This window comes from Legionella nigrisilvae (genome assembly GCF_977063395.2).
In genome coordinates this window covers 865073-980415 of record NZ_CDRUGZ020000011.1, presented here as the reverse complement: position 1 = coordinate 980415, position 115343 = coordinate 865073, and the positions used below count along the sequence as shown (strand labels likewise).

The following is a 115343-nucleotide window of genomic DNA, read 5'->3' as shown; positions in this document are numbered from 1 at the left end:
TAAATTGGAAACTGGTATACCTTCGAACGCAATAAGTGCACAAAATAGTTGGGGTAAAACAGGCTATGGTGGACCTTGTCCCCCAAAAGGTACTCATCGGTATTCCTTCAAACTCTATGCTTTAGATACCTCATTGACTCTGGGAGAACATGCTACAAAAAAAGAAATAGAGACCGCCATGCAAAATCATATCATTGAACAAACTGAATTAATTGGTAAATACAGTCGATCCGATTAATTCTATAGGTGAAGCGAAAAGGAGCTGCATTCAATTTGACTCGGATTTCGCTTCATGTTTTGAATTAAATTTACTAATTAATTAAATCGCGCAATAGTTAGTCCACAACAGGATTCCGTCACTTCATTTAAGTGTTCAACCACAGTGCTTAGACATCGAGTAAGTAAATATATTGGATTAAAAACAATAGAAGCGAGTGCGGCGCATGTTGCAATAACACCCATGGTTGCATCTACAATTGTATGTGCTGCGCTTGCTTTAAATGAGGAACAAGCACCCGCACTTATTTGGGATCGGGGTGCAAAGACTGCTAATAATAAAGCAGGTATTAGTAATAATGCAGTAGCGGCTAAATAAATAAAACTTTTCAAAAAGAGCAATAACGCATTCACACCTAACCAAAGTGGGCTGTGAATAGGGCGCACAAGTAAGTCAGTAAAAGTAGATATGTCATGAATTGGACCAAAATAGGAGGGTTCCGGTATAGGAATTAAATCAGCATATTTAGCTCTCAGGCTATGGTATCCTCGCCAGGTTGATTCAATTTTTGAAAAAAAACTAGACATCACATTTCCCTTATTATTATTTTGGGGCGTATCATGCCAATTAATAATAAGAAAGAAAATACTTTCAATAAAAAATTCAAAAATATGGAAAACCGGATGAGATTATATCTGAATCCGGATAAACTCTTTTCTTACTATGAAGGGATTTTTCCACACGCAATACGATCACCACCACCTCCTAAAGGAGGATTATCGCTGTAATTATCTCCGCCTGCGTGAACCATGATGGAGTGTCCTTTGATGTCTTTGGTAGTTAAGCGAGGTGCTAAGATTGGCACATTAGCAGCTCCATTGCTATCAACCATTAATACCGGTAAATCACCTAAATGACCTTGGTTAAATGGACCAAGATGTTTTTGGGTGTTCATTGGGTCCAAATGAGAACCTGCATTTTTAGCGTGGTCACCACAATCAGGATGTTGATGGATGTGAAAACCATGAATACCCGCAGGAAGTCCGGTCAGGTGAGGGGTTATAAGTAATCCATACTTGCCATCTTCAAACACGATTTTTCCAACTGAAGCTCCATTTGTGGTAGCCACATCGCTAGTGACTGTTTCTGCGGTGACTATTGACGAAAAAAATAAGGCAAAAGCCCCAATGATTATTTGTTCTTTCTTTTTGATTTTTTCCATAGCTAAATCCTTTTTAGTGACAATTTTTCCATTCTAACATAGCATATTACATATTAGGTTATCTAAAGTTGAATTTTAAAAAACGTGAATAATTTATCTGCAAATAGAAATTAATTGCGTCTTTAAGGTTTTTATTATGACTAAAAATGTAATGCCCAATATCCGAACAGCGACATTAGATGATGCCGAGGCTATAGCACAAATTCATATCTGTTCCTGGCAAAAGATGTATCGAGATTTTATTCCCGAAATTATATTACAAAATCTGTCCTTAAAAGAGCGAACTCAGCAGTGGCGTGATTTGATAGAACAGGAAGTTAAAGTATTAGTCATGGAAGTTCATAACCAAATTATTGGTTTTGCGAGTATTTGTCCTTTTCGTGATTTTAGTGCTGATGATACGATGGGAGAAATCAGTGCAATTTATTTGAATCCTGAGTACTGGCGGAGAGGATTGGGTACCCAATTATGCCTCGCAGCAATTTCTGAACTTGCAAATCAGGGATACAAAAAAATATTGCTCTGGGTATTTGAAGACAATATTCAAGCACGAAAATTCTATGATGCTTTAGGTTTTGAAGCCACAACCTCCACTAAATTAGCAGAATTTTACGAGGATGGCGCTTTATTAAAAGAAGTTCTTTATCAAAAAATACTTTAATTTTATTTTTGTATAACACGGGCAGCACAAAACCCGGATTTTGTGGTAAGTCGAATGGCTAAATCCGGGATTACGCTGTGCTGCTAGGCTAAGTGCCACAGAATGTTTGGTAGACTCGCTCATGAGGCAAGGGCAAACATTGTAAATGTTCTGTTTCTTTTTGTTGATGATAAGGATTTTTTAAGACCGTTAAAAGACTATCCATTAAGGTGTTGTCGTTTTGCTCAATGAAATCTCGAATTGCGTTTTCAACTAAATGGTTTCTGGGAATATAGGCAGGATTTACCCGGTTCATTTTATTTTGTATTTCGTTGATCCCAATTTTTTGTTGTTTAATACAATTCACCCAATCAGAAACCCACTGTTTGCTGCTGGGTTGATTTCCTAATGCATTGATTACATCGAGTTGAGAGCGCTCAGAGTAGAGGGCTTTACTCAGGAGACGAAAAATATTTGTAAAATCTGGTTTATGTTGTTGTAATAATTCGAAGAAGGTTTTGATAAGCTCAACCGGTTGAATATTCTCATCAAAGAGTCCTAATTTCTCTCTTACTTTTTTATTCCAATATTTAGAGAACCGCTCTGTAAATGAGTGAAGCGCTTCTTGCATGTGTTGCAGATCCCTCTCGTCTTTAAATAGCGGAAGTAAAGCCAGACTCAATTGTGCTAAATTCCATTTTGCGATGGCGGCTTGATTTCCATAAGCATAACGTCCCATAACATCAATAGAACTGTATACCGTACCAAAATCAAATTCGTCCATGAAAGCACAGGGACCATAATCTATCGTTTCTCCCGATATGGTCATATTATCCGTATTCATGACTCCATGAATAAAGCCTACTCCCATCCATTCCGCAATAAGATGGGCTTGTCGATCAACAACTTTTTTAAATAATTCAAGATAAGGGTTCGCACTGGGTAAAAGTTCAGGGTAGTGTCTTTCAAGAGCATAGTTAGCCAAAGCTCTAAGTAACTGATCGTCTTTTTGAGCTGCAGCATATTCGAAAGAGCCAACTCGTAAGCTACTTGAAGCTACTCGGGTTAATACACCTAATGGTACTGGACCGTTTTGTCGATAAATTTGTTCTTTGCTTGCAATTGCAGCCAAGCAACGAGTGGTTGGAATATTTAAGCCATGCATTGCCTCACTGATCAGATATTCTCTTAACACAGCAGAAAGTGGCGCTCTGCCATCACCGGTACGCGAAAACATTGTTTTTCCAGAACCTTTGAGTTGAATATCCCATAGAGTTCCATCTTGGCTGCGTATTTCACCAAGTAATACGGCACGACCATCACCTAAAAGAGGAACGTAGTATCCAAACTGATGTCCCGCGTAGGCTAATGCAATAGTTTCAAGATGTGGAGGAACCACATTTCCGGCATAAAAAGGGACTATGTCTGATTCCCTAAAAGAAGGGGAATGGGGAGCACAAAGATAAGAAGCTAACTCTTGATTAAATTTGATTAAATAAGGATCTACAATGGGTGTGGGCTCAATCACTTCATAAAAATTAGGAGGTAATTTTAAGTAAGAACTACGCTGTATATAAGGTATCAAATCAAGCCATCCATAAAAGTGTATGTTAAATATTTAAAGAAATCCTCCACTTAGTTCTATACGTCCAAATGAGAAAGTATTGGTCCTGAACTAATTGGAAGAACCTTTTAAGCATATTATAGTGTCTTTATTACAACACAGTAAAATTGAGCAAGGAGATACAACAAAAAGAGTTCACCCTTCTAGAGTTTGAAAATTGTTTTAGGAAAAAAGTAGCACGCTAATCGTTTCATTAAATTTGGTTTGTTTTAAAAACTCCTAATGATGGTGGTTTTTTTGATCCTGCACAAAACTAAGCGTCCGCTTACAGGCAATATAACCTTGTTTTGAGGTTTCATTTAGAATCTGGTCACAACAACTTATTAGGTCATCAAAGTTCTGAGGGGTATTTCCTTGTCGTGACAGAAAAGAAGCCGCTTCTCGAAATAGGGTGATACTGGAGACTAGTTTCAGGGTGTCAATCTCTCCCTGCATCAGGAATACAATTGGAATCTGTTTTTTTAATTGTTGTTCTACCAACTGAGCCATTGCGTAATAATTACGAAAAAGTAGTTCATTTTGTAAATAATCACAGGCTTCTTTCAAATCAGCGATACCAAAGTGCTGTGCTATTGGACTGAAGCCAAGCTGTTTCAATTGGGGAAAGATATACCATATCCAGTGGCTTTTTTTGCTTCCGGCTTCAAGTTCAGCGTACGCTTGCTGAAATGAAATATCCCTACCTTGGCCTTGCTGTGCTTTAATAAAACGTTGAATGTTGCTCATTATAATATACCTTAATTAATAGGTAATTTTTATAAAATAGTTAAAATGGAAGGATAGGACAAGTGGGTGGGTGAGATTTTTTGTATGGGGACAGTTTTGGGATTCTTATCCCAAAACTCGTCTTAACTCTGCTTCTTGTAAACGTTCGGCAAAAGCCTCATCGGACTCTACTTGTTCACCCTGTTCGTTTTTAAGAGCCTCTGCTTTATCAATTTTATCAAGATCAATTTTATTTTTAACTTGAGAAAACAACCCTAAACTGGATGCAGTTTGAATAAGTTGGGTTATATTTTCTCGGTAGAGGTTAACTTTATCTTGTTCCCCTTGAGCACTTACAGTTGCGTTTATTACTTGTTCTTCTTTTTCTGAAAAAGGTCTTTCTTCTTTCTTGGAGACAGATGATTTTTCCACATATACTTCTTTTTCCACATACACTTCTTTAGAGGATTTAGCGGTGGACGGAGTTAATTGTTCAACGCTGGTGGTCCAATGGGCATTACCTTCATTATTTAGAATAATAGTAGGTAGATGAGGTCTAGAGGCCCCATTTTCTTTACCTACCACGTGAAGGTTTACATCAAGATGTGCTGCTATTTCTTTTAAATCATCATGTGTGGCCCATCTTCCTGATTCCTTAATTTTTTCTATTCCTTTTAGAATCACAGAACCAGGATTTACTTTATCTTCTGAAAGCACATCCCGCAATACTACATCTCGAAGATGCTGTAGTTCGATCATATCGGGTTTATCAGAAGATGGATTTTCAAGTTTAACACGTAACGTTTGAGCGGTTTTTTCTGCTAAGGAAAGAACTTCAGGGGATAAAGCTAATTCATTAAATTGACTTATTTCAGCGAGTGAATCCTGATTATCTAAATAAAAGTGAACCAATTCTCTAAATTTATCGTAAACGGGGGTCGCTTCAATTCTTGCTCGTCCATCTTGTAAAACGTCCTCTCCTTTTTTCCTATTAATCAGCTCGTTTTTATATATATTAAAGACGATGTTTCTTAACGACGTTTGTAATTCAAACAAGAGTGCATTTTTATAATTTCTAGGGGAGTGATATAATTGATTTAAATCAACATCCAGAATGTCCTGCAAGTTTACGTTACTAAGACCTTCTTCTTTCCATCTGTTGTATGTTGCGCTTGTTTGGTGGATGGCGTGCTCGTTTTTAATGGTATTGATTAAACCTATAGCAAAAGCATAAAATCCGCAGTTACCACCACCAGAATTATCTATTCTATAAGACATTTTATACTCGCTGTTAGGATTTATATTTACATATATTACACAAATTATACAATATTAACATTAAGTAATTATTATGTAATTGATGCTGGCAAGTGATTAACTAATAGACAAAATGATTTTTATCTAATAAAATATGGTTTATTTTTATGCAGAAAGTAGTAATAAGCAATTCAAAGGAGGTTTAAAAGCATGAGCTTAATTGATAACAGGATTGTAAAGGCCTCCTTTAGAGAAAATCCAGCAGAAGAACGAAAGCTATTTCCTCAATCTTCTTGTCTTATGCCAATTAGCGTTGGACAAGCAATTCATGAGAGCGAAAAATTTGCAGCAGTTATTAAATTAATTAACGCCTCTTTTAAACAATGTACCATTCTTGTTGATGATAGTGTTCAACGTCACACAATTGGTATTATGAATCATTCTGATCCTGAGGAGTTATATCAGTTAGCTGTAAAAGAAGGGGACGATTGGTTGAAACGAAATGAAAGAGCTTATAATGAATTAACCATTCCTTTTGAAATTATGCGCTGGGATGACTGGTATAACAGTCAAAATTATATTGAACATCATCTCCGTGTGCAAAAGGAATATAATTCCAATGAATCATTTCATAATGCAATTAATGCTAATATCGATGAATTTTTAACCCGGTACTTGAGCCGATTTTCTGCTGCAGAGGTCGACCATGAACGAGCCTTTAATCTCTGTCTTGATTATTTGATTGAGGAGTGTTCGGTAATGTGTTTGTGGACTGAAAAAGCTTATGATTTCGAAGTGTATCCCAGTGGCAGAAATAAGGCGATGGCTGCCACTTATGAGTATTTAATAAAACCTTATTATCCAAACTACTTAAGGCCTGTTGCACTTCGCTTTAAAAAATATCCTGTAAAAACACCTGTAGAGAATCTGAAATTGGTTCACGAGGTTGTTTCTGAGAGTGAGTCGGTAATTGGGAGTTTTTGAGTTCATCCAAATTGTTTAACTCTGGCAGGGGAACCCGCGATTAAGTGATTATTCACCTTTCAATTCGAGTTCCGCTGCACTACCCCTATGCTAGATTGATTAATAGGGTGCTTTTGTTTTTATCCATTTTCTAATTTCAGAGGTTGTTTCCTCAATGACGCGCAGGATTTGCTGATATAACTGTTCTAATAAAGTGCGTTGACCTGATTTCCAATAGTACTCGAAATATTGGCAGGCCATTTTTAAACGAATGGCGCCCACATATACCACCCCGCCTTTTATTTTATGAGCAAGTTTTTGGATTTTTTCCCAGTCAGCTTGCTCATGTGCTCTTTTTAGCAAGACCACATCTTCAACAAAAGAGTGACTTAACATAAGGTTAAGCATTCCGCAAAGTGTGGCTTCTGTGCCAGTAGTTTTAATTCCTTCTTCAACATCAAGTAGGGGAAAATCAGCGAGCTGAAAAAATTGTTCTTCTTTTGTTGGTAAATCAAAAAGACCATGTTCGGGAGAATTTGCTTTTTCTATAGAGGGAATAAATGAGTTCAAAATATCAAAACAATTCTTTTGGGTTAGTGGTTTGCTGAGGACAGCGTTTATACCTGATTCAATGCATCGCTGTTTGTTTTCTTCACCGATATGAGCTGTTAATGCAATGATGGGGGTATGATGATTTTTAGCGATTTCTTGTACTCGAATATGATGAGTTACTTGATATCCATCCATGTCGGGTAAACCAATATCCATAAAAATTAAATCATACTTATTTTTCTTCCAAAGCTGTAAGGCCGATTGCCCATCAGCTGCTACATCGACCTGACAATCACACTGATGAAGCATTTCTTTGGCAATGGTTTGTGCAATGGTATTGTCTTCAACCAGTAAGATACGGTGTTTAAATGGGGTTGGCAATGGAGCAGAATGTTTATGGGTGGGGCTAATATTTTGCTCCAATCTTGGGATGGTTGTATCAATGTAATCTTTATCGATACCTGTTTCATCCTCAAGAAGTGCAGTTTTTAAGGGAATGACGCAAGTAAATGAAGTGCCTTTTGCAACCGTACTTTCAACGTATATTTCTCCATCTAATTCATCAATAAATTGTTTGATTACAGCAAGCCCTAGACCAGCCCCTTTATAAATTCCTTTGTAGGAAGGCGTTAAACGTTTAAATTGTAGAAAAATTTCCTGTTGTTTGTCCTTGGGAATGCCGATACCGCTATCTTCAACAATGAATTTAATGACGACCTCACGGTTTTCTTGTTTTGCTAATTGAGCTGTTAGCGTTACAAAACCTGAGTCGGTAAAATTTAGTGAATTAGCAATCAATTCCAGAAGAATTCTATGAATTCGAACGGGATCCCCGATGAGATAATTAGGAATATTTGGATCAAAATCCAGCGATAAATCTAAGTGCTTTGCAGATGCTTTGGCTTTGTTAAGATCAATAACGTGCTGAGCTACTTTTTGTAGGACAAATTTTTTCCTCACTTTGGGGACTTCGCCAGAACTTACATGAATGGCTTCAAGGACATCGTCCATAAAATCAAGGAGCGCATGGCTTGATGCGACTAGATTATCTGCATATTCTTTAATTCGAGAGCTTTGGGCTTCGTATTTGATGAGATCTGCAAATCCCACAATGCCAGTAAGGGGGGTACGTATGTCGTGACGCATATTTTCGAGAAACTCTGTTTTTGCAAGACTCGCTGCTTCAGCTTTCTCTTTAGCAATGTTGAGTTCCGCTTCAATTTTTTTCCTGTCGGTGATATTAATTGAAATACCTAAAACTCCTGTAATTTCCCCTTTTTTATTGCGCATCGGTGATTTATGACTTAAGACAATGGCTTTTTTCCCATCAATTTGGGCTTTTTCCTCAATGATTTCAGTTTCACCGGTCTGCATGATATGAAGATCATTTTGGCGAAATAATTCAGCTTGATTCTCACCCCAAGGTAAATCAAAATCAGTTTTTCCGACAATTTCATAACCAAATTGAAATCCTAAATTCTGAGCCTGTCGGTTGTTGCAGCCTAAATACACTCCATTTTTGTCTTTCCAATAAACATGGCCTGGCATGTGGGCAAGAATGTTTTCCAAGGTGGATTGTGTTTTTTCTTGGCTTGAACGAAGATCGGCTTCCTGTTTTTTACGTTTGGTTATATTTAAGGAAACCCCTACAATACCGATAACATTACCTTTTTCGTCTCGGAGAGGAGTTTTTCTGGTTAAAACCACAACTTGTTGTCCGTTCGCTATGGTTCCAGCTTCTTCCAACTCTAAGGAAGTATTAAGTGACATCACTTTTAAGTCATTATTACGAATGGTTTCTGCTGAAGCTGCCCATGGCATTTCGAAGTCTGTTTTCCCAATGATGGATTTCATCCCAGTCATTTCCAACATGTTGTCATTACAACCCAAGTAGACTCCATTTTTATCTTTCCAATAAATACTTCCTGGTAATCCTTTAAATATACTTGCAAGAATAGAAGAATTGGCTTCAACGGGAAAAGTAGGAGACTCCTTGGTATAACTGGTTTTAACTTTAGTTTTCTTTTCTGACATAAGCTGTTCTCTTTTCATTCTTAAAGTTATAGACCCAATATCGGCCACATACAAGATAAGGATTATAAAAGTATTACTATTTTTTTCTTGCTAAATTAACTATCAGAGTTTTTAATTAAGAAGTGTATATTTACTTGGAGCAAGGAATGCCAGTTAGTAAAGAATGCATTATACTATTACAAAATTTAGTGGATGGATATAGGTTAGAAGGGAAGGAAGATAGGGATTATTCCTTTATTTATGCTTTATTAAAAGAATTTTCATTTCTAGTAGTTCAGCATCAAAAAAATCACAAAGACGAGCGAATAATTGGTTTTCTTAGTACTTCGGCATTAATTTTGCAAGAAAATCTTTGTTTTGCGAAAGTATGTAAAACACTTTTAATCTCTTACCAGCAAAAAACGCATGCTTTAGATTCAATGTTAGACCTTCAGTTAAATATTAAATCCGAATTAGATGCGTCGTGGGGAAAGAAACATGAATCTGAAACGAACCATTTTCTAGGACCGTCTCCTTTTTTTCTGGAGTTACAAGAAGCAATTGCTAAACGAGCCCAACGTCTTGAAGGAAAAAAACTATTCGATAAACCTACTCCATAGTAGGTTTTGCTAAAACATATGGTAATGACTTTAAATCAAGGGATGATTTTCTATCAATACAAATCCTTTGCTCAAGAGATTCGTGGCATTATTTATCCAAAAAGTGCCCGAATTATCTTAAGTTTCAATTGGTTATAGGGTTTGTATTTAAAAGGTAGCTCAAACCAAAAAGGTCTTTTCAAAATACTTTTGAAATGACTGAACGTTTTAAAGCCTGCTTCGCCATGGTAACTTCCCATGCCACTTTCTCCAACGCCACCAAAAGGAAGCTGAGAGTTACAAACATGCATAATCACATCATTAATACAACCGCCTCCAAATGAAACCTCGCGTAAAATTTGGGTTTGTAGATCGGAGTTCTTTCCGAAAATATAAAGTGATAATGGATGGGGACGCATTTTTATTTCATGCAAAACAGATTGCAGATCGGTAAAAGGAATAACAGGTAAGATCGGCCCAAAAATTTCTTCTTTCATCACTTCATCACCAAAATGTACATCCTTCAGAATTGTAGGTTCAATATATTTTTCTGCTTCAATGACTTGGCCGCCAACGAATATTTTTTGGGGATCAATGAGTTTTTTTAAACGCTGTACATTTTTTTGGTCGATAATCCGTACATAGCTTTCACTTTCAAGAGGATTGGGACCAATAACTTCGGTGATTTGGGTTTTAAGTTCTTCCAGTAACGGCTGATAAATTGATTGTTCAACTAAAAGATAATCAGGAGCGATACAAGTTTGTCCAGCATTTAAGAATTTACCCCAGACAATACGCTTGGCTGAGATTTTAAGATCTGCATCTGCAAAAACAAAACAAGGGCTTTTTCCACCTAATTCTAGGGTGAGAGGAGTTAAATGTTCCGCTGCCGCTTTAGCCACAATTTTCCCTACAGTGCTACTACCAGTAAAAAAGAGTTTATCAAAACGAAAACTAAGAAGCTCTTGGGTTATTTCAGCGCCGCCTTCAGCAACAAAAAGATAAGCTCGATCAAAATTTTGATTTATTATTTTTGCCAAAGCGGAGGAGGTATTTTGGGGTAATTCACTGGGTTTGATAATGCTGGTGTTACCTGCGGCCATAGCCGAGATTAATGGGATTAATGTTAATTGATAAGGGTAATTCCAGGCGCCAATAATTAGAGTGGTACCATAAGGTTCGGGTAATATGAAACTTTTTGCCGGTTGAACCATCAATTCTGTTCTTTTGGGTCTAGGCTTAGCCCATTTATGTACCCATTTAATTGCTTGATCAAGCTCATGATATATCATGGCAAGCTCAGTTAAATAGGTTTCAAATTTAGATTTTTTTATATCTGCATAAAGCGCTTCATAGAGGAGTTGCTCATTTTGCTTAAGAATGGTTTTTAATTTCTGAAGTTGCTGTTTACGAAAATCAATCTCTTTAGCCTGTCCGCCAGCAGCAAAAGCCCTCTGTTCTTCAACAATAGTTTGGATATTCATAAATTAATTCTGCCCAAAAAGTTAATAGTCAAATTGTATACTCCGGTGCTCTACCTTTCTTATAGACCAAGACAGTTCGTTCAAAAGACATAAATAGTTCTTTATGTTGATTAATTCCTCTTGTTTCTACTGTAACTATTCCTTGGTTGGGTCTTGATTTTGATTCACGTTTTGCTTTTATTTCACTTTCTGCATAAATTGTATCTCCTTCAAATACTGGTTTTAGTAATTTGACCTTATCCCATTCCAAATTAGCTACCACTTTTTTTGAAATCGTATTAACTGTCATCCCTGTGATAATCGCAAGTGTAAATGTGCTATTCACCAAAGGTTTTTTCCATTCCGTTTGTTCAGCATAATGAGCATCAAAGTGCAGTTGAGCGGTATTCATCGTCAGTAAAGTGAACCAAATGTTATCATTTTGAGTGATGGTTCTACCCGGTCGGTGTTCAATAATTTGTCCTACTTCAAAATCTTCAAAATAAAAGCCAAAATCCTCGCGCAACCGATTGGCTCCAACAGATGTATAACTTTGCTGAGACATATTCATTCCCTTTTTAAATGTTCTGATAGTTTGAGCAGTTCTTGGGCCTGTTTGTAGATAGGGACATCAATCATTTGACCTTCATATTGACAGGCTTTCCCTCCAGATTGTTCGAACAGTGCAACAATTTTTTTTGCGCGTTCAATCTCGTTTTCATGCGGTGCAAAATTTTGTTTTATGGGGGTGATTTGATTGGGATGAATGGCTAGTTTTCCTTTAAAACCAAGTTCCTTAACTCGTATTACTTCGGAAATTAATTGTTCTTCGTTCGTAAAATCGAAAAAAGGGGAATCAAGGGCGGGAATATGGGTCAGTGCGGCCGCCTGTATGAGCTGCTGACGCGCGTATAATAGAACATCCCAGTTCATACCACAGCCTACATCAACGGCATAATCTGCTGCACCAAAGACCAGGCCGCTCACTGGGGAATCAGTAACTATTGAATTTAAGTTCAGCAATCCTTTGGCCGTTTCAATTAATGCGAAAAGTTTAATATTACGTGCTCCCAAATTAAGTACTTTATAAATAATGTTTAACTCTTCCGCACTTTCTGTTTTAGGATATAAAACGGCATCGTAATAAATAGGTTCCTGTTTGAACGCGATTAAATCAGGCAAGCCTGCGTCCGTGGTTATATGATTAATGCGAACAATTATGGGTAGCTCAGGATGTTTGGTTCGCAAAAACTGAATGACATGATTGCGAGCGGCGTCTTTTTCGTCAGCTGGAACGCCATCTTCCAATTCCAATATAAAGCCATTTGCTCCTGAAGCCAGTGCTTTTGCAAAAAGTTCTGGTTTATTACCCGGGGTAAATAACAGGGCAGGGCAAAATGATAAGTCCATTTTAAATAAATCCTTGTTGTTTCGCTTGAAGCTCTAATTGTTCGCGAAATTTTGGATGAGCAATTTTAATTAATTGATGGGTTCTTTCTGTAGTGGAGCGTCCTTTCAATTGTGCGACTCCGTATTCAGTAACCACATAATCAATATCAAGTCGGGTATCGGTGGCAATTGAAGAAAGTCGAGGCACAATGCGGGATAAAGTTTCCTTCCTGGCTGTAGAGCTACTGGCAATGATTGTTTTTCCTCCTTCTGAATAATGAACGCCACGAATAAAATCCAATTGCCCACCGGGACCAGAAAATTGATGACCAATGAACTCTGCATTCACTTGCCCACTAAAATCAATTTCAATAAAGGCATTAACGGAGGTCATGAGTTTGTTTTTCGCAATCACACTGGGTTCATTAACATAGGAAACTGGAAGACAAAACATGGAGGGATTATTATTAATAAACTCATATAATTGTTTATCACCAATCGCAAAAGTAAACACATTGACATAAGGGTGTAATGTTTTATGTGTATTGGTAACCACCCCTTTTTTGATGAGATCAATTAATCCATCGGTCATTACTTCTGTATGAATCCCTAGATTTTTATGATGAGCGAGTTGTTCACATACTGCATTAGGCACTCCTCCTATCCCCATCTGAATGGTTGCACCATCAGGGATTAGGTTGGTGATGTGCTGACCAATTTGACGATCCAATTCACTTGCAGGTTTAGATGGGCCTTCGAGCAAGTCAACGGTATTTTCAACTATGGCATCGACTTCATTCACATGAATTAAAGTGGAGCCTGCTGTTCTGGGCAAATTGTCGTTTACTTCAACAATTAATTTATCCGCATAGCGTGCCAGTTCAATTGCGTAATCACCATTAGGGCCTAAATTGAAAAAGCCAAATTTATCCATCGGAGCCACGGTGACAATAAAAGCATCCAATTTGGTGATGGACTTAATGGTATCTGGATAACGACTAAAACTTATGGGAACAAAATTGATATACTTCTTTCCTAAATTATACCCACGCTCCGCTAATTCAACCTCTCCTTGTGACATCATTGAGGTGTAAGGCCTAATAATATGGAGTAAATCTTCTTGAAAAATTGTCTGTAGAGCAACAGGGCCACAGCGAAGATAATAAACTTTCACTTCCTGTACATCACCAGCTCTTGCACGGGCAGCAAGAGCATGACAAAGAGCTGGAGGAGTAGCAACACGCATCCCCATAGAAATTACTGCGGTGGGGGGAATCAGCTTTACAGCATCATCTGGGGAATGTAATTTTTGTTGGTATTGCTTATCAAAGCTCATTTATCATCCTAATAAATATACAAAAAAAAGCCCACTGAAATTATGATTATTGCTCAGGATTGTTAAATGTCAATCGTATGTTCTTATACTTATTTCTAAACTCAAATTTGAAATGAACGTTTTAGTGAGCAACTCCAACTACTCTAGACGTTCTAGATCAATTGGCCACGCTATTCCTGATATGAAATACCCAGGATGTTTAAGCCTCGTTCAATATCATCCGCGACCATTGGTCTCGATAATAAATATTCTCCAGTATGATCGGTTACTTCCTCTTGGGCGAAATTTAAGGCATCCTCCCATTCCTCCTGAGTGTAATCTCCTCGACCTAAATACATTAATGCAACTAGGGTTGCCTGTTGATCGGGTCGTAAATTATCAACGAATTCTGTAATTTCTTGATAAACTGGATCATCTTGATAATCTGCTAATACATAGAGCGAATCCATTTCATCGGTGACTTCCGGAAAGCTAACATCCTCCTTGGCCTGAAATTGTCGGGCTTTATAAAGAAGATCACCAATTGTTTCTTTATCAAGATTCAACATATTCCTCTCCTTATTTCCATGTCAATAAATATTGCTTAAATAAAATATAGTGTATTAATTATGATCCTCAAGCGGATAATTTATTTATTATATCTTGATGTGTTTTTTGGCGGGGTAGGTATTTGGAGCAGGAATATAGAACTCTTTTGTGAGTTCTATATAATTCACTATTGAGTTTTAAGATGAACGGAGGAATCTTTTTGTGTCTCTTCTAATTCAGGCTGGAACGTTAATTCAGAATAGGTTTTAGGTCTTACCTGTGAAATTGTCGTTAAAACCCCCTCATCAAATGCCCGCATAAGTTGTATTCTATCTGAAGTATTTTGCACTTTAGAAATTTGGTGGTGGAGTTCCCTTAATCCTTGCCAATCAAAGGTTGGTTTATTCACTTCAAAATAATTTTCGTACAATATTGATGCTTGTTGTTGTAGCGAATCGAGTTGCTGATACAAGTATTTATACATCATGATTTCAGTATTAAAATCGTACAAGTACACTAATTTAGGATGAAAATTAGCGAGTTGTGTAAAGACATTTCGATAACGCTCCATCACTTCTATTTTGTCTTTATCTAAAGGTAAGGATTGAATTGAACATTGGACATTTTTAAGCAACGAAAAATTAAAAGCTTTCGGTTCGAGCAGATAATGTGTTTTACCCTGAATATAAACTTTGGCAGTTTCTTCTAATAGCTCTAAATCTTTGAGAAGGTCTAAGGAAATCATATTCTTATCATTATTATTTATGGAGATTTATTGTACATTTTTTTTAAATGCGGTCAATATGATATTTTCATGAACAATTAATTAACATGTTGATAAAAAATACTTTTCTGAAAACTTTATAAAATAAGTCTTAATAAATAGGGGTAGATTTATTGATTTATTTCATCCACTAACTATATTTAATATATTATTTTCGTTACATTTTATGAAGTGTTGTTACTAAGGAGGGTATAAACATGAACAATTCCGGTGAAAACAGAGGATATACTCCTAAAGATCATCTTGAAGCAGCTGCCAGCCAATTATTAAACGAAGGAAAAAGAAAGGTAAATGAGTTGTATGAGGAAGGGGTGCACAAGGTGAATGAAGTTGAAGATAATGTAAAGGAGTATTCTGATAAGTTAGTGAGGAAGATACATCAAAACCCACTAGCCTCTGTTTTAATTGCTGGAGGAATAGGCTTTTTATTATCTCGATTAATGAAAAAATAATGGATGCATTAAAACATTTAGAAGCACTTATCACTGCAAAAATAGCTGTTTTTAAAACGGTTTACTCCTTATTTCGTCTTGAAGCGCAGCTAGCAGGGTTAAGCGTTTTTCCATTATTGTTGAATATATGCATGCTGTTCGTTGGGTTAATTACAATTTGGTTAACAGCGATGGTATTTATTGGGTATCTGGTGTTCTGGGTTTCAGGATATTGGGTCCTTTTGATTTCACATCGTATCCTGATCTCTATTTTTCTTGTGCTTTTGCTCAATGGAGGATTATTACTGGGATTACTCAAGTACTTATCCTTTAACTTAAAAAGCATGAGCTTTCCAAAGACAAGAGAATATTTTTCGCAAAAGAGCGTGGAACATGAAAAACTCGAGAAAGCAGCTAATGGCACAAATTCACTTGGTGAATAATATACTTCAATCCCAAAAAAGCAGGGTGAGGGAACATCAAAGGTATTTTAAAGACAATGAGGTTACTCGTTATCATTTAGCAACCTGGATGATGCTCATTTCTGCATTTTTTATAGGCTGGAGCGTTGCACGAAAACATTTGACTGGGAAAGTAACGCAACAGATAGTTAATATAGGAAAATTAGCAGTGCTTAATTCCTTCAAAAAAACACTGGTCTCTTTTTTAAAGTAATCTAAGCCTAAGACCAAATTGCACGATCGGAAACCGAATATCCTCCATCAATGGGAATAATTGAACCTGTTATAAAGTCTGAACCGCTTGAAGAGAGGAAAACAGCTAAAGGATCGATATCTTCAGGTTTACCTCTCTACCAGAGGTGTTTTACTTTCTTCGTTTCGAATATCCATAGTAATGGGAATGAGCTCAAATCTTATGGCTTGTTTAAATTTAGCCTAGCTCAGATTGCAGCGCCAAGCCGGAACATTTATTTATGAGTACGATTGAGGTTCCTTAAGTTCTACAACTTGTAAGCCTATCTAAGCTCAATGGTATTATTTCGTCCGTGTTTTGACCGAGATCCCATTTTTAAAGTAAGTAAGATATTAACTAATTTGGGAGAGTTGCGGTCCGTTGGGAGGTTAGCAAATAATCCTTTAAAAAATTAGGGATGCGCTGCTCCAACCAAAATTGCTTTTTCTCAGCAATAAATCCTACATGTCCCCCATGCTGGCTTAATTCTAAAAGGATATCTGGGGATAATTCATTGACTGTTGGCAGAACGTCCGGTGTCATAAACGGATCATCCAAGGCATGAATAATTAGGGTAGGTGTCGCGATTTGAAGTAGATATTGTCTTGAACTGGATTTTTGATAATATTCCTGGGCATTAACAAATCCATGTAATGGAGCAGTTATTTGTTCGTCAAATTCATATAAGGTTTTTATAGAATACAATTTTTGTTTGGAAAGTGATAATTGGCAATTAATGACATCCAATTTCTGTAAAAAAACCATACGTAATTTTTCTAACAGATTTTTTTGATATACACGAGAAAATCCTTGGTTTATCTTTTGAACCACATTATCTAACTGAAACGGTACAGAAACAGCAACAGCTGCATTAATTAAAGATTGAGAGCCGGTTTCTCCTAACCATTTGAGAAGTATATTGCCGCCTAATGAAATACCTACTGCCGCCTTTTTGGTTGTGGGTTCTCTGAGGTTTAGTACATTAAGAAAATAAGCCAAATCATCGGTATCTCCTCCATAATAAACCCGCGGTAGACGATTTGGTTCACCACTTGCCCCCCGGAAATTCATTAAAACTGCTCGATAACCTGATTTATTGAAGGCGTCAAATAAAGTCGAAACATAAGCCGAATTGATATTTCCACCTAATCCATGAAGAAGAATTATCAATGGAGTATCGTTGCCTAATCCATTAGTTTTCCAAGCTAAATCAATAAAATCACCATCGGGTAGCTCCAGTCGTTCATGAGAGTCAACGGGGGTATTTGTTCGTTGAGTTAATGTTCGATACAGAGTTTGTCCATGATTATTGGTAAGCCACCAAAGCGGCTTAAATTCACTATGAATGATCATACTCTGTTACCTATATATTGGATTTTATTTAAACTTTTTAGAGTTAGTTTAATCTATAAGTATAAAATAATACTACGAAGAAATAAATGAAAATGCAGGGATTTACCGGCAGTATTAATGCATTATTGATTACGGGTATTTTCGCGATATGGATGTGGGTTGCAGCGATAAAAAAATAGATAATTAGGAAAAGCTGCCTCGAACACTAAAATAGAACATCATGTTGAACCATCAAAAGTATACATCTTTCCGCAAGCAGGAAGAGATATGGACAGACTAATTTTCCTTGGGTAAATTAAACAATTTGTATCCTATTTCTTCGTGATGAAGTATTATCTTGCTAGCCCATTTGCTGATTCTTCTTAGGATTTTGACATGAAAAAAGTATTATGTTTGTCTGCATTGACGATGGTATTAAACCATTCCAGCTTTGCCTATCCGATGCCAAATCCTTTTCCCCCATTCCATATTGCTGGAAATTTGTATTATGTAGGCACGGATGATCTTGCGAGTTACTTGATTGTCACTCCTAGGGGGAATATTTTGATCGATAGTGATCTTGAGGCTAATGTCCCCATGATTAAGGCCAGTATAGAAAAACTAGGTTTTAAATTCAGTGATACGAAAATTCTGCTCATTAGTCATGCTCATTTTGATCATGCTGCGGGCAGTGAATTGATTAAGCAACAAACGAAAGCAAAATATATGGTTATGGACGAGGATGTTTCTTCGATCCTATCTGGTGGTAAATCTGATTTTCATTATGCAAATGATTCCAGTACTCATTTTCCTCAAAGTACTGTGGATAAGGTACTTCATGACGGGGAACGGGTGGAATTAGGAGGAACCGTTTTAACTGCTCATTGGACACCGGGACATACTAAAGGCTGTACCACTTGGACAGTCAAACTTAAGGATCATGGAAAGCAATATCAGGCTGTTATTATAGGGAGTATAGGCGTTAATCCTGGTTATAAATTGGTTGATAATGTAACTTATCCTCATATAGCTCAGGATTATAAGCATTCCATAAAGGTATTAGAATCACTGCGTTGTGATATTTTTCTCGGATCCCATGCTGGAATGTTTGATCTAAAGAATAAATATTCATTACTGCAAAAAGGAAAAAATAATCCTTTTGTTGATCCGACAGGTTGTAAAAAATATATTGAACAAAAGGCACAGGATTTTTATACAGAACTTAAAAAGCAAGAACCTGTTTCATAGTAGGGATGAGGCTTCTAATGAATAGTTACTCCGCCAAGGTTTGAAATTTGGGTTAATGCTGGTCTTCACTTAGGCTACAACTGAATGACCATTTTTATGAAGAGTTGTTGCCTGCTTAGTGCTGTGAACCCGGATTAAGCACTTGATGATCGAGTCTTGCAAAAGCAATCCACTAAATGATCATCGACCATACCTACTGCTTGCATATAAGCGTACATGATCGTTGATCCGACAAAACTCATCCCTCTTTTTTTCAAATCTTTAGCTAAAGTATCTGATTCTGATGTACTCGCAGGAACTTCTTGAAGTGTTTTAGGATAATTTATTTTAGGTTTTCCACCCACAAATCCCCAGACGTACTTGTCGAAAGATCCAAATTCCTGTGCAATTTTAAGAAATGCTAAGGCATTCTTGCGCGCCGAGAATACTTTGAGGCGATTACGAATAATTCCTGAATCAGTCAGCAGGTTATTTAATTCATCATCGGTCATTTTTGCCACAGCATTGGGATCAAATTGTTTGAATGCCTTGCGGTAGGCCTCACGACGTTTAAGAATGGTTTCCCAACTTAACCCTGCTTGCGCTCCTTCAAGTAAGAGCATTTCAAAGTGCTTTTGATCTTGATGTACAGGAATTCCCCATTCTGTATCATGATACTGTTCGTAATGAGGCTTATTAATTCCAACCCAAGTGCAACGTTTCATGATGTGTAGTTTCTCCTATACGATGCGGATTCTGTGTAGAGGGATGATTCATAATTTATTTTAATGATAACGTTTTTGAGAGACAAAGACTATTTCAATCCCATTTTTATCAGTCGTTTCTCTGATAAAAAAGGCCTTCGTCTTGTATTTGTTCGGGAATGTCTTAAAATTCACTCATACGATAACTTTATATTTATTTAGAGAGCTTCATGTCCGATTTTTATCAGGATTTTAATACACGACGAACCTTCGCAATTATCTCTCACCCTGACGCCGGTAAAACCACTGTCACCGAGAAATTACTTTTGTTCGGAGGTGCAATTCAATTGGCAGGAACTGTTAAAGGACGAAAAGCCGATCGACATGCGACTTCCGATTGGATGGAAATGGAAAAGGAACGCGGAATTTCTATAACAACCTCGGTGATGCAGTTTGTTCATAATCAGCATGTCATGAATTTGTTAGATACTCCAGGGCATGAGGATTTTTCTGAAGATACCTACAGAACCTTAACCGCAGTGGACTCAGCACTAATGGTTATTGATGTGGCTAAAGGGGTAGAGGAACGTACCGTTAAATTAATGGAAGTATGTCGTCTGCGTGATACTCCAATTATGACCTTTATTAATAAACTGGATCGCGAGGGGCGGGATCCTATTGATTTGCTTGATGAGGTGGAATCCGTTTTAGGTATTCAATGTGCGCCAGTTACCTGGCCAGTGGGTATGGGAAAGCGGTTTAAAGGCATTTATCATCGGTATGATGATACAGTTTATTTATATCAACCCGGTAAGAACGCACAAAAACAAGATGCAATGCAAATTAAGGGATTGGATAACCCGCAATTGGATGAACTATTAGGGGATAGTGCCCAGGAATTACGCGACGAAATTGAGTTAGTTAAGGGAGCTTCACATGAGTTCAATTTGGATGATTATTTAGCGGGTAAAATGACGCCAGTTTATTTTGGTTCGGCAATTAATAATTTTGGTATCAAAGAGTTACTGGATGATTATGTTCGTTATGCTCCAGGACCACAACCTCGGACAGCTCAAGAGCGAACTGTATCCGCAGATGAAGAGAATTTTACTGGGTTTGTGTTCAAAATTCAGGCTAATATGGATCCTAAGCATAGAGACCGGATTGCATTTTTACGTATTTGTTCAGGAGCCTACCGCAAAGGGATGAAAATGAATCATCTGCGAATTGGAAAAGAAGTGCAAATTTCTAATGCCTTAACCTTTATGGCTGGTGATCGTTCCCACACAGAAATTGCTTTACCAGGTGATATTATTGGATTACATAATCATGGAACAATTCGCATTGGAGATACTTTTACGCAAGGAGAGCAATTAAAATTTACCGGGATACCCAATTTTGCTCCCGAGTTGTTTCGATTGGTGCGCTTGAAGGATCCATTAAAGAGTAAAGCTTTATTAAAAGGGTTGATTGAATTATCTGAAGAGGGAGCCACTCAGGTATTCCGTCCCTTAAACAGTAACCAATTAATTTTAGGTGCAGTCGGTGTGTTACAGTTTGATGTTGTAGCTCATCGTTTGAAACATGAATATAAAGTAGATTGTATTTATGAAACAGTAAATGTTGCTTGTGCGCGTTGGGTTTATTCTGAGGATGATAAAGCAATGAGTGACTTTCGCACCAAAGCGTATGACTATTTAGCTTTAGATGGAAGTGATGCCTTAATGTATCTTGCTCCAACCCGTGTTAATTTAACAATGGCTCAAGAGCGATATCCCAAAATTCAATTTCATGCAACGAGAGAACATTAGGAAATAAGGCTTCTAACCTGGGAATTATTCAATAAACCCGGGTTTGCTATGCTGCACCCAGGCTAGGATATGCATTAAAAAGCTTATATTAAGCAGTGCACGTTGCTTTTACGGTGTGGGTACCGAAATTAGTAATTTCGACTTTTGCGCCCGATTCAGCGCTTAACTTCAGATTTTCATTTGGGTGAACAGTGATTCGTAAAGATTCTCCTGCTGATAAGTTGATGTCATTAACTTTTCCTTTTTTAGCTAATGCGACAACTAAAAGTTCATCTCCTTCATCTTCGGTAGTAATTTTACAATTGGCTTCTACTGGCCAGAAAAGGTAATTAAGAAATATTTGCGGATCATTACTAGGCAAATCATATTCAATCGTGACTCCTCGTTGGAGCAAATGACTTTGCGTAGAATACGCGCTTGTACTTAAAGATGCAGCAATACATAATAAGCCAAGGCCAAATTTTCGTAACATTATATAACTCCATAATGATAATAACCGAGCTAAGATACATTTATTTTATAGGTATGGCAAATTAATATCATTCATGTTTTTAATGATCACACAAGTAGGTTATCGACAAAGTCCGAACAAAGCTCTAAAGCAAACCAGAACTTATTATGCATCAATTAGTAAACGGAAATTCACAATTTACCTAGATTCATTAAATAATCAATCATATAGCCTGGGAGGACTTAGCGAGTTATTGGAGATGATTTATGGGCTTAGATTATCTAAATTTAGAGGCACTCGCAGGATCCTAAAAAAATAATCCAATATAATAATGCAACCAGAAGTTTGGGCAAGGGATTGGAGTGATTGTATAGGAGTCTATATTGTTCACAGGAAAAGGCATAACATACCCACTAAGACTCCCATGAAGTCTTAGTGGGTAAGTTGTTATTTACAATAGGTACCAGCCCATGTTTGTTTACAAAATGTAACAAAATCTGGTTCTGTATGATATGTAGTATACCACTCAGTCCATAATTTTTGATTTGCAGGCTCTGCATACCAAGCTTCAAACTTTTGTTGATCGTAAGTGATTGGATCTTTCCAAGTTACTGTTGTGGTTGTTGTTGTTGTATCAGCAAAAGCTGAAGAAAAGCTACCAACTATTACGCATGCGGCTAACATTTTTTTAAACATAACTATCTCCATTTAGTTTATGAAAAATCAATTTAAGTGTAGCTAACATTTTATATAGTGCAAACAATAAATTCAGATCATTTTTCTTGTTTTTGGGCATAGTTTGTGGAAACCGAAAAAAGTTATCCAATCTAAAGCAGCCTCTGGACTATATATTTAATTAATATACACGATTTCATAAAAATCAATATCTTTTTTGTTATAAATCGTGTTGTCATGAGTCCATGAAACCAACAACTTGTTCGTTTTAGCGATATCAAATAAGGCTCTCAACCTGAGTGACTGAAATGGAAACAGCTTTGTGGCTATTGTATTCATAGATGGATAAAGCCTTCGCAAATTCGATATTACTTTTTACTGTCAATTTATGCTTGATAATCTTATGGGTTATAGCAATTTGTATTTTTTAATGAGTTAGTTTATTACTATAGGGGACCCTTGGGAAAATAAAAAAGTGGCTTAAGAACAATGATACAAAGTTTTAATTTAAAGATAACTTTTTCACGTTCAGCCAAACGTAATTATTATAAACCAATAAAATCCTATAAAGGCTTAACGATGAAATCATCAGTGGAGTTAAAAGTACTAGTTGTTTTGGCTACTGGAGTTGTAATTGCACTTTCGCAACACATTTTGTTTCCTATCTTACTTTCATTCTTTTTATATTTACTAGTTAGCCCACTTATGGAATGGCTTTCCTTCATTAAAATCCCTAGAATTTTAGCCTCTGCACTCATTTCTATCGCCATTTTCGGAGTTATTTCTTTAGGAATTACCTTTTTAGTTCCTCCTGCTTCAAATTGGATAGAAAATGCTCCTCGTAATTTTAAAATTATTGAAGATAAATTCAGAACTGTTAAAGATTCTTTAGGAGAAATTAATAAAGCTGCTGAAAAAGCCCAATCAATGACTGGCATGGATCAGAAAAAAAATATGGTGGTGACTTCAAACCTAAGTCTAGCCCCCTCCATATTTAATCTAACGACTAATATAGTTATTTCTATTGGCACAGTACTTATTTTACTTTTTTTCTATTTGATATATTTTCAGTCATTTATTCAGAAAATAGAGCGAGTTTTATATAATAAAAGAAAATCGTTACCAGAAAACCCTTTTCTTCTCAGTCTGAAAAATGAAGTATCGAAATATTTGTTCACTTTTTTAATGATATGCTTTGTTCTCGGAGCGGTTATGTCGGTAGTATTTTGGTTATTAAATCTACCTAATCCGCTTTTATGGGGTGTAATGGCAATGTTTCTCACGTTTATCCCTTATCTTGGACATATGATTGGAATAATTATTGTTTTATTTGTTTCTCTGATTACATTTGATTCGTATCTGCATATTTTTGCGCCTCCTGCTTTGTATTTTTTAATTACTGCACTAGAAGGTCAACTAATAACTCCCATTTTTTTAGGAAAACGTTTAAAATTAAACCCTCTTCTAATTTTTTTAAATATTCTTATTTGGACTTGGTTATGGGGCGCTGCTGGGGCTCTTATTTCTGTGCCACTTCTAGTCACAGTGAAAATAACCCTCGAATACATACCTGAGCTATCAAAATATGCAATTCTACTTGAAAAATAAGGTTTGATATTTTGTTATTACTCGACCTTTTTCTAGAGTTATTAAAAATTGATCCAACATAATTTCCCTTAAGAAAATTATGTTGGACTTAGGAACTGCTTTTGTTCTAAATAAGAGAAAATTGGTTAATCTGAAGTATTGGAACTTCCATTAGTATTGTTGGTATTATTTTGTTGAGATTTATCCCATCCTTCTTTATTTCCTTTTTCCCAACCCGGAGGTGTTTTATTTTGTAAACGAGCTGGCTCTTTGTTTTGTAAACCAGGAGGAGTTCCTGCTGTATCAGTACCTGTGGTTGTGGTGCTACCTGTACCCGTATTTGTGGTATTTGTAGAATCAAAATTTCCTATAACGGGTAAAAATAGAAGTCCTACAAAATAATCCTATTTATCCATCATAGTATAATTATTAATCAGTATTAATTGAAACTATAAGAGAGTATGCTACTTTTTTGGCTTAAAAAAGTAGCATTTTGTATGTAGGGAGAAATGATAGGGGTGAAAATGATCCATATTATGAGACTATGGAATTTTTAGTTCTTCACCACCACCACGACATTCACCTTAGTTCACTAGTTTTACCATGCATTGCTTTCAACTTAAAAGTTGTAAGCGATAAAAAAACAATCTATTGAAGTACATTTAGATTGGAGATTTCGGTTGCTGGATTGTTCTGTACACTGGTTTGTGAGAATAGGCCATTTTTTGAGGTTAATTCACGATTTAAAATTAGCTTGTTAAGTGCTGCCGTGGCTAAATCGTCGAAAATAACAAATTTATCATGTTTTTGGCCAGTGGCTAAATTCTTGATGAGAATACCTGCTTCTTTAATTTTTTGTCCCTTCAATTCATTGTCTTCTTCCATCTCATAAGTAATATAAGCTACTCTAAAAATATCATCGAGAGAATAGATGCCAAATCGATCATTTTTTCCTAATTCTTCGTTTTTTTGATTTATAGATTCAACTAATTTGATAGCCTCTTCTTTGGTTCCAATCTCAATGACTCGATACAATGTCGCATATTGCATATTGGCCCATTGTTCACAATATCCAACTAATCCAACAGAAGATAAATTAGAATCATTCTCATCTAATAAAGGATAAGCAGGGGCTTTAAATTGAATAGCTGCATTAACTGCAGTAAAAAAACTGCTATTAATACCATCTTTTAAAAACTTAAACCCACCACCTAATGCCAGGGAGTTTTCAAAATTATTAGTTGCAGGATTTAATTTCCCGGAAGCCAATACCAGTAATTTATCGTTGTTTTTGACTTTAATAATAGTAATTATGCCAGCACCATTTAAAGGGATTTCATCACCTGGAAATTTTTGATTCGCTAGTGATTGTTTATAATCAGGTTTAAATGTAGAAACTTTCATTCCTGAATGAGTATTTGTAAGGGGCATACACCTCTCCAATGTTAATATAAAAATAAATAATTATACAAAGTGGCTCTATTGGGAGCAATTGCTTTTACATAATTTTAGTTATAATACAGGTGCATATTTATGGATATTCCGGTTATGACCAAAACCTTTTCGATCTTAATAATTTAAGTCCTATACTATCATTAATGGACCTATTTTTATTGGTTACTTAATGCATCATCAAACTTTAGCAATTTTCGTTTTTATGACTTGTTCTACTGCCGTTTCCGCACAATGTATCCAAGACCAGTATGGTGAAGTGGTTTGTGGGAAGGGAGCTTGTCTTATGGACAATAATCTCAAGGTGGTTTGCTCACCATATAAAAATGGCGAATGTGAAAAAGATAGTTATGGGAAAGTTATTTGTGGTCCTGGGCAATGTTTACGAAATCGTGACGGCACTGTTGTTTGTTCCACCTTTCCAGAAGGTGGTTGTGCTAAGAATCAATACGGTGATGTGATATGTGGCGCAGGAAAATGTGTTAAAGACAGAAGTGGTGAGGTTGTTTGCGGAGGGGAAGGTGAAAGTTGCGAACTTAATTCTTATGGAGAGGTTAAGTGCGGTAAATAGCAAGGAGTGTCTCTTTGAAAACAGTTAATACTTAAGGTATGACGGTTTGAAAAACTTTAATGTATAAGTGGGTAGTATGTTTGGTTTATCAATGTCTATTAATATGCAACTTAATTTTTGGACGGGTGCGTCCCAACATTTTATTGGCAACACGAAGTAAGAAAGAACACCATACGCCATACAATACAGATAAATGCATAAAATATAAAGAACGATAGGCTAATTGAGCCACTTTGCCTCCAACAAAATAACGCATTTTGCCTATCCCCGTAATATCTCCATAGGTACCGTAGCAACTTATTGCGATTAAAGATCCTTTATCTTCATATTTAAAATCAAGCAGTTCTTTATTATTTAATCTATTTTTTAATGATTTTGCTAATAAATATGCTTGCTGGTGAGCTGATTGTGCCCGGGGAGGAACAGGTTTTCCTGTAGCTAAATCCATCACATTTGCACAATCACCTAGAGCAAAAATATGTTCATCATTGATAGTCTGTAATTTTGAATTAACCATTAATCGATTTAAATTATCTACAGTTAATCCATCAAGTGTTGACAAAAAATCGGGAGCTTTTACCCCTGCTGCCCATATACACATACTTGCAGGCAGAACTTTTCCGCTTTTAGTATGAACTCCTGCACTGTCAATTTGACTTACAATTTCATTGGTTAAAATTTCGATTCCTAATTCTTGTAATTTTTTAGCAGTTAAGGTGGAAAGTAATTCAGGAAGAACAGGTAATATACGAGGAGCCCCTTCAATTATTGTAATTTTAGCCAATTTTTTAATTGCATGATTAAATTGGTATTTTTCGGTCTGATTAAGGGTGTGGAGTAATTCTGCGCCCAGTTCGATTCCTGTAGCTCCACCTCCAACGATTACAATATTAAAGTTTTGATGTGCTGCCTCAAGTGCATATTGCAGGCATAAAAGTTTATCGACATATTTTTTTTGAAAATGATTTGCTTGCTCAAGATTATCAATACTCAAACAATGCTCCTTAACTCCTGGAGTATTGAAATCGTTACTTTGACTTCCAATAGCAATAATTAATGTGTCGTATTTTAAAGTCCGTTCTGGGACTATAAGATTTTGTTCTTCATCTTTAATAGCAGCAATATGGATGATCTTTTCTTTGCGATTTATGCCAACCATCGTTCCGGGTTGGTAATTATAATAGTGTGATATCGCGTGAGAGTAGAAATTGAGCTGATCCATATTTGAATCGAGAGAGCCGGCAGCAACCTCATGTAATAAAGGTTTCCATATATGGATTTCTTGTTTATCCAGAAGGGTAATCTTAGCTAATTTCTTCTTTCCCAAATCTTTACCCAAACGAGTAACTAACTCAATTCCACCGGCTCCTCCACCCACAACTACAATATGATGTGGTTCTTTACTCATTTTAGTTTATCCTTAATCCATTTCTGTCTGAATTGGAAATAAGCTCTTTGGCTTATAATCCTCGACTAATTCAGTATATCTAAGGCATTTTTCGCTTCAATATAAAGTAGCTAATCCCTAACACAACACCGTATACAATATGGCCTACTAAGGCAGGTATATTGTGTTTTATACCTTCAATAGTCCATTTGGCAAATAATGGAGTGCCAGAGGAAAGAACAGGTAATAAAGTCATAGGTCCACCCACCCACATCGCAACACCAAATAATAAACCAAGTACTACAGCTATTATCCAGGAATTAATTAACCATCCTAATATCAGGGCAAAAGCGATACCGCTTCCTATGCTCACTACAGCATGAACTACTAGACCACCTGCAATTGTTGGCATGTTAATGATCATTCCTAATGTTTCAATCATTCCCGCATGAGCTAAAAAAAAAGCAAAAACAATTCCCGCAATAATACCTGCTATTGCACCTTGCCAAATCCAATTGAAATTTTTCACGATAGTTCCTTAAATGAAATCCTTATGTTACCTCTTGTTAATATAGATCAAATTTTCGAAATTAAGTGACTTTATGTAATCTTTTGTGTGGTGATATCGATTTTGTAGAGATATTCTTATTTTAAAACATCGGTTCATCGGGTAGTTTTTGCATCCGATAAGTTAATCCATATTCATTTACCAATATAAAAATAGTAAGTATTAAATTACCTGAGTCACTTTTTTTAGACACTCTACCTTTGTAGCGCAGGCAAGAATCCATCTCACAAAACCAGTACGGGAAATAATTTGAGGGATTGATTCCCGCCTGCGCGGGAATGACAAATCGCGTGAAAACATGCTAATCCCAGGAATAGGAGAATCCGGGATAGGGCATTTAACGCCAGCATAATCTTTATTGATTGCTTACGACTTGATTGTTTCCAAAAACAACCCCATTAGGTCCTGCAGTTTGTCCGCCAGAAGATCCAAACATAGTTGTTCCTGTGACACCTAAAAATGAAGGTAGAAACAATAAAGCGGCTGAGATAAAAACTAGAGCAATTGGCGTTCCAATTGGAATTTGAGTCGGGTTATCTTTGTGTTGTTTAAACTTCATAATCGCCCCGATAGAAAATCCCAAACCAGCCAAATAAGCCCCAGCAGTAATCAATTTAGCCAGATTTGTAAACGATCCAGTAATTGTTTCTGCCATTTCCCCTAAAGACACTACGGGGTTTGCTGCTTCAGCAGTATGGCTTACTAACGTCAGAAATGTAAGACAAGCAAGACTGCTTAACCAATAACTAAAACCAGGTTTATTTATAATGTTACTTTTCACAACTTCCTCTCCAAAATTAAAAAAAATCTGGGTATGATATTATTTAATAAATAGTTTTATTTTCAAAATAATAGATTTTAAATTTTCATATTCAAATGTAAAGAGCTAGGAGCAAATAGGTAGGACATTTAACCTACTCCGTAGAAAATTTAGATTTTTTGGGGGGTAAAATGACCTGAGGGATGGCGCTGTAATGCCTCAGATCATATAACTCAACTAGGTTTCTCCAGGCAACTCTTTATATCGATTTATAACGTTTCTAAAGATTTGGCAATAGATTCAGTCATTGCTTTGGCATCTCCAAAAAGCATGTAGGTATTATCATGATAGAACAGATCATTTTCTACCCCCGCATAGCCGGGTGCTAAGCTTCGTTTAACAAATAATACGTTTCTAGCTTTTTCTACTTCTAAAACGGGCATTCCATAAATGGGTGAACTAGGATCTGTTTTTGCTGCAGGGTTCGTTATATCATTTGCTCCTATTACATAAGCTACATCACAGCTTGCAAAATCTCGGTTAATTTCACTTTGTTCAAAAACTCTGTCATAGGGAATATTGGCTTCTGCAAGCAATACATTCATATGGCCAGGCATTCGGCCAGCCACTGGATGAATTGCAAAGCGAACTTTAATGTTGCGGTGTTCTAGCGCATCAACTAATTCTTTGACCGCATGTTGAGCATGTGCTACGGCCATACCATACCCCGGAACAATAATTACATCTTTAGCATTACTTAGGAGGAATGCTGCGTCTTCACCATTACCCTGACGTACCGTTCGTGATTCATTTCCTGTGTTTATTTGTGAATTAGCTGCTGATGACTGAATGCCTCCAAAGATAACATTAAATATCGAACGGTTCATTCCAACACACATAATATAACTTAGAATCGCCCCACTTGCCCCCACTAGAGCACCGGTAATAACCAGTAAATGATTGCTGAGTGTAAATCCGATACCTGCTGCAGCCCATCCTGAGTAGGAATTCAGCATGGATATAACTACGGGCATATCGGCGCCTCCAATAGGAATAATAAGCAATACACCAATTAAAAAAGCCAACCCTGCCATGATACTAAACAGTGTGAGAGTTTGGTTAATAAAAAATAAGACTAATAAACCAAGGATGGCTAAGGCTATAAGAAGATTAATCGCGTTATGACCTATAAGTTTGATGGGTTTGCCCGACATGATTCCTTGCAATTTGAGAAAGGCGATCACGGAGCCTGAAAAAGTAATAGCTCCTATTATCAAACCCAGACTCATTTCGATTAGACTTGCCTTGGCAATTGCGCCTGGGACGCCAATATGAAACGACGTAGGGGACAAAAAGGCACAAAAAGCTACTAGAACTGCTGCCATTCCCACCAAAGAGTGAAATGCTGCAACGAGCTGAGGGATTGCAGTCATATTAATTTTATAGGCAATAAAAGTTCCAATAATGCCTCCTGCAATCATTAAACTAATGAGTAAGGGCTGATGATAAGTCGTTGGCATCATCAAAGTGGAACCTACCGCAAGAATCATTCCTGCAATCCCTAACAGATTTCCTCGTCTTGCAGACGCAGGACTAGCTAAGCCTTTTAACGCGAGTATAAAACACACAGCCGATAAGAGATAAAATAAAGGAACCAGGGTTGTCATGAGAAATCATCCTTAACTATTTATGTGTAATGACCCTATTAAATCAACTTAAGAAAATGCAGTCTTGAATCCCAGGACTTAGCTGCACCAGTCCGGTAACAAGCCCCGTGCTGAATAAATCTCTCTAGTTGACACCTTGAGGAGCGATTACCTATTTTTTATACATACGTAACATGCGTTGGGTTACCACAAATCCACCAAAAATATTAATTGAGGTAATAAATATTGCCAAACCACCGATCCAGGTGATGTCTCCAATGAACTCGCTTCCAGCAGCAATTAGTGCCCCTAAAACAATAATACTGGATATCGCATTGGTTACCGACATCAAGGGTGTATGCAAGGCTGGAGTGACCTTCCACACCACATAATACCCAACAAAGCAGGCCAAAACGAAAATAGTGAGGATGGTAATGTATGGATCACCTAATGTATTAATCTCATGCATTTTGTATCTCCTTTTTTGCCTGAAATGGTAAATATTGATTTTGATGACAAAGTACTGCTTGTTGAATAATTTCATCATTGGGATTTAATGTGATTTCCGGAGGAGTCGGCGCTAAAAGATTGATAAGATGTACCAGATTATTGGCATAAAGTTCGCTCGCAGTAGCTGGAACAAGTCCGGCAAGGTTACTGAGACCAATAATGGTAACTTCCCCATGTTTTATAGTTTTATCAAGAACGCTGACTTCACAATTTCCTCCTCGTGCAGTCGCGAGATCCACTATTACTGATCCAGGTTTCATTTGTTCTACAGTTTTTTTAAACACTAATATTGGGGCTTTTCTACCAGGAATTAAGGCAGTGGAAATGACGATATCTGATAATTTGGCATATTGATCAATAAGTTCTGCTTGGAGTTTTTTATACTCCTCACTAACTTCCGAAGCATAGCCTCCTTTCGTTTCACTGTCTTGATCTTGGCTTACTTCGATAAATTCAGCGCCTAAACTTTCTACTTGTTCTTTCGCTGCTCGCCGTACATCGAATGCGTACACGACAGCACCTAAACGTTTGGCCGTTGCGATGGCTTGTAGACCCGCGACCCCCGCACCAAGAACAAGTACCTTAGCGGGTTGAATCATCCCTGCAGCCGTCATCATCATGGGAATAACCCGATGAAATTCAGCGCATGCTTCTAAAACCGCTCTATAACCTGCTAAATTTGCTTGCGACGAGAGGCTATCCATACTTTGCGCTCGACTGATGCGCGGAATAAGATTCATTGAAAGTAATGTGACATGTTTTTCCTTGCACCATGTTATTAATTTGCTTTCGGGATCATTATCAATATGACCTATTATCAATGCGTTTGGTGATAAGCCTTCTATGTTCTTGGAATCCGGCTCATTAATACAAAAAAGGATATTGGCTTGTTTGAGTATGGTTTTTTTATCACAAATCTTGGCACCAAGCTCTTCGTAATCCTGATCGTTGAAACCGGCAGCAAGCCCTGCGTTTTGTTCTATGGCAACATCAAAGCCTAATTTAATTAAGTGCTTTGCTGAATTAGGAGTAATGGCTACCCGAGTTTCATTGTCTGGGGCCAATAGAGTTGCGATCATCATGGTAAATCCTTTTTACCTAAATATTCTTTATCCTATTGTAATTTAGAATGATTTTCCAGAGTTATAATGAGTAACACAGAAATTGTAGTCAGTGCAGTATAGCAGAACCTAGTGTTGTAGAATATTTCCGGGTGTCGATGAATTCAGGCTTCAATTATAACTATTGGAACCTCATAGTGAGGAAGTAGTGGGTTTATTTTGCTCCTCTTGCAAACTATCCACTTCTAAAGCTAAAGCAATTTGATTGGCACATGATTCTAAGAGTTGTATTTTTTCCGGTGTAGTGAAATCATTATCCTTAGACGGTTGGACTCTTAAAACGCCCATGGTGCCTCGTGCGCCGAGTAATGGAATAAAAAGTGCATTAGAAAACGAGAGGGTATCAGTTCCCCATCCAGCTTTTTGCCCTAACTCGAATACCCACTGAGCAATACTGTATTCTTTTTCATCCAACTCTTGATGCGATTTTGCTCTTGCAAGAACAACAAGACGGCCATTTTTTGGTAATAGGGCGATGATTTCGCAGTGAAGAATTTCTGAAATATAATTAATCCCAGTACGAAGCAAGCGGACGATCCCTCGCGTTCTGGATAATCTTCGACTTAAAGTATACAGAGCTGAAGTTTGATATTCTGCAAGACGTGCAACTTCTGATTGACGACGAGTAACTAAGGTTAATTGACAAATAATTAATGCCATAATAAGCATCATAACGAGGGTGAAAAAATAATCTGACTGGAGAATTAAGAAACTATAATAGGGTGGAATAAAGAAATAACTATACGCTAAAATACTGAGAAAAATTCCTGAAACTGCAGGACCAGCGCGTCCTAATAAAGCAATACACGTCATTCCAATTAAATAAGTTAGGGTTAAACTTGTATCATTAACTAAAGGATAAATTAAATAATTAATGAGTGTTGTGACTGCAACAATACAGGTCGATAAAACGTAATAGAGCCAGGAGGTCATGGGTGTGGCCAACGATTTCTTTCTTGATTTTTTTGCCCTTTCGGTCATGGTATAAACATCGATTTCACCACTGTAACGTAAAATTTCATCTGCCAAACTACGAAAGAAAAAATTTCTCCAACGAGTACGAATCTGTTTACAAATCATAATCAAGGTGACATTTTGCTCTCGGGAAAAATTAATAATTTCTTTAACGAGGTCATAACCCCTTAAAATATGAGTCTCAGCTCCCAACTGCTCTGCAAAAAATAAATTCTTTAAGGCTTGATTTCTTTGGGTTCTCGATACTTGAGTGCGGGTCGAGTCTACATATACGGCAATCCAATCTGCCTGCAAACTTGAGGCCATTCTTTTTGCTGCTCGAATCAGTTTATGCGACTCCGGACCAGGCCCCACGCAAACGAGGATCTTTTCCATGATTGGCCATATATGTTTAATGCCTTGACCTTGTCTGTATAAAAGTACCTGTGTATTTACCCGTTTTGCCAGAGTGCGTAATGCTAATTCACGTAAGGCCATTAAATTGCCTTTACGGAAATAAAATTCAGCAGCAAGTCGGGCTTGTCTGGGAAGGTAAACTTTGCCCTCAGAAAGACGTTTTAATAAATCTTCCGGTGCTAAGTCAACTAACTCAATGGTATTGGCTCGTTCTATCATGACATCAGGAACAGTTTCTTGAATCGGTGCATGAATAATTTGTGAGACATCATCATTGAGGCTCTCTATATGTTGAACATTGAGCGTGGTATAGACATTAATCCCCCGGTCGAGTAATTCTTTAATATCTTGCCAGCGTTTTTTATGCCGTACACCGCTTACATTGGTATGTGCCATTTCATCGATAAGAATCAATCCTGGATTTCTTTTTAAAGAAGCATCCAGATCAAATTCCTGTAACTGTTTACCGTGATATTCAATGGTTATTTTAGGCAAAACTATGAAGTCTTTAAGTAGTTCTTCAATTTCAATACGCCCATGAGATTCGACAATACCTACTACTACATCTAATCCTTTAGCTTGTTCTCCCATTGCTTCATGAAGCATCGAATAAGTTTTTCCTACTCCTGGGGCCGCGCCAAGGTAGATCTTCAGCTTGCCACGTTGCTTTTGTTGCTCTTCCTCGATAACTTGTTGTAATAATGCATTGGGATCCGGGCGTTTATCTGTCATTAATTTGTCCTTATATGATCCAATGCTAAATTGAGCTCCAACACACTAATTCGTGGCTCTCCTAAAAGATGAAGGGTACGTTTTTTTATTAATTGATTCACTAATTTTTGAATTTCTTGTTCTGAAATATGACGTGCTTTAGCGATCCGCGGTATCTGATAGTAGGCTGCTAGCGGACTTATTTCCGGGTCCAGGCCACTCGCCGATGCAGTAACTAAATCAACTGGAACAAGTTGCTTTTTCATCATCGTTGGATCTTCCAAATTGTATTGCTGCAGTTTGGAGACTCGTTGTTTTACGATTGCCAAAAAGTTTGGGTTTGAAGGCCCCATATTTGATCCAGAAGAATAAGCTGCGTTATAAGGAAATGGAACGGTGGCAGAAGGGCGTCCCCAGAAGTAATCGGGTGCATCAAAGTATTGTCCAATTAATGCAGAACCAATCGGTTTGGAGTCAACCAGTAATAAACTGCCATTTGCTTGATAAGGAAAAAATATTTGAGCTAATGCTGTAACTACTGCAGGATAAATTAAACCTGTCAGTAAAGAGAAAAGGAGCAGAAATATTAAAGCTGTTTTTATTTGTTTTAGAGCTTCTTTAATCATTTTTTATCCTGTTAAACCTAAGGCGACTAAGATTAGATCGATTATTTTGATTCCAACAAAAGGAACTATAAATCCACCTAATCCATAGATGAAGACGTTATTTCGCAGAAGTTCTGCGGCAGGAAGACGTCGGTATTTAATACCACTCAAAGCTAAAGGTATAAGAAGAACAATGATTATTGCATTAAAAATTACAGCAGATAACACTGCCGTCTGCGGAGTTGCCAGATTCATGATATTGAATGCATTGAGCACAGGATAAGTACTTACAAAGGCGGCCGGTAAAATGGCAAAATATTTAGCGATATCATTGGCAATACTAAACGTAGCCAAAGCACCGCGCGTCATCAATAATTGCTTTCCTATTTCTACTACTTCAATTAATTTAGTGGGGTTTGAATCCAGATCGACCAAATTACCCGCTTCTTTTGCTGCTTGTGTTCCCGTATTCATTGCCACAGCAACATCTGCCTGAGCAAGTGCCGGTGCATCATTCGTTCCATCACCAGTCATTGCAACTAAATGACCTTGAGCTTGTAGGTTACGTATTAATGTAAGTTTGTCTTCTGGTTTTGCATTCGCTAGAAAATCATCTACTCCAGCTTCACCAGCAATTGAGGCAGCTGTTAGAGGATTATCTCCAGTTACCATGATGGTTTTAATTCCCATTTGCCTTAGTTGTGCAAAACGCTCTCGAATTCCACCTTTAATAACGTCTTTAAGACGAATAATGCCTAGAACTTTTGGGCCTTCTGTAACAACCAGTGCAGTTCCTCCTTGTCGTGAAATAATCTCCACATTTTCTTTCACGTTGTCAGGAACATATCCTCCTAACTGGTTGATGTATTCTTCGATTGCTTCCGATGATCCTTTACGAATTTGGCGATCGCCGATATTTGCGCCACTCATCCGTGTTTGTGCGGTGAATGGAATAAATGTTGCTTGTAATGGGGCAAGAGTTCTACCACGTAACTTATATTTTCTTTTAGCAAGAATAACAATGCTGCGGCCTTCGGGAGTTTCATCAGCAAGTGAGGCGAATTGGGCTGCATCGGCTAGATCATTAATATCAACACCTTCTGCAGGAACAAACTCTGTTGCCTGCCGATTACCTAAAGTAATAGTTCCTGTCTTATCAAGTATCAAAACGTCGACATCACCTGCAGCCTCAACTGCTCGTCCTGATAAGGCAATGACATTGGCTTGAATCATTCGATCCATACCTGAAATACCAATGGCAGAAAGTAATCCTCCAATTGTTGTGGGGGCAAGGCAAACAAAAAGAGCAACAAGTACCGTGATTGAAATTGCTGAACCTGATTTAGTTACAGAGACACTATAAATTGAAAAAGAAAGTAGAGTGCTACAAACCACTAAAAAAACAATAGTTAATGCTGCAAGTAAAATAGTTAATGCGAGCTCATTGGGTGTTTTTTGTCTTTTCGCTCCTTCAACTAGGGTAATCATCCGATCTAAGAATGTTTCCCCCGGGTTAGAGGTGATGCGAATAATAAGCCAATCAGAAATAATTTGTGTACCTCCTGTTACTGCACTACGATCTCCTCCACTTTCCCGAATAACAGGCGCACTTTCTCCAGTGATGGCACTTTCATTTACTGAGGCAATTCCTTCTATAATCTCCCCATCACTCGGTATGAAATCACCTGCTTCAACCAAGACCAGATCCCCAGCACGTAATTTCACGGAGGGAATTATGGTAAATTTTGCATTTTTAGATGCCTTTGCCAATTTTTTAGCTTGAATTTCACGACGTGCTCGTCGTAGCTCTTGCGCTTGAGCTTTGCCACGACCCTCTGCCATAGCTTCTGCAAAATTGGCAAATAAGAGTGTAAACCAAAGCCACAAACTAATGGCGAGAATAAAAAAAGTTGGTGCTTCACCTTTGCCTAAGCATGCTTGTATAAAGAGAATCGTGGTAATAATTGAACTTATATAAACTGTAAACATTACCGGATTTTTTATTTGAACATGGGGTGCTAATTTGTAAAAAGAGTCAAGTAAGGCACCTCGTATAATACTAAAATCCCAAATGGACTTTGATTTAGTAGCCATATTTCCCCCAAAGCATCAAATGCTCCACGATAGGGCCAAGGGCAAGAGCGGGTAAAAAGGACAACGCCCCTAGAACGATCGCAATATAAACTAATAAAGTAACAAAGAGTGGTGTATGAGTGGCTAAAGTACCTAAACTATTTGGAATACGTTTTTTCTTAACCAGCGAACCAGCAAGGGCAAGAACGGGGATAGCCAGCCAATATCTGCTAATTAACATGAGGATACCACCAACAATATTATAAAAAGGGGTATTGGCATTTAAGCCAGCAAAAGAACTGCCATTATTGTTCCCAATCGAAGTAAATCCATAGAGTATTTCTGTAAAACCATGGGCGCCGGGATTTGTTATGGAGTTTACACCAACGTGAGTTACAGAAGCATACGCGGTCGTTATGAGGACAATAAGAGGCATAATTAATACAGCAATTGATGCCATTTTCATTTCATAAGGTTCAATTTTTTTACCTAGGTATTCAGGGGTTCTGCCCACCATTAGCCCGGCAACAAATACAGTGAGGATGATCAGCATGAGCATTCCAGATAATCCAGAGCCCACTCCTCCAAAACTAACTTCACCTAAATGCATCATCCATAAAGGGATCATTCCGCCTAGAGGGGTAAATGAATCCAGTATGGAGTTGGCAGAGCCGTTAGAAGTTGCGGTGGTAGCTGTTGCCCAAATTGCCGAGTTAACAACTCCAAAACGGGTCTCTTTGCCCTCCATATTCCCAGCGGGGTAAAATTCAGATTGAGGAGTAGTATCAATCCCCAGATGGTGAAATGCAGGATTTCCTTTTTGCTCGACTACAATTTCAAACAGTAAACATGGAACAAACAAAATGGACATGGCTATTAAGATTGCCCAGCCTTGTCTTTTATCATGCACCATGGTGCCAAAGGTGAAACAAAAAGCGGCAGGAATTAGTAAGATTGCTACCATCTCCAAAAAATTGCTCAATGGAGTGGGATTTTCAAATGGATGAGCCGAATTGACATTAAAAAAACCCCCACCATTAGTACCGAGCTGCTTTATGGCAATTTGTGATGCTACCGGCCCCATGGGTATGATTTGCTCAGTTACGGTTATTGGTATTGTTTTGGGATTGCCTTGGCTATCTAATGCTTGTCCCATGGCTTTTGTTACAGGCTGTTGGTAGGTAAATGGGTGACTGAGGGTAATTTTTTGAAAAGGTTTAAAATTTTGAATGACACCTTGAGAGCATAGAATAAGTGCAAAAATCAGCGACAAAGGCAATAAGATATAGAGAATTCCGCGGACGGTATCTACCCAGAAATTTCCTAACCCCTTACTCTCGTGCTTTATGATGCCCCGTATCAATGCAACTAATAAAGACATCCCTGTGGCGGCCGAAATGAAGTTTTGTACTGTGAGTGCAAACATCTGAGTTAAATAACTCATTGTCGTTTCCCCACTATAAGCTTGCCAGTTGGTATTGGTGGTAAAACTTATGGCAGTATTAAATGCAAGATCAGGCGAGGGAGAGTGATATCCTTGAGGATTCAATGGCAAATAGAATTGAAGACGTTGCACGAGGTAAACAACCAGTAATCCTGATAAGTTTAAAAAAAGCATGTTTGCTAAATAAGTTTTCCATCCCATATCTTCTTGAGCATGGATGCCGCAAATCTTATAGATTAAGTGTTCGAAAGGTTTTAATATAATGTCTAAAAAGCAAGGACGGCCCTGATACACTCGTGCCATGTACCAACCCAATGGTTTTACAAGGAACAACAAAAAAAGTAGGTAAAATGCAATTTGTAGCAAACCAGGCTTTGTCATAAGGGTCCATCCCATGTCTAATTTAATCCATGGCTTAAAATAATTCAGGTTTGAATAATACAACTAACAAAAAAACTAACAAGCCGAAGGCGATAATTCCACAGATTAAATACAAGCTCATAATTCACTCCTTGATAAATCATCATAAAATCTTATTAATCCGAAGGATAAAGTGAAAAAGAACAGGATAAGTAAGAGCAATAAAAGATCCATATAATCTAAGTCCATTTTATAGTATGTATTAATTATAATACGAACTCAGTCTTTAAGTGTTTGATTATAGTAATTATAGGTGAAAAAAGGCAATCAAACTGATAATGAATGATTATAAGATTGTAAGTATCTACCATCTGGATCGGTTCTAAGTTGTGGGCATAAGGGCATAGATTGTTTTCAGGAGTAAATAAAAAAGGGCATATTATTTTAATACGCCCTTTTTGGAATTTGGGATAGACAGTAAGATTGAGTACAGTCCTTTTACCAAGGTGGACTCCTCTGGAGTGTTTTAGGCTTCTTAGTACATGCTAAGCTTGCTCACCGCACTCTCAATCTGGCTCCCAAAGTAAATAATGTTGGCTGAACAATGTGTACTGTCTATGGTTTTATGATAGGCCACTCTCAGTGTTAATGCCACATGATTTTCCTGGTTTTTTGCAAAGATTTCGTTAAAGTTAAAAACGGTTTAACTAGGTTATTGAATTCATGTAGAAAATAAAACGCGGACTTTAGCAATAACCGCGGTGCAACGAAGCAAAACTCAGATCTAATTACGGGGGTACAGGGTTTTGCTGCGCTACAGGGTTTAATTTCTCACTTAACTATGTCGTTTAATGCCAAAGAAGGGAACGCCAATGTAGGGTCTTCTTGTTGTGTAACTTCTAGGATTTTTTCCTGTTTGTAGGAAAATTTGGGTGTAGTACAGTTTGCCCTGTTTATCACGGGCAACTCCTATACCCGTCAAGTTATAATTTCCTACAATGTTTCTCCTATGGCCTGGACTTCTGACCCATTGGCTCACTACAATTTCAGCAGTTTTATAGTTGTACGCAACATTCTCGGCACCACCGCCAGTATTTTTAATTTGTGAACGTAGTTTTTTAATGCGTTTTCCAAAATCTTGATGACCAAAAGGCATACGATGGTTGGCCATATCCTGGGAGTGTTGTTTTGCTTGAATTACAATATTATTATCCATTGTAAGTTTGGATAAGCCATGTTGCTGCCGGTATTTGTTAATATAGAATAAAACAGCATTTTGGAGGGCGGTGTCACTTTCCGCATGCCTTGCTGAAGAAGCGGCATAAGCATGGGGCAATAAGTTGAACAGAATCAAACTTAAAACAACTATTTTAGTTTTTAAAGACATAACTATTCTCTTTTCATGATAAAATCGACTGGAATAGTGACTAAAAAACTCTCATTTGTCTAGAGTTGATTTGTATCAGATTAATTCAAAATAAAAAAATATTAAACTCTCTGGTTTGAAATGTTTCTCGTCTATCTTGGAGAGCAAATTAATGGCTCAAACTTGCTATAGCATCCGTTAAGTCTTCGACTTCGCCGGAATAATGAAAGTAAATTCGTTTTTTTGAACAGTCTATAATGCACAGGGGCTCTTGAGCTTGATCACCAAATTGTTTAAATATCCAAAATATCCCGTCACTATGTTGGTGTTCTATTTCTTTTAATAGGTCCACCATTTTATCGTTTTTCAGGGCGGAATGAGGACAATTTAAACTGGTTGTGCCGTGAGTGATTTTGTAGGCGTAATGTTGTTCTTTCATAATAGTACTCCATGCTACTCTTCGATAGAGAAGTAGATCCGTTTTGATTACATTATAGTCTATTGTAGCTTCGGTGCATTTGCCTTTAGGAACAACTATCTTTATAGATTAACAGACAATCCTAAAAGAACGGCATGTAAGGTGGGGATATTAGATAATTGTTCTCTTTTGGAGTAGGTTTCAAAATGAAAATTGGGTCCATTGCCACTGAAGATTCCTTGATATAATAAGCTTAAGTTGGCCAAAGCACTAATCGGATAACCAAAACCTGCTTGTATTTCACCTGCTAATTGGGAAATATCATTAAGAGGAACCCGCTCGTCTCGCCAATGTCTATAGGCAAGCCCACCTTTTAGTTGAGCAAAAAAAGAACTATTTCCCAGAGGATCACTTTTAGATGTAATTAATAAATCCAAGGTAGGAGCAAGCGTGGTTTGCATAGGAATCCATCTTTTCAGAGCATGAAAAGCTTCTTGGGGAATATTAAGCTTTATTCGAGTACCCGTTTGTAGTCCTAGTTCCAAGCCTAATGCAATATTGCCAGCCAGCATCATTTCATTGGCCAGTGCTAATCGACCTATGGGGACATTTTTATCTCTGGAGGATGTTACCTGATAAGTACCTGTGCCAGCGCTAGCAGTAACAGACCATGGTTGATCTTGTGATGTTAGTTTAGGGAAATAATCGCCAGCCATCGCATTAAATGATAATAAAATTCCTATTACAATTAATTTCATATGCCATATCCCTAAATGAATTGTTCATAATCATACTTTTGCATACCCACAAATCAGGATTTTCAGTTCCATCACTGCAAAAGCACCTATGGGAATATTAAATATAAAAAAGCAACAAACACTTCGATGATGAATTAAGCGCCTTTTTATCAAATTTGGCGGAGAGAGAGGGATTCGAACCCTCGATACGTTGCCGTATACACACTTTCCAGGCGTGCGCCTTCGACCGCTCGGCCATCTCTCCCAATTCGGGCAAGCTTATACAGGTCGGATAATAAAATCAACCCTGTATTGACCTAAATTTGTAACTTATTCGTAACTTATAATCGTTATTGTATATACTATGAATAAATAGGCGCCTAAAGACTTTACTATTTGGTTTGCAGATTTTCTTACTTTTGAAAAGAAAAGCGGTGAAACGTTCTGTAAAAGGATTGAATTATGTTAGTACGAACTTTTATTTTGATTTCCAGCCTCATCTCTTCAAGCTCGCTTTGGGCGGAGATTACTTGTTATTACACTCTCGTTAAAGATAATTGTTGGATCAAATATGATGTATCTGTAGATGTAATGGATGCCGTGAGCGCTAAAATTTTAACCACAATTACTGTTCCAGTTGGAAAATCCTGGACACGCCAAACATTTCCTTGTGAGCCGGGCCAAAAATTAATGTATCAAGCTCGTTTTTCTCCAATTTTTTGGCAAAGTGATGAGGGTAAAACTTATCTTGCCAAAAATTATTGGTCCTTACCTAATACCATTAACCCTGGGGATTCAGCTTGGAACGTGACCGTTTGTTATTCAAGTGATTTTGCATTAGTTCCTCTTCCTCCTAATGCCCCAGGTAATTGCAGTTGTGATTTTAATGATATCCCAGCAATACCGCCAAAAAAGATATAAATGGCATTAATTTTTATCTTTGTGTATGATTCACTTACTACAACATCAACTATTCTTTAAGAAATTTTTTTTCTTATTTGTTGACGGAGCGACTGATGATTACTCTAAGAAATAAAATTGGTCAGATGTTAGTTATGGGATTTGACGGTTGTGATATACATGCCAAGAGTCCTATAGCGGAATGGCTGTCTTCAGATGGATTAGGCGGTGTTTTATTATTTGATCAGGATGCTTCTACAAAGTCCTACGGTAATAATTTAAAAAACCAAACCCAAATCAAACGTTTAACTCATCAACTCAATTATTATTACCATTCGGCAGAAGTCAATTTCAAAAATAACGGGTTGCCTTTACTAATTGCCATAGATTATGAAGGAGGGAGCATTGATCGCTTGTCTCGAGTTGAAGGATCCATGCCGACTATGAATGCCTACAACATGGGCCAATTATCCCCTGGGGATTTGAAGGCTGAGTTGACGCAAATGGCATATACATTAAAATCATTGGGTTTTAATCTTAATTTTGCTCCCGTTGTTGATTTGCATTTGCAAGATCAGCAGGGGATTATTGGTAATTTACAACGTAGTTTTTCAGGCGATCCTGAGGAAGTAGTTCGTTTGGCCAGAGCATTTGTGGAAGTTTTCGAGCAGTATGGTATTGCATGTTGCTATAAGCATTTCCCAGGTCATGGCAGTGCATTAGGTGATACCCATGAAGGGTTTGTAGATGTTACCAATACCTTTCATGAAGATGAGTTAGTCCCTTACTATCAGCTTGTCCGAGATGTTTATCATCCAATTATGATCATGACCGCGCATGTGATAAATAAGCAGTTGGATGATGAGGGGTTACCTGCAACGTTATCTCACCATATTTTAACTGGCTTGTTGCGCCAAAGAATGGGCTACGATGGAGTAATCATTGCAGATGACCTGCAAATGCAAGCAATTACCGATCATTATTCACTTGAGGATGCCTTATGCCTTACAATCAATGCGGGGGCTGATATGCTGATCTTTGCAAACCAATTAGCAAAAATTACGGCAACAGCAGTAATTGAGATGATTGAACGTTTGGTTTTCGAGCAAAAAATAACTTCCAAACGTATAGAGGATGCTTATCGCCGAATCATCCGTTTCAAGCAACAAATCAATTGTCTTGAATTGGTTGACTGATGGATCGCCAGATTCTAAAATCTCTTGACGAACAAGCATGATGTGTTAGAATATCTCTAATTGTGCATTTTTTGATCAGAAAATATAAGGTTTTTATGGTGACTCACTCCAAGCAAACAACTCATCGCTCAACTCTTGCTTACTTCAAACTCGTTTCTTGTTGTTGCTGTTAATTTAATCTTTTCATTTTACTTTATTGATTTTTAAGGATTATTAACATGTGTGCAGCACATCAACAAAAAAAACTCCTCCTCAGCACTCCGGTGCTTTATGCATTAATGATTGGTTTAGGTATCTTTAGCGGGATGTCCAATATCGTTGTTTTAAAAGAGGTAGGATTATTAATTTCTGATTTATTTATTAAGCTGTTTAAATGCATTAGCTTGCCCATTATTTCTCTATCTATCATTGTAACTCTAGCCAATTACAAGACCGATGGATTCATGAAGAAAATTTGGCAGCGAACACTTAAGTATACTTTTTCTACGACTATAGTGGCTGCCATGATTAGTTGCTTGCTTTATATTTTAATCCAACCCAGCACTGTCCAGGTTAATTTGGATGCGCAAACAGTCAAATCAGCAAGTAGTTTGGGTTACTTAGGATATTTGGCAAATATTATTCCTACCAATTTATTATCTCCTTTTCTCGAACAGCAAGTAATAGGAGTACTGTTCTTAAGTATTATTATCGGTATTGCAGTGCGTCAAATTCCTGAGGAGGAGTCTCGGGAAACGATTACGCGATTCTTCCGTGGTGCTCATGGGATGTTTTTGGTAATGACTCGTTGGATCATCACCATTATTCCATTGGGATTATTTGGTTTTATTACTTCCACGGTTGTACAGTTGCGCTCAGGAATGGATATTAAAGGGATAGGTGAGTATTTATTGATCGTTGTTTTAGCAAACCTCATTCAAGGTTTTGTAATATTACCTCTGTGGTTAAAAACGAATAAGGTTAAGCCATTTGCAGCAATGCGTTCTATGCTTCCTGCATTATCAGTAGCATTTTTCTCTAAGTCTTCAGTAGGGACCTTGCCGGTCACCATGAATACTATAGAAAATAATTTGCAAGTAAAGCCCTCAGTAAGCCGTTTTGTTTTACCTTTATGCACTAGTATTAATATGAACGGATGCGCCGCCTTTATTTTTGCTACGGTAATTTATTTAATGCAGAGTCATGGTATGCCCATTTCTTATGGCACGATGGTTTTATGGATATTCGTTGCTACAGTAGCGGCCATCGGTAATGCCGGTGTACCCATGGGATGTTTCTTTCTGAGCGTTAGTTTACTATCGAGTATGAATGTTCCTATTGTCCTTATGGGCGTTATCTTACCTTTTTATGGTTTAATTGATATGCTGGAAACAGCGTTAAATGTTTGGTCTGATGCATGTGTGACCAAAATTGTGAATGATAAAGCAATTGCCGAAGAACAGGGTGAGTTAAAACCCAGAAAAGTATCTCCATATGAACCTGAGTTGGGATAAAATTATTGTCACTTGGGTAGCATAAGGAGCCCGGGTTGTAACCCGGGTTCATCATTTAAGAAGCTACTGTTGAGTCGTTATCCTCATTGTTAATTTTTCCTGCTGGATTCAAGCATCTATGATTTTCATAGGGCTCGCAGAAATGTGCAAAATATTGTTTAAAGTTCGATACAAATATTTCGTCATTTTCCATGAGGAAAATTTTTTCAGGTTGTAATTCAACATAATTCGAATCTCTTAAGACCGCTTTATAAAAGGAGCTGGCGTGAGAAGAAATCCATTTATCTAGAAAAGGAAGTATTTTATCTGGGTCTTGAGTGAAGAAGTTTTGATAAATATCACCAAACAGCTTGTTTTTCATTTCATAGTTGCTTTTGAAAAAAAAGTTACTATGGTCTTTTCTATATTCTGTAAAAGGAGGTCTGTTGGGTTTTTTTTTCATTCCTGCAGCAATATCTAAGGAAATGATGAGACCTTTTGCAGACTCAATCGTATATTGTGTTCCTAACAAATTAGTACCATTGTATTTGTTGAGGTAGGATTCTAAATAAGCAATGGCTTCATCACTTAACGGATCAAAATAACTGCTGATAACAAATTGGGTCGCCAATTTGGTTTGTGGGTCATAATAACAACTAATATAAATAGCATAAGTAAATTGTTCATTCACTATATGTTGTACTAAGATTTTATCAATTTGATTATTTACCTCATCGCAGGAGAGTTGCTGATTTTCTATATTTTTTTCCATACGAATAATTTGCGTTGGATAATCCATACTGCGAGTGAACGATTTATTTTGTTTTAAATTATCTGCCTCATTAGAGTAGGTGAGAACTTGACTGTTTTTATTCTCCGGATTTTGTGAAATGGTTAATGTGGTAACATCATCATGGGTTTGGCTGAAGACACAAAGTGGTACTAAGATGAGCGGGGCAACCAAGTAATTAAGTTTCATAAAAAAACTCCTTTTTTGTCAGCCCAGATTGCATCCTGCAAATAAAAATATGACTGGGTTATTTTGAGTATAGATGAGTGAATGAAAATTACTCTCCGTGCTCATTGTTTTGGTTGGTATTTTTTAAAGTAATGTGGATCCAAAAATAAAAAGTAAGTAATTTTTTAAATTGTTGTGGCTTTTAGGATCTGAAGATGATACTAAAGCAACTTATATCATGGGTAAGCCGGCGTATATCCAGTAGTTTTAATATTGGTTTTTTCCGTTTGAGATTTGCCAAGAGAATTAATGATGTTTCACCATAACGTGAAACATCATTAAGGAAGATGAGATATTAAATCTTAAGATACTAAGCAAGAACTGGAATTGCACAAATTGTCTGTGGGCAGCTTCATTGGCGCTCTATTGATTTGGGCTGGCTTATGAAAAGCATACTGATTACGTCCAGGATTACTTGCTGGATTTAGATTTAACTCCTGTGTCCTAATCGCGCTCGTTCCCGCTTGTTCGATTGCTGAATTCGAATGACTCGTGGCAGTTTCAGCCGCAACAATTGGTTTACCTATACCGGCGTGATTTTCTATACTATGAGCTTCAACCAACTCAGGACTGTTCTTTTTATCTGAGTCATCAAAAGAGAGATCACCTAAAGCATAAGATTGCGCTTCAGTTTCTTTTTCTGAGCCATTTTCTATGTCAAACTCAATATCGCTGTCATCTGAGGTAGACTCGGAAGTATCACTAATAGAATCATAAGAATCTGTCTCTGCTTCTCCTAGATACTCCTCCAAAAGGTCGTATGTATCCATGTAGTCCACAGATTGTCCACTCAATTCATAGGTCATCTCAGGGGCTTCTTTTTCTTTAGATAGTTCTTCGGTTTCGTCGATGGTTTCCGTAGATTCAACGGTGGCCATTTCTGGTCCAACTGATGCTAAAGGTTCAGCGAGTTCAGTGATGTTAGAATGATTTTCTGCTGTTACCTCTGTAACGTCTATGGAAGATGTTTCGCCGACTCCAGTTTGTATTTTTGCTAAATATTCATCGAATACATACCAATTACAACTCGCCTCTAACATGTTAATTACATGCTCGCAATAATCTGAATAAAGCTCTCCTGTTCCCTTGAGTGACGTTAAGAGATTAACATCTGCCCCTGTGTATTTATTAAGGCGTAAAGTTACATTTTTAGGAAGCAAATGGGGATGGTTCTTAAAAAGATCAGACAATCCGAATAAAATATCATCTCGGTCATCAAAAAAATCAAAAATAATTTCTTCTTGAGGATGTTTTGCAGCTGCGTTTTGAACCTGAGCAAATAGAAGGCTTCTTTTGGTGTCATCCATATCACAGGTAGCATGGCTTTGCTTAGGATCCTCAAAATAGGAGTTGTCCTTAATTTCTTGCATAATTAAATTATAGGAAGTTCCATGAGGAAGATTTCCTGTCACATCAGCAATAAGAAATGGATTAAACTTAACATCCAAATCCTCACATATGGTTTTAATCGCAGGAAAACATGATCCTTTAAATGTGGTTGGACCGCCCATATTAGCGTAATCCAACTCATAGGATTGTCTATTGGAGCCAATCAACGCATAAACCTCATCAAAATCAGCGTTTTCGAGTTTAATTTGATCGAGGAAAGCTCTGTTGTGGATTAGCACAGCATCCCCAAGATGTTTTGTAAATCCACCATGGTCTGCTTTAATATAATTTGAATTAAATAAACATCCATCAAAATCAAACGATAAATAACGTATAGCCATTTTAATACCTTTATAAAAATTATTCGGTTAAATATTAAATTGAGATGAGATTTATGGTTTCTCAGTGCTAATGACAACGTATAGTTGCTAATAGGAAGTGGAAGCCATTGGTAGGTATCTATGGGTTTTATGCAACTGCTATTTCGGATTAGCCGATACAAAAAAAAGCACTGATTCACTTAAATATCTATCTCAACATAAAAATCTGCTATTGATTTAGTTAATAAGTTTTACCAGTCCTCCATTCAGTACAGACACGCAACAATTATCTGATGAATATTTGAATAATGATTAAGCGTATTTTAATTAAATTTTCTTAAGGCAATATTAAGTAACCTAATTTTTGTCCTGGAATCCAATTTTACTTGCTTAATAATGACTTAATTTAATTTTGATATAATTGTATTTATTTTGTACATATCGAGGTGAACATGAAATTAATTGACGTGCTGAGTAAGTTGGTGAAATCAAAAAATAAACCGATGGAAAAAGTGAAATTAAATGGTTTATTAGCCATTTTACCGGATGAAGTCCTGAAAATATTAGTATCCTATCTCGATTTAAAATCAGTACTGAATTTACGTAACCTCTCCCAGGAGCACTTAGAAAAAGTGAACCTGCTGTTAAAAGATGAAAAAATTTCCAAAAAATTGGGTATTGTAAATGAAGATGTACAAGGACTGTTTGCAGTCGGTCAAAACGTACAATGTGTTAAGTACAAATCCTCCCATGTTCGCCGCATCACTCCAAGTACTAAAACAATTAAAAAATCATTCCAGTCTAACTTGACCCTATTTAAGGATAAAGAAGAGGCGTCAAAGTATCTTGATAAAAAAGTGGTTGGGACCGAGCTAGAAAATATTCCCGAGAGCAAGCCTTATCTTGCAGTTGTGCAGGTTAAGAAACCTAATACCTTATTTAAGGTCATGAAAGATACAAGTAATGCATTGGCGGTCACAAGCTCTAAAGAAATCAAAGATAAACTCACCTTTGTAAGTTAAGTTATAGTCGGGGTCTTGGATAATAACCAAGACCCGTGCTATGTGGCGCATTTACTGAAGAATTTCATCTGCACTGTGGATTATGTCCAATCTTCCAATGTTGGAATTATGCCAACAGATAGCAGTAATCTTATATACAAAAAAAACAAATGTGATAATATTTAATCCGAAAAAACTGGTTACTTTTACTGCAAATGTTTTTTTCAGTGCTGAATTGACAAGTATTTGTAATTTGGATTAAAGCTTGATGCAGGCTATAAATACTTGTCAATTTAACATCGGAATTTTTAGACGTTGCAACGGTTTTTTCTGCGCATTTATGGAGAATAAGTCAATTCAACCAGACTTTTATTTTTATATATTTAAATTTTAGGGAATAAAATGAGCAAAATATACGCAATAGTTAGTCCTGCATACACCAAGGTAGGTGATAATTTTACCGATTTGACCTCTTATTTAGTTTCACCCTTTCACGCAATGGCTTATGAACATGTTTGTGGCTATTCATTAGGTCATGAAGTCGTTTTTTCAGAAACGCTTGAAGAAGCAAAAAAACTCTTGGAAGAGGGAGTAAAGGGTTCAAAATTAGAAGCCAAAACTGCAACTCAAAAAGCCATTGTCGAGTTAGAGACTAATGAAAAAGGAGAAATCTCTGGATTTGGCAAGCTCTATACAGTCCATTTTGATAAACGCTTTGAACAAGCTGAAGATAATTTCTTTAAATCAGTTCGTATTCCTAAATGGAATGAAAAAGCGATTGATGCTAAAAAAGATGCCTCCCCAGATGCGCTTGCTGAACTGTTCCTGCAGCATGAACGAAGTAAATCTGCAGTTAGTGAACCCGTTGCAATTTAAACACATAATTATCGGACTGGGGGCAGGGCTGGTATTTTTTACCCTTCGTGGAAAACCATTCCAGCTCGGTTCCGAACCTGTCCCGTTCTACCCCGCTTCTCCCAACGTCCCGCAGCTTGTCCGCGGGATCGAGGTATATAGTTCCTAAACTGATTGCTTCGATTATTCCAATCCATAATTAGTGCACTCCAATTCCATTTATCGAGTGTTATTCTTTATTGTAGTCTCAGTGCAATAAAACCGGTTTAGGGATTTCTGAGACAGAATCCACCTTACAACTATTACTGTCACTGTTTACATCTTATCTGGCAAAAATCCTCCAGCTTGCATTTGCCACATGTGACTGTAATGACTTGGTATCTTAATCAGTTCCTCATGCGAACCATCTTCAATAATTCGACCTTTATCAAAGACCAGAATTCGATCCATTTCCGATAAGGTAGAGAGGCGGTGCGCAATCACAATAGTGGTTCTGTTTTGCATTAACAGATGCAAGCCATCCTGAATCAATTTCTCAGTCAATGAATCTAGAGCAGAAGTTGCTTCATCCAGAATTAAAATGGGTGCATTTTTTAGCATCGCTCTAGCAATTGCGATTCGCTGGCGTTGCCCCCCTGATAATTTAATTCCACGTTCACCCACTAACGCATTGTATTTTTCAGGAAGTAAGGAAATAAATTCATGACAATGTGCCTTTTTGGATGCCGCTATGACTTCTGCATTCGTTGCATCAATGCGACCATAACGAATATTTTCCATGAGCGTGCGATGAAATAAAGTCACATCCTGCGGAATCATCGCAATGTTTTCGCGCAATGATTCTTGGGTAACGTCGCGAATATTTGTTCCATCAATCAAAATTTGTCCAGATTCCACATCAAACAAACGAAGAATCAGATTAACAAAAGTACTTTTTCCGGAACCAGATAAGCCAACAAGACCAATTTTCTGGCCGGGCTCAATCACCACGGATTTGTTTTTAAAAAGATGGGCTCCTTCATCATAGTGAAAGCTCACATTTTTAAATTCAATTCTACCTTGAGTTACGGTAAGTGGTTGTGCATCGGATTTATCGGTAATTTCATGTGGCTCTGAAATCAAGGTTAGGGCTTGTCTGCATTTACCCAACTCCTCCGCAAACAACACAAATTGACTGGCGAGATACCATAAATTATAAAAAATGCTGATGGACAAGGAGATAATAAAACTAAAATCACCGATTGAGACTTGATTTTTACTGTACATATCTACCAGGACGTATAAATTAGTGGCAATGAGCACGATAATACTTATGTCCCAATAGGAGCGCATTTTCAAAATAGTCCTTTGCATGGTCTGATCTTTATTTGTGGTATCTTGGGCAGAATTTCGAATTAATTGATTTTCAAAAGCCGATCTGGAGAACAATCGTAAATTGGTGATGTTGCTTATGCTATCAACCATTTTTCCTACTAGTGTTGTTTTGCTGGTGGCAAATAGATTTGACAGATCCTGTACGGGTTTGAAATAAATCATTGCGATTCCCAAAAACACAATCGCCCAGATAAATAATATGAAGGCGAATACAGGATGTACCAGGAGTAGGCTGATGATTGCGATGATGAGCCCGACAACTTGAGCTGCTGCATCATCAATCGTGGTAAAAATTGCTATAGTCCCTGCAGTCATATCAGAGATTTTATTGGACAAACTGCCTGCAAAGTTATTTTGAAAAAAACGATGTGAATGCTGATTCAAATAGGCAAACATGTTATTTATCAAGTCATAACGTATATAGGGAAATAATTTTAATCGGAACCAGTCTGAAAGACGCATATCAATGGCAATCAGGATCCACAGAGTAATATATACGGTTATATAGGGCTTTATCGCACTCAATACAGCGGATTTATCCCCTGAGAATGCGGCAACCTTATCAATGATAAGTTTTAACACATAGGGTGAAAGCGTGTTGTTAATTCCCCAATACACGGCGGTAAATAATAATCCGATAACATACGCAGTGTAGGGCTTAATCAGACTTAGGAAAAATTTACTTAATAAAATGTCTTTTTTATTCATATGGTTACTCTGTTTTAGGTACTATAAGGAATGTAATAAACCATTCTTAATTTCATACCCGCTTGTTACTTGAATCGCGTTTAAAAAATCAGAATCGTGGGAAATAACAATCATTGCGCCCGGATACGCTTTGAGTACCTGGATTACATGGGCCCGTGTTTCTCTGTCCAGGTTATTGGTCATTTCATCCAAAATAAGTAATTTGGGCGTCATTGCGGCAATTTGTGCTAAGGAGAGTCGTGCTTTTTCTCCACCCGATAAAGTAGAAACCAATGCCTCAACCTCTTCATTTTTACGAAATAAAAAATCGTTCAGATGCTTCCTAATTTCGGAATAGGATTTATCCTTCGATAAACAACTTATAACCTCAAAAACTGTTTTATTTGGAGCTAATGTGTTGTAGTGCTGATCTAGGATTCCTATTTCATGGTGATGAGGTACGATCCAAGTTCCTTTTTTTATTACAGACTGATTATCCAAAATGGCTTTAAGTAAACTGGATTTACCTGAGCCATTATCCCCATGAATTGCTATTCGTTCTCGTGCTTTTATTGTGAAACTCAATTGACTTAGAATTGGATTGTTTTCTTCATAACCGACAGTTCCATCACGAACCGTGACTAGAGTCTCATTCGTTTTCATTCCATGAATAGAAAACTTAGGGTAAATGATCTCAGGCACATAAAGCTCAGATAGACGCTGAGTCAACTCGTGTTTTTTGTAATTGATCGCGCTTTTTTTGCGGCCTGAAGTCTCTTGTGCATTTCGTGCTTTACTCTGAGAAACGATGGTAGGCCACTTTCTCTGCTGAATGTGTTTTTCACCTTGAACTCTACTGCTCTTGGCTCGTGCCTCCTCTCTCATCAAATCCATATGTACTTGTTTTTTCTGGCGACTCAAATCTTCAATTTCCTCCTCAATTGCATTACGCTGAATATTAACTTCTCGCAAGTAGTCGTCGTAACAACCTGTAAAAACATGCAAGACGGCATGATCGATATGCCAAATTGTATCTACAGTGGTTTGCAGCAATTCAATATCATGAGTCACTATAATCAAGGTTTTTCTATAATCAGCGAGCATTCTCATCAATGAACGGCGATTGTTGCGATCGAGATGGTTGCTGGGTTCATCGAGCAATAACAGATCCGGATCCGATGCCAGTGCTTGGGTTAATAATTTATGAAAACGTTGACCTCCGCTCAATGAAACAAATTCTTCAATAACTTGTGGAACATATCCTATGTTAAATTCTTTAGGAAAACGGATTTCCCCATCAGTGGGTTCAAGTAATTTCGCAAGCAGCTTTAATAAGGTTGATTTTCCGCAACCATTGCGTCCAATAATCGCAATCCGGTTGCCAAAGGAAATTTGGCCACTAAAGTCCTCAAAACATGTTTTGTGTGGAAAAGAAAGACAAAGATGTTTAATTTGAATTGGCTGATGCATCATGTAACTCACTTAAGTAGTTGAATGGGCAGTTAGTGCGACTGCTTTTCGTCATTGCCCGGCGCTTGGGGCGTACTTAAGAGATAATGTCCATGATGTGTTTAAGCCTCTTGTATGATGTGCTTGTTCGATATTGGGTACAATTGTAACCGATTGCATGATTATCTGTCAATGATTCAGAATCACTCGAGAGTGGGGCGCTTTAGGCGGTTTCTTCCAGGTGAGGAATAAGCTCTTTGCAATGCCTCATGACTCTTTGTTCCTCAGGGGGTAATTGCAAATAATCACCATATTGCTGGATGAGAAATGTTTCAGCGTTTTTGGGAATATTAAGTTCTTTTGTTTCAAAGAGAACGCGTTGTAAAGGATATATTTCATCTTTCTTAATTAAATTTCTTCCAACACAATTATAACCGCGTCCTATATAAGGGCTTGGATTGGTATTTGCTTGTTGAATAATTTTTTGCAAACAAAACTCAAGCAAGTTTTTAGGTAAGATTGAGGCTATAGCTTTATAAAATCCAGGATAGTGTCCTATTTTTACTTTACTGTATTTAGAACTTAACAAACGAGATAGCTTTTTAGCATAAAATTTATATCGTTTGCGTTGTTTTGGATCTACAGGCATGGTGTCGTAGACAAACACGTCAATAAATATACCCTGTATATAGGGTTCATTGCCTTTTTCATGTTTTTCGATAAAGCGGCTGGTGCGGTCTCGGATTTTTAAAGGAGTAGCCATATTAAAATAACCGGGATCGCTATGAATTGTTTGCAGCCACATCCAGTCTGGAATTTCGGTTGGTGCTATACGTAGAAATTGTTCGTAACTGGCGCGCGGCATGGCAATATCTACATCATCATCCCAAGGGATAAAACCTTGATGGCGAACTGCTCCTAAAAGAGTTCCTGCATCAAGCCAGTAGTCCAACCCATGTTTAAGGCAAATAGAATCCACCACTCCAAGCATCGTAAGCATTTTCAATTGAGCTTGGCGTAACCTGCCATCATGAAATGCTGTTTCTGCAGAATAAGGATTTGGATTCTTTGTTAATGTCATAGTGTTTTCTTCCTAAATGACAGCAAAAGCTATATTAGCAAAATAATTCAAATTCATTAACTATAATGAAACAAAAACTTAAATAATTGATTGACTCAAGCAATACCTAGATCACAGGATGAATAATAGAGCTTGTAGGATACTGCGAGTGAATGGTAAGCCAATAAGGGGAAATCATGGTGCAGTTATTTACTGATGTCGGTCCAATGTTGATTCAATATAGAGAAGCAACTTCTAAAGGTCGACATGCCCTAATGCAGGATAAAATTGCTGAGATCAAAAAGCTTCCCGGACAAGTTTCTCATAAGCAGCAAGCAAAGATTCATTATAAAACTTTAGCATATGCTGCGACATTCATTAACTATGTGGACGTGATACAACGTATAGAAAATCAGCAATATTTTGATGTTTTATTAGATTTCTATGGTATGGAAATGGATGCTGAATTAAGCGCTTGGTTTGAGTTTGGTACCACTCCAGGTCAAATGAGATTGAAGCAGCCACTTTGTGAATATACGCCTGAGATTTGGGAGCAATTTCGCAGGGCTCAAAAAGCCCATTTGAAAAAAACCAACAAAACCTCTCTTTTTGATCTGGAACAGCTTGATATTTATCATCCTCCTTCGAATCAACTCTATCCTATACAAATTCAGATGGGAGGTAAACTTCAGAATGAAGCAGTAGATAGAATCAATATTGATGGACATGGACGTATTCGTTTTGCCCAACATTACGGATTTTATATTCTCCCTGGTGGTGGGATGATTGAAATTACCCAGGTTGCCAAAATTGATGATTTAAAGCGCAAAATGTTAGAGGAGCATTTAGAAGAGGAACATGCAAATCTGTATATAAAGGCGGCTAAGTCATACGATCAGATAGATCAAGGGGATTTTAAGAACGCTCTCACGAATGCGTGTTCGAGCAAGCAGGCTCAAATATTGTCATCAGAGGTTCGTGGTTGCTTGCATAAACTAATTTTAATGCAACAAAGTAATGCGGTTTGTTTGAAGAATATAGTTACTGAACTCGACCGTCAAATAGAAATACAGAAGAAGGAGGTTTCTTTAGAGAAACATACTGAATTACGTGTGGAAAATCTCCATAGGCTTAAGTCATTAATTGAATTACGTGCTCTAGTGCAGGTACAAACTTTTAAATTAACTCCTTTATTTGCCGAAGCTTTTGAGTATATAAAGCGAAATACAATTTGTGTTGATATTCAACAATATCTGGATACCCGGGTCCTTGGGGGATCACAACTATCTCACAGCTTCATTATGAGAGGGGAGCCATTAGAAGATTGGTTTGCTAAAAAATTTGATGGAGTTGAAGGGGAATTTGGTGATGATATATCAGGATCTTCAATTGAATATATGAGTTTACTTGAAGCGTTAAGTAAGTTTAGAAAAATCAAATTTTCTCATATTTTGATTGCATTAGCTGCTTATGAAGAATGTCTTGATAATGGATCATTACATATAGAAACTATCTGGAGTGAAGTACAATTTGAACGATCTCGTCAAGTAATACTCGCAGAGGCGATTAAATTTTTGGATATTTAACTTTTCACCTTAAGAATTTGCATCTCCCGCCGCTAGTCTAGAAATGGATTCCCGTCTTCGTGGGTAGGAATTTTTTTCGGCCATACTTTCCCTATTTTATTTTTTAATAAAAAGTAAGCATTGATTTATCAAAAATTAAAAACGAAAATAACACTCCAATTGTTCTCTAGCATTACAGCTTTGAAATGAGTCCTTTATGTCAGACACTTTAAATCGTTATTACCTACAGACTATGGGGATTGATCTCTGGGTGTTACGTAAGCCTAATCGTTCTTGTGAACAGGATTTATCTACATTAGCTCGAGAGGTCGCTGCATGTACTCGGTGTACTTTGCATAAAACTCGTACGCAAACGGTTTTTTTTCGTGGCAGTTCTAAGGCCAAATTAATGATAATTGGCGAAGCGCCAGGGTTTTATGAGGATCAACAAGGTCAACCCTTTGTGGGTAAAGCAGGAGGTTTATTGAATCAAATGCTACACAGCATTGAGATGATTGAAGAAGAGGTTTACATTGCCAATGTTTTGAAATGTAGGCCACCAAACAATAGGGATCCCCAAGCGGATGAAATTGCTCAGTGCAGTTCTTATCTGGCTCGTCAAATTGAGATTGTACAGCCTCATTTAATCTTGGCTCTTGGGCGTTTCGCAGGACAATTTTTGCTCAACAAACCACTTCCTCTAAAACAATTGCGTAATACATTGCACTACTATCATAATATCCCTTTTATAGTAAGTTACCATCCAGCCTATCTTTTACGTAACCCAGCCGATAAGAAAAAAGCATATTTTGATTTAGTCACAGCAAAAAAATTATTAATAGAGAAAAGCTGCTAAAAACCCTTTCGGTTCAAACATTGTATTATTTGATAAGTATTTCTACTTATTGATTCTATTTAAGTGTATTTCTTATAATATAAGTAGATTCAAAAATTAGTGCTTTTAAAAAAGCCTTGAGGAGAGAGAACCATGAATCCATATAAACGTATTTTTATCGTTGGCCTACCCGGAGCCGGTAAAGGTTTATTTGCAAAACGATTGGCTTTAAAATTGGGTTGGGATTTTATCGATGCTGATCTTGGAATAGAGTATCATATTGGGCGTCCCTTAAATAAAATTTTTGGGGCAGAGGGTCAAAAAGATTTTTATCAATGCCAATATGATCTTCTGAGTGTCCTGAAAACTCAAGAGAATATTGTAGTTGCTACTGAAGCGAGTATTGTTTGTAATGAGGCAATTCGTGACTTATTGTCTACAGAGTTTGTCGTATTTTTGCAAGTAAGTACTGCAGTTCAAATAGAGCGGATAGCACGGAATCCTTCACCTTTATTAGCTACGGATCTTAAACATTTTTTTGATATGCTGCACGCCGAGCGCGATCAATTATTTGAAAAGGTAGCACAGCTTTCTATTAATACAGATGATAATGCATTGGAACAACATGTACTAAGTGCATTTGAGCATGTTGATGGAAATCAAGTAAGTGAATCCACACCAGCCAAATTAAATGAAAAAGATCTCGTATTGTTTCATAAAATATCTCATCTTCCCGTGCACTTATCAGAACAACAAGCAATGTGTCTTAAACTACTTGCCCAAGGAAAAAGCTCAAAAGAAATTGCACGTAGTTTGAATATTTCTTATCGAACAGTAGAAGGTACGTTGGCTAAAACAATGGAGGTTTTAGGGTGTTCCTCAAGTAAGGAGCTGATTGTTTTGTATCATGATAAACCTTAAAAAAAGCTCTCAGTTAAACTTCCATTGTAGCCTAGCTAGGGCATAGGATCGGTATTCCTTTAACTTGGAGTCTACTCCATCATAGCCAGGCTATTTTTTGCTTTGAGCCATGTATTGAATTGCCTGAATGAATGCTTCGTCCGAACAGTTTTTCTTGGGGACATCCGCTTCCTTACACAATCCACTATGCGGCATTAACCCTTTACCCAGTTTCATCGTGTACAATAAATAATCCATCGCCGTTTTATATTCAGTAGGATTTTTTTGGACTTCAAGCTCAGCATTTTTAATGCGTATCTCCCAAGCTTCTTTATCAAAAGCGGCAGGAGCTTTTATCCCAGTTGCAAATTGGGGCGCATGACACGTTTTACATGTGGCTTGATAGGTATTTTTTCCCAAATCATCAGCAAGTACTGAAGTACAAATGACACTAAATAAAATCGTTAATAGATTTTTCATTTTTCCCTCAATTTATGGTTTATCTCCTCTTTTAAGCATACTCCAATATTAGAGCAACTCAAGCTGACTTCTCTTTATTTAACGTACGCAGTATATTTAAAAAAATACTATAATTTACAGCAGCACATCGCATAATTTGCCCACAAGGGTTAGTTGGATTGAATCAAAAGGAAACTTGACCATGAAAGGAACAGAGAAAAAGAAGGCTTCATCTCGATCAAACTTAAAAAAACAATTTGTTGTTCCTGAGATGGTTAATCGCTCTCAATACTCAATGTATATGAATGAACTGGATGAATTTTTTTATTACATTAATAAATGGTATCAGGCAAATCTTGGGAAGATTACAATGGGAATGAGTCCTGCAGTAATAGGAACTGCCCATTGTGATTGGCTTTTGCAATTAGCTCAATCCCCAGGCCACTTATTGGCATTAGCTTGTTATCCAGTTACCCATATCGATGAATTTCTTGCTCATCTACTGTGTGATAAACAACCAGGGCAAGGAAAGGATGTTCGTTTTCATAAAGAAAATTGGCAGTTGATGCCATGGCGTTTTTATGCTGAAGCTTTTATCCAGGTTGAAGAATGGTGGCAATATGCCACGCGAAAAGTTCCTGGTCTTTCCAGCCGAGCAGAACGCACGGTTTCTTTTTGTATTCGTCAGTTACTTGATGCGTTATCACCTTCGAATTTTGTCATGACTAACCCTGATCTTTTTTATGAAACAATTAATACCGGGGGTGCCAATTTAATTCAAGGTACAGAACTTGCAATTGAGCATGGGCTGAGGAGATTAGCGGGTATGCCACCTCCAGGTGCAGGAAGGTTCAAACCAGGCAAGAATGTCGCAATCACTCCGGGAAAAATTGTATTTACTACTCATTTAATCGAATTAATTCAATATGAACCTCAAACTGAAACTGTTTTTAAAGAACCTATTCTGATACTCCCTGCATGGATCATGAAATATTATATTTTGGATTTATCACCGGGAAATTCTTTAGTTAAATGGCTTGTTGCACAAGGACATACAGTCTTTATGGTCTCATGGCGCAATCCGAGGGAAGAAGATCGTGATTTAGGTATGGATGATTATTATCGTTTAGGTTCAATGGCAGCAATCGATGCCGTAAGCACTATTATACCTAAGACTAAAATTCATTTGATGGGCTATTGTCTTGGGGGAACGTTAGCAATGATTACTGCCGCCGCAATGGCACGGGATAAAGATAATCGACTTAAAAGCCTGTCACTTCTTGCAGCACAAGGAGATTTTACAAAAGCAGGCGAATTGATGCTCTTTATTACTGAAAGTGAAATTGCATTTCTGAAAAACATGATGTGGGAAAAAGGTTATCTTGATCCCAAACATATGGCTGGTTCTTTTCAAATGTTACGGACTTATGATTTGATCTGGTCAAAAATGATTGATGATTATATGACCGGGAAAAAACGCGGCATGATCGATTTGCTGGCATGGAATGCTGATGCAACGCGTATGCCTTATAAAATGCATACCGAATATCTCGAGAAACTATTCCTGAAAAATGATTTTGCTGAAGGTCATTTTCGTGTTGAGGATGAAGTAGTAGCTCCTAAAAATGTTCGTGTACCTATTTTTGCAGTAAGTACCGATAATGACCACATTGCTCCTTGGGAATCTGTGTATAAGATACATTTGATGATGCACTCGGATATTACATTTGTATTAACAAATGGGGGGCATAATGCAGGAATTGTTAGTGAACCCAATCATCCAGGACGCTTCTATTATATTCATGAAAGCAAGAAAAGCATGCCTTATCTAGGACCAAAAAAATGGGTGACCAAAGCCAAAAAAAGAGAAGGATCCTGGTGGATTTCTTGGCATGACTGGTTAAGGGATAACAGTTCACAACGACGTGTTTCCCCCCCTCATCTTGATCCTGCGCTACCTCCCGCACCTGGATCATATGTGATGCAAAAATGACATAAACTCAATATATTAGCATTTTGAGTTTTTGTATCTTGGTTGCTGTATTGAGATGTGTTAAATTGAACGCCCTAATTTTTTTTGGAGCGTTATGATGAATAAATTCTCAATTACAGCAGTAGCTTGCCTTATGATTTCAGTATCCGTAAATTCATTTGCGAATACTTCTTTCTTAAAGGTTAATTTTAAGAAAACTTATTGTGGTAATGCCGAATTTGTAGGAAATAATGCAAACAAGCGACCTCACCTTCATTGCGGCGAAACGTTCATGGCTTACAAAAAATCAAATGGCGATCACACGAATATTACAGAATACGGAACTTGTGGTCGAACAGATTCCGTTTTTGATGATATTAAAGCCAATAGAAATGCATTCGAAGATTATCCTGGTATCTACAATGCACTGGTAGCATTCCATCAAGAGGGTTGTCCAAATCAATTAGCATCTAAATAGTAGTTACCCCCTGCAGACTGGATCTTAGCGAAACCCAGGAATTTCTATGTATGAATTTCCGGGGTTTCCGCAGTTAAACTAATCAAATAATCTCAGGATATTTTCAGGTGGGCGTCCTATAACTGCTTTATCTTTATAAGTAACTATTGGTCGTTGCATCAATATCGGGTTTGTACGCATTGCTTGTAACACTTGAGCTTCATTGTCCAGGGACAATCCATGCTCTTTAAAAACAGGCTCTTCTGTGCGAACGAAATCCTTCAAGTCGAAGTGCGCTCTTAAACTGCTTAGTTGTTCGAGAGTTAGCGGAGTTTTTAGATATTCAATAACAATAGGCTCATAACCTTTGCTTTGTAGCAGTTCCAACGTTTTTCTTGATTTTGAACATCTAGGGTTATGATAAATTGTAATTTTCTGCATTTTTTTAAATTAGTTTAGGTGTTGATTTAACTATAACATGTTCTTTTGGTTTTATCTTTATTTTAATTTTGCTGGAATTTTTCAGATTTTTGCCTGCTTTGGCAACCATTTATTGACTCAAGAATAAATATTCTTTTTACTTACATTAATGTTCATTTTATTGAGATCTCTATGCACTTTTCCATTATTCCTATTCAGGAAAAACATATTGAAGCGTTTTGGTACGCTGTAGATAGTGTTGCTCGCGAACGTAAATTTTTAGCTTTTTTAGAAGGACCGCCAATTGAATCAACTAAAGAGTTTGTTTTAGAACATATTAAAAATAATTGGCCTCAAGTTGTTGCCATGTGTGGTGAACAATTAGTTGGGTGGTGTGACATTAGCCCGCTTGATCGGCCTGTTTTTGCTCATGTGGGTTGTTTAGGTATTGGGGTGACTGCTCCGTACCGTGGACAGGGAATAGGGGAGGCATTATTAAGTACGGCATTACAGATGGCTAAGTTAAAGGGGCTAACCCGGATTGAACTTACTGTGCGTGAGCATAATCAGACTGCAATTTCATTGTACGAAAAATATGGATTTGTGAAAGAAGGAGTGCATAAAAATGCTGTGCGAATCGATGGAGAATATGAACATCATATTTTTATGGCTTTGCTTTTTGAATAAGCCTAGAGAGTTGGCAATAAACGATAACCATTGCAAACAACATACGAATTGCTTGTCTCTTTCTATTGTTTTTTTATCTCATCATTGAGTTTTTCTTTATTCAAGGGAAGAGGAACTGACTTTGTGTGATCTTTATAAATATTCCATCTTTTAGAAGAGAACTCTTTTGCTGTAGTTTTTAATAGGAGAAAGGCTAAAAATTCGGCGCAAGCAGAGGGTGGAATCAGTGTTTTTTCTTGGTACGCGTCTTGAAATTCAGTAGCCAATGGGAATTGTTCAACAGGACATTCGCGTAAATTTTTTTGCATACCGGTATCCACTTCTCCGGGGATAACATCAGTTGCTATGATCCCAGGGGGTAATTCAGTCTGCAATACCTGCGTCCACATATCAAGTGCAGACTTGGTGATGCAGTAAGCACCTGCACCGGGAACTGCTTTTTCTGCAGCTACGGAAGTGATGTTTAAAATTCGACCGCCTTGTTTGGAAAAGAATGGAAGTACAATTTGAGTGAGTAGTATGGGCGCAATAAGATTTGTTGCAATGCTTTTCTTAATATCCCTAGGTTTTGCTTTATTTAATAAACCAAGGGGAGAAATAATAGCTGCGCTATGAATCAAATAATTGATTTTTAATCCTTTAATTTCATCCTCAATTTTTTTAAAACCCTTATCAGTAGTAATATCTGCGGATATTATTTTAATCTTATTCGGGTTTTTATCCTTTAATTTAAGTAGTTCATCCTTATGTCTTGCGATAGCAATTACGGTGAGGTCTTGAGATACCAACTCTAAAGCTAATGCTCGCCCGATACCACTGCTTGCCCCGGTAATAAGTGCAACCTGTGACATATTGAGTCTCCATTAAACTTTTGAGTTAGTGTGCAGAATATAAAATTAGGATATTTCTTTTTTTAAGAAAAGCAAATTTTCTTTGCTCTCAAATGGGATCTAAAGACGGCGGTGATTCCTAGAAACTTAAGATAATTCAGTAGAACTGAATGTAAGGTAGCACACCAATTTTAAAGTAGGCTACCTGTGGAGATCAATTATGTTGATTTGGATGAAATACTTCTGTCTTATCGGTGGAGTCATCCTCAGATTTGCGTCCAAAAAATCCAATCCTTTTCAGCAATGGATACTTTGACCCATCAGGGCTTCGATTATATTCAGGTGGCTGGACGATTTGTTTGTTATTAGCGGACGTTTTCCAATTCCCAATTGCTTTAAGAACTTTTTCTAATATATCTCTTAAAGAATTTAACCATTCAGGCGCATGTCCCGAATTTTGCTTTTCACGTTCATCGTGAGTGGGTAAAGGAGTGGGCGAGTCCTCTTCATGATATTCGTTTAAAACTAAACCCATTTTAGCCAGATTTTCTAAGAGACTTTCGGCATTAGATGTAAAATCATACAAACTTTGTGCGGGTAGTTCGTCTTTAAGTTTTTTTACTATCTGAGCAGCGATTGGATTTTGTTCTAATTCTTCGATGTAAGCATTAATTTTTTTTAATTGCTCACGAAAAGTATCTATTTTAATATCAAATTGCTGTAAAAGGTGTTCATATTTTTCAAGATAATTAAAATGTTGCTCAAGCAAATCTCTTTGAAGAACGAGAGCTCGAAAAAATGCTTCATAACCCTCACCCTCGGGATTTATTTGTTCTAATGATCGTTGTGTGTACTCTATGCTAGCAAACAAATCAATGATTAATCTTTGCGATTTATTTAAAGGGATAAGTGCCAGAGCAGATTCTACCTGATAGTTTTGAATGAATTCTTTCCAAAGTAAATCATTTTTATTAACCGATTCCAGTATTTGATGCTGATAAGCTTTGTCATCTTTTTCGGAAAGTTCCTGGTGCGAATTTTTCCACCAATAGGTAATGGATGCAGCAATGAGTTCACAATCTGAAGTTTGAAATAAATTCATCATGGTCATTTTATTGGCTTCAATAATTTTATCTAATGAAGCCTGGACTTCTAGGGGATCTCTCAGATTATCACTGAATACGTCCGCAATTTGCTCATGAATAGAATCATTCAATAATTCCACAGCGGTCATTTGTATGTCTACTAAATCCGCTCTGCATTCAAAAAAAGCACTTATTCTAGATAATCGCTCATCATCTAAATCCTGATCCGACGCAACATCTTTTAAAAGTTCTTGCATTTTTAAGGCTAGGAGCTCTCTTTTCTCAGCCAGCACTCGGATCGCGGAGAATTTTAGTGTGCTGGTATAACTTTCATAATAACGACAAAAATCTTTAAGTTCTAAATCAAAAGTACCCGCAACACGTTCCTCTTTAATATCAATTTGCTCCGGATTTTCCATGTTGGGTAAATACATTCTGCCTGTGAATCCCCATGGATTTCGAATGCGTATCATTTTAATTGGAAGCATTGCATCCGTATCTTTAACAGGACGGCGCGTTTCAACAACATCAACAATTGTATAAGCATGCATCGCTCTTAAACCGGGTACTTTCTCATCGTAACTATGAGGGGTTCCGGCTGTTAAGGATTCGTTCCCTGCGAGTTTGTTTTTAATGTCGTTAAAAATTTTGAGTTCTTCAGGTGAATAAATTCCACTGAAAAGTTCTTGATTATCTCTTCGTACATCTTTTTCTACATCTTTATGATAATAAGTAAATAATTCTTTTAAGATATCAACTGCCTGTTTATTCTTCTCATCCTGTGAAAAATGTTTGATGATTTCTTCAAGACGCTGTTGCCCATTACCACATTCCTTGTAAATTTTTTCCCATGCATCTTTATTTTCTAAATAAAAATCGATTAATTTTAAACAGATTTCTTGTGCCTTCTCATCAAAAATATCTTCAAAGACTCTTAATCTTGACGAGAGCATTTCTGAAATAATTTCATCTGTTCCAGATTGGTGTTCCCCTCCGAATTCTTCTATAAGTTTTTTCTGTTGGGTTAATACCTCTAATTGTTCGAGCTCACTAGCAAAAAAATTGCCTATATCCCAAGCAAAATACTTATCATTATTAATATATATTTCTTTTGAATTGCAACCGGTTAATATTTTCAAAGCAAGGGACTCTGAACCTCCTTTCAAAGCTCCGCTCATGGAAGCATTCGTATTTCCAAAGAACTCAGGAACCGAGGCTGCTGCTTTTTCAAGAATATCAACCCATAAAGCAGTATGGTTATTTAAACTACCTTTTTGATCTACAATGTAGGAATTCTCTACGCGAATATAAACGGGTTCTAAAGTTTTAGGATTAAATAAACGAACGGTCGTTGTCCCATCATCATTTTGTCTCAACATACTACGAATGTAGCTTGCTCCATCGGGTTGTCTCAAAATGGCCGCGAGAGACGCCAATAAAAAGCAATCGGGTACTCTGGCTTGTCTCACATCTTCTATGGAGGGAGAGCCTTCGCTAAATAAGGGGGCCTTGGAGGGTTGATATTGTTCGATATATTCTAAATACTGAGAAGGATCATTGAGTTCGATTTCACAGCTATTTTTTTCATCAATAGAAATATTTCTTTGATTTTCAGGTAAATCATCGCGGCTCGAACCCACGGGTACATAAGGAGTTAATCTAAATCGCTGTTTCTGTTCTGGTTTATCTAAATTCAAGGGCTGTATTATTGCTAAGCTGTTTGCTTCTAATGAATGTCCATTAGGTAATTGAATGATCTGTTTTATTTTTCCTCGAACGCCAGGAAAAACTAAAGGAACTGGACTATTGGCTGGAACGACAAGACTTCCTTGAGTTAGAAAATTCAGGGGTAACATATTATCTCTCGCCGGCGGCTATTAGTAATCTGAATTATACTTTATGAACATTAAGAGATCATTAAGGATTTAGAATAGTCATTTCTTTCTAATTGTTCCAGGTTTCCAATATTGAATGAAATAAGCTAAAGTCCGTCTTCAGGATTAATGTTTTAGTCCAAGGCGATATAATTAAATGAGACTCTTTTTGGTTCACTTAAGAAAAGAAAATATTTTTCTATTTTAAGCGTTATTGTACTATAGAGAAAATTTGTTTACTTTTGTACGAACGATGCAAAATAAATACTTGCCAGTATTTAAAAAGGCGCTTGATAATTATATAAAACAATCTAAACGATCTCATTTTTCATTTAATTCAAATGAAAAACCCATTTATAAACCAGATTTTTTTAGTAGTTTTCGGCACAGTCAAAAACTTTATCCTGCTTTAGAACAGCTACAAAAAAAATTAACAGAAGCTAATGACGAAGAAGCCAGAGAAATTATTAAAATTCATTTTAGGGATAAAAATAATAAATGGAATAATTATTCCTTCAATAATTATTTTTTAGATGAAATTTTTAAAATAGAAACCAAGGAAGATTGGGAAAAAGAATGGAGCGTATTTGATAAAAACCCGATAAGCTATTATCAAGGTATTTTATTTAGAGGTTCTGCAGAAGATATTTCTTTTTGTTTTAAATATGGAATTAAAGAAAGCGTTAAATCAGATTTTCTAGAAGATTATGTTCGGGATATGAGCGGTTCTATTGGTGTTTCTACCTCCAAATCCTTTCATGTCGCAAGAAGTTATGCCTTGCCATCCTTAGTCGTTCGCAATGAAGTGACTATAGCAACTAAACCCATATGGGCAGAATCTTATATTTATTTAATCGATTTTAAAGGAAAAACAGCGATTGATCTCGAAAGTACTTTTACATCCAGAGGTGAAACGAGTTGTGCTAAACTCTCTAAAAATAAAGAGGAAGTAAATATCGTTGGCACTATTTCCTCCGAAGAAATTATAGGGGCATTTTATGTAAATCGATCTGGAAAAATAAAATGGCATATTAATCCTAACCGAAAGGAGGCATTGCCTTATTCCCTATTTGAATCCTTACTCCCAAAAGAATTTTATACTGAATTAATTAAAGAAGGTAAAATAGCCCTCTCTAATTTAGAAGTTCCTCCGAACGATAATTGTTCGAGTTCCCCTACATTGTGTTTAGGGACGTAAACGCGTTGACTTCAAATATAAATGCTTTAGGACAGTAAAATTCGATGAATAGGTTTTGAGTCCCCTTATTATTTTTATAGGATACTTAAAAAATATAACTGCAAACCATTAAAAAGCGAAGAGGAAGGAGGCTAGTATTTTTGCGAATATGATTATCCATGAGCAATAATAATTTCATTTAAAAGTTGAAATGTCGCCCTCGCTATGGCTTTTTCTACATTATAAGAAAGTGTTTCATCTAAAGTCAGTGTCTCAATTTCGATTCCATAAAATAAAAGATTGGCCGGTAATTCATCCAGTGCGCTGGCTAATTGCAGGGCTTGTAGAATACCGATGTCATGAGTTGAGAATCGATGTCCTGTATCAAGAAGGGCGTCTTTTTGAAACCGGTGTACAGTCCCCACTTCACTGCCCGATTTGACTGCATCAATAATAAAAACAGTGTTATATCCTCGTATTAATTCAATGAGACCAACACCGGGACGATCATGACTTTCAATGAGCACGTGGGGAGCTATGTGGGTATACATTGCAAGTTCTTTTTTAAGTTCTGAGGCTACGTTCCAACCGGCTTTATCATCACCAAAAGGTGAACCAATGCCTAATACTTTAATGGAATTCATTCTCGATTCACTTTAATTGTTAAAAAATGAGTGGAACAGGAAATACACGGATCATAATTACGAATAATCATTTCACTGTAAGCTCGCAATGCTTCCTCATCTTGATTAAGTCCATATTGTTCCAAAGAAATACGTAAATCTTGCTCAATACGTGCCTGATTTTGGCTGGTTGGCGGCACAATACGAGCAGCTTTGACTTGTCCTTGCTCATCTAATTGAAGGTGTTGCCACAGAGTTCCTCTGGGCGCCTCAGTGCAACCAAATCCTGTCCCTGCACGGGGTGTGATCTCAGTATGGGCTTGCTTAGGAATTTCATACTGTTCCATGATACGTATGGATTCCAAAATGCAGAAATAGATTTCAATCGCGCGGGCCATCATGCTGTGGTACATATTATGGGAAGGAAAATTTATTTTTAAATCCTGAAGCAGAAGATGAATAGGGGGCGGAAGATGGCCAAAACAATTATTGACGCGTGCAAGAGGCCCAACAAGATAAGGTTTATTTTGTAATAAACAATGCAATGCAGTGGAATAGGGAACTTGATGTTCTTTGAAATAAACATCAAATTCATCAATGCTGATATTTAATCCATGATCAGAGACCAATCGCCCCTCATTAAATGGATATTCTGTAGGATGATAAAGCGAGACACAAGTAAAGTCATGAGAGTTATCTGGAAATGACAGCTTTGCAAGCCAGCGAATCAATATTTCGCAATCTTCGACTCGTGCTTTTGCTTTTTCTAAAAGGGTATTGATTGCCACATGATTAGGCGCTTTATAAAACCCACCTACACAGGCACCAACCGGATGCACCGAACGGCCTCCAAATAATTTGATTAAGTCGTTGCCAAACGATTGTAAACGGATGCCGCGTCGTACTTCTTCAGGATAAGTTTTTGCCATTTCAGGTGCTGATTGAAACCCTAAAAAATCAGGTAAGGCCAAAAAATGAATATGCATGCTATGGCTTTCCAGCCATTCACCACAATAAAAGAGACGACGCATTTCACGTACCCAAGGAGAGGGTTGTAGGGCAAAACAATGCTCAATTGCCTGAGTTGCGCTCATTTGATACGCAACTGGACATATCCCGCAGATTCGAGCCACAAGATCCAGAACCTCAGTATAACTTCTACCTTCGAGAAATTTTTCGAATAATCTGGGCGGTTCGTAAATTTTTAGTTGGAGTTTGGTGATTGCATTATTTTGAATGTGGAGCTCAAGTGCTCCTTCGCCCTCTACTCGCGCCAAGATGGGAACATTGATTGAAATTGTATTACTCATTGCTTATTTTAATACCTTTAAAATAGGTACCTGCTTTATTAAAAGCCGGTGCTTGATTATTAATATGCAGAAATTTTTGTGCAATGGCTTCTCGAGTCATACCTAACTGTTCGAACCAGTTGCCCAAGGATTGAGGATTGGGATTTTCCTTAGGACCATAACATGCATAACATCCACGTCCTACGGTTGGGCATAGTGAACCACATCCCAATTTGGTTACCGGGCCCATACAGGGTTGTTTTTGAGTGACCAAAACACAAACATTACCTTTACGTTTACACTCCATGCATTCAGAGTCATTTTTGATATGTGGCGTCGCATTGGATAATAAAAAACGAATCGCTTCTAATACTTGATTGCTATTTACAGGACAACCCCATAACTCCCAATCCACTTTGACATGTGAAGCTATTGGAGTTGAGGTGCTCAAGCTTTGTATATAATCTGGAGAAGCATAAATACTGCTGACCCATTCTTTTGTATTGGCGAAATGACGTAAGGCTTGTACACCACCGGCGGTAGCACAGGCACCAATCGTTATAATAAATTTGCTTTTCTCGCGAATTTTTTTGATGCGGTGCTCTTCGTCTGGCGTAGAAATGCTGCCTTCAACAAACGCAATATCGACTTGTGCATCTACCTCGACTGCTCCGGCCTCCGAAAAATGCACCATGTCCACTAAATCAGATAATGTAAGTAAGTCCTCTCCTGCATTTAAAAAGGCTAATTGACATCCATCACATGACGTGAATTTATGTACCGCTACACGTGGCTTCATGGTTGTTAAAATCCCCGTTCATTAAACAATTCTTTGATTTCTGAATAAGCAAATACAGGGCCATCCTTACAAATAAAAAATCCTCCGTATTGGCAGTGTCCACATTGTGCTATACCGCACTCCATATTTCGTTCCATACTCAAATAAATATCGTGTTCCGAAATACTACGTTTATGAAGTGCCTTAACCGCGGTATTCATCATCATTTCTGGGCCACACATCATGACGATTGTGTTTTCAGGATTCAGATTGAGCTTATCAATCATATCGGTAACATAACCTACAGCCCACGGCCATTTAGGTCCGGCTTGATCTGCGGCAATATGAATTATAGTATTGGGGGATTTTTGCCAAATTGCATATTGTTTCCTGAAAATAAAATCTTCACTGTGTTTCACGCCTTGTAAGATACTCAAATGACCATACTGTTCCCTACGTGCTAAAATATATTGGATAATTGAAACCGAAGGGGCGCAACCTAGACCGCCCGTGAGCACTACTACATCTTTGCCTTTTGTCTGTTCAAGTGGCCATCCGCGTCCATAAGGACCTCGTACTCCAATTCGATCTCCTGGCTGGAGCTTTTGTAATGCTTTAGTTACTCGACCTATGGCCCGGATAGTGTGGGTTAATATATCTTTTCTTTCTGGATCAGAAACAATCGAAATTGCGACTTCACCCACTCCATACAGATAAAGCATATTAAATTGTCCTGGGGCAAAGAAAAACTGTTCCTGTCGTTCCGAATCAAGAAAATATAAATGTAGGGTAAAAATGGTAGAGGATTCTTCGATTTTCTCCACAATAATTGCTTCAAGTGGTACATAGGGATCGAATTTTGGGTTAATCACTTTCTTTAATCCTTATGTTGGATTCACCAGAAATAGCTGCTAATTCTTCGGTAATATCGATACCCACTGGACACCAAGTAACGCATCGTCCACATCCTACGCAACCACTGGTATCAAACTGATCAAACCAACTGCCGACCTTATGAGTCAACCATTGTCTATATCGTTTTCGAGTATCCTCACGAAGTACTGTTCCACTCAAATAACTATGACCTGCGCTAAAGCAAGAATCCCATTCGCGCTGATGCTCGCTACAGCTGCCATCTAAACTGGGTTTTTCTACTTCACTATGGCAAAAACATGTTGGACACACGGAGGTGCAGTTACCGCAGGATAAACATTTTTGTGCCACTTCTTCCCATCTTGGGTGATTTAAATTGGCAAATAATAAATCGCGTAAACCTTGTTTATTATCCAAAGGAATTCTTTTAGTTTGCATATCTGCAGTGTGTTTTATAATTTTACTGACTTTGGTGCATTGATTCGATTTTGCTTTAGACAAGTTCAAGCGTTCAATAATCTCTTGACCACGTTCACTGCCGAAATTGACTACAAAACCATCATCAACTTCAGTCATAAGGATATCAAAGGAGTTCTTGACTTCGGGGCCGGTGCCTGCTGAAACACAAAAACAGTTGTTGGAGGAATAAGAACAGTTCACTGCTACAATAAATAAATCTTCACGTCGTTTTTTATAACGTGGATCGGGATGGCCCCCCTCAATAAATACTTTGTCTTGAATCTTCATTGCTGCTAAATCGCAAGCGCGTGCACCGATCATTGCCAGTGGTTGCTCCTCTGCTTGCTGGGGTTGGAACGATAGTTTCCCTTCACTGTTTCGCTCTACTTTCCATACCGTTTCCTGAGGTTTAAATAAAAGAGGTTTGATTGCTTGTGGTCCATTTGCAAATGCAAATGCTTTATGTTCTGAAATTTTTTCTAGTTGATAGCCTCCAGGGGTTTGCTGATCTCGGATCCCCCAAGGTAATTGATCTACATTTTTGAGCACATCATAAACAATAGCGCCATCACGTACTTGAGGACCAACACAGCAATATCCTGCGTCCTGCAAGGCGGACAATAAACTCTGCAATTTTAAATAAGGCATGAAATAGCTTATTTTTATAGACATAAAACTCCTTATAGCTCGAACGCAACGTGATTGGTTCAAGGTTTTTCCAGGCGTTGAGCATGGATTCCCGCCTAGACATAATATTGTTTTGCTTCCTTTAGTATTCCCAATTAAACTGGCTTAATTCAACAAATCCGCGGTAATTGTTCTCCTACTAACCAATCGACAATTCGTATACCTCCAAATTTTGTTTTTAGTTGTACAAAATTCCGTGGGTCTTCAATCACTTCCCCAATAATTTCCGCATGCCTTCCCAGAGGATGTGCTTTCATTGCGGCTAATAAAGTATTCGCATCGTTAGAATCACAAATGGCTACCAGTTTTCCTTCATTGGCAACATATAACGCATCAAGTCCTAACAGCTCGCAGGCACTGGCAACTTCGGTACGTATTGGTATCCTACTTTCATCAATAATAAAACCCACATTCGATTGCGAAGCAAATTCATTTAATGTAGTTGCGAGACCGCCACGCGTAGGGTCGCGTAAACAGTGAATATCAGGTACTGCAGTTATCATATGAGCGACTAAATCATTTAGTGCAGCGGTATCGGACTGGAGTGTAGTTTGAAATTGCAAATTATTCCGATGGGCCATAATGGCAACCCCATGATCGCCAATATGCCCGTTGACTAGGATACAATCACCCGGTTTGGCTCGGTTACCTGAGATCTGGATGCCTTCAGGGACTACTCCAATTCCAGTTGTAGTAATGAACACTCCATCCCCTTTGCCGCGTTCAACTACTTTGGTATCCCCAGTAATAATAGCGACACGAGCTTGTTTAGCGGCAGCCGCCATCGATTTAACAATCTTTTGCAAATCACTCAGTGGAAATCCTTCTTCTAAAATGAAACTGGCAGACAGGTATAATGGTTTTGCACCCGACATTACAATGTCATTCACCGTTCCATGAACCGATAAGGAACCTATATCACCTCCCGGAAAAAACAATGGTGATATCACATGAGCATCTGTGGTCATAACCATTCTTCCAGCTGATATGGAAAAACAAGCCTGATCGTTTTTTTCAGCAAGCCAGGGGTTATCAAAAGCAGCTAAAAACATTTGTTCGATTAATTGGCTCATGGCGCGTCCACCACTGCCATGGGTTAAATTAATAATCCCTTCTTTAAAATTGAGTTTTGGTGCTTTTATTTTTTTGGATAATACTGTTTCAGTCATCATGCATTCACCCGCCCATAAGCATATACCGCAGCACATGCGCCTTCAGAGGACACCATACAGGAGCCTAGAGGATTTTCTGGAACACATGCTTTGGCAAATAATTTACATTCTAGTGGTTTTTTTACGCCTCGAAGAACCTCCCCGCAAATGCATTGTTTGTGTTCATGGGAGATAAAATCTGGAATATTGAATCGCTGTTCTGCATCGAACTCCGCATACTCTGCCCTAATTTTTAAAGCACTGTGAGGAATAAATCCCAAGCCTCTCCATTCAAATTGATCGCGTAATTCGAATACTTCAGCCATAATGTGTTGCGATAGCAGATTACCTAAGCGATTTACCGCCCGAGTATATTGAATTTCTACCTCACATCGTTGTTCATTAGTCTGATGAACTAACATTAAAATAGAATGGAGCACATCCAAAGGTTCGAAGCCGGAAATCACTATGGGTTTGCTGTATTTTTTGCATACCGCTTCATAGGGTTGACTACCAATGACAATACTGACATGAGCAGGGCCCACAAACCCATCGAGTTTGACTTCGTTGGCTTGCAGTAGGTGATCCATAGGCACTGGTGTTAAAACGTGGTTACAAAAAACACTAAAATTGCTGAGCTTTAGTTGATGCGCTTGGCGGATAACTAGTGCGGTTGGAGGCGTGGTGGTTTCAAAACCAATAGCAAAAAATACAATTTCTTGTTGTGGATTTTCTTGAGCGATTCTTAACGCATCGCTTGCTGAATAAATCATCCGTACATCAGCACCGAGTGCTTTGGCGTGCAGTAAATTTTTTTGTCCTGTGCCTGGAACCCGCAACATATCAGCATAGCTGCAAAGAATCACATTCGGTAATGCGGCCAAAGCCATTGCTTTATCGGTCGTAGCCATCGGCAATACACAAACAGGGCAGCCAGGGCCATGGATCATTTCTACATTATTCGGTAGTAAGCTTGGAATTCCGTAACGATGAATAGCGTGAGTATGACCACCACAAAATTCCATGTACTGATAGTGTCGATCCGGATCCACTTGTGTAGCAATTTGACGGGCGAGCGTTTTTGCAAAATCACCATCGCGGAAGTCTTCAATGTATTTCATGCCGATTCATCCTGAGTCATTTGAGCAAATAGATCTAGGGTTTTCTGTGCCTCGAGTTCATCCAGTCGTGTTAACGCATACCCAACATGAATAATCACATAGTCCCCCAATGCGACTTTATCTACTAATTCAGTTGAGATTTCTTTGGTGATACCCCCTACATTTACTATTGCTTTGGCATCATCAAGAATTTGTATAATTTGGGCGGGTAACGCCAAACACATAAATTATCCTTTGTTCTTTTTATATTTTGGATATGGGCTTTAGCGCTGCGCCCTTGCTCTATTAAGATTATTTGCCGGCAATCCAGGCTTGTCCGAGAGAAATTCCCCCATCATTGGGTGGAAGAGCACGCGCTAAAAAAGAGGTAATGCCGAATTCATTTAGAGCTGTAGTTAATCCTTCGGTTAATATTTGATTTAAAAAACAACCTCCGCTTAATACTACCATATCAATTTTTCTTTCTCGACAAACTTTGTTTAACCATTCTGCAAGACCCGCAATAAGTGTTCCATGAAAAAGATTGGCCCCAGTTATCGGATCAGGGCAATCCGCTAGCGATTCCAGAGTAGGCATCATATCAAAGAAATTTTCTTTTATTTGCCATCCATGGGGTAGGATTTGTACCTGGGTTACAAGACTTTCTAAGCGCATCGCTGCATGTCCTTCGTACTGCGAGATTAATTGAATCCCTAATAATGCACTTGCTGCATCAAACAAACGGCCACAACTGCTTGTGGCCGGGCAATTTATTTTTTTATCCAACATCTGATGAATCAAGTGTGCTTCTGGAAACTTAAAGAATCGCTCCGTAATTTTATCGGCGTGTCCTAGATGGTGTAATACGCTTGCGGCCATTCTCCAAGGCTCGCGCGCTGCACTTTCTCCACCCGGTTGCAACAGAGGTACAAAAGATCCAACCCGAGTAAACGTTGTATTATCCCATAAAAAGAGTTCGCCACCCCAGGCCTCTCCGTGGCTACCATAGCCATATCCATCAAGGGCTAAGCCTAAGACTGATTGGGTAATGCCGTGTTCTGCGATTACAGAGGCTAAATGAGCATGATGATGTTGTATTGCATATGCAGGAACTCCAAATTGCTTGGCAAAGTGTGTCGTGTAAAAATCAGGATGTAAATCATGAGCAACTCGTTCTGGGTTTACATCAAGAAAACGTAACCAATGGTTTAATGATTCATGGAAGAATTCAATGGTGGCCCTGTTATTCAAACTCCCAATATGTTGAGAAACAAAGGCTTCATTCCCTCGAGTAATGCAGAAGGTGTTTTTTAAATGTCCGCCTACGGCCAAGGTTGGTGGGATTTCATAGGGTAATTGGATTGGGGTAGGTGCCAAACCGCGAGAGCGACGGATGGCTACAGGACTACGATTAATTATCCGCAGTACAGAATCATCTGCTCGAGTTACAATATGGCGGTCATAGGAACTAATTTTATCTGCGACATCTTTGAGTTCATGGCGGGCAATCTGGTCGTCGAAAATAATTGGTTCACCGCCTAGGTTTGCGCTAGTAACCACTAATGCGGTGTCGTGAAATTCATTCAGCCAGGCATAGCCGTTTTTATTTCCGATGAGCGCATTAAAGAGTAAATAATGTAATGGAGTGTATGGAAGCATGACTCCCAAACTGTCTAAATCAGGAGCAATTTTGGGATTGAACTCCTGCAATTCTTCATTTTTTTTGAGTAACACAATTGGGCGAGTAATGCATTCTAATAAATCTTGTTCTTCTTTATTGATTTTGACAAAACGTTTGGCGCTGATACTGTTCAAAACCATAATCGCAAAGGGCTTTGCGTCGCGATTTTTTCTTGAGCGTAGCTTGATTACCGCCCCTTCATTACGTGCATCACACACGAATTGGTAACCTCCTAAACTTTTTAAAGCGATGATCTCACCCTGTAAAATACTCTTGGCTATTTCTTCCACCGAATGTGAAAGTTGAGGGCCGCAATGGATACAGGCTGTCGGTTGAGCATGATAACGTCTGTCTTCAGGATTGTTATAATCTGCTTGGCAATCCAAACATAAAGGGAACAAATCCATGGAGGTTTGATTGCGATCATAAGGGAGATTGCGAGTAATAGTAAATCGAGGACCACAATGCGTACAATTTAAAAAAGGATAACGAAAATAGCGGTTTTGAGGATCAAAGAGTTCATGTAAGCATTCCGAGCAGATCGAAACATCAGGGGTAATAATGGTATTTACTCTACCTTTTTGGCTTTCAATAATTTTAAAAAGTGTTTCGTTGGTCTGTAAGAGAATGGCTTTCTGTTGAATATCATTTACTTTGGCAAGCGGGGGGAGGTTCTCTTGTAAATGAGCGATAAAATCACCGGCCAAAATTCCTTGTACTTCGATTAGCACACCGTCTGCATTATTTTGGATCCATCCAGTGAGATCAAGGTGTTTAGCGATTCGATAAACACAAGGTCTAAAACCAACACCCTGAACTTGTCCTTGAATGATTATCCTTAATCGTTCGATTTGTTTAGACACGGTTATTCATATGCTTTTGTTTTAACCATTCATACCAACCATTTAAACCCTCACCATTGCTCGCTGAAAGGGTCAGAGTTTCAATATCGGGCTTAATTTGACGCGCATATTTAATGCATAGTTCCAGATTAAAATTTACGTAAGGAAGCAGATCCATTTTGGTGATGATCATGAGATCAGCACAACGAAACATATCAGGATATTTCAGTGGTTTATTATCCCCTTCTGTTACGGAGAGAATAACCACTTTGAATTGTTCACCTAAATCAAATAATGCAGGGCATACCAGATTCCCTATATTTTCAATAAATAAGAGCGAATTCTCTTGCAGGGTAAGATCTTCTAATGCATGACCCACCATATGTGCATCTAAATGGCATATTTTTCCGGTATTTATTTGTAGGGCATTCCCACCACTTGCTTGAATGAGCTCCGCATCGTATTGGGTTTGCTGATCACCGACTACCACTGTAATATCTAATTCTTGTTTTAAATCCAAGATCGTTTTTGCCAAGAGGGTAGTTTTTCCTGATCCAGGACTGGACATAATATTTAATGCTAAAATATTTTTTGTTGCTAAAAAACCTTTATTATGGCGGGCAAATTGTTGGTTCTTAGCTAAAATATCTTGTTCCACATGAATTAAATGTTCATCGTGAGCAGTGTGTGCGTGTTTATGCCCATGACCATCATGATGTTCCATTTCGTTATGTTCCTCAGAACAACCGCAGATTCCACACATTATTCAATCACCATTGATTTGATCCGTAATTCTTCACCGTGAATAACCTTTAATGCATGACTTCCACAAGCCGGACATGCATCGAAATAATTTTGCAAAGGACTTTGTTTCTCACATGATTCGCAGAGTGCTTCTCCCGGGATATCAAGAATGGAAACTTCTGCATCCTCAGCTACGGTTCCTTTAGCAATTACCCTAAAACCAAAAATTAGGGCATTCTTCTCTACAGCAATAAGTTGCCCCATTTCTAAAACTATTTTTTTTATTCGAGCACATTGTGTTGTATTCGCTTGCTGCTTAATTATTTCGAGAATACTTTTACACAGCCACAATTCATGCATTATATGACCTAAATTTCTAATTATACATTTGGATAAAATTAATCATACCAATAATCAAACTAAATGAGGCAATTAAAAGGCCTGCCATCCGAGACAATAAAAGCGATACTGAGTCAGCACGTTGGATCAATGTTGAAATAAATACTCCATTTAATCCGTCAGAAACCATCATCCCTAACATAAAAATGACCCCCAGTAATCCTGAAAATATCCATCCATTCATGGCGCGGGCAGAAATAGAAAATAAAACAACTTGGCTGACGGTATCAAAGGACAGGGCAAAGAGTGCTCCAAGTAAAAGGATAAAAAAAGGATTAGAGTTCTTTCGAATTAATTTTTTTGATAAAAAATTTTTCAAACTGGTTGGTAGAGCAGGAGTGGAGGGGCTACGGAACACATTCCAAAGATTTAAAAATCCAAAAATCAATAGAAAAGTAATCGATATACTGTTTCCGACTCCGTCTAGCCATTGGGGAACCATTATAGGTTTCACCCCATTGCCAATAATTAAGCTGATTAAAATAACAACAAATCCATGCCCAAGAGAAAATAAAAATCCTACACACTTCGCTAGAGTTTTTTGAGTACTGACAATCCTTGTAACTGAATCAATCGTTGCTAGATGATCCAAATCAAAACCGTGGCGAAGACCTAATAGAAATGCCATCGCGATTAAAAGTAATCCAGAATTTTGCATAGTTTACTCGAATAACTTGGAGGCAGAATTGTCATTCCTGCGTAGACGGGAACCTATTCTAGCGATGAGTAGAGCCACTTTAAGAAGAGATTCCCGTCTTGCGGGAATGACAGGAATCCTCTTATCTTAATGGCAACGCCTTTGCATTGCGTCCAGGCTATAATTAATTACAATTATTATTCTTGACGCAGTTTACCAGACTGGTTGCAAAGTGATAATTGTTATTTTGATCATGAATCACTTCCCAGTCAAAAACACCACCAAATCCTGGATAAGTCCGTGGTGGGATATAGGTACCACAACTTGATGAACTCGCAACTCCAGTGCGTAAACATTGTATGGCGCGTTTAATTGTACTAATAACTGCTGCGGGTGAACCATCACTTTGTCCTGATGCATTGGGTGCAGGATAACCAAGGACCACTTGAGATGGAGTCAGATAACTGATGTAAGGTTGGAATCCAGTTTGTTGCCCTGAACTAGTCACTGCAGGCCAATTTTCTAATAAATCCGTTGCCATAGCAACCGAAGCATTAGGAGTACTGGTATTGTTTGGATCATAACAAATTAAGTCAATGCCAAAAGTACAACCTGCGTTATACATTTGAATACCAACCCATTCTAAAGATTGATGAGTTTGCATCACCAAAGATGCATAGTTTCCCCATGTAGCGTCAAACCCCGAAGTGGCGGCAACATTAGCAGTTTGCGGCGCTAAGGTAAGAAGCAGATTGGGGTGATTGGTATGCATTGTATTAATAATATTCGCTAAAACCGCTATATCACCTGTTGGATTGGTAAATGTTCCACCTGCATTTAATCCACTTTCTATATCAATATCAAATCCATCAAAATGATATTGGGTTACAAGATTTTCCAATGAACTAATGAAGGTTTGCTGAAATGCTGCGGGTGAAGAGGCTGCGGCTAATACCTGATGAAAATTCACTGTGGTATTAGGGATGCCTGACGATGCACCACCTAGAGAGAGCAATACTTTAATGCCAGCATCATGCAAGGATTGTATGTAACTTGCGGATACAGTATCGAAGGCCGAAGTAATTTGTCCGGGAGAGGTCGTGCTAAAAACTCCAAAAGCAACCAGAATATGGGTATAACCCGCATTAGCTAAAGCAGTAGCAGGGGGTGGCGTTACCCAGCCTGGTAAGTAGCCTATAATTCTGCCGCCAGCAGTTGTGCTCTGGGTATAAGTTATCGTTTCTGTCGCAGAAGACGATGCGGTTAAAGGTTGTGGAGAATAACTTATTGTATAACCATTAACTGCTGTTGCACTTACTGTATAAACGACTCCATCAGCTAAGTTTACATTACTTGTTCCTGAGCCATTGACCAAAGGAATTGCTTCATTAACTGGTGCACCATTACCACTAGGGGTAAAGGTTACATTAATAGAGGAAACCGACGATGGTGCTCCTGTAATTGTAATGGGAACACTGGCTTGGGCAACCTGAACACAGTTATAAGTGAGTTGCACTGAGGGGGCGGAAACTGCTGCTGTAGCCGAGGTCGGTGTAAATATTGGAGAACAATTATATCCGTTATAGGCTATTGAAGGAGTAGAGAAAGTATAATTCACTCCATTGGCTAACTGACTAATTACGTTCGTGGTACTCCAATGTACTTGCGCATTGATGGCGCTCTGATTATCCATCCGAGTTAAAGTTACAGTAGGTATACCCGTATAACCTGATAACTGAGAGGGCAATGCAGGTAGTGTGATATTGATGTTTCCTGTTGTTGGTGCTGCTGTATAGCTAAGAGTAGAGGAAACCGTGGTATCCGCTGTAACGGTTAAGTTTGCAGGATTTGCGACTCCTTGATACATGACTCCATTGCTATCCGTAACCGCAGTTGGTGATACAGTATAAGTTCCGGCAGCTAGACCCGAAATGAGTTGTTGTCCAGACCAGGGAACTTGTACTGTACTTATATTTTGTCCATTTAAAGTTAAATTCACTAATGCATAGTTTTGCGATACATTCGCAGGTTTTGCAGTTGCATTGATTAAATTAATATTTCCTGTGGATACTGGAGAATTTAAATATACAAGAACACTATTGGCTATGTAGTCTGCAGTAGGCGCTCCATAGATTATTGTAAAAAAACTTCCTTTAGGGAGCTTACTATTGGCTCCTGGATAGGTGGGAAATTGTAATGAGAGCGAAGATAAATACGTACCATTACTTTGGGACTGTGAGGTAATTTGTAATGTATTGACTGGATATGATAAAGGCGAAAAATTTCCCCAAAAAGAAGTATTTAAATTACTGTTATTAGAGAATGTTATTGTAGAATTTTGAAAATCTACAGCCTCATTGCAATTGTTAGTTAATTTCAATGAAATTGTTTGCCAGCTTTTTGTACCCGTTGAGCTCAAGCTTCCTGTAATACAAGAAGTGGGTTGAGGAGCAACAATTGGCGTTTTAGCCAATCCATCATTTAAGACAAACAAAAAACTAACTAAGAGCCCTATTTTTTTCATAAATTCCCTTAATTTTCATTAAATTAGTTATTAATCGGAGATCAACAATAATGACCTTTAAAGTTAAATGCAAGAGTTCTTAGTAACAAAAAAGCACGGTTTAAACCGTGCTTTGAAAGGAAAGGAATGTCAAAAAAAGGCTTAAATAGAAGGATTTTTATCCTTTCTTTGTGACCATTGCTCATCTGCTATTGCTTTCAGTTGCAAACTAAATGCTACCCAGATAAGCGAAGATTTGACTATCCAGAAACTCGGGCCTGGTCAAGAAGGCTACTTCAATTGAATCTAGTGCAGGTCGTTATAATCCATAGCCAAAACGTGTGAGTCCTTTCTATAATGTTCCGAAAACTGTTTCAATTCAGGTAACCTTTTTTCACACCAACGGATCGCCGTAATTACAGGTAGAGAATCCTTATTATTTTTCAGGGTCCATTGGGCATGTTCTAATAACAAACTGGATGCGAAAGTTTGTGCTAATGCAAACGAAAGTTGTCTTGCTCCAGCCTGTTGTTCTTCATCACTCATCTGAGACATGGATTGGACATGGTTTTTCAGTTTTTGGACGTCGTGCTGTGTTTTTATCTGAGGTTGAATAAGTTCTTTATTTTTAATTTGGCTCAATCGGTTTTGGATGTCCTCAAGAAAAAATATCGCTGCATTCTCTTTATGAATGGCACGCAATGCATCAAGACTTAAAATATTAGTCGTTCCTTCCCATATGGAGAGTACTTGTGCGTTTCTTAATAATTGTGGAAGTCCTGTATCTTCAATATAACCAGCTCCTCCAAAAGCCTCTAAAGTCTCGCTAACTACACTAATTGCTTTTTTTGCCGTATAAAGTTTTATCAGGGGAGTTAACAATCTCAGAACGGCTCGTTCCATTTCTGTGGCTTCATTTAATTCATCTTTTCCTAACAGTTCAATGGCATGAAAAACCAAATGGAAGGCGCCAGTAAATTCGACGTGCATGTCTGCTAACGTTTCCAGATGGAGTGCATGTTTTGATAAGGTATGACCAAACGCAACACGTTTTGTGGCATAATCACGAGCCAGTGCGAGGCCTCGTCGCATGTAACCCACAGCGCAACAAGCATTGTAAATGCGTGTAATATTAAACAATGATGAAATTTTTTTAACTCCATCTCCCGCGGGTCCCACTAATAATGCAGGAGTATCCTTTAGAGTCAATTCTGCAGTGGGTAAAGCACGGGTACCTAATTTATCTTTTAAGCGATTTATATGTATGCCATTCAATTTACCCATCTGATTTCGAAGTTCAAGATAAAATAGGCTTAACCCTTTACTGCCCTCAGGGGCGCCTTCGATACGCGCAAGAGTCATTGCAATCTGTGATGTGGTCGCAGAAGTAAACCATTTAACACCACTGAGTCGATAATGAGAACCACCTGGTCTTGCAATCGTAGATGTGCCACTCACATCAGAACCCCCGGTGCGTTCGGTCATCCATTGTCCAGAAGTCCAAAAATAAGCTGGATCAGAAGAGATTAAGTGGGGGAGGGCGTGCTTTTTCAATGATTCATCTGCATAAAGTTCCAATGCTCGAGCAGCCCCATCCGTCATCGCGAGGGGGCAAGTATAGATTGCTGATGAAGGATGAAATAAATACAATTTGGCAAACTGATGGATACGTGATAATGCACCATGACGACGTTCATATCCTATGGCAATTAATTGTTCTTCTGCAGAGATTTTATCGAGTTCTTTCCATGCTTGAGATACTTCAATATGGTCAATGCGTTTACCCCATGGGTCATAGGGAACATGCTTGGGTGGAAATGCTTCTGCTTCTTGACCTAATTTATAAATATCCTCAATGACTCGTTGACCTAGTCGGTACAATTCAGGTTGGATTTCCGTCAACATGGAAGTAGGAAGTTTCCATTCTAGATAAGTTTTTAAAACTCGATCTGCATCATATTGATTGCCTAAGCGAGGCGGAGTTTGAAAAAAATCATTCATGGATCTATTCCTTTAGATTTTTAAATTCTTCTATCTTAACCGGCTTAAATATAAGGGGCAATCCAAAAACTTTATGACTTCCTTTTCTACGGTCCGCAATGCCCCTAAACTGGATATTTAAAAATTAGGTAAATTTGGTAAGAAAAAAAAATAGATTTGAACTTTCCTTACAAATCTGACAAGGTAACTGCTGGATTTTAGAATGTAGTGCAATGAAATGAAGAAAGGAGTCTAAGGTGAGTTATTCACGTTTAAATAAGAAATTTGCAACTGCTGCTTTAATTTCTCAATTTTTTGTTGGAGCTTCAGCATCGGCTGCGGGTTTGCAAATCAATGAGACGAGTCCAAGCTTGCAAGGTTCTGCAATGGCGGGTTCCGCCGTAGCAAATAATGATGTTTCTGCTTTGTTTAACAATCCAGCAATATTGTCAACTTTACAGCAAAACCAGATTTACGTCGGCGCAAGTGAGTTTATACCCCAAATTAGTATGATTAATGGAGAGGCTGCTCATACTTTCAATGTGCCAGGTATGCCGCCATCAACTATTGCCGGACCTGTTCAAGGGAAAGCTTCCCAACATAACATCAGCAACGCAGTTTTTATCCCACAAGGTTATATCGGTTGGCGCACACCTCTTGATAAGTTAACCCTGGGTTTAGCGGTTGTGGAACCATTCTATTTATATAATAAATATTCCGAAGCTTCTGTATTGCGTTATGCAACGGTCAAAAGTGAGATAAATTCGGTTGATATTAATCCATCTCTCGCATATCAAGTTAGTGAGAAATTATCTTTAGGGGTTGGTTTTCAAGCTCAATATCTAAAAACAATTTTTTCGCATTTTGATGGAGTAAACACAGGGGTTCCTTCTATTGACCTTTTTATCGCATCCACACAGCCTACCCATTTAAAAAGTGATGGATGGGGTTATGGTTATACAATTGGCGCTTTATATCAGTGGGACCAATTTACTCGTTTTGGGGTAAGTTACCGCTCGGAAATTTCCACAAATCTAAGCGGCCATGGCGAACAATATACGATTATCGGAGATATAGTACCTTCGCCTGCAACTACTTTTTTATTTAATAGTGAAACCGCCGTGAGTAATAATTTTAAGACACCAGGTGTATTAACTATTGGTCTTGCCCACGATATAAATGAGTGGACCCTTAAAGCAACAGCTCAGGTTACTTTCTGGGATTATTTAGGGGATCTTGTTGTTTCAACTCCAGATGCTTATGAAACAATTTATATTGTGCCCATGAAATGGCATAACACATTTTTTGGTGCTCTTGGCGCTGATTATCGTTATAACTCTTCCCTTACTTTACGGGGAGGATTTGCTTATAATCAGACTCCATTCAATTTACAAAATCGTACCCCGCTTATTCCTGAGTCCGATCAATATTGGTTAAATTTTGGATTGAGCTATTTTATAAACGATCATTTCTCAGTTGATGGTGCGTACTCACATATTTTTATTCGTAAACAATCAGTGAACATTACTCAAACCAATGAAGGGATTCCCGGCCTGGCAGCCCCCTTAGAAGTCAATCAAGTAAGTGCCGACTATAAAGGTACAGAGAATATTGTATCGCTGGGATTACGATACAGCTGCTAAGTCATTATAAGGAGATAGTTTAATGGTAACAAAAATAAGAAAAATGATATTACATGCCAAAACACAATTAGTTGTGTTGATGAGCATGTTTTCTTTATGCTGCATGCTTCCTCAGAATGCTCTAGCTATTCCACTGAATAAAATTACTAAAGTTTATTTTTTTGGTGATAGTTTATCAGATAGTGGGTTTAATAATACGTTTACACTCATAAATGGAATACCTGACAAAGCACCTACGTTTACAACGTTTAATGGTTATACTTGGGCACAGTATGTAGCACATGACATTATGGGTACACCTCTTTTGCCTCCCGGTACTCTATTTCCCACAACAAATGATAAGATGACGAATAATACAACTCCTATTTTTGTTGATCCCTCTAAACCTCCTGCGCCTCCGATTGTACCCCTACCCAATGGGTTTAATTTTGCTTGCGGAGGAAGTCGAACAGTGGCAGAACCTGGGATAGACTTTTATTGGGCTCCATCTGTTCAGCGCCAAGTTCAAAATTACCTATCTTCAGCACCCCAGAAATTGGATCCTAATGCAATGTTCTTTATTTGGTCTGGTGCGAACGATATGCTATATGGAATTTCTGCACAGCTAAACCCAATTGCATTCATGCAATTGATCGACGTGACCACCACTCAGATTGTGCAGCAGATTGAAGTGCTTAGTGCTCGAGGTGCTAAAAGAGTCGTGGTCTTATCTCTTCCTAATATAGGTGTTACTCCGTTCATAAACCAACTGGCAGTAGCAATCGGGGATCCCTCGCTTCCTGGAGCTATAAAAAATCTTAGTTTTATGTTTAATTCACTGTTAAATCAAAAATTGGGTGCTGTTGCTAAACGGCATAAAGTAAAAATTTTATATTTTGATACTTATGCCGCTTTGGATAACTTAATCAGCAATGCGCAAGCAGGGGAGCCTACAGTCATTAGCGGGATATCTTTTTTATTCCAGAATGTGACCACTCCCGTGTGTACTGCTCCTTTGGCTATTTTATGTCAACAAACCTCAAATAATTACCTCTTTGCAGATTCCGTCCACCCGACCGATATGGCGCATCATGCTTTAGCCTTAGAAGTGGAAAATCAAATCAGACAATGGGTGTAACGTAATTAAATTTTCGACTAGCCCTCCCTCCCATTTAGGGGAGGGAAAAATTTAACTACTCATGCAGTTCAAGCCGAATGAAACATACCTTAGCAACTGATTTCATTTTTAATTTCTTGCTCTTCGGGTTCTTTTTCCTGCTTGCTGTTTGTTGCAAATATTCCCAATTTACTACAAGTTGCTTCATAATAAAGACGAGCTTTCTGATATTGCCGGCATACCATTTCTTGTACTGCAGTGGGTAATACTCCTATAGTGCCATAAACTTTAACATTACCCGTGGGCTTTTTATCTGCCGGGTATTCTTTTACGTCGTTTACCGCCTCCTGGAGGTCACTCATGAACTTATCTTCAAAGTGTTCAATTAATGTATGAACGTGGGTTAAACACAAATGAAATCCATCAGGTTTTTGTAATAAATTTAATTTCCAACCTCTTTTTTCTAATTGATCAGCAATTAAATGTGGGTTTAACGTATCGCTTCGAAATCCGAGTATAGACCATTGGGGATTTCCAAAAATAGCAACATCTCGTTTACCCGTTTCATTTGGTTTATATACTTGGTCCACTCTATCTTGCAGCCGTTGACGCATTGCTACAATGCTTTCGGAAATTTCCTGATATTTCTTACGTCCATAATATGAAAGGGTGGTATATATTTCTGCAACCCGTGCGCCACTGGTTGAGCCATCCAAAATACCTGGAGTAGTATAAAGTCCGCCTGACCAGTTTAAAGCCGCATATACTGATAAAGCAGGAGAGTCCTCACTAAATAAGCAAACTGAAGTTCCTTTAGGACAACATCCATATTTATGTAAATCGGCGGAAATCGAGGTAACTCCTTTAACGCGAAAGTCCATAGGATTTTTGGATGTATTCAGAAAAGCAGTTAAAAAACCTCCTAAACAGGCATCTACGTGAAATGGAACGCCTTTTTCTTGTGCTAATTGACCTAAATCACTAATCGGATCATGGATGCCATTCATGAATGATGGTGCAGAGCCAACGATTACAGCGGTATTGCTCGAAATATATTTTCTCATTTCATTTGCAGTTACCGCACCTGTTTTAGGATCAACTGGAACTGTAATGAGTCGAGCTCCCGTCAGATCCGCTGCTTTTTTAAAAGCTGCGTGTGCTGTTTCAGGAATTACAATTTCGGGACATTTAATTCCTTTGGCTCGTGCATGAATTACATATGCGGCCATGGCTTCAATAATACTGGTAGAGCCTCCATGTGTGATTAAACCATAACCGTCTTTAGAACCACCAAATAAATTTTGGCACCATCGAATAATTTCTGCCTGCATGGCTATAATGCGTGGCCATTTGTCATGCAAAGGATTAGTTAAAGCAGTTTTAGCATATACTTCTTTCAGCAATTCTGTGAGTTCTTGAGGATGAACAGCATACAGCGCTCCTGAATCCTGGCCATCTCCTTGCTGAACAGTAAAATTTCGAGCCTCATCCTTATCCTTTACGTCAGAAAAATTAAAAAGACATTTTTGAGGATTGATACCAAATTCTTTTAAAATCAAATTTGGATCGGTGCGTTCTTCAGGAATCTTATCTTGCAATGCCATGGAGGAGCGTAAATCTTTTAATTTATCTTTAGTTGACTGGAGATCTTTATTGAGCTCTTTGTCCAAATAGGCTTTTACCTGCGGTAAGTTTTTACCCAGACTATAGGCTACATCGATCACTCGTTGCTTATATGTGGTGTTATTTCGTGAGCGATATGCCTGGGCAAGGGCAGGATATTGTTGCCAAAGAAAATAAAGAGCAGCGGTAGCGAAAACAATTTGATGAGCAGGGGTGTCTTTAAAAGTTTCATCAAATCCTTCAAGACCCCTATTTAAAAGCGCGGTAATATAGGTAAGCATAGTTAGAACATCCTTTTATTTGAGTTGAGTGCGCATAATAAACTCTTTTTATGATTTAAGTCACCAGAGAAAGACTTTTTGCTTCAGAATCCTACTCAAGTTACACTGTATTTTTTACATTGAGTGGGCATTGATGAAACCGAGATCACATAATCTTTTAACGTGGGTACCTCATCTTTTCTTGTTTTATAAAGAAAAAGTGTTTCAGAAATTATTACCAATAACCATAATTATTATCGTATACGCGGTAATAATCGCTTGTTTTTTTGAAAATGCCACGCGTTATAGCGTTGGCCAATTTCATCTCATTTTTAGTTTTATCTTAACGATAATTATTAGTTTTAGGGTAAATACGAGTTATGCACGTTGGTGGGAGGGTCGTATTTTATGGGGATCAATTAATAATAATTGTAGAAACTTAGGTTTAAAGTTCGAAGCTTTTATTGGATTACATGAATATCCTGATTTTTATGAATTGTTAAAAAAATTACCTCTAATTATCAAGGCTCATTTACGCAAAGAAAGTAAAGAGATTCAAACAGAGCTACTTTCCTTATGTATTCATGAATTTGAAGAAAAAAATCCAGTTCTTTTAGTAACGCAAAAAATGTATCGTATCCTGAATCAATTGCGTCAAGAAAATAAACTGCAGTTTGAGCAATACCTAACTTTAGATACTCATATAGCTAATTTAATCGACATGACTGGAGGTTGCGAACGAATTGCCAATACTCATGTACCTTATGCATTTGCTTTTTTTGTGAAACAAGCAATGCTTTTTTATGCCATCATGTTCCCTTTTGGTTGGGTAGACACATTCGGATTTTTGATTATTCCGATGATGGTGATGATCGTATATATTTTATTAGGTTTGGAAATATTATCCGAGGAATTGGAAGATCCTTTTGGAAAAGATGATAATGATTTACCTTTAAGTACAATTGCCAAAAATATTTCTAGAAATATAGAGCAAATAGCAGGAAAATAAGAGTACATGAATTCAACCTATGCTCTTGAAAAATAAAAATATATAGGTTAATTTTTGAATAGTAACAATTCCTATATGGTACAATTTCAATATAAATTGAAAGCAACAGTCCCAAAACAACTTCATATATATTCCTGAAGCTATATTCGATACGAGAAAAGGAGTTTCAAATGACACATAAAGTTACATCCAATCAAGAACACTGGGCTATACATCCAAATAAAAGGATTTCTTGGACGGCCGTTTTTGTAGGGGCCTTAACCGCCCTAGGCCTTAGTTTTTTATTGAATCTTTTAGGAGTTGCTATCGGGTTAAGTGCTTTTAAAACGATGAGTAATGGCTCAGTTATAGTGGTTATCGGCGGTTTGTTGGGAATCATTATTGGGGTGATAATTTCTACGTTGATATCAGGTTATGCCGCAGGTTATTTAGGTCGTTTATATTGTCCCGAACATAATTTGGGAATTATTTATGGTTTTATTACTTGGGTTATGGCTTTAATCTTGGGTGCCGCTTTGATAGGACTTTTGAGTCAATATGTAGTGACTTACACGAATTCTATTTCTCGTACTGTAGTGGCAGTTCCAATTACAGTGAATCAAATCTCCACCCCTGTAGGTACTACCAAAATTTCTTCTTCCACAAAGAATGGTCAAAAAGAGGCTATAGTAGAGGTTAATGTAACTCCGACAAATCTTGCTTCAGGAGCATACATTGCTTTCGCGTTATTTTTACTGGGTGCTTTATTCAGTTGTGTGGGCGCCAGTTGGGGAATGCGTTGTAAGAGGGATGATAGCTAGCCAAAAAGGTGTGCATCACACTGCTTTTGCCTATATTCAAACAATATAGGCAAAAGGCACTGATTAATTTGTGCAATAAAAATCGTAGGGAAAAACCACAGAAGCACTGTTTTCTGGGCCGTTTAAAACAACATATCCTGCTTTTAAAACACATTGACCAATGGGTGAGGTTTGCAAGGCATAATAGGGCGTCGAGTATACGGTTGCACTAATTGTCAAAGGAGCCGGAGTACAAGGTATGTTGTCTATAAATTGAGGTCCTTTTCCCCCCATCAGGGTAAGCGATTTATTTAATCCAAGTTCATTAGAAGTTACATTAAATGCAACATTTTGATCAAATGGTATTGGTGGTGTTGCAACGGCAACTTGCACCTTACAACTCATATCTCCATCTGCATAAGCAGGAAGAAAAACAAATAAGTTGATGAGAGAAAGACTGGTCATCATTATTTTTTTCAACATAAAAACTCCTAATTTGAATAGAATTGAGACTTATTGATGAGCTATTAAATTGAACAGGCTGTTAGAATGATTTATTTTTAAAAGATACCTGTACGAATGTAAATAACATCTACCATAACATAGATGAAAAATCTATCAATTTAGAGAAAAAAACAATGAAAAGTTAATTTTAAGAGCAATTATAGAGGAAACTTCATACGCTTAATGAATAAAATGCTTTTAAACCAGAAATTTTTTTGAACCTGCTCCTGAAGTTAAATTAGAATGTGAGGGATAGAATAAATAAAGAGAAATAATGACAAGAACCATTTCTAAAAACCGACAATTTGTTCCACTGATTCTGATGATTATTATTGGAATGACGAGTATCGTTCAAGCATATGCGGTTTTACCTAATCATCAGCAACCCCCTCGAGCATTAGCTCGTTCTATTCAAATCAAACACAATCGGGAAATTGTGGTATTAATCCATGGTTTAATGCGTACCTCGCTTAGTATGTGGCCATTAAAAAATTATCTAACTCGACAAGGCTATGAAGTTTATTCCTATAGTTATCCCTCTCCAAAATACAGCATTCAAGAACATGGCAGCTATTTAAGTCGATTTATTAAAAACTTATTAGAAAAAAATCCAGGTGTTCGAATCAATTTTGTTACTCATAGTCTTGGTGGGATTATTACCCGAGAAGCATTATCTACCTTATCCAAAAAGCAATTAAAAAATATAGGTAGTCTCATTATGTTGGCACCACCCAATCAAGGATCAAAATTGGCAAAACTGTCTATAACGATGTTTCCCATGCTCACTTCTCCAATAAAGCCATTATCTGAATTAAGTTCAGATCGATCGTCATATGTTCATCATGTGCCTGTGCCAAACATTAAAATAGGAATAATAGCAGGGCGATATGATGCGAAAGTTCCCCCTGAGTGTGCTCGTTTAGAAGGCTATGAACCGGTTATCGTGAACTCCAATCATACTTTTATTATGAATAACACAAAAACAAGACAATTAATTATGAGTTTTTTGAAGACAGGGACTTTTGTTGAGGTTGCTAAACGATAATTTAGCATAGTATAAAGTTACCAGATTGCCATAGCCATGTTCAAAGCTTCTTCTTCTGGTTCTGCACCCCAATCATAATCTGTTCCTTCATGATAACCTAGAAACATGGAACCCAAGGTACGGATTATAAAAATAACCGGATGAATGGCAATACTGACTAAGCTAAGTGCAGTACCGACTATATCATCAACTAGATTTAAAACATGCTCTGGTAAACTGAACCAAAAAAAGGGATTTAAAAGAAAAAAAGGGGTAATTAACACACGGATTAAGAATGCGGTGAAGTCATATAGAGCGCGTAATACATGACAGAAAAAGCTTGTAAAGGCATCGAGATGAAAACCTAAATTATAATAAGGATAAAATTTCAATTCCGCATAAATTGCGGCAGCTGCCGTTCGTGTAGCGTTAAAAAAAGTGCTCAGAATGATTCTCCTGAGGGACAACAGGCGCCCATCTTATCCCATTTTTCATTAGGGCGCTACTGTTTGCTTCCACGTAATAAACTTTTTTTTACAAGTTGAAACAAGTACTTAAACGAAGGAAACTTCGAAAGAAATCTAGTATTAAAGTAGATAAAATTGATTGCTTATTATTCCGGACAAAATGGTATAAAGGAAAGATTTATATTGTTAATCGCGCGGATGGAGTATGTGTTTTCTCCAAAATAAGTTCGGTAATTGTTTTACTCAACAGGTCACGAACACCTTGTTTTTTTTCTGAAGCAAGGTCAGTGAACAAATCTTTATACACTTCATGCTCATCGCTATGGGTACTTTGACAAAAGCCATTGATTTCTCGAAGATGTTCTTTCAAGTACACGATGGAATTTACATTTTCATTATTGGGCAATACACATTTAAATTCATTTTCAAGCTCTTCAGCTTTTGCATAGGTTGCTAAGAGTAATAAGGTATCAAATACCTCAAGACGATTTATTCTCTCGGAGATATCCGGAGTTTTTGCAAAGAGTTCCCGCGTATAATCGATAAATTGTTCTACTTTATTTCTCTCTCGTGTGATTTTTTTCAGCAAACGAGTGTTCATGGTTCCTCCTGATCTAAAAAGACCGAATTATATCGCATTAACTTTGCACTCTATACATTATAGTTGCAAATTGTTTCTTAAATGAATTCCGTTGAATAGGTTTTTATCTGTTTGGTTTCGGATTCAGAGATGATATGTTCGACCATCAAATCAATGTTTTCATGAATCAAACACTCTTTTTGAACTGTTTTCAAAGTTCCAAGTTGCCCATACAATATAAGCATTTGCAACAAGGTTTTCTCGGTTTTATTTTCTTCAATTTTATGTTTGAGTTGTTCGGGGTCGAGAATTTCCATCCTGATCTGACCCATGGGTTCTTTTTTGACCACTAAACAAGGCAATTTATTTTCACCTTGTAGGACAATTTTAAAGCCATGATCCATGACAGCAAATAATGAATCTATCTGAAATTCAGGTTGTTTTAATCTATCTAAAAAAAGATGTTGATCGTTTTTAGCTCTAACGTTAACTCGTGCTTTATTGAAAAAAGAAGCTAAATACATCAAAGAACCTTGATCATGATGAATTGTGAGTGTCTTTTCTCCATGTGTATCTACAGTAGCAATCAAAGGAGGAGTTACGCCACGGGGTACATTAGTATTATAAAAAGCAATAGTAGAATTGGGGGTGCAACACATTACTAAATTGAGACTTGCGGTTTTGTGCATATGGAGTAAGCTGGTTGTGTTAACATATCTTCCTTTATCTGCTGAACCGCTTTCTTCTTGTTTTGCCCGATCATAAGAGCGTTTAACAACTTGGGAAACATCATCTAAACAAGCACAAACTACAACAGAATTATTATTTTTTTCTACTAAAGCCTTTTGTGAGGATTTATAGGTCACGCCATCAATAATTACATTGGGTCGTTTGTCTTTTTGAGCTAATATACGTTCTTCTACAAGCTCACTAATTAAGTAGGCGCTGTCTTGGGTGCGAATAAAGGCCTGTTCTGTTTCCTGTTTTTCAAAATCTTCTGTAAATGGCAGAAATATACCTCGATAATCATCTGTAGCCAAGGACACATAATCTTTTCGGTTTTCTTTAGTAATATACAAATTGGAGATGGTACTTTTACCGCTCGCTGCTGGGCCTAGAAAAACAAAATCACGATTATCACTCAATGAATAAACGGATTTTTTTTCCAGTTTATACTTTTGTGCAAAAGGGTCTAAGTTCTTATCCAAAAACATGGACATTGTTTTATTGACCAGTTTTTTTTGGACCTTATTTTTTTCCATTATTAAAAAAGATGCGAATTTGGATTCGTATTCGATACTGTCCGTACTTAAAGTAGGGTGTAATTGTTGTATTCTTTTTTGAGCTTTATTAATACAATTTTGATGTACTTCTTTCTCATTAAGTGAATCAGGAATACTTGACCAATCGATTAGGAGCGAATAGCTTAGGTCAGCATCCATGATGTCATGAAATAATTTTTGTGCGAATGAGTTTACTTCCTCGGTATCCACTCGATAATCGGTGATTAATCGCGCAGCAAGATGAAGCATCAAAGCGGTTTGCATTCTGGGGACTAGCACATCAGTCAACCACTCTTCATGGGCGATATTAGCATGACTTAATTGTTCCTGAATGTCACCTTCCATAAAATGGGGTTGTAATATACGATTGTACGTTTCCTGCAACACTCTTTCCCGAGGGCTCCATCGATTAAAATCCTTCAGTGTTAAAATATGCCTCATATTGAAGTGAGCTAAAGCAGCTTCCCTTACCTCACTTAATCGCCCAGGAACCAACTTAAATGAACCCTCAGGAAGTTGTAGCTTTTCACCAGATAATTTAGGGGATTCCACTTCAGGTCTTAATGATTCTAAGGAAAGCATTTTATGACCTGAACGAACGTGTCGTGTGATTCTAATGGTGGGGAGTTTTGTTGAAGGGTTTAATTGAGCGGCTGAACCGGATTTCAATTGATGAGAATGCAAAATATCAAGTAATGGCTTTTCCTCGGATGAATGTGGTGTGGTATGTTCCTGTTTAAGCGGAGTGGGTAATTTCACTGTGGTTTTAGACAAAGATCCATCATGCTTTTTGTTATAAAATTTAATGCCGGAGCTAATTATTTCTCGAGTAAACTCACTAACTCTTTGAACTTCTTCATCTAAGTTCCCGGGAATAACATCAAGTATTTCGTTATTACGATTATAAAGAATGGTCATGACATAGTCTTCAGGATTGACATGGGTGTAAGCTATTTCACCCAACTTTGTCTTTCCTACAATTTCTGCAAAAGGTTGTGAATGAAATGATTCCTTACCACGAACAATATAGAGAATCTTTACCTCGTTCATACCACCAAATTTAATTGCGACATCAAATTTATCCGTAACTGAGCGTGTTCCGTCCACGCCTGTAGTTGCTAATGTTGAAGCTGTTCCAGAACGTATTTCATGTTTCTTAATATTATTTTCTTGGCCAGATAATAAATGACTGTCAGCGGTATATTCACCAGTACGGGTCATTTTTTTTGCAAAAAGGACCGTTTCCTCTACAGAGTCAGAGAAATAACCTCCTCTAAACACCACAGGGGCTTGAGTCATAATTAATTTATCATTTTGATAACTTCGCACTGTATAATAATGATGAACATCATTTTTGAGAGACGTTGTAAGTCGCATTTTAAGCTGCTCTCTAAAAACAATATGGGCAGGAATAATAAAACCTGATTTATCGGTTAGAAAAGAACGATCATTTTTATTTTTTATATCGCGGACTGAAACAAAATCTCTATCATTAACTAATCCACTGACTAACTCCATCAAATGCAATTTCCAAACTTTTTCTCCATCACTACTGTCGGCAATGTATTGAGTTAGCTTTTCTCCAGAAGAGTTGAGTATGATCTTTTTGATGAACTGTTCAAAATTACCTGCCGTCGAAGGGAAATCATCTCCAGGTTTTAAAAGCGGCGTGCTGTTATAAAGACTTTTAAGCTTTTTTAAATGCACTTGTAAAAGCTCTATTTTTTTATCTAGTTCCTGGTCTTTTGCATTTGGATTCTCATCAAGGGTAGCGATTAGTGCTGTCATTTCTTTCATTAAAGCACCAACATCCTCAATTTCTTTTTTAAATTCCTCATTTATTTCTTCATGTTTTGTCAATTGTTTAATCCAGCTATCCATGGCGTGGTTATAACGTTGACATGCTCCTGAGACCAAGAGATCTTTTAAGCGATCTAAATTTCCTTGATTTAACCATTGATAAAGATTAAATTTATATCGCTCATCCTTAACCAAATCGGCCGCGGGTAAATGAGATAAAAATAAGCTTGTACCGACATCACTTTCTAAAAAAGCGATACCCTTCTCTTTTAATGATCCAGTATTCAGTGCAATAGCCCCGGTATGACCCCTTTGAGATGTGATTTTCAACAGCTCCGGTAAATGACTTTTTAGTTCTTCCTCAGTGGTTTGTTCGTCCAAAGTAAAAGGACACTCACTGAAAGGGATTGATGCAGTCAGTTCATTCCCGGCGAGATCAACGACCGTATAGCTCAACTCATTTGAAAGTAAGGTGACATACAATATATTGGTTTGTAATGGTTTTTTCGGTGGCTGTAAACTTAGATCATAGCTTATTGCTTGGAAAAAATTTGCTAGGGATTTACTTTCGATTTCTTTGGGTACTTCAACGTGATGGTTTTTTATCCTGCCATTATTGTACTCTGCGGCAAGATATTGGGTAAATGACTGAAGAAAAGATTCATATAATGGTTCATTTGCCATGTACGTTATGAGCTGATAATAATCATCTTCTTCCGTTATTTTGTTGAAATCAGGAAAGCTTGTGTCTAATTTGTTTTGTACATATAAGAATTCAGTAAATAATTCATCGAATTGCTCAACAGTGATAATTCCTGCCAATTTTAAATGCTCTAGACTTAGTTCTTTCGATTTATTACGGGTTATATGTAGTGCAAATTTTTGTACAAAAAGGGAATAACGTGGATTATTCTGTAATTTCTCAATAGCATTTTGTAAACACTGTTGATGAAATACATCTTCTCCTATGCTCTGAATTATTTCATTTTGAATATCAATTTTTTGATTTTGAGCATCTTGAAGAATGGCCAGAGCAACCTCTGGAGCGATATTATCCCATTGGTAGACTATCGCTTCTCTTATTTGCTGTGAATAACTCGTAGCAGATAAACCAATTGCACTGCGTAAAGTACGATGATATTCATATCGCGGGAGGTCGCTAGAAGTCAAAGAGTCGAAGTTTATACGTTGCTTTGAGTATATTCTCGGCATAATTATACCAACGTGTACAATTAATAGACTAACAATTTAGCATAAAATTATTAAGATTTTATTAATATAGACCTTTTTTCGAGGAGTAGAGGCAATGGCAAAAGGAGTTGGTAAAAAAGAATGTGGTTCAATAGGTTGCGGTGCTTATCAAAAGCTACTGTTTAATGAGTAAGACGGGGATTTTGGAAATTCGCATGACATCCTCTGCAACACTTCCGGTTAGCAAATGATGAATTCTACTACGACCATGAGTGCCTATTACAATTAAATCAGCAGAGAACGCAGTTGCTTCCTCAACAAGTTTTTCCGCAATTTGTGATTTAGAAGGAGTTAATTGGGTGAGTTTCATTTCAAACTCAATTTTCGAACGACTAAGAATTTTTTTCATTGAGTTTAAAACTTCCTGTCCTTGTTTTTTTGTTAACTCAACAAAGGAGTCCCGATCAACATCCCCTTCATACAGAGTATCAATGATATGAACCACACATAGCTTGGAATTTTGATTCTTCGCAAGTTTAATGGCTTCTTTTAATGCGAGAGTGGATGAATTAGAATCATCAACGGGTACTATAATTTTTTTGTACATATCTGAGACTCTTACCAGTATTATATATTTAATAATACATTAGCTTTGCTTGCTTGCAATCATTCCTCTTGTTTATCTTTAATTCTTTATAATTTTTTGCAGTTATATCGTGTTTATACCCTCTGAGTCAGGCCGTCTAACCCAATTGATGAGCCACTTGCCTTCATTGGTTTTTTCAAGACAGACGATTGTTCCTGGTACTAAGGCAATAATAGACCGTTCTCCATCTAGAAGTACTAGTTTACCAATTAATTTGCCCATAAAAGGCATATGCCCGACCAGCATGAGGTCATGAGTTTGTTGATTTATTTCGTTGGCTATAGGGTTTACATCATCAAGTGGTGATAGTCCATGGTGCAATTCAATTGTTTTGGAAAGATTTGAAGCTAATATTGCCGCAGTTTGTTCTGCCCTATGTTTACCACTATGAAATAAATGGGCGATTTCTATTTTTTGTCGAGCAATAAAATGACCTAAGTTCTCAATATCAGCAGTTCCTTTTTTACTCAGGGACTGTTGAGGATCAATTTCTTTTTTTAGACTTTCCCCATGCTGCACGAGATAGATTTTCATGGCGGCTCCTTGCTACCCGAAATTTTAGTCTAATTATAGTCTAATGAAATTATACCTTAAAGCATTGACGGGTTATCTATAAAAGAAAAGAAAAATTTTAGTCGGAAGAAGAGTTCAGATGACGCTTGAATGCATTTTCAAAAAGATTATTTATCTATTATGGTTTGTTTATGACATCTATATATAATTTTTCCTGTAGCAATCTCAATGATTTCTCCTTCTGCCCCTGAATGCTCTAAATCACATTTTTCAGTCAGAAGTATCGTTAAAGATTCAATATTTTCTCCAGTTGTTGAGGAAATAATTGTATCCTCAATTTTAATCCTGGCTTCATAAGGATCGCTATCTTTAGCTGAGTCCATATTCCCCTACCTCCAATATCATACCCACTATATACATTATAGTGCAAACTTCTTCGGCACTTAGGAAAAATTCCAATCTCTTTTGTTAAAGCTGTTCCAGGAAGCTTAGACTGTGTCTAAATGGAATAGATCGTTTGTGTTAAACAGGCACAGGTGGTAAATCAATTTTAATTGTTCCTCCCCATGCAAGTCTTAGCGCATTTGCAATAGCAAACACATCAATTATTTCTTGAAGAATTGCACCAGCCACTGGAGTAATATAGCCAAGAGCGGCGAAGCTCATCCCAATGATACTAAGGAGCATACCCCCAACAGCACTTTGTAAGGCAATCTTACGGACATTCAAACTCAGATGAATTAATTCATCAACTTTTTTCAATGTATTTTCCATAATTACGGCACCTGCTGCTTCAGAGGTAATATTGCTGGATTGTCCGAAGGCAATACCTACGGTTGCCGCTGTAAGGGCAGGTGCGTCATTAATGCCATCGCCCATAAATACTGTAGGTGCTTTTTTTCGTTCCTCTCGAACAATGGCGAGTTTTTGCTCAGGACTTTGTGAGGCACGAATTTCTTTTAGATTTAACTGGGCCGCTAAATATCGTACTTCGGATTCCCGATCACCAGAAACGACCATTATTTTTTTAAATTGATGTGACGGGGTTAAGTGACTGATAAAGGATTTGCCTTCTTTACGAGGAGCATCATGAAAAATTAATGAAGCTGCGAATTGCTCATCGTAGAGAACAAGGCATTCTAATCCTGGAAATTCTGGTGGAAGTTCATTTGCAGATTGAGGCTGTTTAAGCAGAAATTTATTGCGACTAGTAACATATATATTATGGTTCGCTATGATGCCGGACAATCCTTGCCCCGGTTTTTCGGAAACATGAGAGGCTTCTAGAAATTGTAGATTGCGTTCTTGAGCTGCTTTAAGAATGGCGGGAGCAAGGGGATGTTTTGAATAGCGTTCAAGACTTGCTATGGATTGTAAAATGATATCGGCAGTAAGGTGGGTATTTTTGGCAAGATAAATTTCTGACAACGTAGGTTTCCCATAGGTTAGAGTGCCGGTTTTATCAAAAATTGCAGTCTGACATGTAGGCAATTGTTCAAGAACGGTGGGATCACGAATAATAATACTTTGTTTTGCAGCCATTGAAATGGCGCTAATTAAGGTAATAGGAATTGCAATGAGTAAGGGACAGGGTGTAGCAATGACGACCACAGCAAGAAAACGCATTGCTTCTCCCGAGAAGTACCAAGCAGCACATGCAAAAATCAAGGCTAAAGGAGCAAAAATTGCTCCAATTTGATCTCCTAATCGTCGTAAAGAAGGTTTTTTTTGTTCTGCTTCTTTAAGAACTTCGACAATCGCTGCATATCGTGAATCAGAAGATAATCTCGTCGCTTTAATGGTTAGGGGGGAATCCCCATTAATTGCACCGGAAATTACAGCGGTTCCCGGAGCTTTGGACATCATATAAGGTTCACCAGTCAAATAAGATTCATCCATAACCCCATGACCCTCGAGAACGATACCATCAACCGGGCAAATTTCATAAGGATATACCACGATATTATCATCAACCCGAATATCAGCTAATGTGATGTCTTCAATTTGGTCTTTAACTTTTCGATGAGCTTTAGTAGGCATACGCTGTGCAAGAGCCATCAATACCGAAGAAGCTTTACGCATCGCATATTGTTCTAATGTTTGTCCGCCAGCCAACATCAGGATAATCAACGCCACCGCTAAATATTCATGCAGAAAAGTACCTGCGACGAGTGCAATTGCTGCCAAGGAGTCGGCCCCTAAATTTCCTCGAATCAATTTGAATATAATTTGTAACAATAAGGGTATCCCACCGATGAATATAATAATCAATAAAGGGATTTCTGCTCGAGGAAAAGCCATTATTTTCATTATGATATATAGAGAAATTGCAGCGAGGGATAGGAAAACCAAAATCATTTTCCATTTTGAAGTCGTAAGACTGGAGAGGTCCATTGTTTCTGATTTTAAAATTTTATATCTTCAATCATAGTTAATGGGAAGTAAGTATTCAAGCCTGGGTGTCTGGTAATCTAGGCATGATCCGAGAAATCTGTGTTAGGAAAACCTGGGCTTCGCTACGCTTCACCCAGGCTGCCGAGGATTAATTACATAGGCTTTTATAAGCAGCAACCAAGCTGTTTGGATTGGAAACAGGTAAGTCTGTATCCGCACTCCACATAATGGCGCCTTTAAGTTGTTTACTCTTAATAAATCTACATACAGACTTAACTACCTCTGGTGATTGATAGCCAACAAATTGTTTGGCTGTTGAATTGTAGAGGTAAGAACCAGTAATGAACGAATTATTGTTTTGATCCATGGCATTTATATGAATAATCTTGTAATTCAGCTGTTTCACCAATTTATCCACGGATTTATAAGGCAATAAACCATCTTGAATTGAATATTCAGAGGCAAAATGACTGGCACTTGTCCAAGGTTGTTCAAAACCTGGAAGGGCGGTGTTGTCGCCTGTATTTACCCCTGAAAAACCACGTCCGTAGGCAGCTAAACCTACTTGTAATTTGGCTTTGGGCATTCCATATGCGAGAACTTGTTCGGTGATGGAATCCGTTGCATAGTTAATCGCAAATTCATCTTTACGGCTGGTATCGGGTTGCTTCAGATAAGCATGAACTGCGGTATAAGGATCACTGCTTTGTGACCAGGGACCATGTAAATCATAAGTCATCAAATTAACGCTATCAACATAATTTGCGATTTGTTTAAACCAACCACCATCTACTGATTGGTTAATCTTTTCCAAATACTCTTTATTTACGGTAATGGTTACTGAAATATAAGCATCTTTTCCTAAAGTTTGACGACTGGCTTTGACTAAATCAAAAAGGTGTTTGTAGTCAGCCAATGTATTTGCATCAGGAGGTAATTGACCACCTGTTTGTAGATCAATAGGGGGTTCGAAATCATAATCAATTCCTTTTAAATTTTTAAAATGATTCATCCATGATTTGAATTGATTTAGGAATTTATTTTGATTAGCAAAGATGGCTGCAAATGTCGCAGTACTAATTCCTTTATTATCCGGGGTATTTGCTCCACCAATGGCAATAATTCGTTTTGCGGTATATTTATTGGAATTTATAAAAGCACCAAAGCTGTTAAGTTGCCCTACACCTTTTTGATCCGTGTAATTAAATAATTCTTTTTGGCCTGTATTGCCATTCATTTGTACCGAAGCACAACTTCCTTGATTCGCGGTGCAAAAATTAAGAAAATCTTTAGTCTCCGGAGGCAAAGGTGATATCCATGAACCCTCAAGAGGCAACTCACCCCAGAGATCAGCAAAATGCATTAAACCATCCCAACTGGAGGGAATTTGGTAAAGGGCTTGATTGGGATCCTTACTATTCCAAACTTGTAGAAAACTCCAGGCGATGACATCAGCCTTATTAAATTGAGCAACCATTTCAGGATTAGAAACATAAGCCAATTGTCCATAGGGACGACCAATTTTATAAGCACCGTCATATTCATAAGGGTTTTGCCCATACATGGACCAATTGGTGGTGTATAAGGTTAAAGCAGCATTTGCTACAGCGGGAATAAGAAACACAGAAAGAGTGATTATTTGTACAATTTTCTTTAAAGTCATTATCTTCCTCCAATGAGACAGGAAGTTAAATTTTAATCCGTATGATTAATAAATAACCACTGTCAATTATGACAGGGGTCATAATGTTAATAATTGGAATTCCAATGCCTTTGCCAAAGATTGGTATTTATTTTTGGTTCCTAGTTTTCTATTGATTTTTTGAATATGAAAATTAATCGTTCTCTCACTGATCTCAAGACGTTGCGACATCTCTTTAACAGAACACTGTTCAGCAATTAACAACAAGCATTGAATTTCGCGTTGAGTTAAGTGAAAGGATTCTTTTTCGCTCACCTGATCTAATAGATGCGTCTGAATGTAGTGATAGTAAAGATGTGCTGCGACAAAGAATTCATATTGAGCTCGGTTGTCTTTCAAATGACATTGTTGGTTTTGCATTTGTACTAATAATAGGATTGCAAAATTATTATGCGGACCATGAATTGGAATTGATAAACCTGATTCCGCACCGAAGGCGATCGAGTCTTCTCGCATTTTTCGTTCTGAGAAAGTTGTTGCCTGTGCTAATTGTTGCTTTAAATTCCAATAAATAGGCAAGTGATTATTATAAACAAAATTCAGTGTGCTATCGATATTTTGGTATTGCTCCGCAAGATAATGCTGGTGCCAGGATTTGAAATTGGCAGAACACATATCATATTTTAAACGATTCGCTGAATTGGGGTGATAGGCATAATAAGTGAACGAAAAGGTTGTTATACCTTTCTTGCTTAAATAAGAACCTAAGGCATGATCACATTCAGATAGGGAGGAAGCTTGCACCAATTCATTTTCTAATAATACAAGCAAATTACTCATATCGATTCATCGCTCTATGGGTAATAAAAAGGAGCGCTAGATTGGCTGCAAAAATATAGAGAAAAAAACCGGAATAACCTAGTTTTTGTTCTATCCAACCACTAAAAGCGCCAAAAAATACATAACTTAAAGCCATGATTGAAGTACAGATAGTATACATAGACATTGGATAATTACTTCTATTGGCAATCATTAAGAGATAGCCCATATAAGTCCCATTAGCTAAGCCTACTGTAAATTGACTCGACAAAATGACTAAATAGATTAGTACTTGATGTACACGAAAAAAAGGAAATAAAAGAAAAAGCGAATGGCCTAGAAGGAGGAATAATGTCACATTTTTTAGGCACTTTTTGAGGGCATAACGTGTAATAAGCCAGCCTGAAACAAAGATCCCCAACATCAGAAATAGACTGCCAAATATACCATAGAGCTGGCCAACTTGAGATATATTGAGTCCTAATCCTCCTTTATCTAACAAATATAAAGGAATAATTTTTTGCATTTGCGCTTCGGAAAAATTGTATAAAAAGATAAAGAGCAGTATGGAATAAATTTGAATATCGAAAAGAAGTGTTTTAAAAATTGTCCAATAATTCAGATGAAACAAGTCCACTTTGTTCTGGATTTCCGGGATTTGGGTTTTATGAAAAAAGGTAAGTAAAAATCCAATAATGAATAAGGTAAAGAAAAATATTTGCCATGCATTAAGTTTATAATATACAGCTACACCGCCCATAAGAGCTAACAATCCACCTTTAACAAGTAAGCGACCCATTTGATAAAAAAAGCTGCGGAATGCCACATATTTTTTTTGCTCCTCATCATTTAAATTAAGCAAGTAGATACCGTCAGAAACAATATCATGGAGCGAAGAAATAAAAGCAAGACCCGCAAAACCGATTGAACTAATCACTAGAAAATAGGGATTTTCGACACAAAATGCCAATAGCATAAAAATTAGAGATATAAAGGTTTGAGCATACAATGTTAATTTTTTTTTCGTAGCAACCTGTTCAAGAAAAGGAGCGAAAAGAGGCTTAATTGTCCAGGGTAGCATGAATAAGCTGGTTAGAAATGCTGCTTGGGTATTACTCATTCCATATTGCTGGTACATAATGGTTGAAATCAAGGTAACAACCACATAGGGTATACTTTGAAAAAAATAGAGACTGGCTATCCATTGGTAATTGGTAGATACGGAGGAAAACACGGTTAGTTCCAAATTGATCATTGCGCACATTGTAACATAATTGTACATCAATAAAAAATGAGGGCTTAACCCTATTATTGACCGATTTTATTGATCCTTTACTTAGATGGGTTCCATTATAATTTGATATTCTAATTCAGAAGAAACTTCCAGTTCCTTTTTCATTTTAGCAATATAGACATCCAGAGGCAGATCTTGTTCTTCTGTATTTTGAATTATTATGTTCCGGATGCGTTCTGCAATAAATAACATATCCTGAGCACAAACGGTCTTGACTTTATATTTGAAAAAAGGATTCTCATTAATATATGAGATCATTTCCTTCATGTTTGCAGGGACTTTTACCTCGACTATGGGTTGGGCGGAATATAATTCCATATAGATGCTTTCTTTCTCTAAATTAGGAACACTGGGGCTAAGCAGTCGAGCCAATTTTCGCAAATGTTCTGATAGATTTGTTTTTAAGGACTTAACGTCCTTCAACCATGCAGCAAGAGAAAACGAGTTATCTTCCATCTGATAGGCTACATTGGATTGATATATATACCCCCAAACTCCTTGAGATGTTTTTTCACAAGCCAGCATGACATAGGAATGTCCTGGTATATCAATGCGAACAACTGTTGGTAAGTTCTTCTCGAGCTCTTTGTCCAAATTCGGAAGAGGGGTTTTTTCCTTCTTGGAGATAATCATTGCATCCCCAGTCATTAATGTACAAAATGCATTTGCAATATCACCACAGCCAACAGGGGCAAAAATAGCTTGTTCTATAGAGATATTGAGTAAATTATTTTTTTCCATTGTTAACAGAATGTTAACTGTAGATTCCAAGTCTACACCGCAAAGAGCTAAGTAGAGTTTAGCATCTGCTGCGCTATTAAATCGTTTCTTATACGCGTCCAACACAAGTTTTCGAAATATGGAATCAAAGTGATCGAGTGAAGAGTAGTTAGAGGGGGCGAAAAAAGCAGGTTTGCTTTGCATGGAAATGGAATGAAGTTATATATTGTTATACAATATTGCAACTTTTTGATATTTGTGGCAAGAATTTTAATTAATTAAATATTTATTATGCTTAAATCGAATTATAAATTTTTTATAGAAATCAATACTTTTAAGATCCATGTTGAATCGATACTCAATCGGTTGAGAAAACAAAGGGATCCTAATGTAATTCATGCAATTCAGCTTATTATTGATGGAAAATCGCATGATTCCATATCGGTAGAAATTGCGCTTTTAGAGGATCTTCTGAATCACCCAGAACACTTTATCAAGAACATAAATACTGAAAGTAAGGTAAATATTTGTGCTGAAGTTAAAGGAATTCTCGAAACTTTTATCCTTGAGATTAACGAGGAAGTAGGTGCTACTAGGCCCTGGGCACGCGCTTGAAAAAAGTAGTTACGTGCAAAGTTACTGAAATTGTTCCATTTCTTCAAGTAGGTATATCGTCTTCCTCAATCCAATAATCACTAGGGCCACCTGGCGGTGTAGGACGTCTTGGCATGGGGGTAGGATGAAATTTTGCTCCTTGTTCATTTCCTGTAATACGAGTAGTTTCTTTTTTCCGATGAGTAGTGATCGTTCTATTTAAAGTATCAATTAAGTTTTGTTCTTTAAATAAAAATAACAGATCGTCATCTCCTAGGGCGTCATCTAGTTCGCATTTGCCCACCATGAATAAATTCGCATCATTTTTATCATTAAAATTGGCAATTCTTTTCTTTGCATTCTCTATTTTAATAAGTACGTGGAATGTAAACTGAATGAAATTGAGATCCCCATTTCCCTCCGCATATTTTGCATAGGAAACAGAGATATTATCCCTATTAAATTCTTGTAATAAATCAGAATCATCATAGAGCCTGAAGATAATTCTTTGCTTTTCAAGCTCAGAGTGAGCAATTTTCTTTGCGATAAAAATGCGTGTGTCACTTAAGTCACTAAATTCGGCAATTACTTTTTCTTCGCCTCGAGCAAATTGGGCGGTAATTTTATATTGCATAAGCCCATGAATCAGTATTGAAATGTATCTTTAAACAAACCAGAATAAAAAAATAGCATCATAAATTAATCATATTGCGCAAATATTATACTATAATAGTCTAAGGTTTGTAAAGTGATACTTTACTGAAGTATATATTCTTATTTATGAAATAGGACAGAGAATTTTTACCCAAGGAAAGGAGAACTTAGTGAAAAAATTTGTTTTGGTGTCTTATGAAAAAAATAGATTTGGTTGTGGTAAAGCCTGCCCATTTAAGTAGTAAGCAAAAATCCGATTATGTAACACTTCATCAAGAGTATTTATTTTTAGACAAGGAGACTTTACTGGATTATGTGGCTCCAAGAGATTATGTACTTTTATTTTACGATAAGAAAACAAAAAAACTCGTTTCAACCATAGGTGTTTCTATAATACATTTTAAAAAGGATGTGCTGGTTTATTTTGGAAACGTGGTTGTTGATACCTCTTATAAGCACTCGGGTATTATTTCATATGCCATGACAAAACACGTTTTAAAATTATTTTTATTATATCCTTTTAAGAATAAATATTGTTGCGGTTTGGCTTCATCGTCGGGTACCTTGGAATATTCTCTAAAATACCCTCCTTCATGGCCCAATCCAAAAGAAAAAACACCCCCTCATGTCATACAATTAATGCTCGATACCTTAAAAAAACTAAACATTGATAGATATCGAATAGAACATGGGAATGTAATCACCTATAACTTATCTGAAAAAATAAATTCTACCTTTCACAAACAGGCACGTTCTTCTTCTAAAATGGATAAGTACTTCAATAAAATTAATCCTCATTCTGAACAAGGGGAGCAGGTTTTTTTCCTAAATCCAATTACGATCCAAAATACAGTGAATCTTGCAGTACGGGGATTCCATAACCATTTGATAAAACACCCTAAACTTTATCACAAAATCATGAAATGTAAGGCTACGAAACCTCTTTATACGATTGTTCTTTTAACTATAACAATGATAAAAATCAAATTAATTAAATAAAAAAGGAATATAATTTAAAAAGATGAGGAATATCGAAATGACAAGGAACTATTATGGAGCATGAGCAGTTTGATTATCGGAACGCTTTTACTCGTAACATCGGTTGGCTTACTGAAGAAGAGCAAGTTTTTCTTAGAACAAAAAAAATTGCTATCGCAGGACTTGGTGGAGTGGGTGGAATTCATTTACTCACCTTAATTCGTCTAGGCATTGAACAATTTCATCTTGCCGAGATGGATACTTTTGAAATCCAGAATTTTAATAGACAAGTTGGAGCGACCGTTGATTCTCTTCACCAACCAAAAATGGATGTACTTGTCGAAATGGCTAAAAACATCAACCCCAATGTAAAAATTACCTGTTTTAAAGAAGGTATTAATCAACATAATATCAATGAATTTCTCTGTGGGGTGGATCTCTATGTAGATGGTTTGGATTTTTTTGTTTTAGATATAAGAGCCCAAGTATTTAAACGCGCTTATGAAATGAATATTCCGGCAATTACTGCGGGGCCTATAGGAATGGGGACGTGTTATTTAGTGATAATGCCAGGTCAAATGACGTTCGAAGAGTACTTTCAATTTAATGGGTATCATCTCAAAGACCTTCCAGTACGATTTTTAGTTGGACTCAACCCTAAGCTATTTAATCGCCATTACTTAGTTGATCCGAGCCGTGTTAATTTTGATTTAGAAAGGGGGCCCTCAACGATAATTGCCTGTCAGTTATGCGCCGGCGTCATGGGTGCTGAAGCGTTGAAAATATTACTTCACCGAGGTACTATTTATGCATTACCAAGATATCATATATTTGACCCGTATCTATGCAAACATCGTATAGGGTGGATGCCCTGGGGAAATCGAAATCCAATACAAAGATTGAAAATTGCTCTAATGAAAAAACGCTTAAGTTCTTCGAGTCTAGAAAAGGGCGATTTTTTATCGGAAACCTCCACAACAGTTGAAAAAATTTTAGAGCTTGCTCGATGGGCACCTAGCGGTGACAATTCACAGCCCTGGCGATTTATACTGGTTAGTGCTTCACAAATTAGAGTGGTAATTAATAATGAAACGTCAACCAATTGTTATGATTATGGAGGTATACCTACCTTAATTTCAGGTGGATTCTTGCTTGAGACATTAAAAATTGCTGCGAGTTTATTTGGGTTGGAGATTAAGTATCAAATCGAATCTCACTCAAGTACACAACACCAAATTTCAGTTACATTCCATAAGAAATCTAGAATAAAACCAGACCCATTAGCTTATTGCATCAAAATAAGATCGGTGGAGCGGGGTATTTATAAGCGATTAAAATTAACCAGTAATGCCAAAAAGCTTTTAATCGAATCAGTAGGAAATGAGTTTGATATTATATGGCTAGAATCGCTGAGAGAGAAAATTTCTATAGCAAAACTCACCATGTTGGCTACAAAATTACGTATGACAATGCCGGAACTTTTTCCCATTCATCAGCAAGTATTCTCCCCCGAAAATCGAGCCAAACAAGGCATACCGATAGCTGCTACAGGTATTAATCCTTTAACTCAACGAATCATGAAATGGGCCCTTAAATCATGGTCTCGAATTTCGACTTTAAATAAATTAGGTGCAATACAAACCAATCAATTCGAATTAGACCTCCTTCCAAGCTTATTTTGCAGCGCTCATTTTTTTCTTATTCCCAAAAGCTCAATTGATGAAAACGAGTATTTTCTTAAAGTGGGTGCTGCTATGCAACGATTTTGGTTAACTGCTACTCAATTAGGTTTAGTCATGCAACCTAACTTTGCACCACTCATGTTTCAATATTATGCTGATGCCCAAACCGAATTTTCACAATTAAAATTCTCACAGAATATAGCTCTTAAAATCTCCAAAAATCTACGTGCACTTTCTCATGAAAATACCGTCTTATTTCTTGGTCGAATCGGATACCCTCAGCAAAAACAAACCAAGGTACGATCTCTTAGAAAATCTGTTGATGATCTTCTTCTCAAAGAGAACCCATGAAATGTAAGGAACCTTAGGACTGTTTGATTATTTGCACATAATTTGTTCCATCTTCACCAACGACTACCCCATGGATTTCAGTGGCAAAACCTGGAAGCACTTTTCCTATATCATCTAACATAAGTAAAAAATCAAGAATCAATTCGCAATCATCTGTGATTTGTTCTCCGGGCATAATTAAAGGAATACCAGGAGGATAGGGCAAGATCATGACAGCAGAAATTTTATCTTTTAATTGTGCTAAAGGTATAAGTTGTGTTTCTTGCCGAATAAGCTTTTGAAATGCCTGATGAGGGGTCATAACTACTTTAGGTAGTGTGTCAAAAGCATGGTACATCACCTTGGGTAAATGATGCTTTAACATCAAATTATGAAGGGTGTTAGCCAGGCTTTGAATGGACATTGTTTCATAAAAATCAGGATGTGCTTGATGCAGTTGCGGGATTACGATTTTAACTGGCGCGTTTTCATCATAAAGTTGTTTGAATTTATTTAAAGCTGCCAATAGAGCCATTGATTTGGCTCGAGTGATTCCTAGGCTAAATAAAAACAACATCGAGTAGGGACCGGTTTTTTCAACAATGATTCCATGAGATGCAAGAAACTTTTCCACAATAGCAGCGGGAATACCCCAAGCATCGAGTTCATCATTCTTGATTCCTGGTACTAGAACGGTCACCTTAATTGGATCTAAAAATAAATGATCTTCGTCGACTTCATGAAAACCGTGCCATTTTTCGTTGGGTTTTAAGGGGAAACAAGATGCTTTGTTTTCTAAGGCCGGTTGCCATACATCAAAAAACCAATCGGGACTTTGTGTTTTCAATCGTTTTATTTCTGTTCGAAAATCCAATGCCAATTCAATTGCCTCATTGATTAAATCATAACCATGGGTTCCTGCCATCATCGCAGCCGAAACCTCGCAACTTGAAACAAGAGGATAGAAAGGCGAAGTACTCATATGCATCATATAATTCGTGTTCAAAATGTGTTCATTATAATTCCCTTTAATGTGGATCATGGATGATTGGCTAAAAGCGGCTAATAGCTTATGGGTTGATTGGGTTTCAAAAATGACTTGATCTTTTTGAGGCATTAAACTGAGCCCGAATTTTCCAGCATAGATAGGATGGAAATGGGTATATGGAACCCAGGCGCTATCAAAATGTAAATGCTTTACTTTGAGCTGATTTTGAATTTGTTCAACCTTATAAAGTAAACCATCATAAGTAGAGTTCGTGATTACAGCATAAGTAGGCCAGGCTTCTGCTTCGGGATGTTCTAGAATTTTGTCGTGAATTGCTTGTTCAGTATATTCCGATTTGGGAATTCCTCCCAGTATTCCATAAGTGTTTCGTGTAGGTTTCAAATAAATGGGAATGACATCGACCATCATTAAGAACTGGGCAATCGATTTATGACAATTCCGGTCCACAATGACGGTATCTCCCGAAGTTGCCGAATACATACCTACTATTTTATTGGATGTTGATGTACCGTTGGTTACAATTAATGAACGATCGCTTTTAAATACATTTGCTATAAATTGCTCGGCTTCACGTTGAGGGCCGGAATGCTCCAATAAGCTTCCGAGTTCTTCTATTGATACTGAAAGATCGGCGCGAAAAATATTTTTACCATAAAAATCATAAAATGCAGCACTGGTTGGATTTTTTTGAAATGCAGTTCCACCTAAATGTCCTGGAGTGCAAAATGCATAATTTAATTCTTGCACATAATGCATAAGTGCTTTAGTGAAAGGGGGTAAAATTGCATGCCGGTATTTTTCAATGGCGAGCAATATGCGTTTGAAATCATCATGTGCCAAATTAGCATCATATTGCAAAAAATCCAAAGTAAGAACAAAGTCACTGAGATTAATGTCAATTGATGCATGCTTATTGGTCATGGCAAAAACAGGTAATAACTTATTATGATTTGAAAAATGATGTAAATCATCAAATCCAAAGTCATCCCAATCATAAAGAATGGTAACAATTCGTGGATTTAAGCTGCTTACATCGTAGGCATCTTTTAATGAAGTACATAGGGTAATCTCGTAATTTTTTTGTATTAAAAAATTTTCAAGCATACTGATAAAATGCTTTTTGTATTCTTCAATCCCTTGCGCATACACAATAAGAATATGATTCATCGGGTGTCCTTTTACCTCAATTAGTTTCCAAAAATGTACTTTAGCCTATTCGACGTAAATGGTATATTTTTTATGAATTTTAAGAACTATGTGTCTCAATAAAGTTATGGATTTCGGGAATAATAATGTTGCGGAATTTCTTGCCGTTAAATAATCCATAATGTCCCACTCCTTCCGCAAGAAGATATTTTTTCATGGAGTCAGGTAAATTTTTACATAAACCTAGAACCGATTTTGTTTGCCCGACTCCCGTTATATCATCTCGCTCACCTTCTATTGCCAGAATGGAAGTGGTTTTTATATCGTGTAAACGCACATTATGACCTCGCGATTTATAGCGACCCGTGGTGAGCAGTTTTTCTTGAAAAACTGTATTTATTGTTTGCATGTAAAATTCAGCAGTCAGATCCATGGTTGAAAAATATTCGAGATAAAATTTTATTATCTTAAAGGCGGCTTCTTTTTGATTGTCTGCGTAGCGATCAACTGCCTTTTGAAGTGATTCCATATGACGCTGAAAATTCATACTCATAAAACCAGCAAGTTGCATAAAGCCAGGATAGACAAGGCGCATCGCACCTGGAAAACGAGAGGGGACAATCGAGATTACATTTTGTTGAAACCAGTCATCTCCTCGAGAAGCTGCTAACTCGTTTAGTGAGGTAGGGGATTGACTCGTATCAATTGGTCCTCCCAGTAATATTGCTGTGCGGGGAAGATTGGGTGAATTATTAGTAGACATGAGTGCAACGGCAGCTAAAACAGGAACTGTTGGCTGACAAACTGCCATAACATTTAAATTGGGTGCGAGCAAATTAAAATAAGAAATAATGTAATCAATGAAATCATCCAAATCAAACGAACCTTCAGTTAAGGGTACATCACGGGCATTTTTCCAATCCGTAATATAAACATCGTATAAAGGCAGTAAATTTCTAACGGTGTCGCGTAGCAGAGTTGCATAGTGTCCTGACATGGGCGCAACAACAAGTAATTTAGGCAAATTCAAATGTTCCGCATTAATTTTTTTAAAACGAATTAGATTACAAAAACTTTTTCTATCAATGAGTTCCTCTTGAACATCGTAATACTCATCTTGAATTTTGACGTCATTAATTTCAAATTTGGGTTTGTCGTATACATTAGTAATAATGTGAAAAATATAAGAGTAGCCCGATAACCTGCGGAAATGGCTGGAACTGGCCTCTATAATTTTTTTCAACGCTTTTTGATCATCAACAGAAGCATAGGGAATATTAACGGGTAAATTAATATTGTCAGAAATTCTGCGCAAACGTTTTGATACAGTGTCAAAATAATCTGAATAAGGTTGGAGTAAACGCATATTAAAATCATAGATATTGTAAAGATAACGATTATCAAGAGGATTAAAAAACATGTACGTACCTCGCATATTTTAGAATGGTGCAACGCAATACTAAATTAATATACATAAAATTATAAAATAGCAAATCTTTCTATTTTATATCAGTTTCAGAGTGCTAACGTTTCGACCAACACTGAGCATAATAATAACAGTCTCGGATCTCTTCTTGGATTACAGGCGCAGGTATCCCGGCCCGAAATGGAGCGATAAGCATTTTAGTACTGATAAGACGTTGTTGAACCAGGGTTATCAGATTATGTGCGTTTTGTTTCGGTTTTCCGTAGAACTCGGTATTCAAGTGGGTCTTTAATTCATCAGCTTGTAAGATGGAGTCTAGAGTGAACGCGTTCTCTGATTGCAGTAATACCTCTTCCAATAAATGAGGATTTTGTGCCATATTTTTTTCCGCGACGGTAATTGCCTGACAAAATCCATCGAGCATAGTACGACTAATTATATCCTCCCCAGACATATTGAATAAATCAGGGATTATTGTATGGGGTAGAAGGGGGCCTACCAATTTATCAAAGGGGAGGGCATAACCATGGCGATAATGATCACGATAGTTTTGTCCAAAAAATGAATAACTGATCTTCTTAGTCGGAGAAAAACTGGGATCATCCAACGCCAACGTATCAGCATGACGCCCTTTGTAACTCAGAATACCCGCACAACCAAAATCCACAATTGCAGCGCGTTTGCTTCCATCACTTTCCACACAATAGCCTGAATTGAGCAGTTTGGAGTTTAATATATCCCATAAGTTAAAAACTAACGCCACTGCATATAATTGGCCAAGAATTTTTGCTTCTTCTAAAGTGAGTGATAAATTTGCTCGTGTAGGCAAGTAATTGCGATCAAATAATGGGGCGGTTTTGATTGTTTCTTTTTGTGATAAAAATTCAGAGAAACCCTTGATGAATTTCGAGATGACCCCAATTGAGCGGTCCTTATCAATATGTAGATGGTTTTCGGGGACGACTAGAATATCGGCAAACATTTTTTTTGCCAAACGTGGAATCAAAACTTCGAGGAAAGCACCTTCAAGCTTTATTGAAAAAATATGTTCCATCGCATCAAAAGAAGGATTATTTAATTCTTCTTGAGAAAGATATCCTTTGAATACATCGTTTACAGTTAAGGCATCTGGTTTTTTTATTAGATAATAAGCACCAAATGAGTCAGATAATATTTTTTTTTCGGTAATCCCCTTTGATAAGGATGAAGCAATTTGAGGGGGTAACTCTTCTTTATTTACTTCTATGAGTTCGATATTATGAGGAAGCTTTGGCATGATTGATCTCCCCAAAAAAATACTTAAAATCAATCGCATCCTCACTCGAATGCGATTTAAATGATAGCTATGAAGAACTAAGCTCCCATGTATTGACCACCATTAATATCCAAGTTAGAGCCAGTGATAAATCCTGCTTCCTCACCGACTAAAAAAGAAACTGCATTGGCTATTTCTTCTGGTTTACCTAGTCGTCCAACAGGAATACCGCTTGTAATCTTATCGAGTACTTCTTTTTTTAACGTAGTAATCATCGATGTTTCAATATAGCCAGGAGAAATAGTATTTACTGTAATTCCTTTATTTGCAACTTCCAAAGCCAAGCTCTTGGCAAACCCAAACAAAGCAGATTTTGTAGCAGCATAATTGCATTGACCAAATTGACCTTTCCGACCATTAATTGATGAAATACAAACAATACGCCCATAATTTTTCTCAATCATAAAGGGAAGCACATTCCGTGTAATATTGAACGTACTCGTTAAATTCGCATCAATTACTTGTTGCCAATGGTGAGGTTCCATTTTTTTTAGGTTGACATCACATGTAGCCCCGGCATTATTGATTAAGATATCAATACGGCCAAAACGCTCAATAATTGAACTGGTGAGTGATTCACAATCAGAAAAATTAACCTGATTAGCAAAGAGAATTTCGATATCATGTCCGGATTTTTTTTGAAGGGTTTGCCACTGCAATACTTCATCATGCTTACCGTTTTTAAAGTAACAAGCAACTACTTTATAATTCGTTGCGAGACGTCTACAAATTGCAGTACCTATTCCTCCGGTTCCTCCTGTAACAACTGCTATCTTTTTCTCCATGCATGATTCTCCTGGTGAATTGGATATTACTTCTTTTTAATGCTAGATTAAGTGGGTTCGATATTATTCAAAAATTTATCGTAAAATGACTAGTTAGCCTTTACCTTGGCCGAAGCTGGGGTAAACCCTAGATTAGAAAGCGAAATAGAATAAGGAGTTCTAATCACTTTTAAATCATTTTGTTTTGCTCTGCGGGAAACGTTATGATTTTTGCTCGGTATTTATATTTTTTATGTCAAGGAAGTAACGATGGATTTTGCTAATTCGGCTGTTTTTGTAGTGGATGATGATCCAGAAATTTGTCAATCATTCCGTTGGTTATTTGAGTCTGTAAATATTCCAGTACGCACATATGAAAATGCTGAAGCGTTTCTTGATAGTTATGATTCCATGCAAAAAGGATGTTTGATTATCGACGTGCGGATGCCGCTTATGAGTGGTTTAGAATTGCTCGAGCATCTTAATGCATCCAGAAATCAGCTTTCCATCATCATGATCACCGGCTATGGGGACATTCCAATGGCTGTACGAGCAATGAAAGCCGGGGCTACTGATTTTATTCTTAAGCCTGTAAATCATCAGCATTTGCTCGAAATTACTCAAAAATGCCTTAAAAAAATCCACTCACATTATCTTCAACCGCAATCTGATTTTTATGAACGGTTAGAACGTTTGACTAAGCGTGAGCGCCAGGTGATGGATTTAGTAATTGAAGGAAAATTAAATAAACAAATAGCTCATACCCTTGATATTTCTATATCTACAGTAGAAGTTCACCGTGCGAACGTGATGCGTAAAATGGGAACTAAGACTCTAGCTGAGCTTATAAAAATTAATTTACTCCATACTCTGGTGGTTACTGAGCGTTCTGACTTTTTAATCGAAACGTCATAATGTGTTTGAGTTTGTTAAAATAAGACGCTTAAATAACCATAATGATAAAATAGTTTTAATCTGGCTAAAAAATGATATTATCTGGTTTTTTAGATATCAGGAATATATTATGGCAAGATTTCCACATAAAACTGCTTTTGAGCTTCGTCAATATTTTCAGGGTTTAGATTTGCCCCATTTAATCAAAATTAATCGAGAATATGGACCTCATTTTATTTCGATTGAAGATAGAATTGACCAACACAAGGCGACAATAAAAATTTTATCGGAGCGTTTATCAAAGCTTAAAGAGAATCAACGAGCACATGACCTAAAATTTGAAAAGGTCCTAGAAGAGGAGGCTGGGTTTCAACAAACCCTTAAGGGAGTGCTTTGTGACACGGATCATACTGACCGATACCTTGGAAGACAAGCGGCAGGTTTTTCTCCCCTGACTTCTTATGAACATCATGCACTGACTCTACTCACTGAAATTGCACAAACTTCTGAGAGAGTAAGTGGCTTGAATCAATCTATTGCGGATTTGGAGCAAAAGAAAACTGCTGCCGTGGATGAATTAAGAATTTTAAATAGTATTATTGAGGAAAAGAGACGGGTCTTAGAAATAGAACAAAAGTCCGCCTATAACCCCTCTTAGTTTGCAGTACTGAAGTTTTTGAATGTACACAAAAGACATGGCAAAGTATTTGTTGTAGTTTACTCAAGTACTTTGTCTTAAAATTTTGGGTCTAACACACTGAAGAAAAGAGAATTGTTACTCTGTATTTTCGGGATAAATAAAATTTTTTTTTGCCTTATCCATTAAGACTTTAAACTGTTGTAAATGTTTTTCAGTAGTTGAGGATGAGTGTAAAACAAACTCCGAAACACACAATGCAAATAAAAGCCTGCGTATATCCCAAATTGTTTCCTGAAAGATATCCACTCGTTTTTTGGTCTCTTGGTTTATTTTAACTTCAAGTTTTAAATTTTCAGAGCTTATCGCAATCGGGGTACAATTTTTGATTACCTCGTTACGTAATTTTTCAACAAAAAGAAAAGTATTAATTTTTTGTTCCCGACATTTGACTATTTCTTGCATCATATCGTTAAAAAAATTGTATACCATCAATTGATGAAATAAATAAAGTTTTTGAGAGTAACGATAAGCTTGAAATAAAAAATAATCACCAACTAAAACAATAAAGATACCAATTAATGTGCAAATACCAC

Annotated in this window: 106 protein-coding genes, 1 tRNA gene, 1 other RNA gene and 1 pseudogene (2 of these 109 running past the window's edge); 33 read left to right on the top strand and 76 right to left on the bottom strand. The window is 37.4% G+C overall.

Annotated features, from left to right (window positions below):
* On the top strand, positions 1–238 hold the 3' portion of the coding sequence (locus ACWTE2_RS04400; RefSeq protein WP_182391280.1) for a YbhB/YbcL family Raf kinase inhibitor-like protein. 209 nt of this gene lie to the left of the window's left edge; the window shows 238 of its 447 coding nt (coding positions 210–447); its start codon lies off the left edge, out of view; the stop codon is at positions 236–238.
* A 77-nt stretch (positions 239–315) separates the two neighbouring features.
* Here ACWTE2_RS04400 and ACWTE2_RS04395 read toward each other — a convergent pair whose 3' ends face one another.
* The gene (locus ACWTE2_RS04395; protein ID WP_454784314.1) at positions 316–804 is read right to left on the bottom strand and encodes a hypothetical protein; all 489 of its coding nucleotides are present in this window, start codon (positions 802–804) and stop codon (positions 316–318) included.
* A 134-nt stretch (positions 805–938) separates the two neighbouring features.
* Positions 939–1439 (bottom strand): superoxide dismutase family protein, encoded by a 501-nt coding sequence (locus ACWTE2_RS04390; protein ID WP_454784313.1) that lies wholly within the window; start codon positions 1437–1439, stop codon positions 939–941.
* A gap of 136 nt (positions 1440–1575) precedes the next feature.
* Between ACWTE2_RS04390 and ACWTE2_RS04385 the strand changes: the two genes are divergently transcribed.
* Entirely contained in the window at positions 1576–2100 is a 525-nt protein-coding gene (locus ACWTE2_RS04385) for a GNAT family N-acetyltransferase (protein ID WP_454784312.1), read from the top strand.
* A gap of 88 nt (positions 2101–2188) precedes the next feature.
* On the opposite strand, the gene ACWTE2_RS04380 is transcribed toward ACWTE2_RS04385, so the two are convergent.
* The 3 genes from ACWTE2_RS04380 to ACWTE2_RS04370 all read right to left on the bottom strand — a co-directional run bounded on the left by ACWTE2_RS04380 (position 2189) and on the right by ACWTE2_RS04370 (position 5686).
* On the bottom strand, positions 2189–3664 hold the full coding sequence (locus ACWTE2_RS04380; protein ID WP_454784311.1) for a protein adenylyltransferase SelO: 1476 nt from the start codon (positions 3662–3664) through the stop codon (positions 2189–2191).
* A gap of 258 nt (positions 3665–3922) precedes the next feature.
* The gene (locus tag ACWTE2_RS04375; protein ID WP_454784310.1) at positions 3923–4429 is read right to left on the bottom strand and encodes a DUF1810 family protein; all 507 of its coding nucleotides are present in this window, start codon (positions 4427–4429) and stop codon (positions 3923–3925) included.
* A 105-nt stretch (positions 4430–4534) separates the two neighbouring features.
* Positions 4535–5686, bottom strand: a complete 1152-nt coding sequence (locus tag ACWTE2_RS04370; RefSeq protein WP_454784309.1) for a hypothetical protein — start codon at positions 5684–5686, stop codon at positions 4535–4537.
* Between the two features lie 189 nt (positions 5687–5875).
* On the opposite strand from ACWTE2_RS04370, the gene ACWTE2_RS04365 reads away from it, so the two are divergent.
* Complete coding sequence (locus ACWTE2_RS04365; protein WP_454784308.1) at positions 5876–6649, top strand: tRNA-dependent cyclodipeptide synthase; 774 nt, start codon at positions 5876–5878, stop codon at positions 6647–6649.
* A gap of 99 nt (positions 6650–6748) precedes the next feature.
* Here the strand turns inward: ACWTE2_RS04365 and ACWTE2_RS04360 are convergent, their stop codons facing one another.
* Positions 6749–9214: a PAS domain-containing sensor histidine kinase gene (locus tag ACWTE2_RS04360; protein WP_454784307.1), complete on the bottom strand. Its 2466-nt coding sequence runs from the start codon at positions 9212–9214 to the stop codon at positions 6749–6751.
* Positions 9215–9360: 146 nt separating this feature from the next.
* Between ACWTE2_RS04360 and ACWTE2_RS04355 the strand changes: the two genes are divergently transcribed.
* Positions 9361–9813 carry a hypothetical protein gene (locus tag ACWTE2_RS04355; RefSeq protein ID WP_182391272.1) on the top strand — a complete coding sequence of 151 codons (453 nt, stop codon included), beginning with the start codon at positions 9361–9363 and terminating at the stop codon, positions 9811–9813.
* A gap of 92 nt (positions 9814–9905) precedes the next feature.
* Here ACWTE2_RS04355 and ACWTE2_RS04350 read toward each other — a convergent pair whose 3' ends face one another.
* The 6 genes from ACWTE2_RS04350 to ACWTE2_RS04325 form a co-directional block, all read right to left on the bottom strand.
* On the bottom strand, positions 9906–11276 hold the full coding sequence (locus tag ACWTE2_RS04350; RefSeq protein ID WP_454784306.1) for an aldehyde dehydrogenase: 1371 nt from the start codon (positions 11274–11276) through the stop codon (positions 9906–9908).
* A gap of 28 nt (positions 11277–11304) precedes the next feature.
* Positions 11305–11820, bottom strand: a complete 516-nt coding sequence (locus tag ACWTE2_RS04345; RefSeq protein WP_220470996.1) for a MaoC/PaaZ C-terminal domain-containing protein — start codon at positions 11818–11820, stop codon at positions 11305–11307.
* 2 nt (positions 11821–11822) lie between these two features.
* The gene (locus ACWTE2_RS04340) at positions 11823–12665 is read right to left on the bottom strand and encodes an HpcH/HpaI aldolase/citrate lyase family protein (RefSeq protein ID WP_454784305.1); all 843 of its coding nucleotides are present in this window, start codon (positions 12663–12665) and stop codon (positions 11823–11825) included.
* 1 nt (position 12666) lies between these two features.
* Positions 12667–13980, bottom strand: coding sequence for an acetyl-CoA hydrolase/transferase family protein (locus ACWTE2_RS04335; RefSeq protein WP_454784304.1), 1314 nt, complete (start codon positions 13978–13980; stop codon positions 12667–12669).
* A 170-nt stretch (positions 13981–14150) separates the two neighbouring features.
* Complete coding sequence (locus ACWTE2_RS04330; protein ID WP_454784303.1) at positions 14151–14528, bottom strand: DUF3775 domain-containing protein; 378 nt, start codon at positions 14526–14528, stop codon at positions 14151–14153.
* A 167-nt stretch (positions 14529–14695) separates the two neighbouring features.
* Positions 14696–15253 carry a hypothetical protein gene (locus tag ACWTE2_RS04325; RefSeq protein WP_454784302.1) on the bottom strand — a complete coding sequence of 186 codons (558 nt, stop codon included), beginning with the start codon at positions 15251–15253 and terminating at the stop codon, positions 14696–14698.
* Between the two features lie 236 nt (positions 15254–15489).
* Here ACWTE2_RS04325 and ACWTE2_RS04320 point away from each other — a divergent pair, with 236 nt between their 5' ends.
* The 3 genes from ACWTE2_RS04320 to ACWTE2_RS04310 are packed head-to-tail and all read left to right on the top strand — an operon-like array spanning position 15490 to position 16398.
* Positions 15490–15744 carry an ElaB/YgaM/YqjD family protein gene (locus tag ACWTE2_RS04320; protein ID WP_454784301.1) on the top strand — a complete coding sequence of 85 codons (255 nt, stop codon included), beginning with the start codon at positions 15490–15492 and terminating at the stop codon, positions 15742–15744.
* A complete protein-coding gene (locus ACWTE2_RS04315; RefSeq protein ID WP_454784300.1) occupies positions 15744–16166 on the top strand; it encodes a hypothetical protein in 423 nt (140 codons plus the stop codon). The genes ACWTE2_RS04320 and ACWTE2_RS04315 overlap by 1 nt, the downstream gene beginning before the upstream one ends.
* Positions 16141–16398 carry a hypothetical protein gene (locus ACWTE2_RS04310; protein WP_454784299.1) on the top strand — a complete coding sequence of 86 codons (258 nt, stop codon included), beginning with the start codon at positions 16141–16143 and terminating at the stop codon, positions 16396–16398. The genes ACWTE2_RS04315 and ACWTE2_RS04310 overlap by 26 nt, the downstream gene beginning before the upstream one ends.
* 7 nt (positions 16399–16405) lie before the next feature.
* Here ACWTE2_RS04310 and ACWTE2_RS04305 read toward each other — a convergent pair.
* Positions 16406–16519 (bottom strand): annotated as a pseudogene (locus ACWTE2_RS04305) (hypothetical protein); the annotation flags it as partial.
* Between the two features lie 254 nt (positions 16520–16773).
* A complete protein-coding gene (locus ACWTE2_RS04300; RefSeq protein ID WP_454784298.1) occupies positions 16774–17769 on the bottom strand; it encodes a hydrolase in 996 nt (331 codons plus the stop codon).
* 375 nt (positions 17770–18144) lie between these two features.
* Between ACWTE2_RS04300 and blaFEZ the strand changes: the two genes are divergently transcribed.
* A complete protein-coding gene (gene blaFEZ / locus ACWTE2_RS04295) occupies positions 18145–18996 on the top strand; it encodes an FEZ family subclass B3 metallo-beta-lactamase (protein WP_454784297.1) in 852 nt (283 codons plus the stop codon).
* Positions 18997–19130: 134 nt separating this feature from the next.
* On the opposite strand, the gene ACWTE2_RS04290 is transcribed toward blaFEZ, so the two are convergent.
* Positions 19131–19700, bottom strand: a complete 570-nt coding sequence (locus ACWTE2_RS04290) for a DNA-3-methyladenine glycosylase I (protein ID WP_454784296.1) — start codon at positions 19698–19700, stop codon at positions 19131–19133.
* Positions 19701–19909: 209 nt separating this feature from the next.
* Here ACWTE2_RS04290 and ACWTE2_RS04285 point away from each other — a divergent pair, with 209 nt between their 5' ends.
* Positions 19910–21490: a peptide chain release factor 3 gene (locus tag ACWTE2_RS04285; protein WP_454784295.1), complete on the top strand. Its 1581-nt coding sequence runs from the start codon at positions 19910–19912 to the stop codon at positions 21488–21490.
* An 88-nt stretch (positions 21491–21578) separates the two neighbouring features.
* On the opposite strand, the gene ACWTE2_RS04280 is transcribed toward ACWTE2_RS04285, so the two are convergent.
* On the bottom strand, positions 21579–21962 hold the full coding sequence (locus ACWTE2_RS04280; RefSeq protein WP_182391257.1) for a hypothetical protein: 384 nt from the start codon (positions 21960–21962) through the stop codon (positions 21579–21581).
* A 426-nt stretch (positions 21963–22388) separates the two neighbouring features.
* Positions 22389–22637, bottom strand: coding sequence for a hypothetical protein (locus ACWTE2_RS04275; protein ID WP_454784294.1), 249 nt, complete (start codon positions 22635–22637; stop codon positions 22389–22391).
* Positions 22638–23195: 558 nt separating this feature from the next.
* On the opposite strand from ACWTE2_RS04275, the gene ACWTE2_RS04270 reads away from it, so the two are divergent.
* On the top strand, positions 23196–24224 hold the full coding sequence (locus tag ACWTE2_RS04270) for an AI-2E family transporter (protein WP_454784293.1): 1029 nt from the start codon (positions 23196–23198) through the stop codon (positions 24222–24224).
* Positions 24225–24851: 627 nt separating this feature from the next.
* Here the strand turns inward: ACWTE2_RS04270 and ACWTE2_RS04265 are convergent.
* Complete coding sequence (locus ACWTE2_RS04265; RefSeq protein ID WP_454784292.1) at positions 24852–25634, bottom strand: hypothetical protein; 783 nt, start codon at positions 25632–25634, stop codon at positions 24852–24854.
* Positions 25635–25827: 193 nt separating this feature from the next.
* Between ACWTE2_RS04265 and ACWTE2_RS04260 the strand changes: the two genes are divergently transcribed.
* Positions 25828–26226: a hypothetical protein gene (locus ACWTE2_RS04260; RefSeq protein WP_454784291.1), complete on the top strand. Its 399-nt coding sequence runs from the start codon at positions 25828–25830 to the stop codon at positions 26224–26226.
* An 88-nt stretch (positions 26227–26314) separates the two neighbouring features.
* Here the strand turns inward: ACWTE2_RS04260 and ACWTE2_RS04255 are convergent, their stop codons facing one another.
* The 16 genes from ACWTE2_RS04255 to ACWTE2_RS04180 form a co-directional block, all read right to left on the bottom strand.
* A complete protein-coding gene (locus ACWTE2_RS04255; RefSeq protein WP_454784290.1) occupies positions 26315–27634 on the bottom strand; it encodes an NAD(P)/FAD-dependent oxidoreductase in 1320 nt (439 codons plus the stop codon).
* A gap of 79 nt (positions 27635–27713) precedes the next feature.
* The gene (locus tag ACWTE2_RS04250; RefSeq protein ID WP_454784289.1) at positions 27714–28142 is read right to left on the bottom strand and encodes a hypothetical protein; all 429 of its coding nucleotides are present in this window, start codon (positions 28140–28142) and stop codon (positions 27714–27716) included.
* Between the two features lie 394 nt (positions 28143–28536).
* Entirely contained in the window at positions 28537–28962 is a 426-nt protein-coding gene (locus ACWTE2_RS04245; protein WP_454784288.1) for a type IV secretion protein IcmD, read from the bottom strand.
* Between the two features lie 248 nt (positions 28963–29210).
* Positions 29211–30608, bottom strand: coding sequence for an NAD(P)(+) transhydrogenase (Re/Si-specific) subunit beta (locus tag ACWTE2_RS04240; protein ID WP_454784287.1), 1398 nt, complete (start codon positions 30606–30608; stop codon positions 29211–29213).
* A gap of 151 nt (positions 30609–30759) precedes the next feature.
* Complete coding sequence (locus ACWTE2_RS04235) at positions 30760–31056, bottom strand: proton-translocating transhydrogenase family protein (protein ID WP_182391247.1); 297 nt, start codon at positions 31054–31056, stop codon at positions 30760–30762.
* Positions 31049–32179, bottom strand: a complete 1131-nt coding sequence (locus ACWTE2_RS04230) for a Re/Si-specific NAD(P)(+) transhydrogenase subunit alpha (RefSeq protein ID WP_454784286.1) — start codon at positions 32177–32179, stop codon at positions 31049–31051. The genes ACWTE2_RS04235 and ACWTE2_RS04230 overlap by 8 nt, the downstream gene beginning before the upstream one ends.
* Before the next feature lie 171 nt (positions 32180–32350).
* Positions 32351–34321, bottom strand: coding sequence for a DUF4118 domain-containing protein (locus ACWTE2_RS04225; RefSeq protein ID WP_454784285.1), 1971 nt, complete (start codon positions 34319–34321; stop codon positions 32351–32353).
* Positions 34321–34926 carry a potassium-transporting ATPase subunit KdpC gene (gene kdpC / locus ACWTE2_RS04220; RefSeq protein WP_454784284.1) on the bottom strand — a complete coding sequence of 202 codons (606 nt, stop codon included), beginning with the start codon at positions 34924–34926 and terminating at the stop codon, positions 34321–34323. Before kdpC ends, ACWTE2_RS04225 begins: the two co-directional genes overlap by 1 nt.
* Before the next feature lie 3 nt (positions 34927–34929).
* Positions 34930–36999, bottom strand: coding sequence for a potassium-transporting ATPase subunit KdpB (gene kdpB, locus ACWTE2_RS04215; RefSeq protein ID WP_454784283.1), 2070 nt, complete (start codon positions 36997–36999; stop codon positions 34930–34932).
* Positions 36989–38803 (bottom strand): potassium-transporting ATPase subunit KdpA, encoded by a 1815-nt coding sequence (gene kdpA, locus ACWTE2_RS04210; protein ID WP_454784282.1) that lies wholly within the window; start codon positions 38801–38803, stop codon positions 36989–36991. The genes kdpB and kdpA overlap by 11 nt, the downstream gene beginning before the upstream one ends.
* A 34-nt stretch (positions 38804–38837) precedes the next feature.
* Entirely contained in the window at positions 38838–38924 is an 87-nt protein-coding gene (locus ACWTE2_RS04205; RefSeq protein WP_220471025.1) for a potassium-transporting ATPase subunit F, read from the bottom strand.
* Positions 38925–39250: 326 nt separating this feature from the next.
* A non-coding RNA gene (gene ssrS, locus ACWTE2_RS04200) (6S RNA) lies at positions 39251–39402 on the bottom strand.
* 215 nt (positions 39403–39617) lie between these two features.
* Positions 39618–40169, bottom strand: coding sequence for a CAP domain-containing protein (locus ACWTE2_RS04195; RefSeq protein WP_454784281.1), 552 nt, complete (start codon positions 40167–40169; stop codon positions 39618–39620).
* Positions 40170–40317: 148 nt separating this feature from the next.
* Complete coding sequence (locus ACWTE2_RS04190) at positions 40318–40587, bottom strand: hypothetical protein (RefSeq protein WP_182391240.1); 270 nt, start codon at positions 40585–40587, stop codon at positions 40318–40320.
* 101 nt (positions 40588–40688) lie between these two features.
* A complete protein-coding gene (locus ACWTE2_RS04185; RefSeq protein WP_454784280.1) occupies positions 40689–41324 on the bottom strand; it encodes a hypothetical protein in 636 nt (211 codons plus the stop codon).
* A gap of 156 nt (positions 41325–41480) precedes the next feature.
* A tRNA-Ser gene (locus ACWTE2_RS04180) sits at positions 41481–41568 on the bottom strand.
* 197 nt (positions 41569–41765) lie between these two features.
* Between ACWTE2_RS04180 and ACWTE2_RS04175 the strand changes: the two genes are divergently transcribed.
* From ACWTE2_RS04175 to ACWTE2_RS04165, 3 genes are all read left to right on the top strand, one after another.
* On the top strand, positions 41766–42224 hold the full coding sequence (locus ACWTE2_RS04175) for a hypothetical protein (protein WP_182391238.1): 459 nt from the start codon (positions 41766–41768) through the stop codon (positions 42222–42224).
* A gap of 95 nt (positions 42225–42319) precedes the next feature.
* Entirely contained in the window at positions 42320–43399 is a 1080-nt protein-coding gene (locus ACWTE2_RS04170) for a glycoside hydrolase family 3 protein (RefSeq protein ID WP_454784279.1), read from the top strand.
* Positions 43400–43617: 218 nt separating this feature from the next.
* The gene (locus ACWTE2_RS04165) at positions 43618–44892 is read left to right on the top strand and encodes a dicarboxylate/amino acid:cation symporter (RefSeq protein ID WP_454784278.1); all 1275 of its coding nucleotides are present in this window, start codon (positions 43618–43620) and stop codon (positions 44890–44892) included.
* 55 nt (positions 44893–44947) lie between these two features.
* Here ACWTE2_RS04165 and ACWTE2_RS04160 read toward each other — a convergent pair whose 3' ends face one another.
* Together ACWTE2_RS04160 and ACWTE2_RS04155 are read right to left on the bottom strand one after the other, a co-directional pair.
* The gene (locus tag ACWTE2_RS04160; RefSeq protein WP_454784277.1) at positions 44948–45850 is read right to left on the bottom strand and encodes an Lpg0189 family type II secretion system effector; all 903 of its coding nucleotides are present in this window, start codon (positions 45848–45850) and stop codon (positions 44948–44950) included.
* A 341-nt stretch (positions 45851–46191) separates the two neighbouring features.
* The gene (locus tag ACWTE2_RS04155; protein WP_454784276.1) at positions 46192–47619 is read right to left on the bottom strand and encodes a hypothetical protein; all 1428 of its coding nucleotides are present in this window, start codon (positions 47617–47619) and stop codon (positions 46192–46194) included.
* A 431-nt stretch (positions 47620–48050) separates the two neighbouring features.
* Here ACWTE2_RS04155 and ACWTE2_RS04150 point away from each other — a divergent pair, with 431 nt between their 5' ends.
* Positions 48051–48620 carry a hypothetical protein gene (locus ACWTE2_RS04150; protein WP_454784275.1) on the top strand — a complete coding sequence of 190 codons (570 nt, stop codon included), beginning with the start codon at positions 48051–48053 and terminating at the stop codon, positions 48618–48620.
* Positions 48621–49001: 381 nt separating this feature from the next.
* The gene (locus ACWTE2_RS04145) at positions 49002–49475 is read left to right on the top strand and encodes a hypothetical protein (RefSeq protein WP_182391232.1); all 474 of its coding nucleotides are present in this window, start codon (positions 49002–49004) and stop codon (positions 49473–49475) included.
* Between the two features lie 294 nt (positions 49476–49769).
* Here the strand turns inward: ACWTE2_RS04145 and ACWTE2_RS04140 are convergent, their stop codons facing one another.
* The 3 genes from ACWTE2_RS04140 to ACWTE2_RS04130 form a co-directional block, all read right to left on the bottom strand.
* Positions 49770–51536, bottom strand: a complete 1767-nt coding sequence (locus ACWTE2_RS04140) for an ABC transporter ATP-binding protein (protein ID WP_454784274.1) — start codon at positions 51534–51536, stop codon at positions 49770–49772.
* 21 nt (positions 51537–51557) lie between these two features.
* Complete coding sequence (locus ACWTE2_RS04135) at positions 51558–52988, bottom strand: ABC-F family ATP-binding cassette domain-containing protein (protein WP_454784273.1); 1431 nt, start codon at positions 52986–52988, stop codon at positions 51558–51560.
* Between the two features lie 199 nt (positions 52989–53187).
* Positions 53188–54045 carry a LicD family protein gene (locus ACWTE2_RS04130; protein WP_454784272.1) on the bottom strand — a complete coding sequence of 286 codons (858 nt, stop codon included), beginning with the start codon at positions 54043–54045 and terminating at the stop codon, positions 53188–53190.
* Positions 54046–54221: 176 nt separating this feature from the next.
* Here ACWTE2_RS04130 and ACWTE2_RS04125 point away from each other — a divergent pair, with 176 nt between their 5' ends.
* From ACWTE2_RS04125 to ACWTE2_RS04115, 3 genes are all read left to right on the top strand, one after another.
* A complete protein-coding gene (locus tag ACWTE2_RS04125) occupies positions 54222–55610 on the top strand; it encodes a hypothetical protein (protein WP_454784271.1) in 1389 nt (462 codons plus the stop codon).
* Between the two features lie 196 nt (positions 55611–55806).
* A complete protein-coding gene (locus ACWTE2_RS04120) occupies positions 55807–56445 on the top strand; it encodes a uracil-DNA glycosylase (RefSeq protein ID WP_454784270.1) in 639 nt (212 codons plus the stop codon).
* A gap of 132 nt (positions 56446–56577) precedes the next feature.
* Positions 56578–57345: a shikimate kinase gene (locus ACWTE2_RS04115; protein ID WP_454784269.1), complete on the top strand. Its 768-nt coding sequence runs from the start codon at positions 56578–56580 to the stop codon at positions 57343–57345.
* A gap of 90 nt (positions 57346–57435) precedes the next feature.
* On the opposite strand, the gene ACWTE2_RS04110 is transcribed toward ACWTE2_RS04115, so the two are convergent.
* A complete protein-coding gene (locus ACWTE2_RS04110) occupies positions 57436–57804 on the bottom strand; it encodes a c-type cytochrome (protein WP_454784268.1) in 369 nt (122 codons plus the stop codon).
* Between the two features lie 181 nt (positions 57805–57985).
* Between ACWTE2_RS04110 and ACWTE2_RS04105 the strand changes: the two genes are divergently transcribed.
* Both ACWTE2_RS04105 and ACWTE2_RS04100 read left to right on the top strand, forming a co-directional pair.
* Positions 57986–59776 carry a PHA/PHB synthase family protein gene (locus tag ACWTE2_RS04105; RefSeq protein WP_454784267.1) on the top strand — a complete coding sequence of 597 codons (1791 nt, stop codon included), beginning with the start codon at positions 57986–57988 and terminating at the stop codon, positions 59774–59776.
* Positions 59777–59870: 94 nt separating this feature from the next.
* Positions 59871–60233 carry a hypothetical protein gene (locus ACWTE2_RS04100; RefSeq protein ID WP_454784266.1) on the top strand — a complete coding sequence of 121 codons (363 nt, stop codon included), beginning with the start codon at positions 59871–59873 and terminating at the stop codon, positions 60231–60233.
* 78 nt (positions 60234–60311) lie between these two features.
* Here the strand turns inward: ACWTE2_RS04100 and arsC are convergent, their stop codons facing one another.
* Positions 60312–60653, bottom strand: coding sequence for an arsenate reductase (glutaredoxin) (gene arsC / locus ACWTE2_RS04095; RefSeq protein ID WP_454784265.1), 342 nt, complete (start codon positions 60651–60653; stop codon positions 60312–60314).
* 171 nt (positions 60654–60824) lie between these two features.
* Here arsC and ACWTE2_RS04090 point away from each other — a divergent pair, with 171 nt between their 5' ends.
* Positions 60825–61319, top strand: a complete 495-nt coding sequence (locus ACWTE2_RS04090) for a GNAT family N-acetyltransferase (RefSeq protein ID WP_454784264.1) — start codon at positions 60825–60827, stop codon at positions 61317–61319.
* 62 nt (positions 61320–61381) lie between these two features.
* Here the strand turns inward: ACWTE2_RS04090 and ACWTE2_RS04085 are convergent, their stop codons facing one another.
* Both ACWTE2_RS04085 and ACWTE2_RS04080 read right to left on the bottom strand, forming a co-directional pair.
* Entirely contained in the window at positions 61382–62170 is a 789-nt protein-coding gene (locus ACWTE2_RS04085) for an SDR family NAD(P)-dependent oxidoreductase (RefSeq protein WP_454784263.1), read from the bottom strand.
* A 193-nt stretch (positions 62171–62363) separates the two neighbouring features.
* Positions 62364–65090 carry a C2 family cysteine protease gene (locus ACWTE2_RS04080; RefSeq protein ID WP_454784262.1) on the bottom strand — a complete coding sequence of 909 codons (2727 nt, stop codon included), beginning with the start codon at positions 65088–65090 and terminating at the stop codon, positions 62364–62366.
* Between the two features lie 250 nt (positions 65091–65340).
* Here ACWTE2_RS04080 and ACWTE2_RS04075 point away from each other — a divergent pair, with 250 nt between their 5' ends.
* Complete coding sequence (locus ACWTE2_RS04075) at positions 65341–66306, top strand: hypothetical protein (RefSeq protein WP_454784261.1); 966 nt, start codon at positions 65341–65343, stop codon at positions 66304–66306.
* A 152-nt stretch (positions 66307–66458) separates the two neighbouring features.
* On the opposite strand, the gene ACWTE2_RS04070 is transcribed toward ACWTE2_RS04075, so the two are convergent.
* From ACWTE2_RS04070 to ACWTE2_RS04005, 14 genes are all read right to left on the bottom strand, one after another.
* A complete protein-coding gene (locus ACWTE2_RS04070) occupies positions 66459–66929 on the bottom strand; it encodes a hydrogenase maturation protease (RefSeq protein WP_454784260.1) in 471 nt (156 codons plus the stop codon).
* A complete protein-coding gene (locus tag ACWTE2_RS04065) occupies positions 66926–68218 on the bottom strand; it encodes a Ni/Fe hydrogenase subunit alpha (RefSeq protein WP_454784259.1) in 1293 nt (430 codons plus the stop codon). Before ACWTE2_RS04065 ends, ACWTE2_RS04070 begins: the two co-directional genes overlap by 4 nt.
* Positions 68211–68996, bottom strand: coding sequence for an NADH-quinone oxidoreductase subunit B family protein (locus ACWTE2_RS04060; RefSeq protein WP_454784258.1), 786 nt, complete (start codon positions 68994–68996; stop codon positions 68211–68213). The genes ACWTE2_RS04065 and ACWTE2_RS04060 overlap by 8 nt, the downstream gene beginning before the upstream one ends.
* A gap of 5 nt (positions 68997–69001) precedes the next feature.
* Positions 69002–69847, bottom strand: a complete 846-nt coding sequence (locus ACWTE2_RS04055) for an FAD/NAD(P)-binding protein (RefSeq protein ID WP_454784257.1) — start codon at positions 69845–69847, stop codon at positions 69002–69004.
* A complete protein-coding gene (locus ACWTE2_RS04050; RefSeq protein WP_454784441.1) occupies positions 69840–70955 on the bottom strand; it encodes a 4Fe-4S dicluster domain-containing protein in 1116 nt (371 codons plus the stop codon). The genes ACWTE2_RS04055 and ACWTE2_RS04050 overlap by 8 nt, the downstream gene beginning before the upstream one ends.
* A gap of 149 nt (positions 70956–71104) precedes the next feature.
* Positions 71105–72166, bottom strand: coding sequence for a hydrogenase expression/formation protein HypE (hypE, locus tag ACWTE2_RS04045; RefSeq protein ID WP_454784256.1), 1062 nt, complete (start codon positions 72164–72166; stop codon positions 71105–71107).
* Positions 72163–73266 (bottom strand): hydrogenase formation protein HypD, encoded by a 1104-nt coding sequence (gene hypD / locus ACWTE2_RS04040; protein ID WP_454784255.1) that lies wholly within the window; start codon positions 73264–73266, stop codon positions 72163–72165. The genes hypE and hypD overlap by 4 nt, the downstream gene beginning before the upstream one ends.
* Entirely contained in the window at positions 73263–73490 is a 228-nt protein-coding gene (locus ACWTE2_RS04035; RefSeq protein ID WP_182391212.1) for a HypC/HybG/HupF family hydrogenase formation chaperone, read from the bottom strand. The genes hypD and ACWTE2_RS04035 overlap by 4 nt, the downstream gene beginning before the upstream one ends.
* 67 nt (positions 73491–73557) lie before the next feature.
* Positions 73558–75789: a carbamoyltransferase HypF gene (hypF, locus tag ACWTE2_RS04030; protein WP_454784254.1), complete on the bottom strand. Its 2232-nt coding sequence runs from the start codon at positions 75787–75789 to the stop codon at positions 73558–73560.
* Complete coding sequence (hypB, locus tag ACWTE2_RS04025; protein ID WP_454784253.1) at positions 75782–76531, bottom strand: hydrogenase nickel incorporation protein HypB; 750 nt, start codon at positions 76529–76531, stop codon at positions 75782–75784. The genes hypF and hypB overlap by 8 nt, the downstream gene beginning before the upstream one ends.
* Positions 76531–76872 carry a hydrogenase maturation nickel metallochaperone HypA gene (hypA, locus tag ACWTE2_RS04020; RefSeq protein ID WP_454784252.1) on the bottom strand — a complete coding sequence of 114 codons (342 nt, stop codon included), beginning with the start codon at positions 76870–76872 and terminating at the stop codon, positions 76531–76533. The genes hypB and hypA overlap by 1 nt, the downstream gene beginning before the upstream one ends.
* Positions 76873–76888: 16 nt before the next feature.
* On the bottom strand, positions 76889–77569 hold the full coding sequence (locus tag ACWTE2_RS04015) for a HoxN/HupN/NixA family nickel/cobalt transporter (protein ID WP_454784251.1): 681 nt from the start codon (positions 77567–77569) through the stop codon (positions 76889–76891).
* Positions 77570–77732: 163 nt separating this feature from the next.
* Complete coding sequence (locus ACWTE2_RS04010) at positions 77733–80072, bottom strand: glycosyl hydrolase family 18 protein (RefSeq protein ID WP_454784250.1); 2340 nt, start codon at positions 80070–80072, stop codon at positions 77733–77735.
* 285 nt (positions 80073–80357) lie between these two features.
* Positions 80358–82052 (bottom strand): acyl-CoA dehydrogenase family protein, encoded by a 1695-nt coding sequence (locus ACWTE2_RS04005; RefSeq protein WP_454784249.1) that lies wholly within the window; start codon positions 82050–82052, stop codon positions 80358–80360.
* 236 nt (positions 82053–82288) lie between these two features.
* Here ACWTE2_RS04005 and ACWTE2_RS04000 point away from each other — a divergent pair, with 236 nt between their 5' ends.
* Both ACWTE2_RS04000 and ACWTE2_RS03995 read left to right on the top strand, forming a co-directional pair.
* Positions 82289–83674: an OmpP1/FadL family transporter gene (locus tag ACWTE2_RS04000; RefSeq protein WP_454784248.1), complete on the top strand. Its 1386-nt coding sequence runs from the start codon at positions 82289–82291 to the stop codon at positions 83672–83674.
* Between the two features lie 22 nt (positions 83675–83696).
* Positions 83697–84791 carry an SGNH/GDSL hydrolase family protein gene (locus tag ACWTE2_RS03995; RefSeq protein ID WP_454784247.1) on the top strand — a complete coding sequence of 365 codons (1095 nt, stop codon included), beginning with the start codon at positions 83697–83699 and terminating at the stop codon, positions 84789–84791.
* Between the two features lie 89 nt (positions 84792–84880).
* Here the strand turns inward: ACWTE2_RS03995 and ACWTE2_RS03990 are convergent, their stop codons facing one another.
* Complete coding sequence (locus tag ACWTE2_RS03990) at positions 84881–86674, bottom strand: pyridoxal phosphate-dependent decarboxylase family protein (protein ID WP_454784246.1); 1794 nt, start codon at positions 86672–86674, stop codon at positions 84881–84883.
* A 133-nt stretch (positions 86675–86807) separates the two neighbouring features.
* Between ACWTE2_RS03990 and ACWTE2_RS03985 the strand changes: the two genes are divergently transcribed.
* Both ACWTE2_RS03985 and ACWTE2_RS03980 read left to right on the top strand, forming a co-directional pair.
* Positions 86808–87662 carry a bestrophin family protein gene (locus tag ACWTE2_RS03985; RefSeq protein WP_454784245.1) on the top strand — a complete coding sequence of 285 codons (855 nt, stop codon included), beginning with the start codon at positions 86808–86810 and terminating at the stop codon, positions 87660–87662.
* Between the two features lie 170 nt (positions 87663–87832).
* Positions 87833–88462, top strand: coding sequence for a hypothetical protein (locus ACWTE2_RS03980; protein WP_454784244.1), 630 nt, complete (start codon positions 87833–87835; stop codon positions 88460–88462).
* Between the two features lie 63 nt (positions 88463–88525).
* On the opposite strand, the gene ACWTE2_RS03975 is transcribed toward ACWTE2_RS03980, so the two are convergent.
* Entirely contained in the window at positions 88526–88924 is a 399-nt protein-coding gene (locus tag ACWTE2_RS03975; protein ID WP_182391201.1) for a hypothetical protein, read from the bottom strand.
* 295 nt (positions 88925–89219) lie between these two features.
* Here ACWTE2_RS03975 and ACWTE2_RS03970 point away from each other — a divergent pair, with 295 nt between their 5' ends.
* On the top strand, positions 89220–89990 hold the full coding sequence (locus tag ACWTE2_RS03970; protein ID WP_454784243.1) for an esterase/lipase family protein: 771 nt from the start codon (positions 89220–89222) through the stop codon (positions 89988–89990).
* A 17-nt stretch (positions 89991–90007) separates the two neighbouring features.
* Here ACWTE2_RS03970 and ACWTE2_RS03965 read toward each other — a convergent pair whose 3' ends face one another.
* The 11 genes from ACWTE2_RS03965 to ACWTE2_RS03915 form a co-directional block, all read right to left on the bottom strand.
* Positions 90008–90436 carry a hypothetical protein gene (locus ACWTE2_RS03965; RefSeq protein WP_454784242.1) on the bottom strand — a complete coding sequence of 143 codons (429 nt, stop codon included), beginning with the start codon at positions 90434–90436 and terminating at the stop codon, positions 90008–90010.
* Positions 90437–90614: 178 nt separating this feature from the next.
* Positions 90615–91037 (bottom strand): hypothetical protein, encoded by a 423-nt coding sequence (locus tag ACWTE2_RS03960; RefSeq protein WP_454784241.1) that lies wholly within the window; start codon positions 91035–91037, stop codon positions 90615–90617.
* A gap of 77 nt (positions 91038–91114) precedes the next feature.
* Positions 91115–95311 (bottom strand): zeta toxin family protein, encoded by a 4197-nt coding sequence (locus tag ACWTE2_RS03955; protein ID WP_454784240.1) that lies wholly within the window; start codon positions 95309–95311, stop codon positions 91115–91117.
* Positions 95312–95465: 154 nt separating this feature from the next.
* Positions 95466–95897 carry a universal stress protein gene (locus ACWTE2_RS03950; protein WP_454784239.1) on the bottom strand — a complete coding sequence of 144 codons (432 nt, stop codon included), beginning with the start codon at positions 95895–95897 and terminating at the stop codon, positions 95466–95468.
* 102 nt (positions 95898–95999) lie between these two features.
* Positions 96000–96470: a phosphohistidine phosphatase SixA gene (gene sixA / locus ACWTE2_RS03945; protein ID WP_454784238.1), complete on the bottom strand. Its 471-nt coding sequence runs from the start codon at positions 96468–96470 to the stop codon at positions 96000–96002.
* Between the two features lie 146 nt (positions 96471–96616).
* Positions 96617–96832 (bottom strand): hypothetical protein, encoded by a 216-nt coding sequence (locus ACWTE2_RS03940; protein ID WP_454784237.1) that lies wholly within the window; start codon positions 96830–96832, stop codon positions 96617–96619.
* 139 nt (positions 96833–96971) lie between these two features.
* The gene (locus ACWTE2_RS03935) at positions 96972–98843 is read right to left on the bottom strand and encodes a heavy metal translocating P-type ATPase (RefSeq protein ID WP_454784236.1); all 1872 of its coding nucleotides are present in this window, start codon (positions 98841–98843) and stop codon (positions 96972–96974) included.
* A 148-nt stretch (positions 98844–98991) separates the two neighbouring features.
* On the bottom strand, positions 98992–100506 hold the full coding sequence (locus ACWTE2_RS03930) for a glycosyl hydrolase family 18 protein (protein WP_454784235.1): 1515 nt from the start codon (positions 100504–100506) through the stop codon (positions 98992–98994).
* 78 nt (positions 100507–100584) lie between these two features.
* A complete protein-coding gene (locus ACWTE2_RS03925; protein WP_454784234.1) occupies positions 100585–101325 on the bottom strand; it encodes a helix-turn-helix transcriptional regulator in 741 nt (246 codons plus the stop codon).
* Positions 101318–102559 carry an MFS transporter gene (locus ACWTE2_RS03920; RefSeq protein ID WP_454784233.1) on the bottom strand — a complete coding sequence of 414 codons (1242 nt, stop codon included), beginning with the start codon at positions 102557–102559 and terminating at the stop codon, positions 101318–101320. The genes ACWTE2_RS03925 and ACWTE2_RS03920 overlap by 8 nt, the downstream gene beginning before the upstream one ends.
* An 81-nt stretch (positions 102560–102640) precedes the next feature.
* Positions 102641–103444, bottom strand: coding sequence for a hypothetical protein (locus tag ACWTE2_RS03915; protein ID WP_454784232.1), 804 nt, complete (start codon positions 103442–103444; stop codon positions 102641–102643).
* Between the two features lie 165 nt (positions 103445–103609).
* Here ACWTE2_RS03915 and ACWTE2_RS03910 point away from each other — a divergent pair, with 165 nt between their 5' ends.
* On the top strand, positions 103610–103933 hold the full coding sequence (locus ACWTE2_RS03910) for a hypothetical protein (RefSeq protein ID WP_454784231.1): 324 nt from the start codon (positions 103610–103612) through the stop codon (positions 103931–103933).
* 43 nt (positions 103934–103976) lie between these two features.
* On the opposite strand, the gene ACWTE2_RS03905 is transcribed toward ACWTE2_RS03910, so the two are convergent.
* Complete coding sequence (locus tag ACWTE2_RS03905; RefSeq protein WP_454784230.1) at positions 103977–104546, bottom strand: hypothetical protein; 570 nt, start codon at positions 104544–104546, stop codon at positions 103977–103979.
* Positions 104547–104761: 215 nt separating this feature from the next.
* Here ACWTE2_RS03905 and ACWTE2_RS03900 point away from each other — a divergent pair, with 215 nt between their 5' ends.
* Together ACWTE2_RS03900 and ACWTE2_RS03895 are read left to right on the top strand one after the other, a co-directional pair.
* Entirely contained in the window at positions 104762–105565 is an 804-nt protein-coding gene (locus tag ACWTE2_RS03900) for a hypothetical protein (protein WP_454784229.1), read from the top strand.
* 53 nt (positions 105566–105618) lie between these two features.
* Complete coding sequence (locus tag ACWTE2_RS03895; protein ID WP_454784228.1) at positions 105619–107577, top strand: ThiF family adenylyltransferase; 1959 nt, start codon at positions 105619–105621, stop codon at positions 107575–107577.
* Positions 107578–107590: 13 nt separating this feature from the next.
* On the opposite strand, the gene ldcC is transcribed toward ACWTE2_RS03895, so the two are convergent.
* The 4 genes from ldcC to phbB form a co-directional block, all read right to left on the bottom strand.
* Positions 107591–109732, bottom strand: coding sequence for a lysine decarboxylase LdcC (gene ldcC / locus ACWTE2_RS03890; RefSeq protein WP_454784227.1), 2142 nt, complete (start codon positions 109730–109732; stop codon positions 107591–107593).
* Between the two features lie 79 nt (positions 109733–109811).
* Entirely contained in the window at positions 109812–111131 is a 1320-nt protein-coding gene (gene phaZ, locus ACWTE2_RS03885) for a polyhydroxyalkanoate depolymerase (protein ID WP_454784226.1), read from the bottom strand.
* Between the two features lie 103 nt (positions 111132–111234).
* A complete protein-coding gene (locus tag ACWTE2_RS03880; protein WP_454784225.1) occupies positions 111235–112413 on the bottom strand; it encodes a hypothetical protein in 1179 nt (392 codons plus the stop codon).
* 77 nt (positions 112414–112490) lie between these two features.
* Positions 112491–113237 (bottom strand): acetoacetyl-CoA reductase, encoded by a 747-nt coding sequence (phbB, locus tag ACWTE2_RS03875; protein WP_454784224.1) that lies wholly within the window; start codon positions 113235–113237, stop codon positions 112491–112493.
* Between the two features lie 249 nt (positions 113238–113486).
* Here phbB and ACWTE2_RS03870 point away from each other — a divergent pair, with 249 nt between their 5' ends.
* Both ACWTE2_RS03870 and ACWTE2_RS03865 read left to right on the top strand, forming a co-directional pair.
* Positions 113487–114131: a response regulator transcription factor gene (locus ACWTE2_RS03870; protein WP_454784223.1), complete on the top strand. Its 645-nt coding sequence runs from the start codon at positions 113487–113489 to the stop codon at positions 114129–114131.
* A gap of 109 nt (positions 114132–114240) precedes the next feature.
* Positions 114241–114768 (top strand): hypothetical protein, encoded by a 528-nt coding sequence (locus tag ACWTE2_RS03865; RefSeq protein WP_454784222.1) that lies wholly within the window; start codon positions 114241–114243, stop codon positions 114766–114768.
* A 117-nt stretch (positions 114769–114885) separates the two neighbouring features.
* On the opposite strand, the gene ACWTE2_RS03860 is transcribed toward ACWTE2_RS03865, so the two are convergent.
* A protein-coding gene (locus ACWTE2_RS03860) for an FUSC family protein (RefSeq protein WP_454784221.1) crosses the window boundary here: on the bottom strand, positions 114886–115343 show its 3' portion. It continues 430 nt past the right edge of the window; 458 of the gene's 888 nt are visible here — the last part of the coding sequence; its start codon lies off the right edge, out of view; it ends in the stop codon at positions 114886–114888.

Excerpts from the sequence above, each read along its gene's own strand:
- ACWTE2_RS04395 (WP_454784314.1), bottom strand. The coding sequence starts at position 804 with ATGTCTAGTTTTTTTTCAAAAATTGAATCAACCTGGCGAGGATACCAT.
- ACWTE2_RS04390 (WP_454784313.1), bottom strand. The coding sequence starts at position 1,439 with ATGGAAAAAATCAAAAAGAAAGAACAAATAATCATTGGGGCTTTTGCC.
- ACWTE2_RS04385 (WP_454784312.1), top strand. The coding sequence starts at position 1,576 with ATGACTAAAAATGTAATGCCCAATATCCGAACAGCGACATTAGATGAT.
- ACWTE2_RS04375 (WP_454784310.1), bottom strand. The coding sequence starts at position 4,429 with ATGAGCAACATTCAACGTTTTATTAAAGCACAGCAAGGCCAAGGTAGG.
- ACWTE2_RS04370 (WP_454784309.1), bottom strand. The coding sequence starts at position 5,686 with ATGTCTTATAGAATAGATAATTCTGGTGGTGGTAACTGCGGATTTTAT.
- ACWTE2_RS04365 (WP_454784308.1), top strand. The coding sequence starts at position 5,876 with ATGAGCTTAATTGATAACAGGATTGTAAAGGCCTCCTTTAGAGAAAAT.
- ACWTE2_RS04360 (WP_454784307.1), bottom strand. The coding sequence starts at position 9,214 with ATGTCAGAAAAGAAAACTAAAGTTAAAACCAGTTATACCAAGGAGTCT.
- ACWTE2_RS04355 (WP_182391272.1), top strand. The coding sequence starts at position 9,361 with ATGCCAGTTAGTAAAGAATGCATTATACTATTACAAAATTTAGTGGAT.
- ACWTE2_RS04350 (WP_454784306.1), bottom strand. The coding sequence starts at position 11,276 with ATGAATATCCAAACTATTGTTGAAGAACAGAGGGCTTTTGCTGCTGGC.
- ACWTE2_RS04345 (WP_220470996.1), bottom strand. The coding sequence starts at position 11,820 with ATGTCTCAGCAAAGTTATACATCTGTTGGAGCCAATCGGTTGCGCGAG.
- ACWTE2_RS04340 (WP_454784305.1), bottom strand. The coding sequence starts at position 12,665 with ATGGACTTATCATTTTGCCCTGCCCTGTTATTTACCCCGGGTAATAAA.
- ACWTE2_RS04335 (WP_454784304.1), bottom strand. The coding sequence starts at position 13,980 with ATGAGCTTTGATAAGCAATACCAACAAAAATTACATTCCCCAGATGAT.
- ACWTE2_RS04330 (WP_454784303.1), bottom strand. The coding sequence starts at position 14,528 with ATGTTGAATCTTGATAAAGAAACAATTGGTGATCTTCTTTATAAAGCC.
- ACWTE2_RS04325 (WP_454784302.1), bottom strand. The coding sequence starts at position 15,253 with ATGATTTCCTTAGACCTTCTCAAAGATTTAGAGCTATTAGAAGAAACT.
- ACWTE2_RS04320 (WP_454784301.1), top strand. The coding sequence starts at position 15,490 with ATGAACAATTCCGGTGAAAACAGAGGATATACTCCTAAAGATCATCTT.
- ACWTE2_RS04315 (WP_454784300.1), top strand. The coding sequence starts at position 15,744 with ATGGATGCATTAAAACATTTAGAAGCACTTATCACTGCAAAAATAGCT.
- ACWTE2_RS04310 (WP_454784299.1), top strand. The coding sequence starts at position 16,141 with ATGGCACAAATTCACTTGGTGAATAATATACTTCAATCCCAAAAAAGC.
- ACWTE2_RS04300 (WP_454784298.1), bottom strand. The coding sequence starts at position 17,769 with ATGATCATTCATAGTGAATTTAAGCCGCTTTGGTGGCTTACCAATAAT.
- blaFEZ (WP_454784297.1), top strand. The coding sequence starts at position 18,145 with ATGAAAAAAGTATTATGTTTGTCTGCATTGACGATGGTATTAAACCAT.
- ACWTE2_RS04290 (WP_454784296.1), bottom strand. The coding sequence starts at position 19,700 with ATGAAACGTTGCACTTGGGTTGGAATTAATAAGCCTCATTACGAACAG.
- ACWTE2_RS04285 (WP_454784295.1), top strand. The coding sequence starts at position 19,910 with ATGTCCGATTTTTATCAGGATTTTAATACACGACGAACCTTCGCAATT.
- ACWTE2_RS04280 (WP_182391257.1), bottom strand. The coding sequence starts at position 21,962 with ATGTTACGAAAATTTGGCCTTGGCTTATTATGTATTGCTGCATCTTTA.
- ACWTE2_RS04275 (WP_454784294.1), bottom strand. The coding sequence starts at position 22,637 with ATGTTTAAAAAAATGTTAGCCGCATGCGTAATAGTTGGTAGCTTTTCT.
- ACWTE2_RS04270 (WP_454784293.1), top strand. The coding sequence starts at position 23,196 with ATGAAATCATCAGTGGAGTTAAAAGTACTAGTTGTTTTGGCTACTGGA.
- ACWTE2_RS04265 (WP_454784292.1), bottom strand. The coding sequence starts at position 25,634 with ATGCCCCTTACAAATACTCATTCAGGAATGAAAGTTTCTACATTTAAA.
- ACWTE2_RS04260 (WP_454784291.1), top strand. The coding sequence starts at position 25,828 with ATGCATCATCAAACTTTAGCAATTTTCGTTTTTATGACTTGTTCTACT.
- ACWTE2_RS04255 (WP_454784290.1), bottom strand. The coding sequence starts at position 27,634 with ATGAGTAAAGAACCACATCATATTGTAGTTGTGGGTGGAGGAGCCGGT.
- ACWTE2_RS04240 (WP_454784287.1), bottom strand. The coding sequence starts at position 30,608 with ATGACAACCCTGGTTCCTTTATTTTATCTCTTATCGGCTGTGTGTTTT.
- ACWTE2_RS04235 (WP_182391247.1), bottom strand. The coding sequence starts at position 31,056 with ATGCATGAGATTAATACATTAGGTGATCCATACATTACCATCCTCACT.
- ACWTE2_RS04230 (WP_454784286.1), bottom strand. The coding sequence starts at position 32,179 with ATGATGATCGCAACTCTATTGGCCCCAGACAATGAAACTCGGGTAGCC.
- ACWTE2_RS04225 (WP_454784285.1), bottom strand. The coding sequence starts at position 34,321 with ATGACAGATAAACGCCCGGATCCCAATGCATTATTACAACAAGTTATC.
- kdpC (WP_454784284.1), bottom strand. The coding sequence starts at position 34,926 with ATGATTAAAGAAGCTCTAAAACAAATAAAAACAGCTTTAATATTTCTG.
- kdpB (WP_454784283.1), bottom strand. The coding sequence starts at position 36,999 with ATGGCTACTAAATCAAAGTCCATTTGGGATTTTAGTATTATACGAGGT.
- kdpA (WP_454784282.1), bottom strand. The coding sequence starts at position 38,803 with ATGACAAAGCCTGGTTTGCTACAAATTGCATTTTACCTACTTTTTTTG.
- ACWTE2_RS04205 (WP_220471025.1), bottom strand. The coding sequence starts at position 38,924 with ATGAGCTTGTATTTAATCTGTGGAATTATCGCCTTCGGCTTGTTAGTT.
- ACWTE2_RS04195 (WP_454784281.1), bottom strand. The coding sequence starts at position 40,169 with ATGTCTTTAAAAACTAAAATAGTTGTTTTAAGTTTGATTCTGTTCAAC.
- ACWTE2_RS04190 (WP_182391240.1), bottom strand. The coding sequence starts at position 40,587 with ATGAAAGAACAACATTACGCCTACAAAATCACTCACGGCACAACCAGT.
- ACWTE2_RS04185 (WP_454784280.1), bottom strand. The coding sequence starts at position 41,324 with ATGAAATTAATTGTAATAGGAATTTTATTATCATTTAATGCGATGGCT.
- ACWTE2_RS04175 (WP_182391238.1), top strand. The coding sequence starts at position 41,766 with ATGTTAGTACGAACTTTTATTTTGATTTCCAGCCTCATCTCTTCAAGC.
- ACWTE2_RS04170 (WP_454784279.1), top strand. The coding sequence starts at position 42,320 with ATGATTACTCTAAGAAATAAAATTGGTCAGATGTTAGTTATGGGATTT.
- ACWTE2_RS04165 (WP_454784278.1), top strand. The coding sequence starts at position 43,618 with ATGTGTGCAGCACATCAACAAAAAAAACTCCTCCTCAGCACTCCGGTG.
- ACWTE2_RS04160 (WP_454784277.1), bottom strand. The coding sequence starts at position 45,850 with ATGAAACTTAATTACTTGGTTGCCCCGCTCATCTTAGTACCACTTTGT.
- ACWTE2_RS04155 (WP_454784276.1), bottom strand. The coding sequence starts at position 47,619 with ATGGCTATACGTTATTTATCGTTTGATTTTGATGGATGTTTATTTAAT.
- ACWTE2_RS04150 (WP_454784275.1), top strand. The coding sequence starts at position 48,051 with ATGAAATTAATTGACGTGCTGAGTAAGTTGGTGAAATCAAAAAATAAA.
- ACWTE2_RS04145 (WP_182391232.1), top strand. The coding sequence starts at position 49,002 with ATGAGCAAAATATACGCAATAGTTAGTCCTGCATACACCAAGGTAGGT.
- ACWTE2_RS04140 (WP_454784274.1), bottom strand. The coding sequence starts at position 51,536 with ATGAATAAAAAAGACATTTTATTAAGTAAATTTTTCCTAAGTCTGATT.
- ACWTE2_RS04135 (WP_454784273.1), bottom strand. The coding sequence starts at position 52,988 with ATGATGCATCAGCCAATTCAAATTAAACATCTTTGTCTTTCTTTTCCA.
- ACWTE2_RS04130 (WP_454784272.1), bottom strand. The coding sequence starts at position 54,045 with ATGACATTAACAAAGAATCCAAATCCTTATTCTGCAGAAACAGCATTT.
- ACWTE2_RS04125 (WP_454784271.1), top strand. The coding sequence starts at position 54,222 with ATGGTGCAGTTATTTACTGATGTCGGTCCAATGTTGATTCAATATAGA.
- ACWTE2_RS04120 (WP_454784270.1), top strand. The coding sequence starts at position 55,807 with ATGTCAGACACTTTAAATCGTTATTACCTACAGACTATGGGGATTGAT.
- ACWTE2_RS04115 (WP_454784269.1), top strand. The coding sequence starts at position 56,578 with ATGAATCCATATAAACGTATTTTTATCGTTGGCCTACCCGGAGCCGGT.
- ACWTE2_RS04110 (WP_454784268.1), bottom strand. The coding sequence starts at position 57,804 with ATGAAAAATCTATTAACGATTTTATTTAGTGTCATTTGTACTTCAGTA.
- ACWTE2_RS04105 (WP_454784267.1), top strand. The coding sequence starts at position 57,986 with ATGAAAGGAACAGAGAAAAAGAAGGCTTCATCTCGATCAAACTTAAAA.
- ACWTE2_RS04100 (WP_454784266.1), top strand. The coding sequence starts at position 59,871 with ATGATGAATAAATTCTCAATTACAGCAGTAGCTTGCCTTATGATTTCA.
- arsC (WP_454784265.1), bottom strand. The coding sequence starts at position 60,653 with ATGCAGAAAATTACAATTTATCATAACCCTAGATGTTCAAAATCAAGA.
- ACWTE2_RS04090 (WP_454784264.1), top strand. The coding sequence starts at position 60,825 with ATGCACTTTTCCATTATTCCTATTCAGGAAAAACATATTGAAGCGTTT.
- ACWTE2_RS04085 (WP_454784263.1), bottom strand. The coding sequence starts at position 62,170 with ATGTCACAGGTTGCACTTATTACCGGGGCAAGCAGTGGTATCGGGCGA.
- ACWTE2_RS04080 (WP_454784262.1), bottom strand. The coding sequence starts at position 65,090 with ATGTTACCCCTGAATTTTCTAACTCAAGGAAGTCTTGTCGTTCCAGCC.
- ACWTE2_RS04070 (WP_454784260.1), bottom strand. The coding sequence starts at position 66,929 with ATGAATTCCATTAAAGTATTAGGCATTGGTTCACCTTTTGGTGATGAT.
- ACWTE2_RS04065 (WP_454784259.1), bottom strand. The coding sequence starts at position 68,218 with ATGAGTAATACAATTTCAATCAATGTTCCCATCTTGGCGCGAGTAGAG.
- ACWTE2_RS04060 (WP_454784258.1), bottom strand. The coding sequence starts at position 68,996 with ATGAAGCCACGTGTAGCGGTACATAAATTCACGTCATGTGATGGATGT.
- ACWTE2_RS04050 (WP_454784441.1), bottom strand. The coding sequence starts at position 70,955 with ATGCCTTATTTAAAATTGCAGAGTTTATTGTCCGCCTTGCAGGACGCA.
- hypE (WP_454784256.1), bottom strand. The coding sequence starts at position 72,166 with ATGATGACTGAAACAGTATTATCCAAAAAAATAAAAGCACCAAAACTC.
- hypD (WP_454784255.1), bottom strand. The coding sequence starts at position 73,266 with ATGAAATACATTGAAGACTTCCGCGATGGTGATTTTGCAAAAACGCTC.
- ACWTE2_RS04035 (WP_182391212.1), bottom strand. The coding sequence starts at position 73,490 with ATGTGTTTGGCGTTACCCGCCCAAATTATACAAATTCTTGATGATGCC.
- hypB (WP_454784253.1), bottom strand. The coding sequence starts at position 76,531 with ATGTGTGGAATCTGCGGTTGTTCTGAGGAACATAACGAAATGGAACAT.
- hypA (WP_454784252.1), bottom strand. The coding sequence starts at position 76,872 with ATGCATGAATTGTGGCTGTGTAAAAGTATTCTCGAAATAATTAAGCAG.
- ACWTE2_RS04015 (WP_454784251.1), bottom strand. The coding sequence starts at position 77,569 with ATGCAAAATTCTGGATTACTTTTAATCGCGATGGCATTTCTATTAGGT.
- ACWTE2_RS04010 (WP_454784250.1), bottom strand. The coding sequence starts at position 80,072 with ATGAAAAAAATAGGGCTCTTAGTTAGTTTTTTGTTTGTCTTAAATGAT.
- ACWTE2_RS04005 (WP_454784249.1), bottom strand. The coding sequence starts at position 82,052 with ATGAATGATTTTTTTCAAACTCCGCCTCGCTTAGGCAATCAATATGAT.
- ACWTE2_RS03995 (WP_454784247.1), top strand. The coding sequence starts at position 83,697 with ATGGTAACAAAAATAAGAAAAATGATATTACATGCCAAAACACAATTA.
- ACWTE2_RS03990 (WP_454784246.1), bottom strand. The coding sequence starts at position 86,674 with ATGCTTACCTATATTACCGCGCTTTTAAATAGGGGTCTTGAAGGATTT.
- ACWTE2_RS03985 (WP_454784245.1), top strand. The coding sequence starts at position 86,808 with ATGAAACCGAGATCACATAATCTTTTAACGTGGGTACCTCATCTTTTC.
- ACWTE2_RS03980 (WP_454784244.1), top strand. The coding sequence starts at position 87,833 with ATGACACATAAAGTTACATCCAATCAAGAACACTGGGCTATACATCCA.
- ACWTE2_RS03975 (WP_182391201.1), bottom strand. The coding sequence starts at position 88,924 with ATGTTGAAAAAAATAATGATGACCAGTCTTTCTCTCATCAACTTATTT.
- ACWTE2_RS03970 (WP_454784243.1), top strand. The coding sequence starts at position 89,220 with ATGACAAGAACCATTTCTAAAAACCGACAATTTGTTCCACTGATTCTG.
- ACWTE2_RS03960 (WP_454784241.1), bottom strand. The coding sequence starts at position 91,037 with ATGAACACTCGTTTGCTGAAAAAAATCACACGAGAGAGAAATAAAGTA.
- ACWTE2_RS03955 (WP_454784240.1), bottom strand. The coding sequence starts at position 95,311 with ATGCCGAGAATATACTCAAAGCAACGTATAAACTTCGACTCTTTGACT.
- ACWTE2_RS03950 (WP_454784239.1), bottom strand. The coding sequence starts at position 95,897 with ATGTACAAAAAAATTATAGTACCCGTTGATGATTCTAATTCATCCACT.
- sixA (WP_454784238.1), bottom strand. The coding sequence starts at position 96,470 with ATGAAAATCTATCTCGTGCAGCATGGGGAAAGTCTAAAAAAAGAAATT.
- ACWTE2_RS03940 (WP_454784237.1), bottom strand. The coding sequence starts at position 96,832 with ATGGACTCAGCTAAAGATAGCGATCCTTATGAAGCCAGGATTAAAATT.
- ACWTE2_RS03935 (WP_454784236.1), bottom strand. The coding sequence starts at position 98,843 with ATGGACCTCTCCAGTCTTACGACTTCAAAATGGAAAATGATTTTGGTT.
- ACWTE2_RS03930 (WP_454784235.1), bottom strand. The coding sequence starts at position 100,506 with ATGACTTTAAAGAAAATTGTACAAATAATCACTCTTTCTGTGTTTCTT.
- ACWTE2_RS03925 (WP_454784234.1), bottom strand. The coding sequence starts at position 101,325 with ATGAGTAATTTGCTTGTATTATTAGAAAATGAATTGGTGCAAGCTTCC.
- ACWTE2_RS03920 (WP_454784233.1), bottom strand. The coding sequence starts at position 102,559 with ATGATCAATTTGGAACTAACCGTGTTTTCCTCCGTATCTACCAATTAC.
- ACWTE2_RS03910 (WP_454784231.1), top strand. The coding sequence starts at position 103,610 with ATGCTTAAATCGAATTATAAATTTTTTATAGAAATCAATACTTTTAAG.
- ACWTE2_RS03905 (WP_454784230.1), bottom strand. The coding sequence starts at position 104,546 with ATGCAATATAAAATTACCGCCCAATTTGCTCGAGGCGAAGAAAAAGTA.
- ACWTE2_RS03900 (WP_454784229.1), top strand. The coding sequence starts at position 104,762 with ATGAAAAAAATAGATTTGGTTGTGGTAAAGCCTGCCCATTTAAGTAGT.
- ACWTE2_RS03895 (WP_454784228.1), top strand. The coding sequence starts at position 105,619 with ATGGAGCATGAGCAGTTTGATTATCGGAACGCTTTTACTCGTAACATC.
- ldcC (WP_454784227.1), bottom strand. The coding sequence starts at position 109,732 with ATGAATCATATTCTTATTGTGTATGCGCAAGGGATTGAAGAATACAAA.
- phaZ (WP_454784226.1), bottom strand. The coding sequence starts at position 111,131 with ATGTTTTTTAATCCTCTTGATAATCGTTATCTTTACAATATCTATGAT.
- ACWTE2_RS03880 (WP_454784225.1), bottom strand. The coding sequence starts at position 112,413 with ATGCCAAAGCTTCCTCATAATATCGAACTCATAGAAGTAAATAAAGAA.
- phbB (WP_454784224.1), bottom strand. The coding sequence starts at position 113,237 with ATGGAGAAAAAGATAGCAGTTGTTACAGGAGGAACCGGAGGAATAGGT.
- ACWTE2_RS03870 (WP_454784223.1), top strand. The coding sequence starts at position 113,487 with ATGGATTTTGCTAATTCGGCTGTTTTTGTAGTGGATGATGATCCAGAA.
- ACWTE2_RS03865 (WP_454784222.1), top strand. The coding sequence starts at position 114,241 with ATGGCAAGATTTCCACATAAAACTGCTTTTGAGCTTCGTCAATATTTT.